The sequence below is a fragment of the Staphylococcus sp. HMSC062A01 genome (assembly GCF_001836805.1).
Taxonomy (GTDB): Bacteria; Bacillota; Bacilli; order Staphylococcales; family Staphylococcaceae; genus Staphylococcus; species Staphylococcus haemolyticus.
In genome coordinates, this window is record NZ_KV830617.1 from 57,672 (window position 1) to 140,209 (window position 82,538).

Genomic DNA, 82,538 nt, shown 5'->3' on the forward strand with positions numbered 1-82,538 from the left:
GTAAAACTATTGCTGCACAAGAAAATGAAAGAAAACGTATATCTAGAGAATTACATGACAGTGTTGTTCAAGAGATGTTAAATGTAGATGTTGAATTGAGATTATTGAAATATCAACAAGATATGGCTCAACTCATAGAAAAATCTGAACACATCGAAATGTTAATGTCTAATTTAATTAATGATATTCGCAATCTATCAGTAGAATTAAGACCTTCATCACTTGATGATTTAGGATTAGAAGCGGCTTTTAAATCCTATTTCAAACAATTAGAGCATAATTATGGATTAAACGTTGTCTATCAATCTAATATTCAAAATATACGTTTCGATAGTGAAATTGAAACGGTTGTTTATCGCGTTGTTCAAGAAGCGATATTTAATGCATTAAAGTATGCAGGTGTTTATGAAGTGGAAGTGACGATTCAACAAACGGAAGCAGGCCTTATCGCTGAAATTATTGATCGAGGTAAAGGCTTTGATCCTAATTTAAAACCGCAAGGCACGGGATTAGGACTATATGGTATGAATGAAAGGGCAGAACTTGTTAAAGGTACAGTGAATATTGAAACACATATTGGTAAAGGTACAATTATTACATTGGATGTGCCAGTCTAAAATATGTTAGGGGAATATAAAGTGAAAATTGTAATTGCAGACGATCATGCAGTCGTTAGAACAGGATTTTCAATGATATTAAACTTTCAAGAGGATATGGAAGTGGTTGCAACTGCTGCTGATGGGGGAGAAGCTTATCAAAAGGTGATGGAGCATAAGCCAGACGTCTTAATTATGGACTTAAGTATGCCACCTGGTGAATCAGGCTTAATTGCAACTAGTAAAATATCAGAAAGTTTTCCAGAAACTAAAATATTAATACTTACGATGTATGATGATGAAGAATATCTATTCCACGTTCTTCGTAATGGTGCTAAAGGATATATATTAAAGAATGCACCTGATGAACAATTATTACTAGCCGTGCGAACAGTTTATAAAGGCGAAACATATGTAGATATGAAATTAACAACGTCATTAGTGAATGAATTTGTAAATCATAAACATTCTGATGATGTATCTACTAACGATCCATTTAAGATATTGTCTAAGCGTGAACTAGAAATACTACCTTTAATTGCAAAGGGGTATGGTAATAAAGATATTGCTGAAAAGTTATTCGTGTCGGTCAAAACGGTCGAAGCGCATAAAACACATATAATGACTAAACTCGATTTAAAATCTAAACCTGAGTTAGTTGAATATGTATTAAAAAAGAAATTATTAGATTTTTAAATGATGAAAATGATACTGAGACAATTCAGCAATGTCTCAGTTTTTTTGTGCATTTAACAATGAAAATATAGGGGGATTCCCAGGCAGTATAAGGGAATATCCTTATGTTCATTTTTTCACAATTACACTAAAATTTAATTGTAATCAGTAATGTGATTGTATTATAAATTTTTGACCTCTTTTATATAACAATTACTGATATAGAAAATTAAATGATGAAGGTGAAAAAATGTATAAGACAAAAGGTGGCTTTCAACTTACATTACAAACGTTAAGTCTTGTAGTAGGTTTCATGGCATGGAGTATTATTTCTCCGTTAATGCCATATATCTCTCAAGATATTAAAGTTAATCCTGGGCAGTTGTCAATTATACTGGCAATTCCAGTAATATTAGGTTCGATTTTACGTGTACCATTCGGTTATTTAACGAATGTTATTGGTGCGAAATGGGTATTCTTTTGTAGTTTTGTCGTTTTATTATTTCCTATCTTCTTTTTAGGACAAGCACAAACGCCAGGAATGCTAATGTTATCAGGATTCTTTTTAGGTGTTGGAGGTGCGATATTCTCTGTAGGTGTTACATCGATACCTAAATATTTTTCAAAAGATAAAGTAGGGCTTGCGAATGGAATTTATGGTATGGGTAACATTGGTACGGCAGTATCATCATTCTTAGCACCACCAATTGCAGGTATTATAGGTTGGCAAACAACAGTAAGAAGTTACTTAATTATTATTGCTATTTTTGCAATTTTAATGTTTATTTTTGGCGATAAAAATGAACCGAAAGTGAAAGTTCCTTTAGCATCTCAGTTTAAAAAATTATCATCGAATTATAAGCTATATTACTTAAGTCTTTGGTATTTTATTACGTTTGGTGCATTTGTAGCATTTGGATTATTCTTACCTAACTACTTAGTAAATAACTTTGGAATTGATAAAGTCGATGCAGGTATTCGTTCAGGTGTATTCATTGCTTTAGCAACTTTCTTAAGACCAATTGGCGGTATACTTGGAGACAAATTTAATGCTGTGAAAGTACTAATGATCGATTTTATTATTATGATTATAGGTGCTGTTATTTTAGGAATTTCAAGTCATATTGCTTTATTTACTATCGGTTGTTTAACTATCAGTATCTGTGCTGGTTTAGGTAATGGTTTAATATTTAAACTTGTACCATCTTACTTCGCAAAAGAATCTGGTGCAGCTAATGGTATTGTTTCTATGATGGGTGGTTTAGGAGGATTCTTCCCACCTTTAGTAATTACTTATGTAACAGGATTAACAGGTTCAAGTCATTTAGCATTTATTCTTTTAGCAATATTTGGTACCTTAGCATTTATTACTATGGGACACTTATATAAAAAAGAATATGCAAAATAATTTTATACATTAAAAAAGAGCAATACAAAGCTAAAGAAAGTTTTGTATTGCTCTTTAACATTTTATTTTGTATATCTATTTATTCTACTGTAATTGTTGTTGATTGATCTTGTGCACTAACTTCTTTAGGTAAAATAACAACTAGAATCCCGTCTTCGTAGCTTGCTTTAATTTGTGACTTATCAATATCGTTAAATTCAAAATGTCTAACTAATTCACCACTTGCACGTTCACTTAATTGAACGCTACCTGTTTGTTCAGATACATGCTTTTGAACTTTAATTGTTAATGCCGCATGTTCAAATTTAAGTTCAATTTCAGACTTATTGACACCAGGTAGTTCAGCTTCTAATACGTATTGATTAGTTTGATTATAAATATTTGTCGGGAAACTTTTTGATGAAAATTGATTAAAAACTTGTTCACCTAAATCACGAAATACATCTTTTGGATTATTCTTGAAAATGGATTGTTCAAAAAACTCTCTATTATTCATACTAATGTCTCTCCTTTATTTAAGCGTGCATACCAAAATTGTAAAATGATACTTTTCAAGTACATTATAGTAATAGAGAGGATTAACGTAAAGCGAAAGGAATTATAAAAGAATAAGGCGCAGATAAAGTGCGGAATAGTAAATCCATGGCAAAAGTCTCAATATGTATAAAGCCTAGTAATTGTGAAATAAAGTATTTCGCTTTTGCCAGGATTAAATATTAGTGAGTAGTATAATCGAAGTTATTTGAAATAACATGTTTTAAGCTGTTAACAAGATTATCTTTTTCGTCTTGTGAAATATCAAAGTCCTCAAAAACTTGGTCAGAGATAGCTTCCAATGTAGGTTTAATATTAATACCGCTTTCAGTCAGTGTGATTTGAAGGTTTCTTTCATCTTCTTTTTCACGCATACGTTGTACGTAGCCTTTTTTCTCTAATTTCTTTAAGAGAGGTGTTAGTGTTCCAGAATCTAAAAATACGCGACGACCAAGTGATTTAATATTTATCTTTTCTTCATTTTCGATGGCCATGATGACCATAAAGCTTGTATATGTTAAATCATGCTTTTTTAAATAGTAAGTATATTTTTTATGACTTCTTTAGAAGTAACATATAATAAAAAACATAATTGATTACTTAAATAACTATCTTTAATATACATACAATTCCCCCCTTAACTTATTTAAAGATATTATGAACTAAAAGTAATGTCAATGCTGTTGCCATAGTATTTCATGGACTTTTATAGGGTTTTGAACTATATTTGAAAGTACGTCTACATGTTTAATGTAAGTGTCGATTTATTTTGAATTAGAGATAAATTGTTAGGACATTTTGTTACAGAAATACTGAAATACTTTAAAATTTTCTAACTATCATTCATAATAATTTAGATAGTAACTAGAGATGATGAGACTAGGTTGTGTACAAAGGAGTTCAAAATGAGTAAAAAACAAAAATGGATTAGAGTTTGTATTATTTTGGCGATTTCATTAGTAGTGGCAATTGCTTTCTTTTTTGCTATGAAAACGTATCAAGGTCATAGAAATATTAAAATGGTAGATAGTTATATAGAGCAAAAACATTTAAGTGATGATATTAAATCTGAAAAAACACAATATAGTGCAAAAAAAGGGGTTTATTACAAAGAAGTCGTTTTTAAAGATGAACCTCATATGACATATGTCATTCAACCTATAGGAACACGCAAAGGTATCTTTGCTGAAGGCTTTGATACTGAAACTAAAAAAAGTATTAAAGATGCAAAACATAATTATTTTAACCAAAATTTCAAACCTTAATTTCGCATTAAATGAGGATTAATATTTTACAAGTCATGAAAAATAAGGAGAATAGAATTCGTAATGATTTCTGTTCTCCTTTTTATAGTATTTTTAATTATTTTAGCTTGATTGAATAGTATATATATAGTTAGCTTTAAAAATATTATATCTCATTTCATAATTATCTGATATAATTAAACGATGTCAGATGAAGGGGGTTTCAACATGGCTCTGTTCAAGAGGAAAATTAGTTTACCGATGCAGGTTATCATCGCATTGGTGCTAGGTGTAGTTGTAGGTTTATTATTATTTGGACAAGATAACGTAGCAAATTATATAAAACCGTTCGGTGATGTTTTCTTAAATTTAATTAAAATGATCATCATACCAATTGTATTCTGTGCATTAGCATTATCTATATCTAACTTAGGGGACTCAAAGAAGATAGGTAGCTATGGATGGAAAGCAATTCTTTACTTTGAAATTATAACAACAATCGCCATTGGTTTAGGACTAATCATTGGTAACTTATTCAAACCAGGTGCTGGTTTAGATCCAGATAAATTACCAAAAGGCGATATTTCTAAATATCAATCATCTGCATCCGCAGCAGAACAATCTACATATGGCAATCACTTTATTGATACCATTGTAAATATTGTACCAACAAACATATTTGAAGCATTAACTAAAGGCGAATTATTACCAATCATCTTCTTCGCAGTATTCTTCGGTTTAGGATTGGCTGCAATAGGAGAAAAAGCAGATCCTGTGAAAGGCTTTTTAAATGGAACGCTTGAAGCAGTATTCTGGATGATTAATAAAATTTTAAAATTAGCACCAATAGGTGTATTTGCATTTATTTGTACAACAGTAATGACTTTTGGAGCATCTGCTTTAATTCCATTATTAAAATTAGTATTAGTAGTAGTGTTCGCGATGGTGTTCTTCATTATCGTTGTTCTAGGAATTGTAGCAAGAATCTGTGGTATTAGTATCTTCTCAATCATTAAAATTTTGAAAGATGAGTTATTACTAGCATTCTCTACTTCAAGTTCAGAAGCAGTATTACCAGTAATGATGAATAAAATGGAAAAATTCGGAGCGCCAAGAGATGTCACATCCTTTGTTATTCCAATAGGTTACTCATTCAACCTTGATGGATCAGCGCTATACCAATCAATTGCAGCATTATTTGTTGCACAAATGTATGGCATTCATTTATCTATATCGGAACAAATTATCTTAATGGTGACATTAATGGTTGCCTCTAAAGGTATGGCTGGAGTACCAGGCGTTTCAATCGTAGTATTATTAACAACATTAGGAGCTATGGGCTTACCAGCACAAGGACTTGCGTTAATTATCGGTGTAGACCGTTTATTAGATATGGTTCGTACATGTGTTAACGTAATAGGTAATGCACTATCAGCTGTTGTTATCTCTAAATGGGAAAAGATTTATGACAAAGAACAAGGTAAAAAATACTTAGAATCAATTTAAAAAAGAAATCTGACATTTTTAGTATCGAGCGCATAGGCTCGATACTTTTTTATTGCTTAAAATTATAAAGATTAGTGTATAAATACTTTATGATATTTAAAAAACTGCCAACGAAGATTTCTCTTCATTGACAGTGATTTATTGTAATTTACATACCTTTCATATCATGCATTTCATGAATTTTCATCATTAAACCATGTGGTACGTCATCGTGATCTACTTTAGATACTCTTGAAAATTTATCTGATCCTTTTTCTTTGACTAAAAAAACGAAGTCGCCTTTCTTAACATTAGCATTGCTAGAAGGCAATTCAACATTTTTTTCAATTTTTTCAGTCTGTTCATTTACCATCTTATCAATTGTATGGTCGTTTTTCATATAGCCATAATACGTTTCTTTTTGACCACCTGTCATCATCATGACAACAAGAACGATGCATACAATTAACATGATAGCAATAAGTGCAATACCGATGCCTAAACCCTTTTTATTCTTCATTTTATAGACTCCTTTAAAAAGTTCTATCTCTTTTATACATAAAATACTATTAAATTGCAATAAAATAATAATCTGTATTAAATTGAATTATAATTTAATGACATAAACTACATCAAAGGTGTTAACCAATTAATCAAAAAAAGAGAGTTCAGAACTTGATTAACTCAGTCCTAAACTCTTTATTATAAACAGTTATTTAAATTCTATACAGTAATCGTTACAGGTGTATCGATGTCATCATCATTCATTAACTTGATGGTTTTAGGTACGACTTTGAGCACACATAGATTTGGATCTTCTTTTGAATTAAAGAATGTTTTATCTTGCGTTTCCCATAGCCAGTCAATTACTTTTTGATCTTCAACAATTTCTATATTTGCTTCAATTTCAACAAAGCTATTATTTGTTGTTTCATTGTAACCTAATAAAATATATGCATGAGGATTATTTTTAATTTCTTCAACTTTAGTGCTCTCATTACTTGTCTTCGTATATAAAGTTAATTCATCATTATAAAATACCATATAACGACTATTTGGTTGATTATTATATGCTGTTGATAAGACGCCGACTTTTGAAGTATCTAAGACTTTTTCAATTGATTGAATCACTTGTTGTTTATCCAAAGTTATCATCTCCTTACACTAATTTTAGCCTAAATAATGTTTTTTAAACTTACATCAAAGGTATACTAAGAAGGTTTAATACAAATATATTTCACTTCATCATGTTTTAGCGTTATTTGAAATGCGGCATAATCATTTTCTTGAATCAATAGTTCAGTCTTTGGATGATTACATCTATCTAATTGTTGAATGATATCTTTTTCAATGTAAACATCACGCTTATATTGTGGAATTAAATGTTGTATTGAGCCATGTTCATTATTTAATGTATTTACAATAAATAGGGTGTTTTCTTTAAAGTCATTTTCAAAGATATAGTGTTGTTGGCTATCAGATAAATAACGGTCATTGATTTTATTGAAAAGTATCACATGATAATTCCCATCTTTATAACACATTAAATAATTATTTGATATTTGAAATGACTCATTACTAAATGTAGAAACAAATCGATATAAATGCATGATAGGTAATAAACTACCATGATTATTAAAGAGTGAGATATACATTGGATCTGTTTCTATTAATTTATAGCACACGCCACCACCGTGTCTCATTAACTGATATAGATGACATACGAGATCTGACAATTGAAGTGATTGTGTACCATTATTAGTGTATTTGAAACATTTTAATGATAGGTTGCTATAAATAAACTGAGTTGAAGGTATATTAGATCCCTCTATAAAACGCAAATAATTTTCAAAGTGCGTCGATGAGTGAGTAAAGCCACGTTGTATATCAATAAGCACATTCTTGGTATCAATATTTTCAATATCAACAAAGTAAAAATCAAAGTTCATACGATGCATAATATCATATGTTTCTTGTAATGAACCCAGTTGTTTTAACAAACCATCAACCATTAAACTAAATTTGATAGCACGGTTTTTATTCTTGAGTTTAAGGTGTGCAAGGTGGATATCATGAATGGACATTGTTTCAGTATCAAATACAAGCATAAATTTCACTAATTTTTTATTCCATTTATAATCTCTATTATTTTGTAAGAATATCATGATTAGTTGGTATATCATTTTAAATTCTTGATTATTTTTAATAGTGACAGCTAATCTAATATTTTTTTCAAATAATTTCTCAAAGCAACGATTTAATAAATTTAAATTTGTGTGACGACCTACCATGTCACTCACATCATTAATTAAAATTGCTGGTCTAGGTAAATAGGATAAATCAATATCAAAATAATCATTAAACACAAATTGAAATAATTCATTTATGTTTTGAAAATCTATAAAAGCCGTTGAAAATTGCGTCTGATCTTTAGGATCGTAATTAGCAATATGAATTTGTGTGGTTTCCGTGGTCAAATGATTCGTAAACTCAAATTGTGAAATTAAATTTAAAAAAGATTGACTAACTGAACTTCTTATTAAAATAGAGGGCAGAGGTTCTAATTGATTTAGCATCGTACGAAATTGCTTAGGGCTCGCTTCCAAATGTTTTTTAAATTGATTAGTAAAATTGGTGTGACTACTAAAACCTGATAATTCGGAAATCGTTGTTATAGAGTGATTCGTTGTCATTAGTAATTGTACAGAGTGATTAACTTTTAGACTGGTATAATAATCTTTAAAATTTACATTTAATATGCGAGCAAACAAATTAGAACAATATGATTCTGAAATAAGTGCATGTTGTGCAATATCTAACAAAGATAGATTAGATGTAATGTTATTGTTAATAAACATGACAATATTAGACAGTAACTGATTATCAATAGACATAGTCGGTACATATAATGTTGTGTTTCTAACTACGGCTTCTTTATATAACGTTCTTATAATTTTAGATACTGTTTCACTATCTTGTTCTTCATTATTTGCAAAGTTAGAAAGACATTGCAAAATTTGAGATTTAATAAAATGATTCGACTGCAATAAATAACGGTCAAAGAAACAATTAAAGAAATCATTATCTTCTATATAGAAGTAAGCTATTGGAATTTTTAACTCAATTAAATCTTTAGCATGATTGATATTAAATAAATCACCTTGATTGACTATAGTAATATGGTTTTGAATATCATTCTTTTCACCATTAATAGTAATCGTTAATTCATTTGTTAAAGAGAAATATATAATAATATAATTTATATTACGCGATGGGGCAGTTGTTAAATGTTCATGTAATAGAATAGAATTACTCATGTATGTTGTTCTCCTAGCTTTTATATTTATTGGCTAAATATTACTGTTCAATTGAATTGTGAATAATAAAAGCTATTATAAAATAAAAGTAAGAAAAAATTAATAACTAAAAATAAAAAAAATTTTGCGATTATTTTGTGAAAGCGATAAAAATTTTCTCAAAGAAGCAACTTAAATGAAAAATTGAAAATATAGTGTGACTGATTTGGAAAATTTTAATAGCGTGGTACAACTTAATTTGATGCATAATAAATATAGATTTCGAAACAGAATTGATTAAACATCATTTTCATTAATTTAATTGATGATTCGAAATCTTACATTCATTAGTTCTGTATCAACATCATGAAAAAGCAACATAAAATATTTCCACAATAAGAAAAGCTATAATTAAATCATTGAGTTCAAATTCTGCCAACATATTAAAGTTAATGATACAAGTATCAACAACATATTAAAATGATTAAATTCTATATCAATGTTTAGACAAGACAACAAGAATTTTCCATCTTACACAAGTAAAGTAAATTATTTTGTGCGTGATATAGAAATTCAACTCATCTTCATCATGAATTAAACAACTAGAGAGTGAGAATTAATAAATTAAATAATAGTCAGACACCACACCTAAGATTTGCCATTCAACTTAGAATAAGAATATGTATGCGTATTATTAACAGTGGTATTAGCAGTAGCAAGCTAATGTATATTACTAAGGAACCTAACTCCCCCAATTACTAAATCACTGATGTATAAGTAACAGTTTTAATATCTACCATCCTTTAATATACTGATTTTATTATAGGGGTAACATCAAGAATAATATTTTACAGAAAAACAGAATTAATTTTAAAAAAGTTGGGACAACGCATACGTTGTCTCAACTTTTTTTAAAATTTAGCGAATAACAGTAGCATTTTTATTATTATAAGTACTTAATTCAAACATAGTAGGTGCTACTTATTTCCGTGCCAATAAAATTTTCATACTTTAAGTATTCTCATTTGAAATTAAGCAGGGTACTTTTTTGAAGGTAATATACTTCATATTTGTCGGCTAAGTATTTTATAAAAATCAGCAATTCTTTACTTTGAACTTTATCTTGTTTGAAATCAGTTTTTAATTGAGCTGATTTGTTTTTTTCAATTTCATTAGCTTTGTGTTTAAAGTATCCCCACATATGATCGTATGCATTGATTATTGAACCATTGGATGGAGTCGTTTGGAATGCTTCATTGATAGCGAGTTGAACTTCATTTAAAGTTGGAGATTGCTTAAGTAATTCACGAATATAATTATAATGCTGTTGACTATGGTACAAGACATTATACTTTTCTTCTCTCCATAACTTTTCAATATAGCCACGTTCTTTCATCAAATACCGCCTCGCTCACTTATTTTATAAGTTTTAATATGTTTTTCCCAGAAACTTAGATTACAAATCTAAAATATGAATAATTGGTGAAGATAAAAAAGGTTATTGCGTTATTTTTTGGAACCGGTTACAATAAAATTAATTAATAGAACCGGTTCCATTCAATAGGAGGGAAATTTAATGAACTATAAAAAGTCGGCTGAAGAAATTCTTGAAGCTATAGGTGGGGAAGATAATTTAGATGCGATGGCCCATTGCGCCACAAGATTGAGACTCGTACTTAATGATGAAAGTAAAGTAGATGAGGACACTTTATCGAAGATGGATGTTGTTAAAGGTACATTTTCAACTGGCGGTCAATATCAAATCATTATTGGTTCAGGTACAGTCAATAAAGTATTTAATGAACTTGAAAAAATAACAGGGAAAGAGGCTTCTACAACAGCGGATGTTAAAGATAAATCTGCTCGAAACATGAATCCATTACAACGATTCGTTAAAATGCTATCAGATATATTTGTTCCTATTATTCCAGCCATTGTTGCTGGTGGGTTATTAATGGGAATTAATAATATTCTAACTGCACCAGATCTCTTTTATGATAATAAGTCTTTAATAGATGTTCATAGTCAGTTTGCTGGATTAGCAGATATGATTAACATCTTTGCAAATGCACCATTTACGTTATTACCAATATTAATTGGATTTAGTGCTGCGAAACGATTTGGAGGTAATCCATTCTTAGGTGCAGCTTTAGGAATGATTTTAGTACATCCATCATTAATGAGCGCATACGATTTTCCTAAGGCTGTAGAAGCGGGTAAAGCAATTCCACATTGGGACTTATTTGGTTTACATATTAATCAAGTGGGTTATCAAGGACAGGTGTTACCAATGTTGGTGGCAGCATATATTTTAGCAACTATTGAAAAGTGGTTACGTAAGGTTATACCAACTGTATTAGATAATTTATTAACACCATTATTATCTATTTTAGTTACGGCATTTCTAACATTTTTATTTGTAGGACCATTAACAAGACAGCTTGGTTATTGGTTATCAGACGGATTAACATGGTTATATGAATTTGGTGGTGCAATTGGTGGGTTTATCTTCGGTTTATTCTATGCGCCAATTGTTATAACAGGTATGCACCATAGCTTTATCGCTGTTGAAACAACATTAATCGCTGATCAAGCAAAAACGGGAGGTTCATTTATCTTCCCAATTGCAACAATGTCTAACGTAGCACAAGGTGGTGCAGCATTAGCAGCATTTATCATTATTAAAAATAACAAAAAATTAAAAGGTGTTGCATCTGCAGCTGGTGTATCAGCGCTATTAGGTATTACAGAACCAGCAATGTTTGGTGTAAATCTTAAATTAAGATATCCATTTATAGGTGCAATCATTGGATCGGCTATTGGATCAGCTTATATCTCATTCTTTAAAGTTAAAGCCATTGCTTTAGGTACAGCTGGCCTACCAGGCTTTATTTCTATTAATCCAGTACATGCTGGGTGGTTGCATTACTTTATTGGCATGCTCATTGCTTTTATTGTCTCTGTAGCTATTACTTTAGTCTTATCTCGACGCAAAGCTTATCAAGCAGCAGCTGAATAAACAAAAATAAGGGGTGGAACAGAAATAATATTTTCCAAAATTCATTTCGTTTTATCCCCAGCTTGCTTAGCTTGTAGAATTTCTTAATGAAATTCTCTTTGCTGGGGCCCCGAACCCCAGTTTGCTTAGCTTGTAGAATTGCTTTAGGAAATTCTCTTTGTTGGGGGTCCCGCCCCTCGGCAAGGTTGACTAAAATAAAAAAGTTTGTTAAAAGTGCATTTTTAAATCAGTCAACAACTGCCAATATATATTTTTAGCCTGAGTCATTGATTATGCCCCAGGCTTTTTTGTATCTATTATAATTATAATTTTTGTTTTCTCCATAAGAAGATACTTACTATAGTCACGAGAATGAGTGAAATTCCTACGATGAAGAGCCATGATGAATAACTTTTCTCATCGAGTGGAAGCGGAACGTTCATACCGAAGAAACTAAACACAAGTGTTGGTAATGTGAGTAATACTGTAAATAATGTAAGTGTCTTCATAATATTATTCATTTCATTAGATAACAATGAGGAATACGAAGTCGTAATACTCTCTAAAATGCCAGTATATAATTCTGTCGTTTCAATCGCTTGGTTATTTTCAATCACTAAATCTTCTAATAAATCTTCATCTTCTTCAAAGCGTTTTATGGCAGGTAAACGGAATAATTTTTTAATAATTGTATCATTCCCTTTTAAAGCAGCTAGAAAGTATACCAAACTTTTTTCAACTTCCATTAATTTGTATAGCTGTTTATTGGTAATATTATTTTTTAGTTCACGTTCAATGCGGATTCGTGATTTATTTAAAAGTCTTAAATTTCTGTTGTAGTGGTTTGAAATAGTTAATAAAATATCTAGCGCAAAGCGACTATGAAAATTTAAATTAACATCATCTTGTCGTGCATAATTCTCTAAGAATTCATTTTCAGCATCACAGATTGTCAAAATAAGTCCTTTTCCGATAACAATTCCTAATGGGATTGTAACGAAAGATAAGACGCGACGGTGCGTAGAACTTACAATAGGTAAGTCGATAATGATAAGGGAATAGCCTGTATCGTCATCATATTCAATACGTGCGCTTTCATCAGCATCTAATGGATCTCGAATAAAATCCTCGGGCAAATTATATGTTTCAATTAATTGTTCAATTTCTTCTCTTTCAGGTTCTACAACATTAATCCATGATGCAGAGTGATCTAGAGTTGTTTCAACGATGTCATTGTTAGTTGAATGTTTATATGCAGTTAGCATGGTTAATGATTCCTTTCATATTCATTTAGTCTCAGTTGGATTGGGTACGTTCATAATGATTTTGAATCATAATACGTAATTGACCGTTATAAATAATATTAAAAATATACTTTGTTAAATCATTTACAGAAATACGACTATCGTCTTGTACCCAATATTTGATGATTGAAATAGTAGCACCTGAAACATAACTATGAAAATACATTTCAGGTATACCATCTATCTCATGGTCAATACTAATATATTTTTGCATATTTTCTTTCATTAAGGAATGAATTTTTTCTTCAAGTCTACTTTTACGTTCTAATTGAAGAATCGTATGGTAAAAGTCCATATTATCGGAGATATGTTGTAATACTTTGGTCAAAATATTATTAATAAAATCATCAGCTGTATTTTCTGGTGTACTAGTGTCGAGTTGATTAAATTGAGTTGATGGCCAAATTTGTGAAATGCATTCATCTTCCATATCAGTTAATAACTTGTATTTATCTTCATAATGTAAATAAAATGTACCACGATTAATATCTGCTTGATTTGAAATATCTTGAACAGTGATTTTGTCGAGGTCTTTCTTTTTTAAAAGGTCTGTAAATGCACGTTTAATAGCTGATTTTGTCTTTCTTATTCTCCTGTCTTCCTTCATTAAATATCGACCTCCTAATAGTAAATAGACAAAAATTTACAATCTGTTCAATAATGTAAGGTATTTGAATAATTGATTATTGTTTATTTTTGACTATCTCATTATAATTTACAAGGTATTAAATATTCAACACATTGTTCAATAAATTTTAGGAGGTTAGATTTCATGAATATTTTTAAAAGCAAACTATTATGGCTTGCACCTATTGCAGCGATATTATTATTATTAGTTATATTCTCTTTGGCTTTTTATCCAGCGTTTAATCCAAAACCAAAAAAATACCAATAGCCGTTGTAAACAATGATAAAGGTGTAGACATTCAAGGTAATAAAGTAAATATCGGGAAAAAATTGAAGATAAATTAATGGATAGTGATTCTGATACTGTTAAGTGGGTTAAAGTTGATAAAGAATCAGATATTAAAAAAGGTCTTAAAGATGAAAAATACTATGGGGTAGCTATTTTTAACAAAGACTTTTCAAAAAATGCAATGAGTAAAACGCAAAAAGTAGTAATGGATAGTAAAAAAGCAGAAATGAAGGAAAAAGTTGAATCTGGTGAAATTCCAGCCTTCTTGATGGTAGTTCTAATGGGAGTAACTGGTTTAGTCGTTAATTTATTCTTAGCAACATATGGTAACTATGCGATAGCAAGTTACGGCATCTCATTTAGACTTGTTCAATTCCCAGAACTAATCATAATGGGACTTTCAGAAGGTGTTGTACCTCTAATTGCATATAATTTCGTATCTAATAAAACAAAAATGAAAGATACCATTAAAGTGGTCATCGTGTCTATTGCTGTTATATTTACAGTTTGCATGACTGTCGTTCTTGTAGCCGGACATTCAATTGTTCAATTATTTAGTACTGATCCTCAAATTGTTATTCTAGCTACATTTATTTTAAAAGTGACTATGACATCATTACTTCTAAATGGCATTGGATTTTTATTTACTGGCATGCTGCAAGCTACTGGACAGGGTCGTGGGGCTATAATAATGGCAATCGCACAAGGAATAGTTATTATTCCAGTTTTATTTGTCTTAAATAGCTTATTTGTCTTAAGTGGTGTCATTTGGTCATTATTAATAGCTGAAACAGTATGTGAATTTTTAGCTATGTTTATTGTGTATTCATTAAGAAATCGATTAACAGTTGATAAAGCAACTTTAATTGAAGCGGAATAACATAGGATAGTGGCTTTAGCCCGAAAAACTATTGGCTAAATGAATTGAAACCGTCAATAGTACTAACAATAAGTTATTTATAATCTATAATTTTATAAATTGGGTAAGCGAGGGGATGAAATGATATCGATTTCAGTCTCGCTTTTATTTTTGGATAAAAAGTGGCAAATTAGAATAATTATTGTTAAATAGCACGCATTATTTTATCATAAGTAAATGAGCAAAATTTTATGGGAGGACGTCAATGGTGAATTTACAGCGAAGTTCTAAAGTAGCTTTGGCATTGATAATGATGTTTTTATTATTGTTAATTCCGATACTTCATAATGTCGCATCTGCGCATGCAACTTTGGAAAAAACTACACCACCACAAAATGGGGTTATATCGAAAGCGCCTGATACGATAGAGTTAACATTTAATGAACCCGTTAACGCTGAATACTCAGGCATCACAATATATAATGATAAAGGTAATAAAGTAGGGGATATAGATCCTACAACAACCGGACATTCTAAGACACTTACATTTCCTACTGATAAAGTTCAACAAGGGACACAGAAATTAGAATGGCATACAGTATCTGCTGACGGTCATGAGATTAGTGATCGTTTTGAGTTCTCAGTAGGTAAGAAGACAGCTAACGGAGTTGATACATCTCCAGCATTTTACGAAACACCTAATTTCTGGTTTGGATTATTCAGATACATAGCTGAAGGTGCAACGATTATTCTTGTAGGTCTATATTGGTTAAATGGTATTGCACGACGTAATAACCTATCTACATTCGATGTATTTCCTAGACATGTTGCAGTGTCTTTAATAATGATGATGGCATACTTGATGTCACTTGTACTTTATTTGATGACATTGTCTTCGGATGTATTAGATGCAATATTATCCCTTGAGCCTAGTGCAATAACACAATTCCCTTACATATTAAGTGCCATTGCTTTAATTGTTTTAAGTGGTTTATTCGTCTTAAGAAACATGGAGAAATCATGGTACTGGATTGTATCTATTGCAATGATTCTAGCTATAAGTATGTCAGGACATGCATGGTCACAAAGCGTACCATTATGGTCTATCATACTAAGAACACTACATTTAATAGGTATTAGTTTATGGTTAGGTGCATTAAGCTATTTATTGATTTCAGTATTTACACGTAAAAAAGATGCCGTAGATTTATTGCGAGAAATATTATTTAAAGTTAATGCTGCTGCGGTAGCAATAATCATTATTTCAGGTGTATTAATGTCTATTGATCAAACGAAGATTTTGTCAATTTGGACAAATATGCAAACTTGGACGGTATTCTTATTATTTAAAGTTTTTGGTACTTTAATAATGATGTTATTGGGATTATTGCAAACAACACGTGCACTCAATAAACGTAATAGAGTAAATAAATCTTCATTAATTATAGAAGTTTTAATTGGTATATTACTTATTTTAGTCGGAGTAATTATGAGCCAAATCAGTATTCCATAGAAGGAGAAAAAAGATGATAAAAAAATTATTAGCTACAAGTTTCATACTCTTTTTTACATTAGGTTTCTTTAAAGTAGCAGATGCGCATGTTACTTTAAACCCAAAAGCAGTTGACCCAGAATCTTATGAAAAAGTAGATGTTAGAGTTCCTGTAGAACAAAAAGATCATACTGAAAAAGTAGAATTAGAAGTTCCAAAAGAAGTTCAAGTTGTTAATATACAACCAGTAGAGGGCTATAAGTATAAATTAGATAAAGATAAAAAAGGTAACATTACTAAAATTATTTGGACTGCTAAAGGTAAAGGTATTGGGCCAGATGAATTTATGGATTTTCCAATTGTTGTAGCCAGCCCTAAAGATGAAGGCAAGTATGCATTTAAAGCAATTCAAACCTATGATAACGATGATAAAGTTAAATGGACTGGAAAAGAAAATAGTGAACACCCAGCGCCTACGTTAGAAGTTAAAAAGAATGCTAATGCAGTAGATGTAAAAGATGAAAAATCAAAAGATACTGCTAGTGAACAAACTTCTTCAAGCGGTTCAATTGCTTTATGGATCGTGTCAATCATCGCAATTATATTATCATTAGTCGCATTATTTAAACATTCAAGAAATAAATAATATTACGAGTGAGGCTAGGACCAAGTCTCTTTGTAAATAGGCATAACTTATTTAACTGAGTTGAATTGTATATTAAGTTTGACTCAGTTAAAGTACCTCACTCTCATAATTCTATTTATTAACAAGTGACTCAATATTACAAATATTGTCACTGTAAAGTTGATGATAATAAATTATAATAATAATGTGAGGGAGGCATTGTTTATGCGACGATTACTATATGCATTTTTGGTCTATATGATCTTGGGACTTTTCAGCGGATTCTATTATAGAGAATTGACAAAAGCACATCATTTTACGGGTGATACACAATTATCTATTGTACATACGCATACACTTATTTTAGGTATGTTTATGTTTTTAATACTGATACCATTAGAAAAAGTATTTAAATTAAGTAGTTACTATTTATTTAACTGGTTCTTCATCGTTTATAACATTAGTGTTATAGCAACCATTGGTATGATGGTAACGAAAGGAACGTTCCAAGTATTAGGAAAAAGTTTTTCTCCAGAAGCATTTGCTGGATTTGCAGGTATTGGTCATACAGGAATGCTAGCAGGATTATTATTGTTATTTTTCTTAATTCGACAAGCAGCACTCAAAGAACCAAGAGATTAATTGATTTGAAGTGAGACTTTTCATTTTTAATAGCACAATCGTGTTATTGATGAAAAGTCTTTTTTTAGCTAATAAAAGTAGAATTGCAATTAAAATATGATTTTCTTCAATAATATATGCACATATAGTATAATTAAGGCAAAACAATGATAATAATTATCATTCGAAACGGGACATAATCTTGGGAGGATTTACAATGCAAGATGTAACTATTATTGGTGGTGGACCTGCTGGATTATTTGCGAGTTTCTATGCTGGTTTACGAGGAATGTCTGTGCGAATCATTGACGTACAAGATAAATTAGGTGGAAAGATGCAAATCTATCCAGAAAAGATTATTTGGGATATTGGTGGTGTAGCGCCTAAACCTTGCAATGAAATCATTAAAGATATGATTAACCAAGGCTTACATTTTAACCCTAAAGTTAATTTGAACGAACGTGTAACAGATATACGCAAAATAGAAGAAAGACACTTTGAAGTAGAAACAGATAGCGGAAAAATTTATGACTCAAAAGCTGTAATATTTGCTGTCGGCGGAGGGATTATTAATCCTAAGCCTCTTCAAATTAAAGATGCAGAGCGTTATCGTTTAACAAATTTACATTATGTTGTGCAATCTTTCTCAAAATTTAAGGGAAAAGATATTCTAATTTCTGGTGGGGGTAACACTGCTTTAGATTGGGCAAGAGATTTAGCTAATATTGCAAATTCGATTACACTTGTTTATAGAAAATCAGACATTAAAGGCTATGAAGCAATGATAAGTGTACTTAAAGCGTTAAATGTGAACCTGTTGCCTAAAACACAAATTAAAGAGTTAATAGGTGACAATAAATGTAAATGTATTAAAGAAGTAAAACTTGAAAATATTGAGACTGGAGAAGTTACGACACAAGCGTTTGATGATGTTATTGTTAGTCATGGTTTTGATCATGAGAATCCACTACTTAAAGACTGTACATCTAAACTTGATTTATACGATGAATATCGTGTTAAAGGCTTTGGCAACACGTCAACAAATATTCCTGGCATCTTTGCTTGTGGGGATATCGTACATCATGATGCTAAAGTACACCTCATTGCTAGCGCGTTTAGTGATGCTGGAAATGCAGCAAACTTAGCTAAAACTTACATTGACCCTGATGCATACAAAGAAGGATATGTTTCAAGTCACAATGATGTATTCAAAGAATCAAATAAAAAAGTTATTAATCAATATTTATGAGATTATATTAAGGGGATAGAAAATAATGATTAGATATTCTAATGAGCCACCAGAGGCTCAAGCGTATTGTGACTTAAGAGTTAAAGCAGGAATGAGCCCTAAATCAGAAACTGCAGCTCGAAACGGTTTACCAAATGGCTGTTTCAATATTACGATTTATGAAAATCAACAATTGATTGGAATGGGCAGAGTTATAGGTGATGGTGGAACGACATTTCAAATTGTAGATATAGCCGTTGATCCAGATTATCAAGGACAAGGCTATGGTAGGCTTATTTTGAAAAAAATAATGGCATATATTAATTCCGTAGCTGAAAAGGGAACTTATGTTAGTTTGATAGCAGACTATCCAGCTGACAAACTATACGAAAAATTTGGATTCAAGACTACTGAGCCAAAATCAGGTGGCATGTATATCGTGTTTTAATTAAAAAAACCACTAGGACAAATCGAAATCATAGAAAAACATGTTTTTATATTGTTTCATTCTATGATATTGAGACTGGATTGTCCTAGTGTTTTTTTCGATTTAACTATGCATCAAAATCAATAATAATACGACCGAAATTATCGTGGTTTAAAACAGTTGAGACCGCATCTGGTAATTCTGAAAATGAAATGACTTTTTTAATATCATGAAGTTTGTCAGATTTTAAGTCAGTTGCTAAACGTCTCCAAACACGTTCACGTAATTTCATTGGTGTGAATACAGAATCTATACCAACTAGACTTACGCCTCTTAAAATAAATGGATAGACAGTTGTATCAAAAGAAACACCACCTGTTAAGCCAATTAGTGCGACACCACCATTATTATCTATACGATTAGTGACAAAAGGTGTTCCATTTCCTCCAATAGGGTCAATGGCAGCTTGCCAAGTTCTTGAACCTAATGGCTTTTCATCATTATCTGTAATACGATCAATAATTTCATTCGCCCCTAAAGCTTCTAGTTTGTCACCCGCATGTTTGTTTCCTGTACTAGCAACTACTTTATATCCTAAATTAGAAAGCATAAGCACTGCCAATGCGCCTACACCACCAGATGCGCCACGTACAAGTACTTTGCCGCCCTCCAGTGTCATGAAACCAGCTTTTTCCAATTTTTCAATAGCTAAACCGGCAGTATAGCCTGCTGTACCATAAATCATAGCTTCTTCTAAAGTCATATTATCAGGCAATTTAACTACCCAATCGGAATTTACACGTGCGTATTCACTAAATCCTCCATAATGACTTACACCCATATCATAGCTTGTTACAATGACTTCTTCACCTTCATTAATTGTTGGATCTTCTGATTCAACAACGGTACCAGCTAAATCTATACCAGGAACCATAGGATAAGATTTAAGGATTTGATTATTATCCGTTGTAGCTAATGCGTCTTTATAATTAATACCTGAATAATGAACTTTGATTAAGACTTCACCTTCAGGTAAATCATCAGTTGTTAACTGAGTAAAGTCACTATTAACGCTTCCATCGTTGTTTTTATCCACTAAAAAAGCTTTAAATTGATTACTCATATTATGTGACTCCTTTATATATTGTATTAGTGCTTATTTTATACCCTTAATAAACCAATTGTATGCTTTAAAGCCTTATAAATATAAGGTAAATTAAAAGTCTCTTGGCTTCAAAAAATAAAAAAATTTTTATTTAAAAATGTATTTGAATTGTTATTGACACTTTATTGGGCTAAACCTATAATAAATTTGATAATGATTATCAATTGAAAAAATAAAAGTGTTTATATGAATATAAAAGACGACATAACAACGATATTAAGTTGGTGTTAAATATGATGTATACATAATTACACGATTCATCTTCAAATGATAATCTTCTAAACTATATTGAGGTGAATACATAATGAAAAAATCACCAACTATTTTATTAGCATCTTCTTTATTTTTAGCGGCTTGTGGCAACAATAGTCATAGTGACGATAATAGTAATAAAGATAAGCAATCGCAGAGTAGTAAAGGGGATAACAAAGTAGCTTTACAAAAAGCAACTAAAGAATATGAGAAGTATACAGATGGTCAACTTGATAAATTTTTGGATGGAACTGAAAAATTTGTTGCAGCTATAAAAGCAGATGATATGGATAAAGCGAAAGAATTATATCCTAAAGTACGTATGTATTATGAAAGATCAGAACCTGTTGCGGAAGCTTTTGGTGATTTAGATCCTAAGATTGATGCTCGTTTAGCAGATATGAAAGAAGAGAAAAAAGAAGATCAATGGACAGGTTATCATAAGATTGAGAAATCACTTTATCAAGATAATAAAATAGATGAAACAACTAAAAAAGATGCTGATCAATTATTAAAAGATGCTAAAGAATTAGATGCGAAAGCAGATACTTTAGATATTACTCCTAAATTAATGTTACAAGGATCAGTTGATTTATTAAATGAAGTTTCAACTTCAAAAATTACAGGTGAAGAAGAGATTTACTCACATACAGACTTATACGATTTTAAAGCTAATATCGAAGGTGCACAAAAAATCTACGAATTGTTTAAACCTGAGTTAAATAAAAAAGATAAAAAATTAAGTGCTGATATTCAAAAGAACTTTGATAAAGTTAACCAACTATTAGACAAGTATAAAGACGGTGACGGCTTCAAAGATTATAGTGCAGTTACTAAAGAAGATAGAAAAGCTCTATCAGATGCTGTAAATTCACTTGGTGAACCACTAAGTAAAATGGCTGTGGTTACAGAATGAGTAAAGTAGATCATAATCAAAGTGACCAAGTATCTCGTCGCTCTTTTCTAAAAATGTTAGGAATAGGTGGCGCTGGTGTGGTTATCGGTGCTAGTGGCGCAGGCAGTATTTTTTCATTTAAATCGATGTTCGATACACCTGAGAATGAAGATAAAGATGCATTTGAATTTTATGGACGTGTACAAGCAGGTATTACAACACCGACACAAAAAAATTGTAACTTCGTTGCATTAGAGTTAAAGACTAAAGATAAACAAGCGATTAAAGACATGTTTAAGAAGTGGACGCAAATGTCAGTCAATATGACTGATGGTGCACCTGCTGAAAAAGATAGTCAAAATGTATTATTACCCCCTGTTGATACTGGAGAATCAATTGGATTAGGTGCTAGTAAATTAACATTGACATACGGTATTAGTAAATCATTTTTGAAAAAGATTGGTATGTCATCAAAAATCCCATCTGGATTTAAAGATTTACCACATTTTCCTAATGACCAATTAGATGATGAATACAGTGATGGAGATATCATGATTCAAGCGTGTTCAAATGATCCACAAGTAACATTCCATGCGATTCACAACTTAATTCGATCATTTAGAGATGTTGTTAAAATGAAATGGTCACAAAATGGTTTTGTCTCTGGCAAACTAGAAGAAACGCCTAGAAATTTAATGGCATTTAAAGATGGTACAGTTAATCCTCGCAAAAATAACGAGCTTAAAAAGTATGTCTTCATTGACGACGGTTGGGCTAAAAATGGAACGTATTGCATTATTCGACGCATTCAAATTCATATAGAAACATGGGACCGTACATCATTAGAAGAGCAAGAAGCTACTTTCGGACGTAAACGAGCATCCGGAGCACCATTAACCGGTAAAAAAGAATTCGACAATATAGATTTAGACGCTAAAGATAGTAGTGGTCAATATGTTATCGATCCAAATGCGCATGCGCGTCTAGCACGTGAAGTGAAAACATCAATCAAACGACGTGCATATAATTATAATGATGGAACAAATGCCAAAACGGGGGCGTTGGAAACAGGATTAATGTTTATTTGTTTCCAAAAATCAACTCAACAATTTATCGATATTCAAAACAATTTAGGACACAGTGATAAGTTAAATGAATATATTACGCATCGAGGTTCTGCATCCTTCCTTGTGTTACCAGGTGTAAAAAAGGGAGGCTATATCGGTGAAACCTTATTTAACTAAATTAGTCGTTGCGCTAGTCCTTATTCTCACGGTTATTAGAATTGTCTCAGCACATCAAGTAAATGCTGCAGATGATAGCAAAATAAGTGATGTGTATGTAGCGATAACTGATGCAAAATCAACTATAGAAGATAAAGATAAAAGTAATAAAGAAAAACAAAGTGCACTTGCTGATATTAAAGAAAAAGTAAAATCTTTAAACATTAAAGATAACAAAGAAGGTAAAGACGTAAAGTCAAAACTTGAAGCGGTAGATAAAGCCTCTTCAATGAATGCTAAAGCTGATAAATTATCACAATTAACTAAATCATTAATCGCTTATGAAGATGCAGTTTCTACCAAAGATATCAGTGGTGAAATTAAAACATTGAAGCAACAAGTTGCTGCAAAAGATGATCCTATTAAAAAAGCAGTCAAAAGTAAAAATGAGTCAGAGCTACAATCTATTAACAATAGTTTAAATCAAATTTGGACGACTCATGAAACAGCCATAAGAAATTATGATGAAGGTAAATATGGACAAATTGAAGTGAACTTAATGCAACTACGTGTTGCTATCCAAAAAGAACCTTTAGATACTAAGAAAGTTGACAATGCCTGGACAACCTTCAAATCAAGTATTGATACGGTCGATCAAAAACAATCCAGCTCGGATAATGATAAATATAAAGTAACGCAACTAAATGATGAGTTAAATAAAGCGATTAAAGGGATAGAAGATAATAATTTAGATCAAACTGATGCGGCATTATCTAAATTTGTTCAAATTTGGCCATATGTTGAAGGGAAAATTCAAACAAAAAACGGTTCATTATATACTACAATTGAAGATAAAATACCGTATTATCAAAGTATTCTAGACCAGAGTAACAAAGATCGCGTTAAAGACGGATTAAAAGACATTAACAATGATATCAAAGACACTGTTGGTCAAGACGGTTATACATTTGTAGATGTTATGATTATCTTTTTACGTGAAGGTTTAGAGGTATTGTTGGTCATTATGACATTAACTACAATGACACGTAATGTTAAAGATAATAAAGGTACAGCTAGTGTTATCGGTGGTTCAATATTAGGCTTAATACTAAGTATTACGTTAGCAGTTGTATTCATACAAACGCTAGGCAATAATGGATTACTACGAGAGGGAATGGAAGCAACACTAGGAATAATTGCAGTGGTTCTAATGTATATCGTTGGTATTTGGATGCATAGACGATCAAGTGCAAAACGTTGGAATGATATGATTCAAAATATGTATCAAAACGCTATTAGTAACGGTAATCTAGTATTGTTAGGTACAATTGGATTGATTTCTGTTTTACGTGAAGGTGTAGAAGTGATTATTTTCTACATGGGTATGATAGGCAGTATTACAACAATGGACTTCGTCATTGGTATTGCTTTAGCGATTGTAATTTTAATTATCTTCGCATTATTATTTAGATTTATAGTGAAACTTATTCCAATTTATTACATCTTTAGAGTACTTTCAATTTTAATTTTTATTATGGCATTCAAAATGCTTGGTGTAAGTGTTCAAAAACTACAATTGTTAGGCACACTTCCACAACATGGTATTGAAGGTTTACCTACAATTGGTTTTATAGGATTTTATCCTAATATTGAGTCAATAGTAGCTCAATTAATATATATAGTGTTCATTGTGTTCTTCATTTTAAAAAATCGCCAAAACAAACAAAAGAATACTAATCCAAACTAATTATCATGAATAGTAAAATAAAACCTCGAGACTTGTGAGGATAACAAGTACTCGAGGTTTATTAGTTATTATGATCGTTGTGAAATTCTTGCGATAAACATACTGAATTCAAATAAAATAATCAAAGGCAATGTTAATAATAAATTCAAAGTAATATCTGGTGGGGCAATAATACTCGCCACTACAAAACAACCAAAATAAATATACTTACGATAGTGTTTTAGTTCATTAACATTGATTAAGTCAAATTTAGCTAGACCCATAAATAATGTTGGGAGTTGAAAAAGAACACCAAAAATTAGCAACCATCGTATTAACTCATGCAAATAGGCTTTAAAACCAATAACAGGCTCAATACTTAAAACTTCAGATAATGTTAAAGAGAAATTTATAATTAATGGAAATCCTATAAAAAACGCAAATGCTACTCCAATTATAAATAACAGTGCACACCATAAGCTATATTTAATAATAAATCCCCGTTCATTAACATGGAGGCCAGGTGCAATAAAAGCCCATAATTGGTAAAACATAATAGGTATAATTAAACACAACGCTACAAAGAAGATAATCATAATGTAAATCTGAATCATTTCAGTAAATGAAAATGCATGTAGTGTTACATGTGCACGTTTAATATAGTGTATAAATGGTTTCATCCACCAATGTGATGATACATATACGATTATCGTTGCAACAATAAAAGCGATGAACACTTTGACGAGACGCGATCGTAGTTCATCAAAGTGTCCTAGAAGTGTATTACTATTTAATGTGTTCTCGTTGTTGTTTTGACTCTTTACTGGGAGTATCATGACTTTCATCTGTATCTATATTTTCTGCTGCAGATTTAAATTCTTTCAAAGTACTACCAATTGCTCGACCAAATTGTGGTAATTTTTTAGGTCCAAAAATAATTAATGCAATTATGCTAATAACGACTAAACTTGTCGGTCCTGTAATTCCTAATACAAACATATTGATAACCTCACTCATTATTGTTAATAATATCATCTATACTTTATACTTATTGATAAATATTATCAATAGAAATTTGCTCTGTTCATAAATAAAACGAATTTAATGCATAGAGGCATGTAAATAGGGAATAAGTTACAAAATAAAAAATGGATAATGAGCGGTATTTTAGGAGGTAGGAATGATGAGTGAATATATAACAATGATTGAAAATATGGATGTGAGTGATTTACGACAAATTTCTGAGACAACGTTTTATGACACGTTTGAAGGAGAATATTCAGATGATGATTTTAATCAATTTTTCAAAGAAACCTATAATGAAAAAGTGTTGTTAAATGAATTAATTAATCCTAATTCATTTCATTATTTTTACAAGGTGAATGATCAAATTGCAGGGTATTTAAAACTTAATGTCGGTAATGCTCAAACTGAGCCTAAAGGTGAAGATTATTTGGAGATTCAAAGAATTTATTTCTACAAGACTTATCAAGGTGGAGGAAGAGGACAAAAGTTTATTCAATTGGCTCTTGATAAAGCGAAAGAACTAAATAAAAATAAAGTTTGGTTAGGTGTATGGGAACATAATCAACAAGCATTATCATTCTATAGGAAACACGGCTTTGAAGTCACTGGACAGCATGAATTTATAACAGGTGAAGTAGTCGATATAGATTTAATAATGGAAAGAGAAGTTTAGCTATAGAACGAATAAAGCTTGGTCTAATAAAATAGGGGAGTTGGGGTTCGGGGCCCCATCCCTTGGTAAGGTTGACTAGAATTAAAAAAGCTTGTTACAAGTGCGCTTTTAATTTAGTCAACTACTGCCAATATATATGTAGCCTGAGGCATTGAATTATGTCCCAGGCTATATATTGTTCATTTATTATTGATAATATCTCGCATAAGTTGAGTTAGTCTTTTTAGTGAGGTGTTATTACGGTTCACGAGTTGATGATTTGAAATATCAGTTAATGTATGATGGATTAAGTTATTGTGTAATAAATCTTCATCTGTATACCAAACTTTAGATAAACTTTCCATAACATCATCATAAACACCACGCTCTTGCTGATATGATGAATGATTTGGTGTATAGAGACATATTTTTTTGCCAATAGTTAAAGCATCAAAGATAATTGAAGAATAATCAGTAATTACGACATCAGATATTAATAATAAATCTTGGGTTTCAATATGATTTGGTGCTTCAATTGCACCTTCTGGAAGTGTCATGTCATCCTCTATGTGACCTTTAAAAATGACGTGATATTCTTCTAATAATTCTGGTGAAATCGACATCAATTCAGTTGAATCTTTTGTCGCATGCCATGTTGGTGCATACAATAAAATTGGCTTTGTTCGATCAACATTTAATGCATCTTTAATTTTCTTCTGATGATTTTTATCATTCTGATAATGTAGTAAATAGCTAATTCTTGGATAACCATAAGGTATCATTTGAGTATGTTGAGTAGGGAAGGCTGTTTCAAATAATCCCTCAGCTGATTCAGAATCTGTTAAAAGATAATCTTGTTTGAGCCATTTATTATACTTTCGTGCTTTGTAATTATAAATATTTTTATTTTGATCTGGTTCTTTACTATCTAAGAATAATTTTTTAATTGGGGTTCCATGCCACAATTGAATAACAGTACCATTTGGTTTGAATTCATCAGGAATATAACTTTCAATGACTACAATTTTTGCTGTTTCAATAAGTTCTTTATTATTCTCAGCATCAGTAGGTAAAAAGTATGGTCCACGTCTATCGTTAGTAATGAAATAAGCTTCCGTGGTAGGATTTCTCTTCACAAAATAATTAAATAAATACTTAGAATTGCCTCTATAACCATAATCAAAACCTAAAAAAACAACATGGTTTTTTACTTTTGAAGAATCTTTATCATATACATAGCTTAGATTACGATGTTTTTTTAATGCATGATTTTGCATTTTGTTATATAGCCATTTTGGTAATTTAAACTTAGTTGTAACAAGCCAACTATCCACAAATCGCATTTCTTCTTCTTTACCAGGATATTTGAATTTACTGTAAGGTATAGAGTGACCATGAATGTATGCCAATTTGTTCAAATCAAAATGATTTATTTTTTTAATATCAAAAGTATCTAATGATGCCCAGAAAGCATGGCTAGTTCGACATTCATTGATGAAATTAAAAACGACGTGATTGTCTATATCAATTTCGTCTTTTAAAACAGAAATGACGGCTAAATCCATAATAGATTTAATGTTATACTTAGATAAATGTAATAAAGCACGTTCAATATTGAAAATAATATTAGGATAGTGGTTAATATTTTTCATCCATGATAAAAATGTTAATGTATCTTCACCAAAATAACGACAGTCATTTAAATATAAACCATTTAAAGTATAATCTACTGCTATTGAATTATGTGTTAAGTCTATAGCTTCCAACATATCATGATTGATTTTAATATCATTTGAATAAGGAATGAAATGTGAAAAACCAGCTGATTTGGCTTTGTTTAATTGTAATGCAAGATGGCGCATGTTAGAAATATTTATTTGTTTAATCATCATACATTGTCCTTTAACTCTTAAATTTCTTAAATATATTTTACCATGTGACTAAAAAAAATTCATATTTACAAAAATTACATCATTATATAATTGAAATGTTTGGAAATTTTCGTTGAAAAATAGTGGGATTTTATTTTGTTGAAAATTTAACAAAAATTTTATAAAAAGTACTATATAGTATTGTCATTTAAGTAGAAAGATGGTATATTTTTATTGTGAAAAAGTTCACAAGATATAAATTTGTGAAATCTAGCATTATTAACTTGTCGACAAACTAATAAACAATATAACAATTAGAAGTATAGTCAAACTTCAATTGTCAATATCGCTAGAGTGATCATTAATACAAACTAAAGGAAAGAAGAGTCAGAATTATGTTAGTTCAAACATTTAATCCATTTGATAATTTGGTATTATCTAGTTTAATAGCCGCAGTACCTATTATTCTATTCTTATTATGCTTAACCGTTTTTAAAATGAAAGGTATCTATGCAGCTATCACAACGTTAGTTGTTACATTACTTATTGCTATCCCGTTCTTCAAATTACCACTTGGCATTGCAACAGGTGGTGTTGTAGAAGGATTCTATCAAGGTATTATTCCGATTGGTTATATTGTCATGATGGCAGTATTACTTTATAAAATCACTCAAGAATCTGGTCAATTTAATACGATTCAAGACAGTATTACAAGTATTTCACAAGACCAACGTATACAATTATTACTCATTGGTTTCTCATTTAATGCATTTTTAGAAGGTGCAGCTGGTTTTGGTGTACCGATTGCAATTTGTGCGTTATTACTTGCTCAATTAGGTTTTAGACCTTTACAAGCTGCAATGTTATGTTTAGTAGCAAATGCTGCTTCAGGTGCTTTTGGTGCTATAGGAATTCCAGTAGGTGTTGTAGATACACTACACTTACCAGGTGCCGTTCACGCAATGGGTGTATCTCAAACATCTACATTAACATTAGCAATTATTAACTTCTTTATACCATTTTTACTTATCTTTATCATTGATGGTTTAAAAGGTGTAAAAGAAACATTACCTGCTATCTTAGTTGTATCTGTTACGTATACAGTATTACAAGGTTTACTAACAGTATTTAACGGACCTGAATTAGCTGATATTATCCCACCATTAGTAACTATGGGAGCTTTAGCTTTATTCTCTAGAAAATTCCAACCAAAACATATTTTCAGAGTACAAAAAGATGTGGAACCTGAACCGGTGAAACATCACAATGCAAAAGAAATTATCTATGCATGGAGTCCATTTGTTATATTAACAGTTGTAGTTATGATTTGGAGCGCACCATTCTTTAAGAACTTATTCTTACCAAATGGTAAATTATCTTCATTAGTGCTTAACTTTAATTTACCAGGTACTTTCAGTGAAGTCGCTCATAAACCAATTATGTTAAGTTTCAATTTTATTGGTCAAACTGGTACTGCGATTTTAATTACAATTATTATTACAATATTAATGGCTAAGAAAGTAAGTTTCGGAGATGCAGGACGTTTATTCGGTGTAACTTTTAAAGAACTATGGTTACCAGTTTTAACAATTTGTTTCATCTTAGCAATCTCAAAAATCACTACATATGGTGGTTTAAGTGCAGCAATGGGTCAAGGTATTGCTAAAGCTGGAAACGTGTTCCCAGTGTTATCACCAATCTTAGGTTGGATAGGCGTATTTATGACAGGATCAGTTGTTAATAACAACTCATTATTCGCACCAATTCAAGCTTCAGTTGCACAACAAATTGGAACAAGTGGTTCATTACTAGTAGCTTCAAATACAGTGGGTGGTGTAGCAGCGAAATTAATTTCACCTCAATCAATAGCAATTGCGACTGCTGCTGTTAAAGAAGTAGGTAAAGAATCAGAATTACTTAAAATGACATTACGTTACAGTGTTGGATTACTAATCTTCATCTGTATTTGGACATTTATCTTATCTCTAATTCTGTAATTAATATACAATATTATTCTAAGACATAATTATTTCAAAAATTGCCCGTAAATGAATTGTAAAAATTCGTTTACGGGCTTTTTCAATATTCATAGCAGTCCCCATAAATAAACATAATTATAAGTAGAATTAAACGTTATTAATTGCGGTCATAAATTTTTCATAAACCGTGTTAGGCGTATATTGTTTCAAAGTAACATGTCCTTCATTGATCATCTGACTAGCTTCATCGACGTGATTCATAGCGATGTCTATATATTTTGCTAATGAACCTGCATCACCATAATTGGCTAAATAGCCATTGGAATTATGATTAATAATGCTAGCAGGTCCAAGTATATTTTTAAAGCTGATAACAATATTATCTTGAGCCATAGCTTCTAATAAAACCATACCAAAGCCTTCATTTCTCGACGGAACCACAGTAATTTTACTGTTAGATAATTTGGTATTAAGTTGTTGAGTTGCAGGATAGATAGTAATTAAATCATTTAATTGATGCTGATCAATCAATTGTTGCAAATGTCCACGCTCTTGACCATCACCGTATATTTCTACTTTAAAATTCAATCGCTTAAGGTCATTTTGAATACGGCGAACACTTTCTATTAAAATATCAAACCCTTTTTCAAATTCTAATCTACCCGCACTAATAATGATATTTTCTTTCTTAGTAGCATATTTTACTGGATTGATGATATTTGGAATTGTATAAACAGGTGTGTCGATTTGTTGCTCGTAATTCAATTGATCTTGTTGAGTTAGCGTTGTGACTAAATCTATGTTGCGATAGGCAGTGAGTATATCTTGTTGATAATTTTCCGGATGAGCATGTAGGTTCATATGTTCCATTCCCACAGTTATGACATCGTTTGAATGATACTTTGAAATTAAAATATTAAAGCTCGCTCTAGTACCTACGAGTACATCTGTATCTACTTTTTTAATTGCTTTAATCATTTTATGTTCTACATATTTGGAAAATTGATTTAACCCGGGTTCAAACTGATTTATTTCTTTTGGTTTCAATAGTGAAGTATATTTATTTAAACGATTCATCATTATTGCTTTAGTGTTCTGAGGTTTTAAACGGTAGTCTACTAATGTCTTTATTTTTATTTTGTCATTTATTTCAAAGTAAGGCTCGTCTTGAGCTCGAAACACAGAAATAATTTCTATGTGATGTCCTTTGTCGGCAAGTGTATTAGCTAATTCAGAAACTGCTTTAACTGTTCCACCTAATGCATAAATATTATGCATGAAAAATGTGAATGATTTCATAGTTACACCTCAAATAATTCATAATAGAAAATTATAGCATTTCTGAGATGTGTCTAATAGTAATAGCCAATGCTAACTAAGATATTAGGTGTCTATCCTTTATTCTAGATAAAAGATGAAAACTTTATGTTAACACTTTTTTCATAGAACGATTATGTATATAATTAAACTAGTTATTAAAAAAGTCGATTTACGTTCTGCGTAAAGTTAATATTAAAAATTTTAATAAATAAAGAAAGCGTTTTAATTTATTAAGCCAAGATCAATTTCCTATCGACTAAAGATGTGAAAAAAAGGGGGACTGTATTGTTATGAGTTCAGAACATAGCAAAACAGATGTCATCTTAATAGGTGGCGGTATAATGAGCGCAACACTCGGTACGTTATTAAAAGAATTATCTCCAGACAAAGAAATTAAAATATTTGAAAAATTAGAACAATCTGGTGAAGAAAGTTCAAATGTTTGGAATAATGCTGGCACAGGTCATTCTGCACTTTGTGAATTGAATTATACTAAAGAAGGAAAAGAAGGCTCTGTTGATATTACAAAAGCAATTAAAATCAATGAACAATTCCAAGTATCTAAGCAATTTTGGGCACATTTAGTAAGAACTGGACAATTAGAAAATCCATCTAACTTCATTCAATCAGTGCCACATATGAGTTTCGTAAAAGGTATCTTCAATGTAAAATTCCTTAAAAACAGAGTAGCAGCATTAAAAGAAAATATACTATTTGAAAAAATGGATATTACTGAAGATCGTGAAAAAATTAAAGAATGGGTACCTTTAATGGTTGAAGGAAGAACATCACATGTTCCAATTGCATTATCTCGTGATGAAAGTGGGACAGATGTAAACTTTGGTGCATTAACAAAAAAACTCATCTCTAATTTAAAAGAAAGAAATGTAGAAGTCTCTTATAAACAAGAAGTTGAAAATATTGAGAAACTGGATAATGGAAACTGGAAAGTGACTGTTAAAGATCTTAATTCTGGACAAAGTCATACGTATGAATCAGAATTTGTATTTATTGGGGCCGGCGGTGCAAGTTTACCGTTACTCCAAAAAACAGGTATCAAGCAATCAAAACATATCGGTGGTTTCCCAGTAAGTGGTCTGTTCTTACGTTGTACTAATAAAGACGTTATCGAAAAACATCATGCTAAAGTTTACGGTAAGGCAAGTGTAGGTGCACCACCAATGTCGGTACCTCATTTAGATACACGGTTTGTAAATGGGGAACGTGCTTTATTATTCGGTCCATTTGCAGGCTTTTCACCTAAATTCTTAAAAACAGGTTCAAATTTAGACTTAATACGTTCAGTTAAACCTAATAATTTATTAACAATGCTATCAGCAGGTGTTAAAGAAATAGATTTAACTAAATATCTCGTATCACAACTTATGTTAAAACATGAAGATCGTATGAATGATTTACGTGTATTTGTGCCTAATGCAAAAGACGAAGATTGGGAAGTTATTGTTGCAGGTCAACGTGTACAAGTGATTAAAGATACTGAAGATAGTAAAGGTAACTTACAGTTTGGTACTGAGGTAATTACATCTGATGATGGTTCTCTTGCAGCATTATTGGGTGCTTCACCTGGTGCATCAACTGCAGTAGATATTATGTTAGATTTATTACAACGTTGTTATGGTAATGAATTTAAAAATTGGATTCCAAAAATTAAAGAAATGGTACCTTCTTTCGGACTTAAATTAACAGAGCATGAGGACGTCTATCGCGCTGTTAATAAAGAAATTCAAAAATATTTAAATGTAAAATAAGTATCATTTCAATATAAAATAACATTAAGCTCCTTATAAAGTTTGCACTTTAAGTGTTTACTTTATAAGGAGCTTTTCCATTAGTAATTATTTTTTATTTAATTGGTTATTGATTTCAGAAACATATTTTCTACTTTTTAAAAACTCTATAATCCAAATAGTGATGTAGATAATGATGAAATAGAATGTAAAAATAAATATATTTGAAACACTTATCGAAAACCATCCGGATAAAATACCAATTGGTAATAATCCAATATAACTCAATATAAAATGCATTAATGTGCTACGTGTGATACTCCAATCTGTGTGCGTAAAGAAAAAGTTTGCTAAGTAAAATAATGCACCAATTAAAAGCCACAAACAAATGGCGATGAGCATTACTAATGGTTCAGACAAGTGTGAATAATATAACTTACCTAGTGTTGTAACTGGTGAAATTGGATAATATTCACCTCCAGCATTGATATAACTAAAAATGATAGAAAGTGCTAAACCTATCACTAAAGAAATACTAACAAATTGATATAATTTTCTCATAATGAAAGTCTCTCCTTTATGGATTTTAAATATCTTCTAGAGGAGTAGGTATAATCAATATGTTGCAAATAAATTCTAATCAAACCATTAGGTTCTAATTGCAATTTTTTAATCTTATTAATATTTACAATTTCAGATTTAGAAATTCGAATAAATGAAGTAGGAAGTTTTTCTTCAAGTTCATATAATCGTTCTTTCAATTTAAATTGTTCGCCGTCTCTAATTGCAATGACTTGATTTTTATGTGTACGAAAACTAGTGATGGTTTGAATTTCTATAATATGGATCATGTCATCTTGTTTGCCATAGAGTTGCTTTAAACTATTCAAATCTTCAATATTTGTAATAACTTGTTGTACTTCATCATCAAATTCAGGTGCGTGAATCGTGATATACTTCTCATCTTCTTCGGGTGATATATGTAACCGTAGTTTCATTTGACTAATGCCTCCTCAACGTCATTTAACCACAAATGTATAGAAAATTTTTAGAACAATATTAAATGGTAGATATATTGAAGTAAGTGGTTAGCTTTGTAAAATAATATCTAACTAAATTGATTAGTTAGTTTCAGGCAATATCACTGTAAACGTCGTTCCGTCACGTTCATTACTAGTTACTGATATTTGTCCACGATGTAAATGAATGATAGATTGAGTAATTGCTAATCCTAATCCATTGCTATTATCCTCAGCATTACGTTTATAAAAACGATCGAATAGATGAGGTTGCACTGATTCTGGAATGGTATGCCCTTCATTTTTAACGGTAAAATAAATAATTCCTTCGTTAATAAATAATTTCACATCAATCATGCTATTGGGATTAGAATACTTAATTGCATTTTGAATGAGATTAGAACATGCTTGATGTAATAAACGATTATTTCCTCGGAAATGAATCGTATCTATATCAGACATCAACATTAATTGTTTGTTATCTATCCCATATTGTTCATGACGAATGATGTCAGTTATTAATTCTTTAAAGTGAACATTATCTTCAAATTTTAGATGAGTAGCGTTATCTAGTTCGGATAATAATAATAATTCTTTTGTCAAATTACTTAAATGCGTAACCTCTTCATGAATTTCATGAATAATCTGATCACGCTCTCCTTGATTTACATTGCTTTGTAACGTACTAAGTAGACGATGAATGTGTGTTAATGGGGTCTTGATTTCATGTGAAACATTTTGAACAAAGTGTTGTCGCATATCATCTACTTGTTTTAAAGATTGTCGCATCGCTTCAAATCGATATTGTAACGTACCAATTTCGTCATGACGACTTTGATAGATTGGTGAATTAAAATCACCATGCATTAAACGTTCAGTTGCTTGCTTCAATATTTTTATAGGTTTAATAATTGAATATGTAGATGCAATAACGAGCGTGATAGATATACTTAATAAGCATATTAAAAGAACAGCAAGAAAAGTGCGAAACTCACTAAATGTTTCACCTATATCAGGACGCATGAATACGGCAAGCTTTTGATTATTTTGATTAAAAGGGATACCCACAGTATTATCCGTTTCATTATCAAAAAAGCCAGTTATAAATAGTTCGAAAGGTTTATTTTTAATACCATGGTAGGCTTTACCTTTTAGTACTTGGTTAATAGCTGAATCTGAAATAGTGTCTTTTCGGAATGGTTCACCAAAAAATGTTTTATGATGTGAGTGATCTACAATCATAATTTGATAGTTCATATCTCCTAAATGTTTAAAATATGATTGAGTGTCAGATTGATTTGAAGATGTATGAAATGCTCTTGCCTCTTCTAAAGTACGCATAATTTTTGCGTCATTATGTGCTTTTAAATTGAAATGATAGTACACGTTTGCAAAAAGAAAACTGACTAAAGCACTAAAAAGAATGACTGTAATCGTGTAAATCGCAATACGTGTATAAAGCGTCTTAAACATGTGTAATCACCCTGTATCCTTGTCCACGAACTGTTTGTATCTCAATTGTGGCTTTTAATTGATTTAATCGATGACGTAATCGCTTAATGTGAACGTCTATAGTTCTTTCATCTCCCTCATAATCGAATCCCCAAATTCGCTCAATTAGTGTGTCTCTTGTGAAAATATGTTTTGGTTTACCACACAATAAAAATAATAATTGAAACTCTTTTGTAGGCAAATTGACATTTTTAGAGTCGACAGATAATTCCATATACTCTTGAATTAAAGTAACATTTCCTAACTTTATAATGTCTTGAGAATTAATTTGGTAACGTCTTAACACAGCTTGTATTCTAAATAACAATTCTTTTACTTCAAAAGGCTTGGTAACGTAATCGTCTGTCCCACTTACAAATGCACGTTCTTTATCACTCAGAGCATCTCTTGCCGTCAACATTATGACAGGTAAATCATAATCATTTTTAAGCAATTGACATAATTCAAATCCATCCATGCCAGTCATCATAATATCAACAACTGCAATGTCGACTTTATTATTTGCAAGGTATGCGATGGCACTTTCACCACTTGCGTGAGTGACGGTTTGAATTTGAGCTGCTTCGAGATGTTGAGATACATAATGTAATATCTTATAGTCGTCATCTACTATTAAACACTTCACCATCAGTTTTACTCCTTTATTATTCATAAAATGATTATATGAATAACTATATCAGAAAACAATTCTTCTTAAAGTTCATATTCAGTTCACAATGTGTCATTAAACTATGTATTGAAATAGCAGTGGGAGGTACTAAATATGAATTTAGCATGGAAAGAAATAAAATTTTACAGATTTCGTTATACATTAATCATGTTAATTATATTTCTATTAGGAAGCATGGTGTTATTTATTAGTGGATTAGCTCAAGGCTTAGCACGAGAAAATATATCATATTTAAATAATATGCCAGCTGAACATTATATAGTCGAAGATAATAAGGAACCGAAGTTAGAAAGTTCCCAGTTGAACCAATCACAACAAAACAAAATAGAGAATATCATTCATGAAAATGCAACTCAAATGGGGACGCAAACACTTAAAATAAACCAACAAGATCAAGATGTCATCACGCTAAATACGCCTAAACATCTTACGCCAAAACTTGTAAGTGGTAATTTTCCAAAAAAACAGAATGAAATAGCTATTAGTGAGAAACTGACTGGAAATGACTTGAAAGTTGGAGATACTGTAACTTTTAAAGGACATAATCAAGACTATAAAATTAGCGGCATAATGAATGAGTCAATGTACGCACATAGTTCAATGATATTAATGAATAAAGAAGCGTTTAAGTCATTAAATAAACAAGTATCAACATTTTATCCGGTTGATAAAATCAACAAAGATGAAAAACAATCACTTAAACAAATTAAAGGCATCAAGGTTGTAAATGAAAAGACATTAACTGATAACATTGCTAGTTATCAAGCAGAACAAATGCCACTTAATTTAATGATTATTAGTCTATTCGTGATTACAGCAATCGTTTTAAGTGCGTTCTTCTATGTAATGACGATTCAAAAAATACCTCAAATAGGCATTCTTAAAGCCATAGGTATTAAAACGAAACATTTATTAACTGCACTTTTACTACAAATTATTTTAACGACAATGTTAGGTGTTATTTTAGCATTTTCTCTCATACTTATATTAAATGCCTTTATGCCTGTAACTATGCCATTTTATTTAAGTTATAGTCAGGTGTTATTAATGATAGTCGTATTTCTAATTGTAGGGTTAATCGGTGCATTATTATCCTTTATAAAAGTTCTAAAAGTAGATCCTATAGAAGCAATTGGAGGTATGGAATAATGGCATTACAACTCAAACACATTACTAAGACATTTGGCAATGGAGATGCACAAACAGAAGTATTAAAGAATATTAATTTTAATGTGAATCAAGGTGAATTCATCATACTAAGTGGCGCATCTGGATCAGGTAAATCTACACTTCTTAATATTTTAGGTGGATTACTAAGTCCGTCGAGTGGAGATGTTTTGTATAATGGTGAGCATTTATTGTCAAATGAAGTAGATAAAACAAGTCTAAGACTAAATGATATAGGTTTTATTTTTCAATCATCTCATTTAGTTCCTTATCTAACAGTTAGAGAACAATTAATGATTGTAGCTAAAGAAGCGGGTATAAAGCGTAAAGAGGCTAAAGATAAAGCACAAAGACTATTAAATGAGATAGGTCTGAGTCATCGTTTAGATGTTTATCCTCATTTGTTATCCGGAGGAGAGAAACAACGCGTCGCTATAATGAGAGCTTTTATGAATGAACCTAAAATCATATTAGCAGATGAGCCAACTGCCAGTTTAGATGCAGATAGAGCGACATCTGTTGTGCAAATGATTAAAGCACATGTTCAAACTAAAAATATGATTGGTATTATGATTACGCATGATAAAAGATTATTTGAATATGCGGATAGAGTGATTGAAATTGAAGATGGTAAAATCGAGTTATAAAAAATAAGCTTAGAAAGTTTAATTAGTTGTGTCATTTAAATCACACAATAATCAAACTTCTCTCAGCTATAATCATTTTGCGGGAGTGGAACAAAACATACTGTTCCACTCCCGATTTTTTAAAATAGAATGAAAAGAGAAGCAAAAAATAAAACTGCAAAGTAAATGGTCAATAGTAATTTATATTGATACATTAGTGCTAAGAAATCTCTCACTAATGCGACATCAAAAAAATGATAAGGAGTGTGACTTCCTATACCATCAACTTTCATTCGGTTCGTATGCGCCAATTTCATTCCTCGTAAGATATGAAATTGGCTCGTAACACAAAGTATATTGGGGCTATTTGAGTATAGATTGTGTATGCCTTTTTTTGAATAATAGAAGTTTTCAAACGTATTTGTAGATTGAGATTCCATAATAATACTAGATTGGCGAACCCCATGTTGTATTAAATAACGCTGCATCGCTAATGCTTCAGATATGGGTTCATCTGGCCCCTGACCACCACTAACAATTATTTTACATTTGTCAGTTTGATGTTGATATACACTAAGTGCACGATTTAATCTTTCGGCTAACATTGGTGTAACTTTTTCTGTGAAAATTCCAGCTCCTAATACCATAATTAAGTCGTACTGCTTATGAGTTGAGATACGACCTAAAGCTGATGACCAAGACATGTAAAGCAATAATGCATAACAAGTACTTATCGCAATCATAGTTAGCCACAAGAAAACACCATTAATTATAGGAATAGGCATAGTGCTAAGATATGCAAGAATCGATGTAAAGAGTACTCCTAGTATGAGAAGTTTCGTCATTTTATTTATAAAAGTTTGACCTTTTTGTAAGGAGAAAAGATGGTTGTGCTTCACTAGTAAACCACCCATAGTAATCATCATGATTATTATTAGTGTAGTAGGGAGTGTCATTGTTAATAGATTCAAAACAGTAATTAACATACATAATATAATAGTTGTAATAAACATTCTTAAATTCAGAAGCCATTTCACGTTGAATAATACACCTAGTACAATCAATAACACAACGAGAGCTAAGATAATTGCAATCATAAGGAATACCTCTAATTTCTTTATATATATAAATGTAATCGAACAACTTACCAATTAGCAACTATTAATAAAGTAATGAGGTTTTCAAGAGAATTGTTTATTGATATTATTTAACAGAGTATGTAAAACGCTATTGATTACTATTTAACAAGGAGTAAAGTAATGAGCATAATTTCAAGAAACCACATCGAATTTATGAAGCAATTCATTGATGATACTAATACTTTAACTGCAAAGTTATTAAAAGATCAGCAAAGCAAGTATGGTATTTCAATGGAGCAATCCAATGTTCTAAGATTGCTAAGCCATCATCAAGTATTATCAATTACTGAAATAATTGAAAAACAAGGTGTTAATAAAGCAGCAGTAAGTCGACGTATCAAGAAACTAATCGATAGTGGCTTCGTAGCATTACAAAAGCCAAATAACAATATTGATCAACGACTAAAATATGTTGCTCTAACGGAAAAAGGTAGAAAATATACTGAAGAAAACAATAAAATAGTTAGCGATATGGTTAGTGATATGGTAGCTGATTTATCAAGTAAAGATATTGAGAAAGCTTTAAGTGTATTATATATAATAGATGAGAGAGTAAAAAAATTTAATTCAAAAGTTTAAATTAGTATGAAGGTCTAGAATGATTATTATATAATAGAAATCATATTCTTAATTTGAAATTAAAATATCAATCGATAAATATATTCTAGTAGAGGGGAAGTTGGTGACTAAATGAGTACATGTCCGAAATGTGGACAGAAAATTGATAGTAACTTAAACAAATGTCCTAATTGTGGAAATAAATTAGACAATAAAGACAATCAAATAAACTCCCCTCAAATCAACACATCTAATATTAGGATAAGAAAGTTTATTCCTTGGGCTATCGTTGCGTTTATCATTGTTTTACTAATTATTGTGTTTGTATTGGTTAGAAATTACAATTCACATAATGCGCAAACAAAGATTTTAGTTAATGCAATTGATAATAATGATTCACAAAAAGTAGCGACGCTATTAAGCTCTAAAAATTCTCATATAGATTCTGATGAGGCAAGTGTATATATAGACTATATTAGAAGTGAAGTTGGAATGAAGAAGTTTGCGCGCGATATTAAATCTACAGTAGAAACACTCAATAAAAGTGATTCAAAAGAGGCAATTAATTTAAAAACGCGTGCAGGTAATAACTACTTACGTGTAAGTAAAAATGGTACACGATTATTAATATTCGATAATATGAGTTACACTGCTCCTACAAAGAAGGCAATTGTGAAACCTAAATTGGATACGAAATATGAATTTAAAGATGGTGGAAAAAAGAAAACAGTTATTGCTGATGCGAATAAGACGACTTCACTAGGTACTTATATCCCAGGTATATATTCTGTTGATGCTAAAAAAGAAACAGAATATGGTGAGTTTAGTGGTCAACTTAAATTTGACTTTAGATATGGAAAGAGTAACACAGTTGAAGTAAATGAAAATTTCAACGAAGCGTTATTAACAGTCAAATTAAAAGGAAAAAGTGATTTAGACAAAGGCTCATTAAAAGTTGAAATAAATGATAAACAAATGAAATATAGCAGTTCTAGAGAATATGGACCTTATCCTCAAACGAAAGATGTTACAGTTTCTGCACTAGGTAAGGCAAAAGGGAAAACATTCCATGCAGAGACAAAAACAATCAAAGCAAGAGATTTAGGTAATATTAATAGTGCTACATTAGAGTTTGATGATGAAGAGATTAGTGATTATATCGAGGAAAAAGAAGCGGAAGAAAATAGTTTGAAAACAAAGCTAAGTAATTTCTTTAGTAATTATTCTTTCACTTTGAATTCAGCTATTTCACAAAGTGATTTCAATTTAGTGAGTACATTTTTAAAAGATAAATCGAGTATCTATAAGTCTATAAAAAACAATTTAAACCAATCAGTTGCTTTTATTAATCCACAAGTTGTAAGTGCTAGTCAAAAAGGCAACACGATTAATACTAAAGTGCAACATTTAAATAGCAATGGGCAGTATGAAACCACTAATTATGAATTAAGAGAAGATAGTGATACGGGTAATATTCAATTAGTTGATTCAAAATAAATGAATGAGTAGCGATCGAAATTGTATCTTTAACATTCATTTTAAATAAGTATTTGTAGACTGAACTGAGAAGGTGATTAAATCAAGCTTTTCTCAGTTCTAGTCATTTATAAGAGAATAAACGAAACACAAACTTAAAATTTCAGTAAGTGGTTTAAAAATTCGAAAGCTAGAGTAATATTGAAGCATGTTTTATTCCAACTTATTAAATTTTAATCAATACATAAAAATATGAAACCTAAAAAGGTGGGATAATATAATGGATATAGAGCAAAAGCAAAAGAAAAATTCACCGTTATTTATTATTATATTGGGTGCTTTAACTGCTATAGGTGCTTTATCTATAGATATGTTTTTGCCAGGGCTACCAGAATTAAAAAATGATTTTAATACGACTACTGCTAATGCACAACTAACTTTATCTTTATTTATGATAGGTTTAGGGTTAGGTAATCTGATTGTAGGTCCAATATCCGATAGTATTGGGCGAAAGAAACCACTAGTTATATCAATGATTATATTTGCTTTAGCAAGTTTAGGTATTGTCTTCGTTGAAAATATTTGGATTATGGTATTTCTTAGATTTATTCAAGGGTTTACTGGAGGCGCTGGAGCTGTTATATCAAGAGCGATTGCTAGTGACATGTATCGTGGAAATGAACTGACTAAATTTTTAGCACTGCTCATGCTAGTTAATGGAGTAGCACCTGTGATTGCGCCAGCTTTAGGGGGCTTAATTTTGAGTTTTGCTGTTTGGCGAATGGTTTTTGTCATTTTAACGCTATTTGGTGTATTAATGGTGTTAGGTTCATTGTTTAAAGTTCCTGAATCTTTATCGGTAGAAAATCGTGATAGCAGTGGAGTGAATGTGATTTTTAGTAACTTTAAAAGTCTACTCACAACACCACGATTTGTCTTACCAATGCTCATTCAAGGCGTTACATTCATCATGTTATTTAGTTACATTTCTGCATCACCATTTTTAGTTCAAAAAATATATGGTGTTTCGCCATTACACTTTAGTTGGATGTTTGCAGGAGTGGGAATCACACTTATTATTGCGAGTCAGATTGCTGGAAAATTAGTAGACTATTTTCACCCACAAGTGCTACTACGTGCATTTACAATTATCCAAATCTTTGGCGTTGTGATTGTGTCATTAACATTAATAAATCATTGGCATTTTGCGTTATTAGTTATAGGTTTTATCGTTTTAGTGGCGCCAGTTACAGGCGTCGCGACATTAGGATTTTCAATTGCAATGGAAGAACGTACAACCGGAAGCGGAAGCGCATCAAGTTTATTGGGATTATTACAATCTTTATTAGGCGGCCTTGTGACACCACTTGTTAATCTAAAAGGTGAATATAACAGTATGCCTTATATCATTATTATTAGTCTCACAGCAATTTTACTTATCATTTTACAATTATTAAATATTAAAGTATTTAAACATGACAAATTATAAAAGAAATTAAATTAATTACTATGCTACGATGAAACAATTAAATACAGTATCAAAGTGAAGAAGCCATTAATCGAGTTAACTCAATTAATGGCTTCTTCATTGGCTAAATACAACTATCTTTGAACTTTTAAAGTATTAGCTAGTAATGCACTTGCTACTTCATCCGGGCGTTCTTGACACCCTAATCTTAACCAATTTAAAATGACACCTATTTGACCACTCATTGTATAAGTTATAAAAAAAGGCACGTTTTGAATGGTTGTATTATTTTCTCCTAAAATTCTCGTGTAATACTGTTTCGTAATATCAATATATTCCATAACTAATTCTTTATTTGGATGGGAAATAAAAATAGCGTGGTAAAACGCTTTTTTTCTATAGATATATTTTAGAATAATATGGAAGAATTTATAAACTTTTTCAGGATTTTTTTTAATATTATCAAAATTAAAAGAGAATGTGTTGAGTAAGTGTTCGTATTTATTCAAATGATAATTTTGGATTTTTGATAGCAAGTCAAATTTATCTTGAAAGTGATCATAGAAAGTTGACCGATTGACATTAATATTTGCACAAATCATCTTTATAGATATATTTTCGAAGGGATAAATTTCTAATAAATCAATTAAACTTTTTATAATTTTATATTTAGCGTTTTGCTTCATCTTGTCACCTGATTTATCTTGTACTTCATTTAGCCGACAATTTACTAATAATTGTTGGTGTTAATTTTATTTATATGTCTTTATAATATTAAAAGTGATTTTGAAAAGCAAATAGGAGGAAATGTTCAATGAAGAAAATGGTGTTAATTAATATCATCACAATCGTTGTTCTAGTTGTAGTTGGTATTGTAGGTTTCTACTTATATCATAATGCTACAAGCTTTGTAACAACTGATAATGCCAAAGTTGATGGAGAACAAATTCAAATCTCTAGCCCAACTTCAGGTCAAATTAAATCTCTTGATGTAAAACAAGGGGACAAAGTTAAAAAAGGTGACAAAGTAGCAGAAGTGAGTGGTCAAAGCCAAAGCGGTGAGTCACAAACAATGGATATCAAAATGCCAAAAAACGGAACTATCGTTAAAACAAGTGGTATGGAAGGTTCAGTTGCACAAGCAGGTTCACCAATTGCTTATGCTTACAATTTAGATGATTTATATATTACAGCAAATATTGACGAAAAAGATGTTAGCAGTGTAGAAAAAGGCGACAAAGTTGACGTAACAATCGACGGTGAAGATTCTGACGTTGACGGTAAAGTTGAAGAAGTAGGCCAAGCAACTGCAGCTAGCTTCTCATTAATGCCATCATCTAACACTGACGGTAACTACACTAAAGTATCTCAAGTAGTACCAGTTAAAATTTCTTTAGATTCTGCACCATCTAAAAATGTTGTTCCTGGAATGAACGCTGAAGTAAAAATTCATAAAGACTAAGGAGGTCATAGAATGACAACGACCTTCATTGTTGGATATATTGTTTTAGCGGTCATTTTAGTTGGTTTAGTTAACGTTCTTGTGTTGAAATCACGTAAGAAACGTAAGAACCAAGCTAAGGGACAACACATAAATGAAGAATCTAAAAGTCAAAGTAATCCATCTAAATTTAAAATCAGTGACTTAGACCGAGATAAAGCGTCGAATCGCACGCAAGATTCTCAAAGAGACGATGATAAACAGCGTCACACGAACTCTGAAGATAGACACATTGAAAATGATAAACGAAAAAATCATTTCGAGAATGAACAAGATCAGCAAGATCATGCATCAGAGCAAATACATCCTGAGCAAAAGCAAGCATCACATTCCTTACATTATGCTGATGATGCTACTGAGGATGACAAAAAAGATGATGATGTAAACAATCAACATCTACCTAAGGATTCAATTTATGAACCGATTAATCCTGATTCTCAAGAAGGACGTGTAAACGAACGTATTAAGAAACAAAAAGAAGATTTTGTTTTTGGAAAAGGGATTACAAGAAATAAAATTTTAGCAGCAATGTTGTTTGGTATGTTTATAGCCATCTTAAACCAAACGTTATTAAACGTTGCATTGCCTAAGATTAATACAGAATTCAATATTTCTGCGTCAACTGGACAATGGTTGATGACAGGATTCATGTTAGTAAATGGTATTTTAATTCCAATAAGTGCATTCTTATTTAATAAATACTCTTATCGTAAGTTGTTTATTATTGCACTTTTATTATTCACTATTGGTTCACTAGTCTGTGCACTTTCTAATAACTTCCCTATGATGATGGGTGGACGTGTACTACAAGCCATTGGTGCTGGTGTGTTAATGCCATTAGGTTCTAACGTAATCGTTACAATCTTCCCACCAGAAAAACGTGGCGTTGCAATGGGAACAATGGGTATAGCAATGATATTGGCGCCAGCTATTGGACCAACTTTATCAGGTTACATCGTTCAAAATTATCATTGGAACGTTATGTTCTATGGTATGTTCTTCCTAGGAATTGCTGCAATGATATTCGGTTATTTCTGGTTCAGATTATATCAAAGAACAACAAATCCAAGAGCCGACTATCAAGGTATCGTCTACAGTACGATTGGATTTGGTGCACTATTATACGGATTCAGTGAAGCCGGTAATAAAGGTTGGGGTTCAGCTGAAATCGTAACGATGTTCATAATTGGTGCGATATTCATTGCTGCATTCGTCATTCGTGAATTAAAAATGAGAGCGCCAATGTTAAATCTTGAAGTGTTGAAATCATCAACATTTACACTAACAACTATCATTAACATGGTTGTTATGATGAGTTTATTCGGTGGTATGATTTTATTACCAATCTACTTACAAAATTTACGTGGCTTCTCAGCACTTGATTCAGGACTGTTATTACTTCCTGGTTCATTAGTTATGGGTATATTAGGACCAATTACTGGTAAGCTACTTGATACAATTGGTTTAAAACCTTTAGCATTGTTTGGTATAGCTGTAATGGCTTACGGAACATGGGAACTTACTAAATTAAATATGGATACATCATATCTTCATATAATGAGTATTTATGTGATTCGATCATTCGGTATGGCATTTGTAATGATGCCACTTATGACAGCGGCCATTAACGCACTGCCACCAAGACTTATTTCTCATGGTAATGCATTCCTAAACACGATGAGACAATTAGCTGGTTCAATTGGTACTGCGATTCTTGTTACTGTTATGACGACGCAAACAACAAATCATGTTGGTGCGTTTACAGATGAATTAGATAAAACAAATCCTGTGATCCAAGACCACGTCCGTCAAATGGCGGCACAATATGGTGGTCAATCTGAAGCAGTACAAGCTATCTTAAAATACGTAAATCAGCTTGCATATATCGAAGGCATTAACGATGCATTCTGGATTGCGACTGGATTAGCAGTCTTAGCATTTATTTTAAGTTTATTCTTAAAAGGTAAAAAAGGCGCTGATGCAGAACATGAAAGAATGATGAATGCAGAAAGTAATAAATTTAAATAAAATGATGTTGGGGGACATTATTTTTAAAGTATCGGTACACTTCTTTAAGTGTGATCGATACTTTTTTTATTAGAAAAAAGTCATTGTGACTAAATGATTACGTCTACAATGGCAAAAAATATATTACTTGATTTTAGGATGGTTCATTTTTCGATTTCTGAAAAAGAAACTAACAATTAATAAAGCTAGACTACATACTAATAAAATAAGCGCATTATGAATAGCATCCGCTTCACTAATAATTTGATTAGCAGAAACATTTAACGAGAAACTTTGTAGTTTATCAGCAATTCGTTGACCAATTACTTGTATTGCATATCCGAAATACAGTGACATGATCAATAATATTGAAATCACAATAAAATTTAAAATCTTTAATAAAGTTCGATTGAAGATAATAGTCAAAATAGTGATAACTAAACTTACAATTGTTAAAATGAAAAATATATTAAAAACAAATACGAGACGATTGGCCACATCTTCAAGATTAGCTAATTGGCTTAAATTAATATTAAGTGTACCTATTTGTGTAACCGTATACTGAAAATCTTTAATCTGACCGTAACTAATGGGTTGATTAGCAAATGCTAAATTAAAGATAGGTTGTTTGTACATACTATAACCCGTTATAGCTACTAATATGAAAATTATGATTTGGATAATTAAACTCACCCAAGATCTTCTTTTTCGGTTGTTACGATTAGAACGAAGATAGTTGTGATTATCAATAGGAGATTTATTATCATATTGTGTTGTTTTTCTTTCTGACACTTTTCTAACTCCTTTTCTATAATTCATTTGTTTTCTAAGATTGACTAATTTATACTGAATTTAATATGCAATTAACAATATTATATTAAATATTTAATCATGATTTTTTTGAACATAGTTTTCATTATATCGCTTTTTGTGCTAAATGTAATGACGTTTAAGTAATTTATTATTAATTAAGGTAGGTAGAATTTTATGAGATCACATATGGTTAATCGAATCATCAATCGATACTTACTGCACAATCGTTCAATAATGTTTGATAATGATTCAGATTTCGATAAGTTCATGGATAAAAGAAAAGATATTAATCAAGCGAAGCATAAGCAACCTTCAAGTTTAAATGTTAAATCTAATTTAGATAAGTTGTCACACGATGATATGCAAGTATTTAGATTTAATTTTCGTCATGAAACAAAAAAGAAAATTCTCTATATTCATGGTGGTTATAATACGTTACAACCCTCACCATTTCATTGGAGGTTTATGGATAAACTTGCACTTAGTACGCTTTATGAAGTTGTGTTGCCAATTTATCCTAAAGCACCAGAACACCACTTTCAAGACACATTTAAAGCAATCGATGGGATATATCAATCTTTATTAGAAGAAGTGGATGCCAAGCATATCGTTATTATGGGGGATGGTACTGGGGGCGCATTAGCACTAAGTTACGTTCAACAACTTGTGGCTAATAATCAACCATTACCTAATAAAGTTTATCTACTTTCACCAATGTTGGATGCAACATTGACTAATCCTGAAATAACTAAGGATTTAAGCAATAAAGACCGTTTCGTCAATAGGGATGGTTTACAACGTATATTCAATGTATGGACGCAAGGAGAAGCACTAGCTAATCCATTAATATCACCAATTTATGGACAACTACACGATTTACCACCTATCGTTTTATTCGGTGGTGGCAGAGAAATTTATCATCCAGATATGAAGCGTTTTGTATATAATTTGGAGGATAAGGGACAACCAGTTCAATTCTTTGAGTATCCGAAAATGTTCCACGATTTCCCTTTATTCCCTATACGTGAGTCACACAAAGTAATTAAACAAATTACTAAGACGATTGATGCTTAATTAACATCAAACAAAACATAGTTTGATATAAAAAAGTACTCTAAGTCTACTTAGCAGATATGACGTAGGTAATTGAACTGAGAAGGGCATTTAATTGTTCCTTCTCAGTTCTTTTTGTTGAAGATGAGTTCTCGTCTTCTGTCACTTCAAATCATGAAATATGAATAACTTCATTGTTCAAAATTTAAATTAAATTTTGAACTTTAGTTATAACCGTTTGTTGACCTAAGTTATGATAATAATTGTCTATGCCTTGTGCCAAATCTATTTGAGATACATCTTGTTGATTTAACAAATTCACTAAATTAGATGATAAGTTCGCAAATTGACTTGCATAGTCATTTAATAAATGTTTCAAAATTTCCTCATTTTCCTCTGATGCAACGATATTTTGTAATGCTTCAATAGCTTGTTTCTGTCCTTGATAATAACTAATATTAAATGCTCTTTTAAGCAATTCCTGACTGGGACCATTCATAAATAATTGTTTAGTAATATTGAGTTCTATTAAGTCTACTTTAAGCTCATCATTTAAATCATATAATAATTCTAAAAGTTGATTGCGGAATTGTGATACCATTTTTAGTTCTCCTTTTTAGGTATTCCTATTTGATGACCTAATTGTTTAGGCCATTCAATAGTACCTTGTTGACTATAATAATTAGCAATGTTTTGATGATAATCACTTGGAAAAGGAGCAGACTTATGTTTGTTACTGTCAATTCCCATCATGATAACTTCGTTAGTTGCAGCTAGTTCATCTTCATCTGTATAAAGCATTAAAAAGAAATGTACACGTTTATAATCATAATCATAAATATAAACTTCGATTCGGTAAGCTGAATTGAGTGATAACTCTGCTAGGTACGTCGTATGTTCTTCTAAAGTGAACATTGTGTATTGAAGTACCTCACGTTCCTTTAAAGAAAGTCCATGCGTGTAGTTAAATTCATTTACAGCTTCACTAAACACTTTATTATATTCTGAGTCATGCATGTGGTTGTTATAATCAATTTGATTTGTTTCTACCACTTTATTAATAATTACAGGATTACTCATTACTAAAGACCTCGCTCATATATTGATAGTTCTATTTTACTAAATAAAAATAACACATACACATGATTTAATTCATGGTAGAATGAAAGACGTATGGTTATGTAGGAGGTAAACGTAACAATGACTATGACAATTCGATATCAAACTAAAAATCAATCGCTCACTCAAGTTGATAGTGTGAAGGAGATTCCTGAAACAGCAACAATTGTATGGTTTGATTTTGAAAATGCAACACAAGCAGAGAATGATTATTTAATAAGTCAATTTGAATTTAACTATTTAGAGTTAGAAGACGCCATTACAGGTGTGCCACGTGTAAAATATAAATCCTATGAATCATATCAATATTTAGTATTTCACAGTATGTACAAAGATGATTTTTCTCCAATTTCTTTAAATGTATTTTTAAGTGAGAAAGTACTTGTTACATATCACCACAAACATTTTGAATCGTTAAATGAAGTGGCTAAAATGAATGCACAACATCATGATTCAGACTTGGATTGTGCAGATATAGTGATACATATTTTAGATATGATGGTTGATAAATATTTTGAATTCGTATATACAATTGAGGATAAAACATATAACTTTGAAGATGCACATGTAGATGATACTCAAAGTAAAAAAATAATGGATAATGTTTTTCAAATTAAATCTGATTTAATCAAAATTAAAAGGGTATTATTCCCTATGCAAGAATTAGTTAATACAATTAAAACTGAAGGTAAATTGATTGTAGATAGTAAGCATTCGATGTATATTCAACATATCGATGACCATCTTATAAAGCAAAATAATATCATAAGAACATCACAGGAGATGGCTAATGAAATAAGAGAGAACTTCGAATCTTATTCATCATTTCGAATGAATAGTATCATGCAAGTATTAACATTGGTTTCAGTCATTTTCTCACCTTTGACATTTATTGCAGGTGTCTATGGCATGAATTTCGAATATATGCCAGAACTTAAATGGCAATATAGCTATCCAATTTGTATGATCGTCATGTTAATTATAGCTATTGCATTGATTATCTTTTTCAAAAGAAAAAAATGGTTCTAATATATTATGAAACTTTATTAATTTAAGCAAAGGTAGGTACAAAGATGAGTGACTTTCAAAGAGAACAGAGGAAAAATGAACATGTTGAAATAGCAATGGCTCAAAGTGATGCACCTCAATCAGACTTTGATCGAGTGAGATTCGTGCATCATTCAATCCCTAGCATAAATGTAGATGAAGTAGACTTAACAAGTCAAATAACAGATTTTGATATGACATACCCTATTTATATCAATGCGATGACAGGCGGCAGTGAATGGACAAAACAAATTAATGAGAAACTTGCAGTTGTCGCTAGAGAAACTGGATTAGCAATGGCTGTAGGCTCTACACATGCCGCTTTGAGAAATCCTAAAATGGCGGAATCATTCAGTATTGCACGTCAAACCAATCCAGAAGGTATAATTTTTAGTAATGTTGGTGCCGATGTTCCTGTAGATAAAGCCGTAGAAGCGGTTAGTTTATTAGATGCACAGGCTTTACAAATTCATGTGAATGCACCACAAGAACTTGTGATGCCTGAAGGAAATCGTGAATTCTCGACTTGGTTAGATAATGTAGCAGCTATTGTTCAACGTGTTGATGTTCCAGTTATTATTAAAGAAGTTGGCTTCGGCATGAGCAAAGAACTATATAAAGATTTAATTGATGTTGGTGTTACATACGTTGATGTAAGTGGTAAAGGTGGAACAAACTTTGTCACAATTGAAAATGAGCGTCGTTCAAATAAAGATATGGACTATCTTGCAAATTGGGGACAGTCAACTGTAGAGTCATTGCTTGAAAGTTCAGCTTATCAAGATTCACTTAATGTCTTTGCTAGTGGTGGTGTACGTACGCCTCTAGATGTTGTTAAGAGTCTAGCATTAGGGGCTAAAGCTGTAGGTATGTCTCGACCATTCTTAAATCAAGTTGAAAATGGGGGCATCACGACAACGATTGAGTATGTTGAGTCATTTATTGAACATACGAAATCAATTATGACAATGTTAAATGCAAGAGATATTAGTGAATTAAAACAAAGTAAGTTCGTTTTCGATCATAAGTTAATGTCATGGATTGAACAACGCGGTTTAGACATTCATAGAGGGTAATATTGAATAGGTCATTCAACCATAATTCGCATTAATAAATTATACAAAGAAAGCAAGTTGAGAGTTTGGACTCCCAACTTGCTTTTTTATAATGCATAATATAAAACTTTAGTTTCCAAAAATATTAATAAAGCCCATAACGATAGGTACACCTGCTAAGTCAATTAAGAAAGCTCCAACTATAGGAACGACAAGATATGATTTTGGTGAACTACCATATTTTTTAGTAATTACATCTAAATTTGCCATCGCATTTGGTGTAGCCCCTAAACCATGACCTATAAATCCACCAGCCATAACAGCAGCATCATAGTCTTTACCAAGCACTCTAAATAGTATAAAGAATGCAAATAATGATATAAATAAGACTTGAACTAAAACGATAGCGATAAGAGGTAATGCAAGTGAATATACTTGAGTAAGTTGAATACTCATCAGTGCTAGTGATAAGAATAAGCCTAGAGCTACATCACCAATTTGATCAATCAGTTTTAAATCGATGAGTTGTATGTTCGCATATTCCGATACATTTCGAATTGCAACTGCTACAAACATTGAGCCTACATACATAGGTAAACTTTGACCAGTTAAATTAGAAAATTGATCACCTATCCATGTACCTAATGACATGCACAGTGCAATAATTGTTAATTGTAGAAAAAATACTTGTGTAGGTTGATATTTACGATGCAGCACTTCATTAGATTCTACTTTACTATAATCTTTAAACGAATCATCGCTGTTTTCAGGTTTTAGGTTATAGCGTTTAATGAGTGCCTTTACTAATGGTCCACCAATTAATCCACCAAATACTAAGCCTAAAGTTGCTGCTGCAAGTGCAGCAGTAATAGCTGAATCAATATTAAAACTTTCTTCAAGCGTTTTACCATAAGCCGCTGCATTCCCATGTCCACCTTCCATTGACATTGAACCAGCTGTTAAACCTAACAATGGTTTAATATGTAATACTTTAGCTAATGAGATCCCAATGAAATTTTGACATATTGCCAGAAATGCACAGCATACAAAGTAAAGTATTAAAACTTTCCCACCAATTTTAAATAATTTAAAAGATGCACCTAATCCAATAGTAGTGAAGAATACCATCATGAAGAAATCTTGAATAAAGCTAGCATCTAATTTAATTTGAATAATATTTAAGGTATCTAAGACTGCAACTAGAATTGCAAATAGTAATCCTCCTATAACGGGAGGTGGTATACAAATTCTTTGTAAAAATGAAACGTGATTGACGATGAATTCACCTAGTAAAAATAAAAGACAGGCAAGACATAGTGTTGTGACCGCATCTATTTCCATTTATATAGCCCCCTTTATAAACGAGTTAAAAAATTTTAAATAGCACTTCTTATAAGCGCTATAAATCCCCATATATAACATTATACATATAAGAAATATAGATTTCTAGGATAGGTATTATGGTTTTTATATAATACGAAATTTTAATAAGTTTATAAAAAGATAAAAAACTAATTGGAATATTAATTTGTAATATCTATGAAAATAGATTTGTTGATATTAAACAATTTAGAAATAGTCATAAAGGCCCATTCTAAGAATTAAAATTTCTAGAATGTCTTTTTTCTTTATTTCCAAGTTTCATCTGGGTTTAGGCAGTCTGATTTACGTATATGTGAAACAAATGGATTACCTTTAACTGTGTATCGTAGCGGTTTATTAGTCCAGTCGCCTTTATTCGGTATTCCAATTCTAGCACTTTCAACAATATCCCTAGGGTATTTACGGTGTTTAGTATCAATGGATAAGCGACAATCATTTAATGTGGCACCATCAATTGCTCTAGGTATATTAAACGCTTTTGTCCATTTTCCGGGTCCATTTGTTAATTCATATCCTGACTTATTACGATTATGTTTCATCATTTCTATGCCATCTAAAGGTTCAATAGCTCGAATCAGTACTCCTTCAGGGACACCTTCGTTTTGAGTTACGAAATTCACTAATAGATGTGTGTGCATCACATGTCCGTAAATGGTGCCGCCTCTTTTATAAAGTGAAGTCACTTTAGGCGTTTGCTTACCTCCAAATCCATGAGCTGCTCGATCTGTAAAACCTAAATAAGCTTCTGTTTCAACAATATAGCCACTATACGTTTGAAATTCGTCTTCATACATGACTTTGACACCTAATAACGCTTTAGCGGTTTCAGTCGTTGGTCTTGATACAAAATCCACATGAACACCTTCTTCCTCTTGAAAATTTAATAACTGATAATTAAAGCTGAAGCTTAGACTGGTATAACACAATTAAAATATACTATGATTGCAATTATAATTGAAATTAACCAAGAATTTAAAGACTTAAATATAAGTGTCATATATATTTGACGATATTGGCATTATATCGTTATGATGAATAATATGGGATGTTGAAAGAAGTGTGGAGATATGAATAAAGTCAAAGTTTATCGTGGTGCAAAGAAGATTTCGCAATTAGAACTTGCACGATCAGTTGGAGTATCACGTCAAACCATTAACATGATAGAGAATGATAAGTATAATCCGTCATTAAAATTATGTATTAATATAGCTAAGACGCTAGGTGTTACTTTGAATGATTTATTCTGGGAGGTAGAGAATGACTAAAAATGATGAAGCTTTGCAAGTAGAAAAAATTACATTGCAAGCTAAACTTGGCATTTTAAGTTTAAATTTCTTATGTGCTATCATTGCTTTTGCAATGTTTAACGACTTGCAACGGCAATTTCTTTCACCATTTTTTATCGGTAGTTTATTACTTTTAATTGTTATTGTTTGTAAATTAACAATTCATTCAGAAACAGTTGATGATATTCATATTTATGTACATGACTTTAGCGATAAATCAAAACTAAATCGTCATTCTAAATTAAAAAGAATTGTTTATCTTATTCTGTGGATAGTTTATTTGGTTCTCATCGCTAACATAGTAACACCGAACATTAATCATACAAGTAACTATGAATGGGTGTTTGAACCGAGTTGGCTTATTTTAGGAGTAGGTGTAGTTGTTGCATTATGTATGTTTGATGATAAGCGAATTAAATATACAGAAATGGATACACCTACCATAGAGAATTGTGGTGCGTCACCTAAAGGTGTAATAAATTTAATCCCAAATTATAGATATGCAGATGAACAACAGAAATTAGTCATATTAAAAGTACATGCGACTAATTTTATTTGGATAACAATCGGATTAACTATTATGTGTATCATTGATATATTCATCGAATTAATCATGCAACAAATGCCATTGGTTGCTTTTATTACAACCATATTCATTGTCGTTGAATTATTGATTCTCAAACTTAAAAACAAACAAATTCGCAGCACACTTCATGAATAAAAGTGTTACGCAAACGCTGTCTATTAAAAATTTTAATAGATAGCGTTTTCATTTTTTAATTTATATAAAATCTATGGAATATTAATAAAAAAAGTGTAACAATATGTATGTGAAAAAGTCAGTGCTTAAAATTTAAATAGATAAAGGTATCATTGCATTGATACAATGAGGATAACTTTATTACAAGTTGGAGGTCATTTCAATGCTCTATTCAATCTTTATCTTTTTATTAGCAGGTCTCTGTGAAATTGGTGGTGGCTATCTAATTTGGTTGTGGTTAAGGGAAGGACAATCAAGTTGGTTGGGATTTATAGGTGGCGTTATATTAATGATGTATGGTGTCATTGCAACGTTCCAGTCGTTTCCAACTTTCGGTCGTGTTTATGCTGCTTATGGTGGCGTGTTTATTGTAATGAGTTTAATTTGGGCATATATTGTCGATAAACAAGCACCTGATAAGTACGATTTAATTGGAGCATGCATCTGTATTATTGGTGTATGCGTTATGATATTACCGAGCAGAACCTGATTAAGCGTGTTTAAGAGGGAGACGTAAGTAATGATAGTTGAAGTAGAAAAGCAAAGACATGGTATTGACTTAATTAAAATTGACAACGATGAAACCAATATTGTGTTCACAAATTTCGGTGCACGCATCGTATCATGGAAGTACCATGATAACAACGTTGTATTAGGAAATAGAGTTGAAGCGGATGAGTTTTATCCATCAAATCCGTATCATTTTGGTGCTACTATCGGTCGTTATGCTGGACGTATTGGAAATGCCAAATTTCATTTGAACGATGAGGAATATCAATTAGAAGCTAATAATAATGTACATCACCTTCATGGTGGTAGTAATGGTTTAGATAAAAGACTTTTTAATTACGACATTCAAGATAATATCACGAATATTAAGGTTACTTTTACAGTTCAACTAAAGTCAATGGAAGATGGGTATCCAGGGGATATGACTATTAAAGTGATACATACTTATGACGTCGAACACCGTTGGACAGTAGAATATGAAGCACAGACAAATCAAGATACATTATTTAATCCAACTAATCATGTTTATTTTAATTTGAATAGAGACAATAATGTTATATATAATCATAAAATTAAGAGTGAGCAATTAAATATGTATCCAATTGATCGAAACAACCTTATTGAGAATACTAATTCAATTGATTTGTTAGCTATCTTTAAAACAAATAGTATATCTTTTAGTGATATTTTTAATTCTGATAATGAACTACTTAAAGAGCAAATTGGTTCTAGAAATGGATTAGATCACCCTTTTGATGTTGGAAATCAACAATTCTTCATTGAAAATGATGAGTTTCAATTAGATGTTACATCATCTATGCCGAACGTTGTCATTTATACATTTAATGATACGAAAGATTGGGATAGTGATTTTAATATTTATAAAGCACACTCAGGTATATCTCTAGAAACACAATTTTTACCTAATGATATTAATTTGTATGGTAATAAAGCAAACTCTATTTTAAAACCTAACGAGCATTTTTATTCTAAAACAACTTATCATATATCAGAAAAATAAAATTAAAAAAGCATCAAAGCGGGTACATCGTCATTATGATTTACCCGCTTTATCCTATGCTAAATAGAATTTATTTCATTGCATTATCATATAACTTTTGTAATTTAGCTAAACGCATTTCAGATAAATATGGATTTTGTAGCGCATACTTCAGTCGAGATAAATTTTTACGATCATTATAGTAAATATCATTAAGCTCTTGTACAGAAAGTCGAGTTGCTTCATCTGCCAACTGAATTAATTCTAAATCATCATCTTGAGCTACATATCCTTCTTGTAACACTCGAAAATAGAAGCCTGTTTTTCCACTAGTAGACATTCTTTTAACTAAGTCTTTTATACCGTACTTTGTTTGAATTTTCCAACAAGGTTCTCTTATTTCAGATACCTCTAAAATTGCTTCACCTAAACGATATTGATTTCCAAAGAACACGTCTGATTCATCTAAATTTTCCAAAGTTAAATTTTCACCAAACATTGCGTAATCAGGAAACGTATTTAAATCATTTCTATACATTTGATAATGAGATTTGCTAAAACAGCATACTGCTTTATGTGGACCACCATGGTCTTTATATGCCTGTTCATCTTCAACAAATCCAGTTCTTGATAACCACATTGTTTCAGAAATAGGAGATTTATTCAAAGCAGACAACATTTCTCTCTTTTGACCGTAATCTAATTGTTTAATTTGTCCTACTGAAATTGCACATACTGAAATCATATTTATGCCCCCTTAGTTAAGGTGTTAAGAAAAATTATATTATATTAATAATTAAAACATAAGACAAATGATAAAATAATTTCCAATATTGAACTAGGTATTTGTATAATCGTCATGTAAAATAATGAGTGAGTATATTTGAAAAGGGGTCACAGTTAAATGAAAGATTCTAAAGAACTTAAAATCATGACAGTAGATGATGCTGTAGCTCAAATTGAAGATGATATGGTGCTAGGAATTGGAACGGGTAGTACCATTGAATTGCTTATTCCAAAGCTCGCTGAAAGAATTCACAAAGAACAATTAAATATTACTGGCGTGTGTACTTCTAATAAAAGTGCATTTATTGCAAAAAAACTAGATATTAATGTTGTTGATATCAATGATGTTGGTCATGTTGATTTAGCAATTGATGGTGCTGATGAAGTGGATGCTAATCTCAATTTAATTAAAGGCGGTGGTGGAGCGCTATTTCGCGAAAAAGTAATAGATGAAATGGCTCATCGTTTTGTAGTTTTAGTAGATGAAAGCAAGCTCGTAAATTACTTAGGTGAAAGTTTCAAACTGCCAGTAGAGGTAGATAAGTTCAATTGGTTCCATATCGCTAAAAAAATTGAAGCTTATGATGATGTTATTACCGAACGTCGAATGAGTGATGATGTTCCATTTATAACGGATAATGGCAATTACATTTTAGATTGTCAGTTAAATAAACAGATTGACCCATATCAATTTCATGAGTATTTAATTCATCTAACAGGTGTCATAGAAACTGGATATTTTTTAAATATAACTGATCAAGTTATAGTAGGTACACAAAATGGCGTTAAATTCATAAAAAAATCTAACTTAAATAAATAAAAATAAGCCAGAAAATGAACTTAGAAAAATTCATTTTCTGGCTATTTGTATGTGCACTTAGCCTTCAAAAGAAGGCGTAATATAAGCTTTACTTCTCAGTTTTATGACTAGATGTATCACTCATTTGATCTATTTCATCCTTAGCATCATCAACTACAGATGAACGTCTATCTTCTTTATAAGATGTGTTGTCTTTAAGTTTTTCATTTGAAGAATCAGTTTGATTCTCAGACTGTGATTTATGTTCAACATGATCTTCATTAAGTTGACTCTCAGTGAAGCTGTCTTTTTTATCGTTAAGTTCATGATCTTCAGACTTTGTTTTATTTGAAGTAGATGTATCGTCATCATTCATATGGTCTAAATAATTATTAGGTTCAACATCATCAAGTGAACGATTAGTTGTTTTATAAACAATAAATCTAATAATTAAACTTAAAATGATAAAGACAATGCCCACTAACGTCGTACTTAATGCGATAACTTTCATTGAGAATAGGTCGCCGGTTTCTTCACTAAATAAAAATACTTGTGCAAATGACATTGTTGCATGGAATACGAGAGCGATATATATCGTACGTCCTTTAGTTGCACGTATGAGTTCACCAATAATAATTGAGAACATGAAAGTATAAAGGAAATGGTATCCCGCATATTCCATTCCATATGTCGTATTAGCAGCCCATATAGAATAAATTAAACCGACAATGATTGAAGCGAAAAATGTATTAACTTTATTTTCTACAATATTTTGTAAATAAGAACGGAATCCAAACTCCGCAAAAAATGCCATTAAAATATGACCAATAATAATTGTAGGAACTGATACAGATAAATCAGTTGCTTGTAATAAAATAAAACTATCGGCAAATGTGTTAAAACTAAACATGCCAATCATGAAAATAACTAGCGGTAAAATCAATGCTAGTAATATACGTTCAATGACTCTAATATCAACTGAAAATTTTAATCCAGCTAATTGAGTACGTTTATCTTTAAATGTAATAATACAAACAATTGCTGCGATAAACGGTGCAAGATCAGTAATATCAAATACAAAACGTTTAATACCTACTGATGCTTGAAAATCTCGTAGGATTAATGATAGCGCCATCGTGACAACGAAGAATACGAAGATAGTTAACGCCCATTGAAATCCTGATATACGATTCGTCTTCATTTATGTAACCTCCATTAGGGTAACCGTAAAAACTTTTTCTTTAATATTATACATATTACAAGGCCATAAATAAATTGTCCATTTTAAATATCATTAAAATGTAATAGTCTTGAATTATTTTTATATGATTGAAAACAATTTTTAATGTCTTAAATTAATTTGAAAAGGGTAATCATAAATATAAACAAATGGTAATGATAAATCTCGTTATGATGTAAGATAATGCTATAGAGTAAATAAATAGGGGGCAATATAATGTATACACAGGGTAATCCAAAACTATGGACTGGTCGTTTGGATAGTGAAACAGATCCTAAACAGTTTAGACATTTTCAAACAGTAAAGTTCGCTAATTTGGAAAATATGGAAAACGTAAGTGATAAGACAGGTGTTGGTCTCTTAGGATATGCCGTTGATAAAGGTGTTGAAAATAATAAAGGTAGAATCGGATCAAGAAAGGGACCAGATATCATAAAACATGAATTCGCGAAACTTCCAGATTTAAGTGAGTGCGAAATGTTGATTGATTACGGTAATGTTGAACATACAAGTAATCATCTTAGAGAAACGCAACAAGAGATGGCACAATTGTCTGCTAAAGTTATTAAGCAACATAAACAGGCTTTTTTAATTGGAGGTGGTCATGATATTGCATATGCACAATATTTGGCTACTAGAGAAGTCTATTCAGATGCTTCAATTGGAATTATCAATATTGATGCTCATTTTGACACACGTCCTGATGAGCCACCTACATCCGGCACTATGTTCCGAGAAATTTTAGATAATGATGAAAATGTCGATTATCTAGTTTTAGGCTTGGCTCAAGGTGGTAATACACGTGCGTTATATGATTATGCAAAAGATAATAATATTATTTATGTGTATGCGGACGAACTTTTACATCAAGTGTCACCGACCATTAAAGATAAAATAGAAAGATTTATTCATGACCATGATACGATTATGTTTACCATATGTATGGATGTTATTGATAGTGCGTTTGCGCCTGGTGTAAGTTCACCTAGTGTATTAGGATTATATCCTCATTCCGTATTTGAAATAAGTAAGCGTGTAATATTAAGCGATAAGGTATCATCAATTAGTATTGCAGAAACTAACCCAGACTATGATGTTGATAATCGTACGTCAAAGTTAGCGGCGAATTTAATTCACCATTTCCTAGTTTAAAAAGTAGAATTAAATTGTCGTATATGACTCTGAAATTAGAAGATAACGATAACCTTTAAAATTAAATTCAAACATGAATGAGTAGAACGTTGAATTCGCGTTGAATTCTGTTCTACTTTTTTAATTACTTTTAATTGATAGAAAAGTTTGACAATTATGTTACGATATAAATAATTAGGGAGGTAATGGATGGTGATGAAGCGGTTAAGTTATAAGCAGCAATGGCTTGGAGATATTTCGCAAAATATAATGGCAGGTATCTTAATGGGTTTAGCACTACTCCCTGTAGCTATAGCCTTCTCGTTTATTGTTCATATCAGTACTACGATAGGGTTAATGAGTTGTGGATTAATGATGTTATTCATTAGCTTTCTTGGAGAACGAATAAGTATGGTGTCTGGACCAAGTAGTGGTATTTCGATAGTAGGTGCGTAGGTGCACCACTAGTAGAACAATACAATATTCATTACTTAATTATGGCCACGTTTATAATGGGCATCATTCTAATTATTTTTGACATGTGTCACATAGATAAGATCCTTAATCATATTCCAGATACTGTTGTTATTGGATTTATGAATGTATTGGGCATTCTATTACTTACAACGCAAATAAAATATATTTTTGGTATAACTACTGCGACTTATTTATCTTCAACATTTATTCGATTTATGCCAGCTCCGCTTATAGCTATAAGCGTCGTGACTTTAGCAAGTTATTTTCTTAAACCGAATGTTCAATTAGTCCACGATTTAGCAGAAATTCGACTTACCTTTCCTAAAATTTCTGTTTATACAGAACTTTTAAACATACATGCATTAAGTATTATTACTTTATATGCATTAACCATGTCTATTATTTGCGTAGTACAAACAAATCTTACAAATGAAATGATGGATGTAATTACACAAAGTCACTCCAATAAAGACCGAGAAGTTATTGGTCAAGGGTTAGCTAATTTGTTTGTCGGGTTATTAGGTGGATATGGTTTAAGCGCCTTAGTAGGTCAATCAAAATTTAATTTTAAAATGGGTGCTACTACGCGATTAGCCACATTCGTTACAGGATTATTTCTTCTCTCATGCGTCGTTATTTTAGGTACGATTGTAGGTTTTATTCCTATGGCAGTATTGGCTTCGGTATTAATTACAATATCAATGAATACATTTGATAGACGTATGTTTAAACATTTAAAAGAAGCACCTATAAAACATAGTATCGTAATGTTCATAACGATTATTTTAATATTAATGTCACACAATTTAGTTATAGGTGTCGTTATAGGCACACTTATTTATTATGTCGTTCACTTTATTTTTACAAAGAAAGGAAGACCATCGCTATGACAACTTACAATGATTTTGTTAAATGGAGACGAACATTTCACAAATTTCCTGAAGTATCTCAGAAAGAATATGAAACAACTAAGCGATTAAAACGTATATTACAAACTTATGATATAAAAATAATAGATTATCCTTTAGAAACAGGGCTTATAGCTGAAATAGGACATGGTGAACCTTGTATTGCTGTTCGTACAGACATAGATGCTTTACCAATTACAGAGCAAGTTGAACATGAATTCACCTCAACAAATGAAGGTGTGATGCATGCGTGTGGTCATGATATTCATATGGCAAGTATTCTAGCTATTGCTACAAATTTAAAAGAACAAGAAGATAAACTTAAAGGTCGCGTGAAATTTATATTTCAACCTGCAGAAGAAACGGGATATGGTGCCAAAGCGATTGCAGAGACAGATGTATTAGACGATGTTAAAGCGATATTAGGTTTCCATAATTATCCAACTTTAAATATTGGAGAATTTGCAATTAAATCTGGACCAATTACTTCGGCAGTAGACCGTTTTGAATTTAAAATTCACGGTAAAGGTGCACATGCTGCTAAGCCAGAACAAGGTAATGATCCAGTCATGGTACTTGGTCAATTAATAACAAGTTTACAAACGATTGTAAGTCGAAATATATCAGCTTTTGATAGTGCTGTAGTAACTATTGGAGAAGTATCGTCTGGGAATACATGGAATGTGATTGCTGACCAAGCATATGTCCAAGGTACAGTGCGATCATTTAAGCCAGAGGTTCAAAATTATATAGAACAACGATTTAAAGAAATTGCTAAAGGATTAGAGACATTGTTCAATGTCGATATAGAAGTTATATATACTAAGCTGCCAGGAACAGTTTTTAATGATGAATACTTAACTGACCAAGCTAAGAAAGCTGCTCAAAAAGTAGGTTATCAAATCATAGAATTAGAGACACCCTATACTATTGGCGAAGATTTTTCTGGTTTACTAGCTAACCATCCAGGGGTATTTGCGTTTATTGGTTCTAATAGTAAATACGATTTACATCATCCAAAGTTTGATCCAGATGAGCGTATACTTGAGAAAGTTCCTGAGTACTTTATAACGTTGATTTATCAATTGCTTGACGACACAGCATTTAATGAATAATCAATGTTTCATTTAAGAGTTTGATTTGTGTAGCTATATTACAATTTTTGAAATGTGATTTAAAAAGCATGATGAACGGGTAAACAGACACTAAACATGTTTTAGGAGATGAGTAAATAATGGGTGCACAAGATCCAAGAACAAAATTTAAAACATCTGATTATGAAAAACAAGAACAAGAACTACCTGGACTTCAATCTGAACTAACACCACAACCTGACTGTGGTGAAACATCGTATGAAGGTCATAACCGATTGTTAGATTATAAAATGCTTGTAACAGGGGGAGACTCAGCAATAGGACGTGCAGCAGCGATTGCATATGCCAAAGAAGGGGCAGACGTTGCAATTAACTATCTTCCAAGTGAAGAACAAGATGCTCAAGAAGTTAAAGCTGTCATTGAAAAAGCAGGACGTAAAGCTATATTAATACCTGGAGATATTCGTGATGAACAATTTAACTATGATTTAGTTGAACAAGCGTATAAAGAATTAGGTGGTTTAGACAATGTGACATTAGTAGCAGGCCATCAACAGTATCACGATAAATTAGAAGAGTTCGATACACAATCTTTTAAAGAAACGTTTGAAACAAACGTATATCCAGTATTCTGGACAGTTCAAAAAGCATTGGATTATTTACAACCTGGTGCGTCAATCACTACAACATCATCCGTTCAAGGTTATAATCCAAATCCATTGATTCATGATTATGCAGCATCAAAAGCAGCGATTATTTCATTAACAAAAAGTTTCTCTGAGCAATTAGGGGAGCAGGGTATTCGCGTTAATTGTGTAGCACCTGGTCCATTTTGGTCTCCACTTCAAATAACAGGTGGTCAACCACAATCAGCGATTCCTCAATTTGGTCAAGATACGCCATTAGGTAGAGCCGGTCAACCTGTAGAGCTTTCAGGCACATATGTATTACTTGCTTCAGAGGATTCAAGTTATACGACTGGTCAAGTTTTTGGCGTCACAGGTGGCATCCAAATCAATTAAATATCTCAAAGTATAAATCCAACGCAAGGGTTTCAATAAAGACTCTTGCGTTTTTGTATTGAAAGGAGTGGATTACAGTGAAACACATTGATCCTAATCAACTATCAGATATCCAAAATTATAAACTATTAAGTGGTTCAATCATACCAAGGCCAATAGCATTTGTTACATCTTCTGATATCGAAGGACATGTAAATGCTGCGCCATTTAGTTTTTTTAATATAGTTAATAATGCGCCACCTATGATTGCTATTTCGGCACAGAGAGCAGGAGGAAAGCGTAAAGATACGGCAATTAATATAGAAAACGTCCAATCATTTGTTGTGCATGTTACAGATGAAGATAATGTTGAGGAAATTAATAAGACCGCTGCATCTATCAATCCTAAAGATAATGAACTTGATTTAACAGAACTCAATACCATCTCATCTGATGTGATTGATATTCCAGCTATAAAAGAAGCTAAAATTAGATTTGAATGTCAACTTGAACAAATGATTTTATTAGGCTCTGAAGATGATGGTGCTGATTTAATTATTGGAAAAATTGTTAAGTACCACATACAAGATGATGTGTATTTTGGTGATAGTAAAATTGATGCGAAACAATTAAAACCAGTAGCCCGTTTAGCAGGTAATGATTACGCTAAATTAGGTGAGCAATTTACAATTGAGCGTCCAACTAATTGATGATTAAGACATTATCTATAGCTTTAATATGTAATTTTCATAAAACTTTATTGACGTTATGACAGTAATCTTGTAACTTTAATAATAAAATTATTTTTAAAAAGGAAAGTAGGTTTAGTATGGAGGAACAAAGAAAGGGCAATGCATGGGCGTTACTTCCATTAGTATTATTTATTGCATTGTTTTTAGGTGTAGGTACCATTACAGGTGATTTCACTAATATGCCTTTAAATGTAGCTATCATGATTACTGTTATTGTTGCTTTAATAATGAATAGGAAAGAAACATTTGCTAACAAAGTTGAAGTGTTTACAAAAGGAGCAGGTCATTCCAATATCATTTTAATGGTATTTATATTTATATTGGCTGGTGCTTTCTCAACTACCACTGAAAAAATGGGTGGTGTTGAATCAACAGTAAATTTAGGTTTATCATTGATACCTCAAAATTTAATCATCGTTGGATTATTTGTAATTTGTATGTTTGTGTCAATTTCAATGGGTACCTCTGTAGGTACAGTTGCTGCATTAGCACCTGTTGGATTTGGATTTGCACAGGCAACTGATATTCCAGCAGCGTTAGCAATGGGTACTGTTGTAGGTGGTGCTATGTTTGGCGATAATTTATCGATGATTTCAGATACTACCATAGCTGCTGTTCGAACTCAAAAAACAAGAATGAAAGATAAATTTAAAGTGAATTTTTGGATTGTACTACCTGGAGCAATATTAACAATTATTGTCTTATTCTTCCTTACTAACGGTATCTCAATAGATCACTCTAAAAGCTATGACTATAATTTAATTAAGGTAATCCCTTATGTACTAGTATTAGTATTAGCACTCGTAGGGGTAAATGTAATCATTGTGTTAATCGGTGGTACGTTATTATCTGGTACTATTGGCTTATTTGATGGTTCTTTTGGTTGGAAAGGATTACTAAATGCAGTATCACAGGGTATTATAGGTATGGAAGATATTGCAATCATAGCAGTGTTAATTGGTGGTTTAGTTGGAATTATTCAGCATAATGGTGGAATTGAATGGTTATTAAATTTTGTTCGTTCTAAAGTTACAACTAAACGTGGTGCTGAATTTGGTATTGCTGGTTTAGTGAGCGCAGCTGACATTGCAACAGCTAATAATACAATTTCAATTATTATGTCAGGTCCATTAGCAAAAAATATTGCAGATGAATATGGTGTTGATCCACGTAAATCTGCAAGTTTATTAGATATATTTGCAGGGTGCTTTCAAGGCTTTTTACCTTATAGCCCACAAGTGATAGCTGCAGCTGGCGTTGCAAGTATATCACCATTTAGTGTAATGCCTTACTGCATTTATTCATTTTTATTAGGGATATGCGGTATTATAGCTATTATATTAAGATACCCTCGTGTTAAAGCTAAATCTTAAAGTAAAGACAAATAACAATAATAGACTTATAATTAGCATGTTTAATAAGAAAAATTAAAATAATAAAACATTTTAATAGTTCAAAGTTTGGAACTGTATTGAAATGCGTTAAAATAGATATAAGAGTGAAAGTAGGTGAAACAAGTGGCAAAGTATAATGTTGAGAATGAACATGTTGAAATTCATATCGAACGTTTATTAAAATACTCACCAGAATTAGTATATCAAGCTTGGACGGATGCTGACTTATTAAAACAGTGGTTTATGACATCTCAACGTACGAATAAGTCAATTGATGTAGATATGACTGAAGGTGGCTCATATCGCATAGTTGATTCACGTAATGGACGACAAAATATTATTCAAGGTACGTATCAAGAACTCGTTGACAATGAGTATATAAAAATGACAATTGGTATGCCTGAATTAAGTAATCAAGAGGATGTCATTGAAGTTGAATTTGAAGAGCGTGAAATCGGTGGCACACAAATGTTTTTCTTTTATCAGTCATTAGTTGAACGTGAACGACGCTTAACAACATTAGAATATAAACAAAAGAAAAAGGAATATCACGATTCTACTGTTCACGGTTTAGAATTGATGTTTGATAAAATGCATCAAATACTTGAACAATATGTAGAAGACAATAATCTATTAAAATAAAAACTTAGGACTTTGCGTGAATTCACGTAGCAGTCTAAACTGAGAAAATTTGATATCAATATTACCAAATATCTAGTCATTCTTACTAGGGTGGATACCCCAACAAGGACAGTTTACAAAGACAATCTCCTTGTTGGGGTTTTGATGTGTTAATAATTAATCAGTACCGCTATTTAGTTGTGATAAAGATTAACTGAGTTCACCTTTCTCTTTACGTTCATTATATTTTCTGATTAATGTTTCAAAGAAGATATGATAACTAATAAAACTTGAATAGTCTGTATCATCGTATAAATAGAAAGTATTACTTGATACATAAACATTATAGCTCGCTTTTTGGGCTAATGAATTATCTTTCATTGTTGTAACTGAAATAAAATATTTTTGGCGTAATTGAAGTAGATTTGTAACGTCTGTGAGTTGGTGACTCTCACCAGATAGAGAAATAATAAAGAATAAATCTTCATCAATAGAACGATTCAGTACCATTTTCAACTCATGAACGTCATGTAACACGATAATATTTTTATGCATCGTTAATAATATTCGCTGAGCTTCGTCCGCAACATTTTTCTGTGCACGACCAGTACCATATAAGTAGACGGTAGACGCCTGGTTAAGTTTATCGGTAATCAAATTATAATCAATACGAGCTAAATAGCTAAATGTTGTCTCTATTTCTTGTTTAAAAGCATCCATTGAATCTTTAGGTAGTTGACTTAAATGTTCACTTTCAAATTTTAAATAGGATTTAAAGTCACTATAACCATCAAATCCTAACTTTCGTGTAAATCTATGAATGGTAGCGTTAGATGCATGAGTGTATTGTGAAAGTTCGTGTATCTTCAAAGTTTTACATTGATTTACGTGCGTGTTTACAAAGTGTGCAATTTGTAGGTCATTATCATTTAACTTGTCAAAATTGGCATTTACTTTTTCATCTAGTAGCACAAAGACACCTCTTATTCTTCCTGAAAATATTTTCATGTATAGAAAGCATAAACTGATTATACAAAATTATTTCAAAATCGGTCAATGTCATTGTATAAGTGTAAGCGTTTACTATAATAGATATTAAGAAAACGCTTTTATATGTACGATATATTTAAGTACTACATAGAAAGATTTGGGGGTTAAATTATGAACGCTATTAAACGTTTTGGGAGTGCAATGATTGTTCCTGTATTAATGTTTGCATTCTTTGGGATAGTATTAGGTTTTGCAACATTATTTAAAAATCCTACCATCATGGGTGGATTAGCAAATGATCATACATTTTGGTTTAAATTTTGGTCTGTAATTGAATCAGGTGGTTGGGTTATCTTCAATCATATGGAAATCGTATTTGTGGTTGGATTGCCTTTATCTCTAGCTAAGAAGGCCCCTGGTCATGCGGCTTTAGCTGCATTAATGGGCTATTTAATGTTTAATACCTTTATCAGCGCTATTTTAACGCAATGGCCACATACATTTGGTGCTAATTTAGAAAAAGGTGTAGAAAATGTAACTGGATTAAAAGCGATTGCTGGTATTGAAACTTTAGATACTAATATTTTAGGTGGTATCATTATTTCTGCCATTGTGACATGGATACATAATCGTTTCTATAGTAAAAAATTACCAGAGATGTTAGGTGTATTCCAAGGTCTAACATTTGTTGTAACCATTTCATTCTTCGTTATGTTGCCAATAGCTGCAATTACTTGTGTTGTTTGGCCAACAATACAAAATGGTATTGAATCAATGCAACATTTCATTATCGCATCAGGCTACATCGGTGTTTGGTTGTATCATTTCTTAGAACGTGTGTTAATACCGACTGGTTTACATCACTTCATCTATGCACCAATTGAAGTAGGTCCGGTTGTTGCAAAAGACGGACTTAAAGCAGAGTGGTTTAGACATTTAAATGAATTTGCTGAAAGCAGTAAACCGTTAAAAGAACAATTCCATTACGGTTTCATGTTACAAGGTAACGGTAAAGTGTTTGGTGCTATCGGTATCGCATTAGCAATGTATTCTACAACACCTAAAGCCAATCGTAAAAAAGTTGCTGCGTTATTAGTACCAGCTACATTAACTGCGGTAGTTGTTGGTATTACTGAACCTTTAGAATTTACATTCTTATTTATCGCACCTTACTTATTTGTTATACATGCATTATTAGCAGCGACAATGGATACAATTATGTATGGTTTCGGTGTTGTTGGTAACATGGGCGGTGGATTACTTGATTTCATCGCGACGAACTGGATTCCTTTAGGACAAAATCATTGGCTAACTTATGTAGCTCAAGTTGTTATAGGATTGATATTCTCAGGTATCTATTTCGTTGTATTCAGATACTTAATCTTGAAATTTGATATTCCATTACCAGGACGTCGAGCTGAAGAAGAAGTTAAATTATTCTCTAAAAAAGATTATAAAGAGAAAAAAAGCGATGGAAGTACTGACAATTCTGGATTTCAACCTAGCAATGAATATGAAGCGAAAGCACATTATTATTTAGAAGGTTTAGGCGGAAAAGAAAATATTAAAGACGTTACTAATTGTACAACACGTTTACGTTTAACAGTTAATGATGAAACAAAAGTTGAAGATAGTGGATATTTCACTCATGAACAAATGTCGCACGGATTAGTTAAAAGCGGTAAAAATGTACAAGTCGTTGTTGGAATGACTGTACCCCAAGTACGTGAAGCATTTGAACATTTAGTTTATGATGATAATGATAAAAAATAATTAATCAATATAGCCAGTAAGTGAATTAGTATTTATTCACCTACTGGCTTTTTCATATACAATGCTTAATATACTTAGTAATTTGTCCAACTTAGCTTTATACTGATCACAAAACCAGAAACTTTTGTTGAGTGTGATATTGCTTGAACAGAATTAAAAAACAAAGAGGCTGGGACAAAATAAAATGTCTCAGCCTACTTTATCATTTTGTCAGTAGCTGACTGATTTGAAAATGCGCTTGAATCAAGCTTTTTTCAAACCTAGTCATCCTTGCCTGGTAGGCGGGGCCCCAGCAAAGAGAATTTCCTAAAGAAATTCTACAAGCTAAACAAGTTGGGGATACAACGAAATAAATTTTGAGAAAATATTATTTCTGTCCTATTCCCTCTGTTCTGTAAACTAGTGTAAATTAACTATATAACTTAAAATATTTTTTAATAAAAATCTCACGAATTTTACTAAGATATATTTGCTTTATGCATCGCACGTGTTTTATAAGATGCTGAAAGAATATCAATATTTCTACATGCAATAGTTTGTAGTAATTTACTAAACGTTTCAGGTGCACAACATACGCTTGCACAGTTGTTATTTAAAGTATATTTAATTTCATAATTATTTGAGAAATAAGTCATAATATCAATGACTTTATCTTTTATGAATGCATCTTGGAGGCCATCAATTGCTAAGTCGAAACGTTTAGAAGCTTGATATGTTTGTTCAGTATCTAATAGCGTATTTAATCGTTTAGGAGATAAAATCTGATAAATTGAAAATTGGTAAAAACTTAAAAAACTAATGAAATATGGAAGTTGTTGCTTCGGTAAGCTAACTTCTAAAACTGGTATATCGTCGTGTTTGATTATTGAATATTGAAATGAATCGCAAAATTTAACGTCTTTACAGACTTTGATTAAATGTTTTCGAATTGATCTAGATTTTAAACCTACAATGTTGATAATGTAAGTTTCAAATTTGTCTAACAACATGCAATGACCTCCTATATTTATTTAACGTATGTAAAAAGCATTTAGCTTTAAAGTTCTCTAATAAAGCACACCGTTCTTTTATACACACTGATTGTATCACTCTTTTTTGATATTATCACTAGGACTTTTGAATGAACTTCGGTTTAATTATTTTTGTAATATAAACGTAACGATAATTAACATGAAATAAATATGAAAATGTTGATTGTTTATTAGTTAAAATGTGTTTGGTAATTTCATTAGTGAAGTGTGAAAATCAAATATTCATATGATAAAATTAGCAGTGATTGTAGTTATTAAAGGAGCAAACTTATGTATAAAGCTGTAGTATTTGATTTCGACGGTACAATTATAGATACAGAAAAACACCTATACGACATTATTAACAAACATCTTGCCTTTCATGGTGTGAAGCCTGTTTCCCTGGAGTTTTATCGAAGCCATATAGGAGGACACGCTCAAGGGTTACATGACTATATTGAGCAACAGATTGGTTTAGAAAAGAAACAAAAAATATATGATGAGCATTATGATACGAGCCATGAACTCGACATTATTGATACAGTTTCTTCATTAATGAAATATTTGAAACAACGACACATACCTATGGCGATTGCAACAAGTAGTTATAGAGAAGAAATTATGCCTACAATAAATGCGTTGGGTATCAATGAGTATGTCGATGTTATTGTTGGTAGAGAAGATGTTGGAGCGGTTAAACCTGATCCAGAACTTTATCTAACAGCTGTTCAACGTTTAAATTATTCACCAGCCCATTGCTTAGCCATAGAGGATTCAGCTAATGGAGCAACAGGTGCTATGAATGCTGGATTGGATGTAATAATTAATACTAACGAGATGACAGAAGAACAAGATTTTTCGACTATAAATTTTGTAGGTAAAGATTTAAGCTTTGAGGAAATTAAAAATCATTTCTTTGAGCTAAAGAAGGAGTAAACATATGTCGTGGCAAGTTATCCTATTCTTTTTAGCAGGTCCTATTATAATCGGCATAGGAAATTTAGTATTAGGTCCAATATTTAGTAAAAATATACCATTTAAAGTTCAAATGCGTTCTTTCTTAGTTGGAACAATGATTTATTTACTTTTAGCTACAATCGGTTACTACTTATTATTACAAGGAAGAATATAGATTACGCAATATAGTTAAAAAAAGAGATGGAAATGGGTAGAAACATCATTTAAAGTTCCTACCCATTTCCATCTCTTTTTTTAATGCCTGAAAATCATATGAGTTTAGTTAATAAATAATTTTAGTATGATTGTAACAACTAATAATACGATGAGGATTAAATCAATACCTACCATAATTGTAAAACGGGTTGATTTCTGTCCTTGCGATTTAGCTTGTTGCATCGCTTTGTAATTTGGCACTAAACTAAGAATAAGTAAGACAATTATTAATATAATTCCTATTGTGACAGACATTAATTTGTACCTCCATTTCGTTTGTCAATCCATTCCCAAATAAAACCGGCTGCTAGGCCAATGATAAGCCCTGCAATAATTCCAATTTCAAGTGTAAAAAAGATTCCACCTATAATTAAGCAAACAATTAAAGAGATGGGTAACGTAATGCCAAATTTAAGTTTGCGTTCATCTGAATTGAAAATCGTAAATATAGCTAAATATAATAAGAAAAATGTTAGAGTTGCGATAATCGTTCTTATTATTAGTGGATTAACTGTATCATGCTTGGCACTGAAATAATTTAATAGGAAGAAGACAATGCCAAATATTATAGAAATTTTAACGCTCTTTTTTAATAATGACTGCATTCATTAATTCTCCTTTTACCTAACAGTAAAAATCTATCAAAAGTATATCACACTCTAAATCGATTTTTTACGAAACATTAAGCAATACATTTCTATCGAACTGATTATATGCAATAGTATAAAATGATTTTTATTTGTAAAAGTGAAATGTTTCAATAAAAAATATTGTGAAAAATAACTCGTTTTTATTAATGAAAACGTTGTAAAATCAATGTTTTTTAAAGTTTGAAAATAGTAATCATAACATTAATGGAAGCGATTTCAAAAATTTGTAAAATTTATGTTTTAATTTTGTCAAATTATAGTATAATGACTTCATTAAGGTAAAGAAACTTTTAAGGGAAAAGAAGGAAAGCAAAAGAGGGTTTTCTGAAAGACAAAAGTATTCGAACCTTAGATTTAATAGAGATGGGGTTATTTTAATGGATAACAATGAATTACATAGGGGGCTAAATGCACGTCAGATTAGAATGATCGCACTTGGCGGTACTATCGGTGTTGGTTTATTTATGGGAGCAACTAGTACAATTAAATGGACTGGTCCATCAGTTATTTTTGCGTACTTAATTGCAGGTATCTTTTTATTCTTAATCATGAGAGCAATGGGAGAAATGATTTATTTAAATCCAACTACTGGATCTTTCGCAACATTTGCAAGTGATTACATTCACCCTGCTGCAGGTTATATGACGGCATGGAGTAATATATTCCAATGGATTGTAGTAGGTATGAGTGAAGTTATTGCAGTCGGTGAATATATGAACTATTGGTTCCCGAACTTACCTCAATGGATTCCTGGTGTGGTTGCAGTACTATTATTACTAGCAGCTAACTTGACTTCAGTAAAAGCATTCGGTGAATTTGAATTCTGGTTTGCAATGATTAAGGTTGTAACGATTGTATTAATGATCATTGCAGGTTTTGGTTTAATCTTCTTCGGTATTGGTAATGGTGGCCATGCGATTGGTATCTCTAATTTATGGTCTCATGATGGATTTATGCCAAATGGATTTGTAGGTTTCTTCTTTGCATTATCAATTGTTATTGGTTCTTACCAAGGTGTAGAATTAATTGGTATTACTGCTGGTGAAACTAAAGATCCACAGAAAAATATCAAAAGTGCGGTAAATGGTGTTATCTGGCGTATTTTGATTTTCTACATTGGAGCGATTTTCGTAATTGTTTCTATCTATCCTTGGAACCAATTAGGTGAAATAGGAAGCCCATTCGTAGCTACATTTGCAAAAATTGGTATCACATTTGCAGCAGGATTAATTAACTTCGTTGTATTAACAGCAGCATTATCTGGATGTAACTCAGGTATCTTTAGTGCAAGTCGTATGATTTTTACATTAGCACAAAAAGGTCAAATGCCTAAAATTTTTACAAGAGTAATGAAAAATGGTGTACCATTCTACCCAGTATTAGCCATTGCTTTAGGTATCTTAGTTGGTGCATTATTAAACGTTATTCTTCCTTTATTTATTAAAGGTGCAGATAGTATTTTCGTATATGTTTATAGTGCATCTATTTTACCGGGTATGATTCCTTGGTTTATGATTTTAATTAGTCATATTCGATTCAGAAAATTACATCCTGAAAAAGTTGAAGGACATCCATTTAAGATGCCTGGCGGTACATTTGCAAGTGCAATTACGATTTTATTCTTATTAGTCGTATTAGTAGGAATGTTATTTAACAAAGAAACAGTTATTTCTGTAGTGATTGGTATTATCTTCTTAGCTACGGTAACTGTATACTACTTCGTTCGCGGACACCATAAAAATGATGGATTCCGAAAAGTTAGATAAAATACTAAATAAATCATATTATAAATCATCAACACATTATTCAAACTAAACTAAGGCACAAAGTACTTTGATTCATGTTTAAAAGAGGTTGAGACAATAACGTTGTCTCAACCTCTTTTTGTGATAGTTATTACTTAATAACAGATTAACTGTGAATAACTTAGGTTAAAAGAAGAATAATAAACCTTGTTCATATTCATTACCTTCTATATGTCTTGATTTTTAATAGGAATCTTAATGTTTAAATTCCACATTAGATAGGTATTTTCGATAATTATCAAGAGCCATTTTAGATTGTGTGATGAAGTCTAATGACGATTCATAGTTCAGTGCGATATAACGATAGAAAAGAACATCAATGGTAAACATTTGCGCAAATAAAGAAGTTGTCGCACCCATACGTAATTCATTTTCGTCTGAATGTCCATATGTCAGAACAATGTCAGAATGCTGAGCTACGTGATTATGCTCTGAACTTGAAATTGTAATAATAGGGATATTATAATCCGACACAACTTTCACCATTGCACGAAGTTCACTTTGATCACCATTATTAGTTATAAATACAACGCAATCTTCTTTATCATGCGTAGACAACATGGTTGTGAATAAATGAGTTTCTTGAACGAGTTGGACATTGAGCCCAATTCGAGATAATTTTTGATATAAATCTGTCGCACAGACATATGATGCACCATAACCAAAGATAAAGATGTTATTTGCACGTTTAAAATGTTGGCATATGGTATCAATCGTTGTGTTATCTGCAAATGTAGAACTTTTTTGAAGTGCTTCTTCTGCACGATGATAAAGTTTCTTTTTTAAAGTATCTACCGATTCATTGTTAAGCAATTCTATCTTATAAGGTGTTTGTTGTTTTGGAAATAACATCGCAAGTTGTGATCTAACTTCATGAAAACTTTGATTAATCAATTTTTGGCTATATCGATTTAACGTTGAAACACTCATTTCAAGTTCTTTAGCAATCTCTTGATTCGACATGCTAATAACTTTATATGGTGAGTTTAATATAAATCGTGATAATTTCTTTTCATTTTTAGAAAATGAAGCATAATTTTCGTCGATTAAATATAAAATGTTTGTCATCTAATCACCTAGTTTGTTTAAGTTTCTCATTTCTTTAGTCGTACCGAAGAAGTATGTGAAAATAAAGCCAGCTAGGTACGCAGATAATAATCCTATGATGTAACCTAAATATTTTTGATGGGCAATTAACGGTAATAATGAAATGCCACTAGGTCCGATAGCAGTGGCACCTATATGACCAATGCCACCTATAACTGCACCACCGATGCCACCACCAATACATGCTGTGATGAATGGACGACCTAACGGTAAGGTAACACCGTAAATAAGCGGTTCTCCAATTCCTAAGAATCCGACTGGTAACGCACCTTTAATAGCATTTCTTAAAGTAGTATTGTTTTTACATCTTACCCAAAGTGCTAATGCAGCCCCAACTTGGCCAGCACCAGCCATAGCAGCAATAGGTAACAAATATGTTGCACCTGACTGATTTATTAATTCAATGTGTATTGGGGTAAAAATATGATGCAATCCTAACATAACCAGTGGTAAGAAAAATGCACCTATAATAAATCCGCTAAATATGCCACCTACACCAATAACCCAATTCACTACGCCTACTAATCCATCAGAAATAAATCCAGCTATAGGCATAAAGAAGAATATGGTTAGTAATCCTATGATAAGTAATGAAATTGTTGGCGTCACTATAATATCTATAGCATTGGGAACTATTTTATGTATTTTTTTCTCAATTATACTTAATAACCATACCGCTAAGATCACTCCTATAATGCCACCTTGTCCAGCTATTAAGGGTTCACCAGTAAATACATTTTTAATTGGATTATCTTCAGTAATACCTGTTAATAAAGTCGTACCCCCAATAACACCACCTAAGCCTGGTGTTGCACCGAATACTTTTGCTGCATTAAAACCAGTGAAAATAGCTAAATAGGCTAACATGCCATCTTTGATGACATTTAATACGGCCACAAGTTGTTTTACCCAATCAGCTGAAATGGTACCAGCAGTTATAAAATTATTCAATACAGCTGCAATACCACCAATAAGTCCTGCTCCTATAAATGCGGGTATGAGAGGTATGAAAATATTAGCAATTGACTTTAAAATTGTATTCATTTTACTTTGTTTACGCTTTTGTTGGAATTCACGTTTATATTGTTTTGCTTGATTTTTAATATTTGACGTGTTGCTACGATGGGGGATATCTTCACCTAATTGAACACCACTTAGCTTTACCATTTCTGCGGATACTTTATTTACCGTTCCAGGTCCGACTACAATTTGAAGTCGCTCATCTTGTACGACTCCGAGCACGCCTTCTATGTTTTTAAGTTTAGGATAATCAACTTGTGTCTCATCGTTAATTTTGAGGCGCACACGTGTCATACAATGGATAATGTTGTCCACATTATCAATGCCACCAACCGCATCTAAGATGTGATGAGCCAATTGTTGTTCCTTATTCTTATTCATATCATTGCCTCCTTAAGATTGAATTGCTTTTTTTACAATGCCATTATTATTTACGAGTCTTGATTGAGCATCGCTTTTAGTTGTGTTACATAAATTCATAACGATTGCAATTTTAATATCATTGTCGGCTTTTATATAGAGTTCTTGAGCTTCTTTAAAAGTTAAGCCACAAATCTCTTCGATAATATGTATGGAACGTTGTTCAAGTTTGTAATTTGTCGCTTTTAAATCGACCATCAAGTTATCATAAACTTTACCAACACCAATCATAGTCATTGTTGATATCATATTAAGCACAAGCTTTTGAGCGGTACCTGACTTTAAGCGAGTAGACCCTGCTAATACTTCTGGACCAACATTGACTTCAAGTGCATGGGAAGCGACAGTACTAATGTCACTATTCGTATTGCAAGAGAGGGCAACAGTCAGTGCACTTATTTCAGTCGCATATGTTAATGCCCCTTTAACATAAGGTGTGCGACCACTTGCCGAAATACCAATAACGACATCTTTTTCATTTAAATGGATTGTTTTCAAATCAGTTATTCCCATTTCATAGTTATCTTCAGCACCTTCAATCGCTTCAGTCATAGCTTGCTGCCCTCCAGCAATTAAGCCAATTACTTCATTAGGATGCGTATTGAAAGTTGGAACACATTCAGCTGCATCTAATACACCTAAACGACCACTTGTACCAGCTCCTATATATATTAGACGTCCACCATCTCGAAAACGGGTAATTGTTTGTTCGATTACTCTGTTTAACTGGGGTAAAATAGGTTCAATTGCTTTAGCTACTAGTTGATCTTCTTTATTCATTGTTTTTAAAGCATCTAAAATCGACATTTCATCTAAATGCATTGTTTGTATGTTTCTGCTTTCAGTAGTTAAATGTTCCATTAGCGTTTCTCCTTTTCAGTAATAAATTCAAATGTGTCACCAGGTTGTATTAAATCAATAACGACTTTATCTTCATCACATATCGTTGCTACATGATTAATCGCCTTATGATTAGGCAATTCTGTTTTAATCACTTGTAGCTCACCTTCGTAACGTTGATTAAGTGAATTATCAACCGTGACGTCTCCCTTATAGCGATAATAATTGAAGTTATTGGTTGGAGGAATATTTACTTTAGTTAATCTAGAATACTTGGAGCGTATTACATTCTCAGGTGCATCCAAACGAGATGTATGTTGTTTGAAAATGAGTTGTTCATATGATTTGTCAAAAAAAGATAGACGAAGTTTGAAATGACGGTGATAAATCATCTGCTGTAATGCAACTGCTTCTGCATAGTTGATTGCAGTATCACCAATAAGAATATAATCCAAGTTATATTTTAATAGTGAATGTGCAGATTGAAGTAATGTCATGTGTCTATGTTGTTCAATGGTAGGAAGTCCTTTATACAATGGACCTCTCAATGTAGTTCCAGGAATAAAAGCCATAATTGAGGCATGCTCATCATATTTTCTAATGAGGTTATTTTGTTCTTCAAAAAGGTTTAAAGCTAAACCTGTATCAGGTCTGGGATAATAGTTATGACAAAAATAGACTTTAGGTAATGATTTTTGATTATAAAGTGTATCCAAAATTTCAGTAGTGATAGTACTGGCATTTAGACAACACTGTAAATTATGATGAAATAAATCTGCAATTAAATCATAATTAAAATGATCATCAATTCTAATAACAAAGTTTCCATTAGAAAATTGATCGAAAAAACGATAAACATTCTGATTCAGTAATGATGGATTTATATCAATAATGTAGGTTACCGATTCATCTTTTAGCAATTGGCATAATTCTCCCAAATATGTCAATTTAGTTTGATCGTTTTCCTCAGGTATTTGTAGTGATGTGAAAATAACGTCGTAACCGAGATCAACCATATTTAATATGTATGATTTGTTTAATGGTTGACCTAAATAGACTGAGAAACCTAGCATATGAATCCTCCTAATTACTGTAATCACTTACAATTATAGCGTTTCACGTTTTTTATTACAATTTACATATATATTATATAATTTTTATAATTAATTGCTTAAGCGACTTGGGTAATTAGTTGAATTGAAGGAGATAGTTGAAGCGTTTATTACGCTATTAAAAAAATTATGGATTAGATATTGAAATTGCAAATGTGATATACGAGGTTCACTTACTTATATTCATTTAACAAATAAACTAATGTTTGATGCAATTGGTCTTGACGTTGTTGTAAATCAACTAATATCGTCCCTTGATGGAATTCGTGTAGTGGTTTTAGTGATAGATCATTTAATAATTTATAATAGAATTGATCTGATTGCATCGAGAATTTAGACTTGGAGTTATTAGTACTGTTTTGAAGGGTTAACGGTAAACTGTCAGTAAAATTTTTAATGGATGTGTTATACGCTTCTATTTCTCTATTTAAAAATCGATTGTCCATTAAATAGTAATACCTTATTTTTTCAACGTGAGTGAGTAAAATTATGAGTTGTTGACGCATTATTGTGGATTGAAGCATATTCAATGCAACTCCTTGAAGATATTAAATTGTAGAAGAGGTATGAATGAGGAGAACCAATCGAGAAAATTATTCAGTCGTCTCGATTGGATTTAAAAATTGGGTATAATTATCGATAGATATGTCATAAGTTTTAATGGTCTTTTCAAAGGAATAAGAAATGTCATAAATATCAAGTACTGGTAATTCTCTTGTTCTTCCTAAACCGATTTCATAAATAATTGATAGCCACTCTCCATTACGACATAGTAAACCAATGAATATGACATTCTCGGCAATAGTGTCTTGATTATCAATAAAGTCAATCAACATAACATTTCGTTCAGAACTATAAATTAAAATGTCTGCAAATAGATGGGGTAATGTTATTTGTTCTGTATCTTCAAACTTAATTAAATTAGTCATTTGGTTTAGTGATTTACGAACACGAGTATTAGGAATATTGATAATCTGATTAATGATAGATTGAATCTCATTAGTGTATGGTAATGTTGAATAGGATTGGCTTTCTATTAAGGTAAGATACAGAGATAATAGCTGCTGTTCAGTAAAATTTAATTTTATTTTATCTTCAGATTTTTGAATCTGATATCCACCATTTTTGCCTTTATGAGCATATATTTGAACACCTTGATTTTCTAAATCGACAATGTCACGACTAATTGTACGAACAGAAACATTTAAGTGTTGCGCCAATTCAGATGCATTAATTGTATGACCTTGTTGTATTAATGAAATAATTTGATTCTGGCGATCTAATTTCTTCAACATAAACACCACCTATAACCATTACATATTACATTAATTATAACATAACACTGCGTATGAAGACATTTTCAGTACTTTAGTAGATTATGCGTGTAAAATTAAACATTTTTTATTAGGAAAACGCTTACAAAATTAAATGATTTATGCTATTATAATATTTGTAACAGGGGAGAACGAATTCAAACAAAGGGGTAGAAGCTATATAACAGATAGCTTGTTGTGAATCGTTCAAGTTACATCGAAAACATCTTCAATATTTATTACTTACTTTCCTTTCTATTTGTCGGCTAGCAGATGACTAGCCGATTTTTTGTGTCTTCATTTAAAAATTCCTATGACAAATATGAGCAGTAAGATACAATAAAGTGAAATAGATAGTTGAGGTGAAATCATGCAAAACAAACTTCATAATATAGATGCGCATATCATGGATTGGTTAAAACATCTCGATGATGTTATTCCCAATTTGATAACAGATATGATTACTGACACTAAAATAAATCGATTTGATTTAGTTACAAATGTAGATAAACAACTTCAAAATAAATTTGAAGCGTATTTAGCTGAACACTTTCCAAGTCACCAATTATTAGGTGAAGAAAAAGATAATAGCATGATTCGGCCATATGAAGGGCATTTATGGATTATGGATCCAATTGACGGTACAGCTAATTTAGTAAAACAGCAAGAAGACTATTGTATTATCATCGCATATTTTGTTGATGGCGAACCTAAACTTTCTTATATATATGATTATCCTCACGATAAATTATATAAAGCAATAGCGGGTGAAGGTGCATTTGTTAATGGGCAACAATTGGTGGCACCTAATGACTTAAAATTGCAAGACGCTATTATCTCTTTTGGGACTCAATATATAAATGATGATACAAGCAAAGCATTATACGATGCTTCGTTCAGTGTGAGGAATATTGGTTCATGTGGTTTAGATTCAGTAAGAGTGATTAAAGGACAATTTGGTGCTCACATTAATACAAACCCAAAGCCATGGGACATTGCAGCACAATTTTTATTTGCGAAAGAATTAAATTTGAAAATGACTCAATTAAATGGCGAACCGTTAGACTTTGCTAAGAGTGGCCCTTTCATTATTAGTAATCACGGATGTTACAAAGATATACTAGCTATTATTAATCGAAATGGCGGGTATCATATTTAATAATATTGATAGCTGTTTTATGAAAAGTTACTTCTTAAGTCGTATAGAAAGTTAATCATTTTAATATATAATAATTATATTAATTCATAAAACAGAATAGGAGTGGTAGGATGCGTAGATCGCATAGACGAATGAGCCTGCCCGTTAAAATAATTACATGGTTTATAGGAATATTAGTTGTTTTAGCAATAGTTGCGTCAATTTTTGTAGTAGCTAGTATTTTTATTACAAGTGGTAAGATACATAATCCTTTAAACAGACAATATTCAGAATTGAGATCGAAAAATGTAAGTTTGTCAAATGGTGATCCATTTACTATTGCATTATTTGGTGTAGACTCAAATGCTCAACGTAAAAGTGAGAATGACGGTGAAAGAAGTGACACAATTATGCTTCTTTCTATTAACCCTAAGAAACAAACTACTGAAATTGTAAGTGTACCTCGTGATACACAAGCTGAAATTGTAGGTAAAGGCACGACTGAGAAGATTAATCATGCATATGCTTATGGTGGACCAACGATGGCTGTTAAATCATTAGAAAAATTAATGAATGTTCCTATTGATCATTATGGGACAGTTGATATGGATGGGTTACATGATATGATTGATGCTTTGGGCGGTGTGAATGTTACTAGTAATGATACTTTCACCACTAAAGGAACTAAATTTGTAAAAGGTCAATCAACTCATGTGGATGGAGATACTGCAATGGCCTTCATACGTAGTCGTAAAGAGGAAGGTGCTGGAGGAGATTTTGGCCGTCAAGAACGACAACAACTTATCCTTCAAGCAATGGCTAATAAGATGACAAGTACTTCGGCGCTCACGCATTTTCCATCATTAATTAATCAGATCCAGAAAAATGTTAAAACCGATTTAACATTGAGTGACATGAATGATATTAGAATGAATTATAAAAATGCTAATACAACTGTAAACCGACATCAATTAGAAGGTCAGGGTGGTATTCAAGACGATGGATTGTGGTATTTCATACCTAATGACGATTCAAAGCAAAGTGCCACAGAAATATTGAATAATAATTTACAAAATTAAATTTTTAATGCAATAGACGTTTTTACTTTAGCTGTTATTACTAGGATTTTTATAGAGGTAGGACAATGAGAGAGAAATCATTTCAGTCCTATCTCTATTTTTATTTTTTTAAATTGTATCTGAATTTAAGTTAGTTTTTTTGGCTCTATAATAAATTGGACTGATGACTAA

General features: G+C 31.5%; 82 protein-coding genes and 2 pseudogenes (1 of these 84 only partly in view). 48 read left to right on the forward strand and 36 right to left on the reverse strand.

Features of this window, described 5'->3' with window-relative positions; translation table 11 throughout:
• The 3 genes from nreB to HMPREF2715_RS04495 all read left to right on the forward strand — a co-directional run.
• Nucleotides 1-617, forward strand: the 3' portion of a protein-coding gene (gene nreB / locus HMPREF2715_RS04485; protein WP_037535780.1) for a nitrate respiration regulation sensor histidine kinase NreB. The gene continues 418 nt to the left of window position 1, outside the view; only the last 617 of its 1,035 coding nucleotides appear in the window; its start codon lies beyond the left edge, outside the window; its stop codon occupies nucleotides 615-617.
• Nucleotides 618-638: 21 nt separating this feature from the next.
• Nucleotides 639-1,292 carry a nitrate respiration regulation response regulator NreC gene (nreC, locus tag HMPREF2715_RS04490; RefSeq protein ID WP_070839533.1) on the forward strand — a complete coding sequence of 218 codons (654 nt, stop codon included), beginning with the start codon at nucleotides 639-641 and terminating at the stop codon, nucleotides 1,290-1,292.
• A gap of 229 nt (nucleotides 1,293-1,521) precedes the next feature.
• Nucleotides 1,522-2,679 (forward strand): nitrate/nitrite transporter, encoded by a 1,158-nt coding sequence (locus tag HMPREF2715_RS04495; protein ID WP_070581965.1) that lies wholly within the window; start codon nucleotides 1,522-1,524, stop codon nucleotides 2,677-2,679.
• Between the two features lie 79 nt (nucleotides 2,680-2,758).
• Here HMPREF2715_RS04495 and HMPREF2715_RS04500 read toward each other — a convergent pair whose 3' ends face one another.
• Nucleotides 2,759-3,175 carry an Hsp20/alpha crystallin family protein gene (locus tag HMPREF2715_RS04500; RefSeq protein WP_011274987.1) on the reverse strand — a complete coding sequence of 139 codons (417 nt, stop codon included), beginning with the start codon at nucleotides 3,173-3,175 and terminating at the stop codon, nucleotides 2,759-2,761.
• Nucleotides 3,176-3,395: 220 nt separating this feature from the next.
• A pseudogene (locus HMPREF2715_RS04505) lies at nucleotides 3,396-3,838 on the reverse strand (MarR family winged helix-turn-helix transcriptional regulator).
• A gap of 280 nt (nucleotides 3,839-4,118) precedes the next feature.
• Between HMPREF2715_RS04505 and HMPREF2715_RS04510 the strand changes: the two are divergent.
• Nucleotides 4,119-4,478, forward strand: a complete 360-nt coding sequence (locus tag HMPREF2715_RS04510; protein ID WP_070442556.1) for a DUF3139 domain-containing protein — start codon at nucleotides 4,119-4,121, stop codon at nucleotides 4,476-4,478.
• Nucleotides 4,479-4,685: 207 nt separating this feature from the next.
• A complete protein-coding gene (locus HMPREF2715_RS04515; RefSeq protein ID WP_070839536.1) occupies nucleotides 4,686-5,963 on the forward strand; it encodes a cation:dicarboxylate symporter family transporter in 1,278 nt (425 codons plus the stop codon).
• 148 nt (nucleotides 5,964-6,111) lie between these two features.
• Here the strand turns inward: HMPREF2715_RS04515 and HMPREF2715_RS04520 are convergent, their stop codons facing one another.
• The 4 genes from HMPREF2715_RS04520 to HMPREF2715_RS04535 form a co-directional block, all read right to left on the reverse strand.
• Nucleotides 6,112-6,462: a DUF4889 domain-containing protein gene (locus HMPREF2715_RS04520; RefSeq protein WP_053025034.1), complete on the reverse strand. Its 351-nt coding sequence runs from the start codon at nucleotides 6,460-6,462 to the stop codon at nucleotides 6,112-6,114.
• 203 nt (nucleotides 6,463-6,665) lie between these two features.
• Complete coding sequence (locus HMPREF2715_RS04525; protein WP_037535786.1) at nucleotides 6,666-7,088, reverse strand: pyridoxamine 5'-phosphate oxidase family protein; 423 nt, start codon at nucleotides 7,086-7,088, stop codon at nucleotides 6,666-6,668.
• Between the two features lie 65 nt (nucleotides 7,089-7,153).
• Nucleotides 7,154-9,259: an AraC family transcriptional regulator Rsp gene (gene rsp, locus HMPREF2715_RS04530; RefSeq protein WP_070839539.1), complete on the reverse strand. Its 2,106-nt coding sequence runs from the start codon at nucleotides 9,257-9,259 to the stop codon at nucleotides 7,154-7,156.
• Between the two features lie 1,000 nt (nucleotides 9,260-10,259).
• Nucleotides 10,260-10,634 carry a YbgA family protein gene (locus tag HMPREF2715_RS04535; protein WP_070839542.1) on the reverse strand — a complete coding sequence of 125 codons (375 nt, stop codon included), beginning with the start codon at nucleotides 10,632-10,634 and terminating at the stop codon, nucleotides 10,260-10,262.
• Between the two features lie 180 nt (nucleotides 10,635-10,814).
• Here HMPREF2715_RS04535 and HMPREF2715_RS04540 point away from each other — a divergent pair, with 180 nt between their 5' ends.
• On the forward strand, nucleotides 10,815-12,257 hold the full coding sequence (locus HMPREF2715_RS04540) for a sucrose-specific PTS transporter subunit IIBC (protein ID WP_053021456.1): 1,443 nt from the start codon (nucleotides 10,815-10,817) through the stop codon (nucleotides 12,255-12,257).
• A 302-nt stretch (nucleotides 12,258-12,559) separates the two neighbouring features.
• Here the strand turns inward: HMPREF2715_RS04540 and HMPREF2715_RS04545 are convergent, their stop codons facing one another.
• Both HMPREF2715_RS04545 and HMPREF2715_RS04550 read right to left on the reverse strand, forming a co-directional pair.
• Complete coding sequence (locus HMPREF2715_RS04545) at nucleotides 12,560-13,501, reverse strand: magnesium transporter CorA family protein (RefSeq protein ID WP_053021454.1); 942 nt, start codon at nucleotides 13,499-13,501, stop codon at nucleotides 12,560-12,562.
• 31 nt (nucleotides 13,502-13,532) lie between these two features.
• Entirely contained in the window at nucleotides 13,533-14,147 is a 615-nt protein-coding gene (locus HMPREF2715_RS04550; RefSeq protein ID WP_070839545.1) for a TetR/AcrR family transcriptional regulator, read from the reverse strand.
• A gap of 165 nt (nucleotides 14,148-14,312) precedes the next feature.
• Between HMPREF2715_RS04550 and HMPREF2715_RS12225 the strand changes: the two genes are divergently transcribed.
• From HMPREF2715_RS12225 to HMPREF2715_RS04585, 7 genes and pseudogenes are all read left to right on the forward strand, one after another.
• Nucleotides 14,313-14,435, forward strand: coding sequence for a hypothetical protein (locus HMPREF2715_RS12225; protein ID WP_256327015.1), 123 nt, complete (start codon nucleotides 14,313-14,315; stop codon nucleotides 14,433-14,435).
• 271 nt (nucleotides 14,436-14,706) lie between these two features.
• Nucleotides 14,707-15,336 (forward strand): annotated as a pseudogene (locus HMPREF2715_RS11860) (MATE family efflux transporter); the annotation flags it as partial.
• Between the two features lie 244 nt (nucleotides 15,337-15,580).
• Nucleotides 15,581-16,828, forward strand: coding sequence for a copper resistance CopC/CopD family protein (locus HMPREF2715_RS04565; protein ID WP_070581968.1), 1,248 nt, complete (start codon nucleotides 15,581-15,583; stop codon nucleotides 16,826-16,828).
• 13 nt (nucleotides 16,829-16,841) lie between these two features.
• Nucleotides 16,842-17,453 carry a YcnI family protein gene (locus HMPREF2715_RS04570; protein WP_070442541.1) on the forward strand — a complete coding sequence of 204 codons (612 nt, stop codon included), beginning with the start codon at nucleotides 16,842-16,844 and terminating at the stop codon, nucleotides 17,451-17,453.
• 204 nt (nucleotides 17,454-17,657) lie between these two features.
• Nucleotides 17,658-18,074 carry a DUF2871 domain-containing protein gene (locus HMPREF2715_RS04575; protein ID WP_011275005.1) on the forward strand — a complete coding sequence of 139 codons (417 nt, stop codon included), beginning with the start codon at nucleotides 17,658-17,660 and terminating at the stop codon, nucleotides 18,072-18,074.
• 196 nt (nucleotides 18,075-18,270) lie between these two features.
• Nucleotides 18,271-19,302 carry an NAD(P)/FAD-dependent oxidoreductase gene (locus HMPREF2715_RS04580; protein ID WP_070442538.1) on the forward strand — a complete coding sequence of 344 codons (1,032 nt, stop codon included), beginning with the start codon at nucleotides 18,271-18,273 and terminating at the stop codon, nucleotides 19,300-19,302.
• Nucleotides 19,303-19,327: 25 nt separating this feature from the next.
• Entirely contained in the window at nucleotides 19,328-19,729 is a 402-nt protein-coding gene (locus HMPREF2715_RS04585; protein WP_037549998.1) for a GNAT family N-acetyltransferase, read from the forward strand.
• 106 nt (nucleotides 19,730-19,835) lie between these two features.
• On the opposite strand, the gene HMPREF2715_RS04590 is transcribed toward HMPREF2715_RS04585, so the two are convergent.
• The gene (locus HMPREF2715_RS04590) at nucleotides 19,836-20,831 is read right to left on the reverse strand and encodes an acrylyl-CoA reductase family protein (protein ID WP_070581972.1); all 996 of its coding nucleotides are present in this window, start codon (nucleotides 20,829-20,831) and stop codon (nucleotides 19,836-19,838) included.
• Nucleotides 20,832-21,177: 346 nt separating this feature from the next.
• Between HMPREF2715_RS04590 and efeO the strand changes: the two genes are divergently transcribed.
• Genes efeO through HMPREF2715_RS04605 form a run of 3 tightly spaced genes read left to right on the forward strand, consistent with a single transcriptional unit; the run spans nucleotide 21,178 to nucleotide 24,990 of the window.
• Nucleotides 21,178-22,041 carry an iron uptake system protein EfeO gene (efeO, locus tag HMPREF2715_RS04595; protein ID WP_070839548.1) on the forward strand — a complete coding sequence of 288 codons (864 nt, stop codon included), beginning with the start codon at nucleotides 21,178-21,180 and terminating at the stop codon, nucleotides 22,039-22,041.
• On the forward strand, nucleotides 22,038-23,264 hold the full coding sequence (efeB, locus tag HMPREF2715_RS04600; protein WP_070839551.1) for an iron uptake transporter deferrochelatase/peroxidase subunit: 1,227 nt from the start codon (nucleotides 22,038-22,040) through the stop codon (nucleotides 23,262-23,264). The genes efeO and efeB overlap by 4 nt, the downstream gene beginning before the upstream one ends.
• Nucleotides 23,245-24,990 (forward strand): FTR1 family protein, encoded by a 1,746-nt coding sequence (locus HMPREF2715_RS04605; protein WP_070839554.1) that lies wholly within the window; start codon nucleotides 23,245-23,247, stop codon nucleotides 24,988-24,990. The genes efeB and HMPREF2715_RS04605 overlap by 20 nt, the downstream gene beginning before the upstream one ends.
• Nucleotides 24,991-25,058: 68 nt before the next feature.
• Here the strand turns inward: HMPREF2715_RS04605 and tatC are convergent, their stop codons facing one another.
• The gene (gene tatC, locus HMPREF2715_RS04610; protein WP_053022222.1) at nucleotides 25,059-25,805 is read right to left on the reverse strand and encodes a twin-arginine translocase subunit TatC; all 747 of its coding nucleotides are present in this window, start codon (nucleotides 25,803-25,805) and stop codon (nucleotides 25,059-25,061) included.
• The gene (locus HMPREF2715_RS04615; protein WP_370444502.1) at nucleotides 25,756-25,986 is read right to left on the reverse strand and encodes a twin-arginine translocase TatA/TatE family subunit; all 231 of its coding nucleotides are present in this window, start codon (nucleotides 25,984-25,986) and stop codon (nucleotides 25,756-25,758) included. Before HMPREF2715_RS04615 ends, tatC begins: the two co-directional genes overlap by 50 nt.
• 166 nt (nucleotides 25,987-26,152) lie before the next feature.
• Between HMPREF2715_RS04615 and HMPREF2715_RS04620 the strand changes: the two genes are divergently transcribed.
• Nucleotides 26,153-26,668, forward strand: coding sequence for a GNAT family N-acetyltransferase (locus HMPREF2715_RS04620; RefSeq protein ID WP_070839556.1), 516 nt, complete (start codon nucleotides 26,153-26,155; stop codon nucleotides 26,666-26,668).
• A gap of 179 nt (nucleotides 26,669-26,847) precedes the next feature.
• On the opposite strand, the gene HMPREF2715_RS04625 is transcribed toward HMPREF2715_RS04620, so the two are convergent.
• On the reverse strand, nucleotides 26,848-28,536 hold the full coding sequence (locus HMPREF2715_RS04625; protein WP_070442643.1) for a CDP-glycerol glycerophosphotransferase family protein: 1,689 nt from the start codon (nucleotides 28,534-28,536) through the stop codon (nucleotides 26,848-26,850).
• A 377-nt stretch (nucleotides 28,537-28,913) separates the two neighbouring features.
• On the opposite strand from HMPREF2715_RS04625, the gene HMPREF2715_RS04630 reads away from it, so the two are divergent.
• Nucleotides 28,914-30,515 (forward strand): L-lactate permease, encoded by a 1,602-nt coding sequence (locus HMPREF2715_RS04630; RefSeq protein WP_053021429.1) that lies wholly within the window; start codon nucleotides 28,914-28,916, stop codon nucleotides 30,513-30,515.
• A gap of 129 nt (nucleotides 30,516-30,644) precedes the next feature.
• Here HMPREF2715_RS04630 and HMPREF2715_RS04635 read toward each other — a convergent pair whose 3' ends face one another.
• Nucleotides 30,645-31,796: a glycosyltransferase family 4 protein gene (locus HMPREF2715_RS04635; RefSeq protein ID WP_053021425.1), complete on the reverse strand. Its 1,152-nt coding sequence runs from the start codon at nucleotides 31,794-31,796 to the stop codon at nucleotides 30,645-30,647.
• 311 nt (nucleotides 31,797-32,107) lie between these two features.
• Between HMPREF2715_RS04635 and mqo the strand changes: the two genes are divergently transcribed.
• Nucleotides 32,108-33,586, forward strand: a complete 1,479-nt coding sequence (gene mqo, locus HMPREF2715_RS04640; protein ID WP_037535826.1) for a malate dehydrogenase (quinone) — start codon at nucleotides 32,108-32,110, stop codon at nucleotides 33,584-33,586.
• Nucleotides 33,587-33,673: 87 nt separating this feature from the next.
• Here mqo and HMPREF2715_RS04645 read toward each other — a convergent pair whose 3' ends face one another.
• From HMPREF2715_RS04645 to HMPREF2715_RS04660, 4 genes are all read right to left on the reverse strand, one after another.
• Complete coding sequence (locus tag HMPREF2715_RS04645) at nucleotides 33,674-34,126, reverse strand: DUF3021 domain-containing protein (RefSeq protein WP_053021421.1); 453 nt, start codon at nucleotides 34,124-34,126, stop codon at nucleotides 33,674-33,676.
• Nucleotides 34,123-34,563: a LytTR family DNA-binding domain-containing protein gene (locus tag HMPREF2715_RS04650; protein WP_070581978.1), complete on the reverse strand. Its 441-nt coding sequence runs from the start codon at nucleotides 34,561-34,563 to the stop codon at nucleotides 34,123-34,125. Before HMPREF2715_RS04650 ends, HMPREF2715_RS04645 begins: the two co-directional genes overlap by 4 nt.
• Before the next feature lie 123 nt (nucleotides 34,564-34,686).
• On the reverse strand, nucleotides 34,687-36,057 hold the full coding sequence (locus HMPREF2715_RS04655) for a sensor histidine kinase (protein WP_070839559.1): 1,371 nt from the start codon (nucleotides 36,055-36,057) through the stop codon (nucleotides 34,687-34,689).
• Nucleotides 36,050-36,724, reverse strand: coding sequence for a response regulator transcription factor (locus HMPREF2715_RS04660; RefSeq protein WP_070442520.1), 675 nt, complete (start codon nucleotides 36,722-36,724; stop codon nucleotides 36,050-36,052). The genes HMPREF2715_RS04655 and HMPREF2715_RS04660 overlap by 8 nt, the downstream gene beginning before the upstream one ends.
• A 135-nt stretch (nucleotides 36,725-36,859) precedes the next feature.
• On the opposite strand from HMPREF2715_RS04660, the gene HMPREF2715_RS04665 reads away from it, so the two are divergent.
• Both HMPREF2715_RS04665 and HMPREF2715_RS04670 read left to right on the forward strand, forming a co-directional pair.
• Complete coding sequence (locus HMPREF2715_RS04665; protein WP_070442517.1) at nucleotides 36,860-37,915, forward strand: ABC transporter permease; 1,056 nt, start codon at nucleotides 36,860-36,862, stop codon at nucleotides 37,913-37,915.
• On the forward strand, nucleotides 37,915-38,580 hold the full coding sequence (locus HMPREF2715_RS04670) for an ABC transporter ATP-binding protein (protein WP_053023281.1): 666 nt from the start codon (nucleotides 37,915-37,917) through the stop codon (nucleotides 38,578-38,580). The genes HMPREF2715_RS04665 and HMPREF2715_RS04670 overlap by 1 nt, the downstream gene beginning before the upstream one ends.
• Before the next feature lie 119 nt (nucleotides 38,581-38,699).
• On the opposite strand, the gene HMPREF2715_RS04675 is transcribed toward HMPREF2715_RS04670, so the two are convergent.
• Nucleotides 38,700-39,656, reverse strand: a complete 957-nt coding sequence (locus HMPREF2715_RS04675) for a YdcF family protein (RefSeq protein WP_070581984.1) — start codon at nucleotides 39,654-39,656, stop codon at nucleotides 38,700-38,702.
• Nucleotides 39,657-39,818: 162 nt separating this feature from the next.
• Here HMPREF2715_RS04675 and HMPREF2715_RS04680 point away from each other — a divergent pair, with 162 nt between their 5' ends.
• The 3 genes from HMPREF2715_RS04680 to HMPREF2715_RS04690 all read left to right on the forward strand — a co-directional run bounded on the left by HMPREF2715_RS04680 (nucleotide 39,819) and on the right by HMPREF2715_RS04690 (nucleotide 43,221).
• Nucleotides 39,819-40,277: a MarR family transcriptional regulator TcaR gene (locus HMPREF2715_RS04680; protein WP_053023283.1), complete on the forward strand. Its 459-nt coding sequence runs from the start codon at nucleotides 39,819-39,821 to the stop codon at nucleotides 40,275-40,277.
• A 111-nt stretch (nucleotides 40,278-40,388) separates the two neighbouring features.
• Nucleotides 40,389-41,753, forward strand: coding sequence for a membrane-associated protein TcaA (locus tag HMPREF2715_RS04685; protein ID WP_070581986.1), 1,365 nt, complete (start codon nucleotides 40,389-40,391; stop codon nucleotides 41,751-41,753).
• A 259-nt stretch (nucleotides 41,754-42,012) separates the two neighbouring features.
• A complete protein-coding gene (locus HMPREF2715_RS04690; protein WP_053025208.1) occupies nucleotides 42,013-43,221 on the forward strand; it encodes a putative multidrug effflux MFS transporter TcaB in 1,209 nt (402 codons plus the stop codon).
• Nucleotides 43,222-43,334: 113 nt separating this feature from the next.
• On the opposite strand, the gene HMPREF2715_RS04695 is transcribed toward HMPREF2715_RS04690, so the two are convergent.
• Nucleotides 43,335-43,886 (reverse strand): TetR/AcrR family transcriptional regulator, encoded by a 552-nt coding sequence (locus HMPREF2715_RS04695; protein ID WP_070581987.1) that lies wholly within the window; start codon nucleotides 43,884-43,886, stop codon nucleotides 43,335-43,337.
• 128 nt (nucleotides 43,887-44,014) lie between these two features.
• Here HMPREF2715_RS04695 and HMPREF2715_RS04700 point away from each other — a divergent pair, with 128 nt between their 5' ends.
• Entirely contained in the window at nucleotides 44,015-44,662 is a 648-nt protein-coding gene (locus tag HMPREF2715_RS04700) for an HlyD family secretion protein (RefSeq protein WP_053025209.1), read from the forward strand.
• Between the two features lie 12 nt (nucleotides 44,663-44,674).
• Nucleotides 44,675-46,729 carry a DHA2 family efflux MFS transporter permease subunit gene (locus tag HMPREF2715_RS04705; protein WP_070678689.1) on the forward strand — a complete coding sequence of 685 codons (2,055 nt, stop codon included), beginning with the start codon at nucleotides 44,675-44,677 and terminating at the stop codon, nucleotides 46,727-46,729.
• 123 nt (nucleotides 46,730-46,852) lie between these two features.
• On the opposite strand, the gene HMPREF2715_RS04710 is transcribed toward HMPREF2715_RS04705, so the two are convergent.
• On the reverse strand, nucleotides 46,853-47,500 hold the full coding sequence (locus HMPREF2715_RS04710) for a hypothetical protein (RefSeq protein WP_070485072.1): 648 nt from the start codon (nucleotides 47,498-47,500) through the stop codon (nucleotides 46,853-46,855).
• Between the two features lie 195 nt (nucleotides 47,501-47,695).
• Between HMPREF2715_RS04710 and HMPREF2715_RS04715 the strand changes: the two genes are divergently transcribed.
• Nucleotides 47,696-48,595, forward strand: a complete 900-nt coding sequence (locus tag HMPREF2715_RS04715; protein WP_070581993.1) for an alpha/beta hydrolase fold domain-containing protein — start codon at nucleotides 47,696-47,698, stop codon at nucleotides 48,593-48,595.
• A gap of 184 nt (nucleotides 48,596-48,779) precedes the next feature.
• Here HMPREF2715_RS04715 and HMPREF2715_RS04720 read toward each other — a convergent pair whose 3' ends face one another.
• Both HMPREF2715_RS04720 and HMPREF2715_RS04725 read right to left on the reverse strand, forming a co-directional pair.
• On the reverse strand, nucleotides 48,780-49,175 hold the full coding sequence (locus HMPREF2715_RS04720) for a hypothetical protein (protein ID WP_053025213.1): 396 nt from the start codon (nucleotides 49,173-49,175) through the stop codon (nucleotides 48,780-48,782).
• A gap of 2 nt (nucleotides 49,176-49,177) precedes the next feature.
• Nucleotides 49,178-49,654, reverse strand: coding sequence for a thioesterase family protein (locus HMPREF2715_RS04725; protein ID WP_053025214.1), 477 nt, complete (start codon nucleotides 49,652-49,654; stop codon nucleotides 49,178-49,180).
• 120 nt (nucleotides 49,655-49,774) lie between these two features.
• Between HMPREF2715_RS04725 and corA the strand changes: the two genes are divergently transcribed.
• Together corA and fni are read left to right on the forward strand one after the other, a co-directional pair.
• Entirely contained in the window at nucleotides 49,775-50,722 is a 948-nt protein-coding gene (corA, locus tag HMPREF2715_RS04730) for a magnesium/cobalt transporter CorA (RefSeq protein WP_070581997.1), read from the forward strand.
• 44 nt (nucleotides 50,723-50,766) lie between these two features.
• The gene (gene fni, locus HMPREF2715_RS04735; protein WP_037549931.1) at nucleotides 50,767-51,816 is read left to right on the forward strand and encodes a type 2 isopentenyl-diphosphate Delta-isomerase; all 1,050 of its coding nucleotides are present in this window, start codon (nucleotides 50,767-50,769) and stop codon (nucleotides 51,814-51,816) included.
• 108 nt (nucleotides 51,817-51,924) lie between these two features.
• On the opposite strand, the gene gltS is transcribed toward fni, so the two are convergent.
• Both gltS and HMPREF2715_RS04745 read right to left on the reverse strand, forming a co-directional pair.
• Nucleotides 51,925-53,136 carry a sodium/glutamate symporter gene (gene gltS / locus HMPREF2715_RS04740; RefSeq protein WP_053025216.1) on the reverse strand — a complete coding sequence of 404 codons (1,212 nt, stop codon included), beginning with the start codon at nucleotides 53,134-53,136 and terminating at the stop codon, nucleotides 51,925-51,927.
• Nucleotides 53,137-53,423: 287 nt separating this feature from the next.
• Nucleotides 53,424-54,032, reverse strand: a complete 609-nt coding sequence (locus HMPREF2715_RS04745; protein WP_053021407.1) for a DNA-3-methyladenine glycosylase — start codon at nucleotides 54,030-54,032, stop codon at nucleotides 53,424-53,426.
• Nucleotides 54,033-54,245: 213 nt separating this feature from the next.
• Here HMPREF2715_RS04745 and HMPREF2715_RS04750 point away from each other — a divergent pair, with 213 nt between their 5' ends.
• The 4 genes from HMPREF2715_RS04750 to HMPREF2715_RS04765 all read left to right on the forward strand — a co-directional run bounded on the left by HMPREF2715_RS04750 (nucleotide 54,246) and on the right by HMPREF2715_RS04765 (nucleotide 56,755).
• A complete protein-coding gene (locus HMPREF2715_RS04750; protein WP_037535858.1) occupies nucleotides 54,246-54,443 on the forward strand; it encodes a helix-turn-helix transcriptional regulator in 198 nt (65 codons plus the stop codon).
• Nucleotides 54,436-55,185, forward strand: coding sequence for a hypothetical protein (locus HMPREF2715_RS04755; protein WP_053021406.1), 750 nt, complete (start codon nucleotides 54,436-54,438; stop codon nucleotides 55,183-55,185). The genes HMPREF2715_RS04750 and HMPREF2715_RS04755 overlap by 8 nt, the downstream gene beginning before the upstream one ends.
• Nucleotides 55,186-55,387: 202 nt before the next feature.
• Complete coding sequence (locus HMPREF2715_RS04760; protein WP_011275042.1) at nucleotides 55,388-55,714, forward strand: YnfA family protein; 327 nt, start codon at nucleotides 55,388-55,390, stop codon at nucleotides 55,712-55,714.
• 30 nt (nucleotides 55,715-55,744) lie between these two features.
• Nucleotides 55,745-56,755 (forward strand): aldose epimerase family protein, encoded by a 1,011-nt coding sequence (locus HMPREF2715_RS04765; RefSeq protein ID WP_070442487.1) that lies wholly within the window; start codon nucleotides 55,745-55,747, stop codon nucleotides 56,753-56,755.
• 70 nt (nucleotides 56,756-56,825) lie between these two features.
• On the opposite strand, the gene HMPREF2715_RS04770 is transcribed toward HMPREF2715_RS04765, so the two are convergent.
• Entirely contained in the window at nucleotides 56,826-57,479 is a 654-nt protein-coding gene (locus HMPREF2715_RS04770) for an MOSC domain-containing protein (RefSeq protein WP_070581999.1), read from the reverse strand.
• A gap of 159 nt (nucleotides 57,480-57,638) precedes the next feature.
• On the opposite strand from HMPREF2715_RS04770, the gene HMPREF2715_RS04775 reads away from it, so the two are divergent.
• The gene (locus HMPREF2715_RS04775; RefSeq protein ID WP_053021403.1) at nucleotides 57,639-58,340 is read left to right on the forward strand and encodes a ribose 5-phosphate isomerase A; all 702 of its coding nucleotides are present in this window, start codon (nucleotides 57,639-57,641) and stop codon (nucleotides 58,338-58,340) included.
• A gap of 88 nt (nucleotides 58,341-58,428) precedes the next feature.
• On the opposite strand, the gene HMPREF2715_RS04780 is transcribed toward HMPREF2715_RS04775, so the two are convergent.
• Complete coding sequence (locus tag HMPREF2715_RS04780; RefSeq protein WP_070582000.1) at nucleotides 58,429-59,520, reverse strand: peptidoglycan release complex CPBP-like subunit SdpC; 1,092 nt, start codon at nucleotides 59,518-59,520, stop codon at nucleotides 58,429-58,431.
• Nucleotides 59,521-59,775: 255 nt separating this feature from the next.
• On the opposite strand from HMPREF2715_RS04780, the gene hutG reads away from it, so the two are divergent.
• From hutG to HMPREF2715_RS04815, 8 genes are all read left to right on the forward strand, one after another.
• A complete protein-coding gene (gene hutG, locus HMPREF2715_RS04785) occupies nucleotides 59,776-60,711 on the forward strand; it encodes a formimidoylglutamase (protein ID WP_037535874.1) in 936 nt (311 codons plus the stop codon).
• Between the two features lie 189 nt (nucleotides 60,712-60,900).
• Nucleotides 60,901-61,146 carry a SulP family inorganic anion transporter gene (locus HMPREF2715_RS12400; RefSeq protein ID WP_306341814.1) on the forward strand — a complete coding sequence of 82 codons (246 nt, stop codon included), beginning with the start codon at nucleotides 60,901-60,903 and terminating at the stop codon, nucleotides 61,144-61,146.
• Between the two features lie 56 nt (nucleotides 61,147-61,202).
• On the forward strand, nucleotides 61,203-62,057 hold the full coding sequence (locus tag HMPREF2715_RS04790) for a SulP family inorganic anion transporter (RefSeq protein ID WP_305954622.1): 855 nt from the start codon (nucleotides 61,203-61,205) through the stop codon (nucleotides 62,055-62,057).
• On the forward strand, nucleotides 62,054-63,190 hold the full coding sequence (locus HMPREF2715_RS04795) for an amidohydrolase (protein ID WP_053025224.1): 1,137 nt from the start codon (nucleotides 62,054-62,056) through the stop codon (nucleotides 63,188-63,190). Before HMPREF2715_RS04790 ends, HMPREF2715_RS04795 begins: the two co-directional genes overlap by 4 nt.
• 119 nt (nucleotides 63,191-63,309) lie before the next feature.
• A complete protein-coding gene (locus tag HMPREF2715_RS04800; RefSeq protein ID WP_053021399.1) occupies nucleotides 63,310-64,191 on the forward strand; it encodes an SDR family oxidoreductase in 882 nt (293 codons plus the stop codon).
• A gap of 77 nt (nucleotides 64,192-64,268) precedes the next feature.
• Nucleotides 64,269-64,880, forward strand: a complete 612-nt coding sequence (locus HMPREF2715_RS04805) for a flavin reductase family protein (RefSeq protein ID WP_053021398.1) — start codon at nucleotides 64,269-64,271, stop codon at nucleotides 64,878-64,880.
• 119 nt (nucleotides 64,881-64,999) lie between these two features.
• On the forward strand, nucleotides 65,000-66,295 hold the full coding sequence (locus tag HMPREF2715_RS04810) for a Na+/H+ antiporter NhaC family protein (RefSeq protein WP_053021397.1): 1,296 nt from the start codon (nucleotides 65,000-65,002) through the stop codon (nucleotides 66,293-66,295).
• Between the two features lie 144 nt (nucleotides 66,296-66,439).
• Nucleotides 66,440-66,958: an SRPBCC family protein gene (locus tag HMPREF2715_RS04815; protein ID WP_070582027.1), complete on the forward strand. Its 519-nt coding sequence runs from the start codon at nucleotides 66,440-66,442 to the stop codon at nucleotides 66,956-66,958.
• 189 nt (nucleotides 66,959-67,147) lie between these two features.
• On the opposite strand, the gene HMPREF2715_RS04820 is transcribed toward HMPREF2715_RS04815, so the two are convergent.
• Nucleotides 67,148-67,909 carry a MurR/RpiR family transcriptional regulator gene (locus HMPREF2715_RS04820; RefSeq protein WP_070442478.1) on the reverse strand — a complete coding sequence of 254 codons (762 nt, stop codon included), beginning with the start codon at nucleotides 67,907-67,909 and terminating at the stop codon, nucleotides 67,148-67,150.
• A gap of 189 nt (nucleotides 67,910-68,098) precedes the next feature.
• Between HMPREF2715_RS04820 and HMPREF2715_RS04825 the strand changes: the two genes are divergently transcribed.
• Entirely contained in the window at nucleotides 68,099-69,700 is a 1,602-nt protein-coding gene (locus HMPREF2715_RS04825; RefSeq protein WP_070582002.1) for an alpha-glucoside-specific PTS transporter subunit IIBC, read from the forward strand.
• Nucleotides 69,701-70,158: 458 nt separating this feature from the next.
• On the opposite strand, the gene HMPREF2715_RS04830 is transcribed toward HMPREF2715_RS04825, so the two are convergent.
• Nucleotides 70,159-70,689: a hypothetical protein gene (locus HMPREF2715_RS04830; RefSeq protein ID WP_037549894.1), complete on the reverse strand. Its 531-nt coding sequence runs from the start codon at nucleotides 70,687-70,689 to the stop codon at nucleotides 70,159-70,161.
• Nucleotides 70,690-71,001: 312 nt separating this feature from the next.
• On the opposite strand from HMPREF2715_RS04830, the gene HMPREF2715_RS04835 reads away from it, so the two are divergent.
• A complete protein-coding gene (locus HMPREF2715_RS04835) occupies nucleotides 71,002-71,646 on the forward strand; it encodes an HAD family hydrolase (RefSeq protein WP_053025228.1) in 645 nt (214 codons plus the stop codon).
• Between the two features lie 4 nt (nucleotides 71,647-71,650).
• Nucleotides 71,651-71,842 (forward strand): membrane protein, encoded by a 192-nt coding sequence (locus tag HMPREF2715_RS04840; protein ID WP_037549892.1) that lies wholly within the window; start codon nucleotides 71,651-71,653, stop codon nucleotides 71,840-71,842.
• Between the two features lie 104 nt (nucleotides 71,843-71,946).
• Here the strand turns inward: HMPREF2715_RS04840 and HMPREF2715_RS04845 are convergent, their stop codons facing one another.
• The gene (locus tag HMPREF2715_RS04845; protein WP_011275061.1) at nucleotides 71,947-72,138 is read right to left on the reverse strand and encodes a hypothetical protein; all 192 of its coding nucleotides are present in this window, start codon (nucleotides 72,136-72,138) and stop codon (nucleotides 71,947-71,949) included.
• Nucleotides 72,138-72,488 (reverse strand): hypothetical protein, encoded by a 351-nt coding sequence (locus HMPREF2715_RS04850; protein ID WP_053022200.1) that lies wholly within the window; start codon nucleotides 72,486-72,488, stop codon nucleotides 72,138-72,140. The genes HMPREF2715_RS04845 and HMPREF2715_RS04850 overlap by 1 nt, the downstream gene beginning before the upstream one ends.
• Before the next feature lie 422 nt (nucleotides 72,489-72,910).
• Between HMPREF2715_RS04850 and HMPREF2715_RS04855 the strand changes: the two genes are divergently transcribed.
• On the forward strand, nucleotides 72,911-74,299 hold the full coding sequence (locus HMPREF2715_RS04855; RefSeq protein WP_070582006.1) for an amino acid permease: 1,389 nt from the start codon (nucleotides 72,911-72,913) through the stop codon (nucleotides 74,297-74,299).
• 234 nt (nucleotides 74,300-74,533) lie between these two features.
• Here HMPREF2715_RS04855 and HMPREF2715_RS04860 read toward each other — a convergent pair whose 3' ends face one another.
• The 6 genes from HMPREF2715_RS04860 to HMPREF2715_RS04885 form a co-directional block, all read right to left on the reverse strand.
• Complete coding sequence (locus tag HMPREF2715_RS04860) at nucleotides 74,534-75,406, reverse strand: MurR/RpiR family transcriptional regulator (protein ID WP_070582008.1); 873 nt, start codon at nucleotides 75,404-75,406, stop codon at nucleotides 74,534-74,536.
• On the reverse strand, nucleotides 75,407-76,846 hold the full coding sequence (locus tag HMPREF2715_RS04865) for a PTS transporter subunit EIIC (RefSeq protein ID WP_070582010.1): 1,440 nt from the start codon (nucleotides 76,844-76,846) through the stop codon (nucleotides 75,407-75,409).
• Nucleotides 76,847-76,858: 12 nt separating this feature from the next.
• The gene (gene murQ / locus HMPREF2715_RS04870; protein ID WP_070582011.1) at nucleotides 76,859-77,746 is read right to left on the reverse strand and encodes an N-acetylmuramic acid 6-phosphate etherase; all 888 of its coding nucleotides are present in this window, start codon (nucleotides 77,744-77,746) and stop codon (nucleotides 76,859-76,861) included.
• Nucleotides 77,746-78,798 (reverse strand): MupG family TIM beta-alpha barrel fold protein, encoded by a 1,053-nt coding sequence (locus tag HMPREF2715_RS04875; RefSeq protein WP_070582012.1) that lies wholly within the window; start codon nucleotides 78,796-78,798, stop codon nucleotides 77,746-77,748. The genes murQ and HMPREF2715_RS04875 overlap by 1 nt, the downstream gene beginning before the upstream one ends.
• 212 nt (nucleotides 78,799-79,010) lie before the next feature.
• Nucleotides 79,011-79,361 (reverse strand): hypothetical protein, encoded by a 351-nt coding sequence (locus HMPREF2715_RS04880; RefSeq protein WP_037549883.1) that lies wholly within the window; start codon nucleotides 79,359-79,361, stop codon nucleotides 79,011-79,013.
• A 69-nt stretch (nucleotides 79,362-79,430) separates the two neighbouring features.
• The gene (locus tag HMPREF2715_RS04885; protein ID WP_029376664.1) at nucleotides 79,431-80,129 is read right to left on the reverse strand and encodes a helix-turn-helix transcriptional regulator; all 699 of its coding nucleotides are present in this window, start codon (nucleotides 80,127-80,129) and stop codon (nucleotides 79,431-79,433) included.
• A 388-nt stretch (nucleotides 80,130-80,517) separates the two neighbouring features.
• Here HMPREF2715_RS04885 and HMPREF2715_RS04890 point away from each other — a divergent pair, with 388 nt between their 5' ends.
• Complete coding sequence (locus HMPREF2715_RS04890; protein ID WP_370591711.1) at nucleotides 80,518-81,309, forward strand: inositol monophosphatase family protein; 792 nt, start codon at nucleotides 80,518-80,520, stop codon at nucleotides 81,307-81,309.
• Nucleotides 81,310-81,419: 110 nt separating this feature from the next.
• Nucleotides 81,420-82,367 carry an LCP family glycopolymer transferase gene (locus HMPREF2715_RS04895; RefSeq protein ID WP_070582013.1) on the forward strand — a complete coding sequence of 316 codons (948 nt, stop codon included), beginning with the start codon at nucleotides 81,420-81,422 and terminating at the stop codon, nucleotides 82,365-82,367.
• The last annotated feature ends 171 nt before the right edge of the window (nucleotides 82,368-82,538 follow it).

Bases quoted from the DNA above. Each gene is read 5' to 3' on its own strand.
- murQ (WP_070582011.1), bottom strand. From the start codon at position 77,746: ATGGAACATTTAACTACTGAAAGCAGAAACATACAAACAATGCATTTA.
- HMPREF2715_RS04830 (WP_037549894.1), bottom strand. From the start codon at position 70,689: ATGTTGTTAGACAAATTTGAAACTTACATTATCAACATTGTAGGTTTA.
- HMPREF2715_RS04760 (WP_011275042.1), top strand. From the start codon at position 55,388: ATGCTCTATTCAATCTTTATCTTTTTATTAGCAGGTCTCTGTGAAATT.
- HMPREF2715_RS04495 (WP_070581965.1), top strand. From the start codon at position 1,522: ATGTATAAGACAAAAGGTGGCTTTCAACTTACATTACAAACGTTAAGT.
- HMPREF2715_RS04585 (WP_037549998.1), top strand. From the start codon at position 19,328: ATGATTAGATATTCTAATGAGCCACCAGAGGCTCAAGCGTATTGTGAC.
- HMPREF2715_RS04765 (WP_070442487.1), top strand. From the start codon at position 55,745: ATGATAGTTGAAGTAGAAAAGCAAAGACATGGTATTGACTTAATTAAA.
- fni (WP_037549931.1), top strand. From the start codon at position 50,767: ATGAGTGACTTTCAAAGAGAACAGAGGAAAAATGAACATGTTGAAATA.
- HMPREF2715_RS04875 (WP_070582012.1), bottom strand. From the start codon at position 78,798: ATGCTAGGTTTCTCAGTCTATTTAGGTCAACCATTAAACAAATCATAC.
- HMPREF2715_RS04680 (WP_053023283.1), top strand. From the start codon at position 39,819: ATGAGCATAATTTCAAGAAACCACATCGAATTTATGAAGCAATTCATT.
- HMPREF2715_RS04540 (WP_053021456.1), top strand. From the start codon at position 10,815: ATGAACTATAAAAAGTCGGCTGAAGAAATTCTTGAAGCTATAGGTGGG.
- rsp (WP_070839539.1), bottom strand. From the start codon at position 9,259: ATGAGTAATTCTATTCTATTACATGAACATTTAACAACTGCCCCATCG.
- HMPREF2715_RS12225 (WP_256327015.1), top strand. From the start codon at position 14,313: ATGAATATTTTTAAAAGCAAACTATTATGGCTTGCACCTATTGCAGCG.
- HMPREF2715_RS04780 (WP_070582000.1), bottom strand. From the start codon at position 59,520: ATGAAGACGAATCGTATATCAGGATTTCAATGGGCGTTAACTATCTTC.
- HMPREF2715_RS04750 (WP_037535858.1), top strand. From the start codon at position 54,246: ATGAATAAAGTCAAAGTTTATCGTGGTGCAAAGAAGATTTCGCAATTA.
- HMPREF2715_RS04630 (WP_053021429.1), top strand. From the start codon at position 28,914: ATGTTAGTTCAAACATTTAATCCATTTGATAATTTGGTATTATCTAGT.
- HMPREF2715_RS04755 (WP_053021406.1), top strand. From the start codon at position 54,436: ATGACTAAAAATGATGAAGCTTTGCAAGTAGAAAAAATTACATTGCAA.
- HMPREF2715_RS04865 (WP_070582010.1), bottom strand. From the start codon at position 76,846: ATGAATAAGAATAAGGAACAACAATTGGCTCATCACATCTTAGATGCG.
- HMPREF2715_RS04800 (WP_053021399.1), top strand. From the start codon at position 63,310: ATGGGTGCACAAGATCCAAGAACAAAATTTAAAACATCTGATTATGAA.
- HMPREF2715_RS04550 (WP_070839545.1), bottom strand. From the start codon at position 14,147: ATGAAGGAAGACAGGAGAATAAGAAAGACAAAATCAGCTATTAAACGT.
- HMPREF2715_RS04620 (WP_070839556.1), top strand. From the start codon at position 26,153: ATGAGTGAATATATAACAATGATTGAAAATATGGATGTGAGTGATTTA.
- HMPREF2715_RS04895 (WP_070582013.1), top strand. From the start codon at position 81,420: ATGCGTAGATCGCATAGACGAATGAGCCTGCCCGTTAAAATAATTACA.
- HMPREF2715_RS04880 (WP_037549883.1), bottom strand. From the start codon at position 79,361: ATGCTTCAATCCACAATAATGCGTCAACAACTCATAATTTTACTCACT.
- HMPREF2715_RS04790 (WP_305954622.1), top strand. From the start codon at position 61,203: ATGGGCATCATTCTAATTATTTTTGACATGTGTCACATAGATAAGATC.
- HMPREF2715_RS04650 (WP_070581978.1), bottom strand. From the start codon at position 34,563: ATGAAACTACGGTTACATATATCACCCGAAGAAGATGAGAAGTATATC.
- HMPREF2715_RS04685 (WP_070581986.1), top strand. From the start codon at position 40,389: ATGAGTACATGTCCGAAATGTGGACAGAAAATTGATAGTAACTTAAAC.
- mqo (WP_037535826.1), top strand. From the start codon at position 32,108: ATGAGTTCAGAACATAGCAAAACAGATGTCATCTTAATAGGTGGCGGT.
- HMPREF2715_RS04665 (WP_070442517.1), top strand. From the start codon at position 36,860: ATGAATTTAGCATGGAAAGAAATAAAATTTTACAGATTTCGTTATACA.
- HMPREF2715_RS04695 (WP_070581987.1), bottom strand. From the start codon at position 43,886: ATGAAGCAAAACGCTAAATATAAAATTATAAAAAGTTTAATTGATTTA.
- HMPREF2715_RS04545 (WP_053021454.1), bottom strand. From the start codon at position 13,501: ATGCTAACTGCATATAAACATTCAACTAACAATGACATCGTTGAAACA.
- HMPREF2715_RS04565 (WP_070581968.1), top strand. From the start codon at position 15,581: ATGGTGAATTTACAGCGAAGTTCTAAAGTAGCTTTGGCATTGATAATG.
- HMPREF2715_RS04515 (WP_070839536.1), top strand. From the start codon at position 4,686: ATGGCTCTGTTCAAGAGGAAAATTAGTTTACCGATGCAGGTTATCATC.
- HMPREF2715_RS04655 (WP_070839559.1), bottom strand. From the start codon at position 36,057: ATGTTTAAGACGCTTTATACACGTATTGCGATTTACACGATTACAGTC.
- HMPREF2715_RS04860 (WP_070582008.1), bottom strand. From the start codon at position 75,406: ATGACAAACATTTTATATTTAATCGACGAAAATTATGCTTCATTTTCT.
- HMPREF2715_RS04700 (WP_053025209.1), top strand. From the start codon at position 44,015: ATGAAGAAAATGGTGTTAATTAATATCATCACAATCGTTGTTCTAGTT.
- tatC (WP_053022222.1), bottom strand. From the start codon at position 25,805: ATGATACTCCCAGTAAAGAGTCAAAACAACAACGAGAACACATTAAAT.
- HMPREF2715_RS04715 (WP_070581993.1), top strand. From the start codon at position 47,696: ATGAGATCACATATGGTTAATCGAATCATCAATCGATACTTACTGCAC.
- HMPREF2715_RS04510 (WP_070442556.1), top strand. From the start codon at position 4,119: ATGAGTAAAAAACAAAAATGGATTAGAGTTTGTATTATTTTGGCGATT.
- HMPREF2715_RS04660 (WP_070442520.1), bottom strand. From the start codon at position 36,724: ATGGTGAAGTGTTTAATAGTAGATGACGACTATAAGATATTACATTAT.
- HMPREF2715_RS04670 (WP_053023281.1), top strand. From the start codon at position 37,915: ATGGCATTACAACTCAAACACATTACTAAGACATTTGGCAATGGAGAT.
- corA (WP_070581997.1), top strand. From the start codon at position 49,775: ATGACTATGACAATTCGATATCAAACTAAAAATCAATCGCTCACTCAA.
- HMPREF2715_RS12400 (WP_306341814.1), top strand. From the start codon at position 60,901: ATGGTGATGAAGCGGTTAAGTTATAAGCAGCAATGGCTTGGAGATATT.
- HMPREF2715_RS04575 (WP_011275005.1), top strand. From the start codon at position 17,658: ATGCGACGATTACTATATGCATTTTTGGTCTATATGATCTTGGGACTT.
- gltS (WP_053025216.1), bottom strand. From the start codon at position 53,136: ATGGAAATAGATGCGGTCACAACACTATGTCTTGCCTGTCTTTTATTT.
- HMPREF2715_RS04580 (WP_070442538.1), top strand. From the start codon at position 18,271: ATGCAAGATGTAACTATTATTGGTGGTGGACCTGCTGGATTATTTGCG.
- HMPREF2715_RS04845 (WP_011275061.1), bottom strand. From the start codon at position 72,138: ATGTCTGTCACAATAGGAATTATATTAATAATTGTCTTACTTATTCTT.
- HMPREF2715_RS04770 (WP_070581999.1), bottom strand. From the start codon at position 57,479: ATGATTTCAGTATGTGCAATTTCAGTAGGACAAATTAAACAATTAGAT.
- HMPREF2715_RS04520 (WP_053025034.1), bottom strand. From the start codon at position 6,462: ATGAAGAATAAAAAGGGTTTAGGCATCGGTATTGCACTTATTGCTATC.
- HMPREF2715_RS04500 (WP_011274987.1), bottom strand. From the start codon at position 3,175: ATGAATAATAGAGAGTTTTTTGAACAATCCATTTTCAAGAATAATCCA.
- HMPREF2715_RS04615 (WP_370444502.1), bottom strand. From the start codon at position 25,986: ATGAGTGAGGTTATCAATATGTTTGTATTAGGAATTACAGGACCGACA.
- HMPREF2715_RS04635 (WP_053021425.1), bottom strand. From the start codon at position 31,796: ATGAAATCATTCACATTTTTCATGCATAATATTTATGCATTAGGTGGA.
- HMPREF2715_RS04645 (WP_053021421.1), bottom strand. From the start codon at position 34,126: ATGAGAAAATTATATCAATTTGTTAGTATTTCTTTAGTGATAGGTTTA.
- HMPREF2715_RS04570 (WP_070442541.1), top strand. From the start codon at position 16,842: ATGATAAAAAAATTATTAGCTACAAGTTTCATACTCTTTTTTACATTA.
- hutG (WP_037535874.1), top strand. From the start codon at position 59,776: ATGTATACACAGGGTAATCCAAAACTATGGACTGGTCGTTTGGATAGT.
- HMPREF2715_RS04795 (WP_053025224.1), top strand. From the start codon at position 62,054: ATGACAACTTACAATGATTTTGTTAAATGGAGACGAACATTTCACAAA.
- HMPREF2715_RS04725 (WP_053025214.1), bottom strand. From the start codon at position 49,654: ATGAGTAATCCTGTAATTATTAATAAAGTGGTAGAAACAAATCAAATT.
- HMPREF2715_RS04775 (WP_053021403.1), top strand. From the start codon at position 57,639: ATGAAAGATTCTAAAGAACTTAAAATCATGACAGTAGATGATGCTGTA.
- HMPREF2715_RS04690 (WP_053025208.1), top strand. From the start codon at position 42,013: ATGGATATAGAGCAAAAGCAAAAGAAAAATTCACCGTTATTTATTATT.
- HMPREF2715_RS04850 (WP_053022200.1), bottom strand. From the start codon at position 72,488: ATGCAGTCATTATTAAAAAAGAGCGTTAAAATTTCTATAATATTTGGC.
- HMPREF2715_RS04590 (WP_070581972.1), bottom strand. From the start codon at position 20,831: ATGAGTAATCAATTTAAAGCTTTTTTAGTGGATAAAAACAACGATGGA.
- HMPREF2715_RS04840 (WP_037549892.1), top strand. From the start codon at position 71,651: ATGTCGTGGCAAGTTATCCTATTCTTTTTAGCAGGTCCTATTATAATC.
- efeO (WP_070839548.1), top strand. From the start codon at position 21,178: ATGAAAAAATCACCAACTATTTTATTAGCATCTTCTTTATTTTTAGCG.
- HMPREF2715_RS04720 (WP_053025213.1), bottom strand. From the start codon at position 49,175: ATGGTATCACAATTCCGCAATCAACTTTTAGAATTATTATATGATTTA.
- HMPREF2715_RS04855 (WP_070582006.1), top strand. From the start codon at position 72,911: ATGGATAACAATGAATTACATAGGGGGCTAAATGCACGTCAGATTAGA.
- HMPREF2715_RS04810 (WP_053021397.1), top strand. From the start codon at position 65,000: ATGGAGGAACAAAGAAAGGGCAATGCATGGGCGTTACTTCCATTAGTA.
- HMPREF2715_RS04705 (WP_070678689.1), top strand. From the start codon at position 44,675: ATGACAACGACCTTCATTGTTGGATATATTGTTTTAGCGGTCATTTTA.
- HMPREF2715_RS04535 (WP_070839542.1), bottom strand. From the start codon at position 10,634: ATGAAAGAACGTGGCTATATTGAAAAGTTATGGAGAGAAGAAAAGTAT.
- HMPREF2715_RS04675 (WP_070581984.1), bottom strand. From the start codon at position 39,656: ATGATTGCAATTATCTTAGCTCTCGTTGTGTTATTGATTGTACTAGGT.
- HMPREF2715_RS04625 (WP_070442643.1), bottom strand. From the start codon at position 28,536: ATGATTAAACAAATAAATATTTCTAACATGCGCCATCTTGCATTACAA.
- HMPREF2715_RS04825 (WP_070582002.1), top strand. From the start codon at position 68,099: ATGAACGCTATTAAACGTTTTGGGAGTGCAATGATTGTTCCTGTATTA.
- HMPREF2715_RS04835 (WP_053025228.1), top strand. From the start codon at position 71,002: ATGTATAAAGCTGTAGTATTTGATTTCGACGGTACAATTATAGATACA.
- efeB (WP_070839551.1), top strand. From the start codon at position 22,038: ATGAGTAAAGTAGATCATAATCAAAGTGACCAAGTATCTCGTCGCTCT.